The sequence below is a fragment of the Paenibacillus chungangensis genome (assembly GCF_042675905.1).
Lineage (GTDB): Bacteria > Bacillota > Bacilli > Paenibacillales > Paenibacillaceae > Pristimantibacillus > Pristimantibacillus chungangensis.
In genome coordinates this window covers 230,685-346,027 of record NZ_JBHTJZ010000011.1, presented here as the reverse complement: position 1 = coordinate 346,027, position 115,343 = coordinate 230,685, and the positions used below count along the sequence as shown (strand labels likewise).

The 115,343-nt window shown below is 52.0% G+C and carries 95 protein-coding genes (1 of these 95 only partly in view); 85 read left to right on the top strand and 10 right to left on the bottom strand.

Going from position 1 to position 115,343, the window contains the following annotated elements:
- Nucleotides 1–1,226: the beginning of a hybrid sensor histidine kinase/response regulator gene (locus ACFQ2I_RS11140; protein ID WP_377564241.1), read on the bottom strand. The gene continues 1,753 nt to the left of window position 1, outside the view; 1,226 of the gene's 2,979 nt are visible here — the first part of the coding sequence; it begins with the start codon at nucleotides 1,224–1,226; the stop codon falls past the left edge of the window.
- A 461-nt stretch (nucleotides 1,227–1,687) separates the two neighbouring features.
- Between ACFQ2I_RS11140 and ACFQ2I_RS11135 the strand changes: the two genes are divergently transcribed.
- Entirely contained in the window at nucleotides 1,688–2,551 is an 864-nt protein-coding gene (locus tag ACFQ2I_RS11135) for a MurR/RpiR family transcriptional regulator (protein ID WP_377564240.1), read from the top strand.
- Between the two features lie 75 nt (nucleotides 2,552–2,626).
- Here the strand turns inward: ACFQ2I_RS11135 and ACFQ2I_RS11130 are convergent, their stop codons facing one another.
- The gene (locus ACFQ2I_RS11130) at nucleotides 2,627–4,987 is read right to left on the bottom strand and encodes an AraC family transcriptional regulator (protein WP_377564239.1); all 2,361 of its coding nucleotides are present in this window, start codon (nucleotides 4,985–4,987) and stop codon (nucleotides 2,627–2,629) included.
- A gap of 367 nt (nucleotides 4,988–5,354) precedes the next feature.
- On the opposite strand from ACFQ2I_RS11130, the gene ACFQ2I_RS11125 reads away from it, so the two are divergent.
- From ACFQ2I_RS11125 to ACFQ2I_RS10995, 27 genes are all read left to right on the top strand, one after another.
- Nucleotides 5,355–6,305 (top strand): ABC transporter permease, encoded by a 951-nt coding sequence (locus ACFQ2I_RS11125; protein ID WP_377564238.1) that lies wholly within the window; start codon nucleotides 5,355–5,357, stop codon nucleotides 6,303–6,305.
- Nucleotides 6,306–6,332: 27 nt separating this feature from the next.
- Nucleotides 6,333–7,214, top strand: a complete 882-nt coding sequence (locus ACFQ2I_RS11120; protein ID WP_377564237.1) for a carbohydrate ABC transporter permease — start codon at nucleotides 6,333–6,335, stop codon at nucleotides 7,212–7,214.
- 51 nt (nucleotides 7,215–7,265) lie between these two features.
- Entirely contained in the window at nucleotides 7,266–8,894 is a 1,629-nt protein-coding gene (locus ACFQ2I_RS11115; RefSeq protein ID WP_377564236.1) for an ABC transporter substrate-binding protein, read from the top strand.
- A gap of 24 nt (nucleotides 8,895–8,918) precedes the next feature.
- Nucleotides 8,919–10,499 carry an alkaline phosphatase family protein gene (locus tag ACFQ2I_RS11110; protein WP_377564235.1) on the top strand — a complete coding sequence of 527 codons (1,581 nt, stop codon included), beginning with the start codon at nucleotides 8,919–8,921 and terminating at the stop codon, nucleotides 10,497–10,499.
- Nucleotides 10,500–10,504: 5 nt separating this feature from the next.
- Nucleotides 10,505–14,260 carry an alkaline phosphatase family protein gene (locus ACFQ2I_RS11105; protein WP_377564234.1) on the top strand — a complete coding sequence of 1,252 codons (3,756 nt, stop codon included), beginning with the start codon at nucleotides 10,505–10,507 and terminating at the stop codon, nucleotides 14,258–14,260.
- A gap of 34 nt (nucleotides 14,261–14,294) precedes the next feature.
- Nucleotides 14,295–15,962 carry an S-layer homology domain-containing protein gene (locus ACFQ2I_RS11100; RefSeq protein WP_377564233.1) on the top strand — a complete coding sequence of 556 codons (1,668 nt, stop codon included), beginning with the start codon at nucleotides 14,295–14,297 and terminating at the stop codon, nucleotides 15,960–15,962.
- Between the two features lie 3 nt (nucleotides 15,963–15,965).
- The gene (locus ACFQ2I_RS11095) at nucleotides 15,966–16,676 is read left to right on the top strand and encodes a histidine phosphatase family protein (protein ID WP_377564232.1); all 711 of its coding nucleotides are present in this window, start codon (nucleotides 15,966–15,968) and stop codon (nucleotides 16,674–16,676) included.
- An 893-nt stretch (nucleotides 16,677–17,569) separates the two neighbouring features.
- The gene (gene murQ / locus ACFQ2I_RS11090) at nucleotides 17,570–18,484 is read left to right on the top strand and encodes an N-acetylmuramic acid 6-phosphate etherase (RefSeq protein ID WP_377564230.1); all 915 of its coding nucleotides are present in this window, start codon (nucleotides 17,570–17,572) and stop codon (nucleotides 18,482–18,484) included.
- Nucleotides 18,485–18,535: 51 nt separating this feature from the next.
- Nucleotides 18,536–19,999, top strand: coding sequence for an ABC transporter substrate-binding protein (locus ACFQ2I_RS11085; protein WP_377564229.1), 1,464 nt, complete (start codon nucleotides 18,536–18,538; stop codon nucleotides 19,997–19,999).
- 170 nt (nucleotides 20,000–20,169) lie between these two features.
- Nucleotides 20,170–21,072, top strand: a complete 903-nt coding sequence (locus tag ACFQ2I_RS11080) for a carbohydrate ABC transporter permease (protein WP_377564228.1) — start codon at nucleotides 20,170–20,172, stop codon at nucleotides 21,070–21,072.
- A 20-nt stretch (nucleotides 21,073–21,092) separates the two neighbouring features.
- Entirely contained in the window at nucleotides 21,093–21,953 is an 861-nt protein-coding gene (locus ACFQ2I_RS11075) for a carbohydrate ABC transporter permease (RefSeq protein WP_377564227.1), read from the top strand.
- A gap of 10 nt (nucleotides 21,954–21,963) precedes the next feature.
- The gene (locus ACFQ2I_RS11070) at nucleotides 21,964–22,938 is read left to right on the top strand and encodes a GNAT family N-acetyltransferase (protein ID WP_377564226.1); all 975 of its coding nucleotides are present in this window, start codon (nucleotides 21,964–21,966) and stop codon (nucleotides 22,936–22,938) included.
- The gene (locus ACFQ2I_RS11065) at nucleotides 22,935–23,642 is read left to right on the top strand and encodes a PIG-L deacetylase family protein (protein ID WP_377564224.1); all 708 of its coding nucleotides are present in this window, start codon (nucleotides 22,935–22,937) and stop codon (nucleotides 23,640–23,642) included. Before ACFQ2I_RS11070 ends, ACFQ2I_RS11065 begins: the two co-directional genes overlap by 4 nt.
- A 26-nt stretch (nucleotides 23,643–23,668) precedes the next feature.
- Nucleotides 23,669–24,814 (top strand): exo-beta-N-acetylmuramidase NamZ family protein, encoded by a 1,146-nt coding sequence (locus tag ACFQ2I_RS11060; RefSeq protein WP_377564223.1) that lies wholly within the window; start codon nucleotides 23,669–23,671, stop codon nucleotides 24,812–24,814.
- Between the two features lie 123 nt (nucleotides 24,815–24,937).
- On the top strand, nucleotides 24,938–25,858 hold the full coding sequence (locus tag ACFQ2I_RS11055) for an N-acetylglucosamine kinase (protein WP_377564221.1): 921 nt from the start codon (nucleotides 24,938–24,940) through the stop codon (nucleotides 25,856–25,858).
- Nucleotides 25,859–26,051: 193 nt separating this feature from the next.
- Nucleotides 26,052–27,233 carry an anhydro-N-acetylmuramic acid kinase gene (locus ACFQ2I_RS11050; RefSeq protein WP_377564263.1) on the top strand — a complete coding sequence of 394 codons (1,182 nt, stop codon included), beginning with the start codon at nucleotides 26,052–26,054 and terminating at the stop codon, nucleotides 27,231–27,233.
- 139 nt (nucleotides 27,234–27,372) lie between these two features.
- Nucleotides 27,373–28,161, top strand: coding sequence for an SDR family oxidoreductase (locus ACFQ2I_RS11045; protein ID WP_377564220.1), 789 nt, complete (start codon nucleotides 27,373–27,375; stop codon nucleotides 28,159–28,161).
- 277 nt (nucleotides 28,162–28,438) lie between these two features.
- A complete protein-coding gene (locus ACFQ2I_RS11040) occupies nucleotides 28,439–28,837 on the top strand; it encodes a hypothetical protein (protein WP_377564219.1) in 399 nt (132 codons plus the stop codon).
- A gap of 176 nt (nucleotides 28,838–29,013) precedes the next feature.
- Entirely contained in the window at nucleotides 29,014–29,814 is an 801-nt protein-coding gene (locus ACFQ2I_RS11035) for a nucleotidyltransferase domain-containing protein (RefSeq protein WP_377564218.1), read from the top strand.
- Nucleotides 29,815–31,143: 1,329 nt separating this feature from the next.
- Nucleotides 31,144–32,247: an alcohol dehydrogenase catalytic domain-containing protein gene (locus ACFQ2I_RS11030; protein WP_377564217.1), complete on the top strand. Its 1,104-nt coding sequence runs from the start codon at nucleotides 31,144–31,146 to the stop codon at nucleotides 32,245–32,247.
- A 136-nt stretch (nucleotides 32,248–32,383) separates the two neighbouring features.
- Nucleotides 32,384–33,145: a DeoR/GlpR family DNA-binding transcription regulator gene (locus ACFQ2I_RS11025; RefSeq protein WP_377564216.1), complete on the top strand. Its 762-nt coding sequence runs from the start codon at nucleotides 32,384–32,386 to the stop codon at nucleotides 33,143–33,145.
- Nucleotides 33,146–33,218: 73 nt separating this feature from the next.
- Nucleotides 33,219–34,103, top strand: coding sequence for a carbohydrate ABC transporter permease (locus tag ACFQ2I_RS11020; RefSeq protein WP_377564262.1), 885 nt, complete (start codon nucleotides 33,219–33,221; stop codon nucleotides 34,101–34,103).
- A gap of 47 nt (nucleotides 34,104–34,150) precedes the next feature.
- Nucleotides 34,151–34,981, top strand: a complete 831-nt coding sequence (locus tag ACFQ2I_RS11015) for a carbohydrate ABC transporter permease (protein WP_377564214.1) — start codon at nucleotides 34,151–34,153, stop codon at nucleotides 34,979–34,981.
- Between the two features lie 63 nt (nucleotides 34,982–35,044).
- Nucleotides 35,045–36,358: an ABC transporter substrate-binding protein gene (locus ACFQ2I_RS11010; protein WP_377564213.1), complete on the top strand. Its 1,314-nt coding sequence runs from the start codon at nucleotides 35,045–35,047 to the stop codon at nucleotides 36,356–36,358.
- A gap of 26 nt (nucleotides 36,359–36,384) precedes the next feature.
- Nucleotides 36,385–37,188: a glycerophosphodiester phosphodiesterase family protein gene (locus tag ACFQ2I_RS11005; RefSeq protein ID WP_377564212.1), complete on the top strand. Its 804-nt coding sequence runs from the start codon at nucleotides 36,385–36,387 to the stop codon at nucleotides 37,186–37,188.
- Nucleotides 37,189–37,197: 9 nt separating this feature from the next.
- Nucleotides 37,198–37,704, top strand: a complete 507-nt coding sequence (locus ACFQ2I_RS11000; RefSeq protein WP_377564261.1) for an MgtC/SapB family protein — start codon at nucleotides 37,198–37,200, stop codon at nucleotides 37,702–37,704.
- Nucleotides 37,705–37,750: 46 nt separating this feature from the next.
- Complete coding sequence (locus tag ACFQ2I_RS10995) at nucleotides 37,751–38,836, top strand: phage baseplate protein (RefSeq protein ID WP_377564210.1); 1,086 nt, start codon at nucleotides 37,751–37,753, stop codon at nucleotides 38,834–38,836.
- 75 nt (nucleotides 38,837–38,911) lie between these two features.
- Here the strand turns inward: ACFQ2I_RS10995 and ACFQ2I_RS10990 are convergent, their stop codons facing one another.
- Nucleotides 38,912–39,070 (bottom strand): hypothetical protein, encoded by a 159-nt coding sequence (locus tag ACFQ2I_RS10990; RefSeq protein WP_377564209.1) that lies wholly within the window; start codon nucleotides 39,068–39,070, stop codon nucleotides 38,912–38,914.
- A 132-nt stretch (nucleotides 39,071–39,202) separates the two neighbouring features.
- On the opposite strand from ACFQ2I_RS10990, the gene ACFQ2I_RS10985 reads away from it, so the two are divergent.
- The 25 genes from ACFQ2I_RS10985 to ACFQ2I_RS10865 all read left to right on the top strand — a co-directional run bounded on the left by ACFQ2I_RS10985 (nucleotide 39,203) and on the right by ACFQ2I_RS10865 (nucleotide 65,413).
- Nucleotides 39,203–40,897, top strand: coding sequence for an ABC-ATPase domain-containing protein (locus ACFQ2I_RS10985; protein WP_377564208.1), 1,695 nt, complete (start codon nucleotides 39,203–39,205; stop codon nucleotides 40,895–40,897).
- Between the two features lie 62 nt (nucleotides 40,898–40,959).
- The gene (gene speE / locus ACFQ2I_RS10980) at nucleotides 40,960–41,850 is read left to right on the top strand and encodes a polyamine aminopropyltransferase (protein ID WP_377564207.1); all 891 of its coding nucleotides are present in this window, start codon (nucleotides 40,960–40,962) and stop codon (nucleotides 41,848–41,850) included.
- 23 nt (nucleotides 41,851–41,873) lie between these two features.
- The gene (locus ACFQ2I_RS10975; RefSeq protein ID WP_377564206.1) at nucleotides 41,874–42,446 is read left to right on the top strand and encodes a glycerol-3-phosphate responsive antiterminator; all 573 of its coding nucleotides are present in this window, start codon (nucleotides 41,874–41,876) and stop codon (nucleotides 42,444–42,446) included.
- Between the two features lie 224 nt (nucleotides 42,447–42,670).
- Entirely contained in the window at nucleotides 42,671–43,441 is a 771-nt protein-coding gene (locus ACFQ2I_RS10970) for a GntR family transcriptional regulator (RefSeq protein WP_377564204.1), read from the top strand.
- Nucleotides 43,442–43,469: 28 nt separating this feature from the next.
- Entirely contained in the window at nucleotides 43,470–45,083 is a 1,614-nt protein-coding gene (locus ACFQ2I_RS10965; RefSeq protein ID WP_377564203.1) for an arylsulfatase, read from the top strand.
- Between the two features lie 24 nt (nucleotides 45,084–45,107).
- The gene (locus ACFQ2I_RS10960) at nucleotides 45,108–46,190 is read left to right on the top strand and encodes a TRAP transporter substrate-binding protein (RefSeq protein ID WP_377564202.1); all 1,083 of its coding nucleotides are present in this window, start codon (nucleotides 45,108–45,110) and stop codon (nucleotides 46,188–46,190) included.
- A 70-nt stretch (nucleotides 46,191–46,260) separates the two neighbouring features.
- Nucleotides 46,261–46,761: a TRAP transporter small permease gene (locus ACFQ2I_RS10955; protein ID WP_377564201.1), complete on the top strand. Its 501-nt coding sequence runs from the start codon at nucleotides 46,261–46,263 to the stop codon at nucleotides 46,759–46,761.
- Complete coding sequence (locus ACFQ2I_RS10950; protein ID WP_377564200.1) at nucleotides 46,758–48,047, top strand: TRAP transporter large permease; 1,290 nt, start codon at nucleotides 46,758–46,760, stop codon at nucleotides 48,045–48,047. Before ACFQ2I_RS10955 ends, ACFQ2I_RS10950 begins: the two co-directional genes overlap by 4 nt.
- A gap of 104 nt (nucleotides 48,048–48,151) precedes the next feature.
- On the top strand, nucleotides 48,152–49,648 hold the full coding sequence (glpK, locus tag ACFQ2I_RS10945) for a glycerol kinase GlpK (protein ID WP_377564199.1): 1,497 nt from the start codon (nucleotides 48,152–48,154) through the stop codon (nucleotides 49,646–49,648).
- Between the two features lie 151 nt (nucleotides 49,649–49,799).
- The gene (locus ACFQ2I_RS10940; RefSeq protein ID WP_377564198.1) at nucleotides 49,800–51,491 is read left to right on the top strand and encodes a glycerol-3-phosphate dehydrogenase/oxidase; all 1,692 of its coding nucleotides are present in this window, start codon (nucleotides 49,800–49,802) and stop codon (nucleotides 51,489–51,491) included.
- A 142-nt stretch (nucleotides 51,492–51,633) separates the two neighbouring features.
- A complete protein-coding gene (locus tag ACFQ2I_RS10935) occupies nucleotides 51,634–53,370 on the top strand; it encodes a sensor histidine kinase (protein ID WP_377564197.1) in 1,737 nt (578 codons plus the stop codon).
- On the top strand, nucleotides 53,363–55,054 hold the full coding sequence (locus tag ACFQ2I_RS10930; protein ID WP_377564196.1) for a response regulator transcription factor: 1,692 nt from the start codon (nucleotides 53,363–53,365) through the stop codon (nucleotides 55,052–55,054). Before ACFQ2I_RS10935 ends, ACFQ2I_RS10930 begins: the two co-directional genes overlap by 8 nt.
- A 104-nt stretch (nucleotides 55,055–55,158) precedes the next feature.
- Complete coding sequence (locus tag ACFQ2I_RS10925; protein ID WP_377564194.1) at nucleotides 55,159–56,868, top strand: extracellular solute-binding protein; 1,710 nt, start codon at nucleotides 55,159–55,161, stop codon at nucleotides 56,866–56,868.
- 101 nt (nucleotides 56,869–56,969) lie between these two features.
- Nucleotides 56,970–57,860, top strand: a complete 891-nt coding sequence (locus tag ACFQ2I_RS10920) for an ABC transporter permease (protein ID WP_377564259.1) — start codon at nucleotides 56,970–56,972, stop codon at nucleotides 57,858–57,860.
- An 18-nt stretch (nucleotides 57,861–57,878) separates the two neighbouring features.
- Nucleotides 57,879–58,763 carry a carbohydrate ABC transporter permease gene (locus ACFQ2I_RS10915; RefSeq protein WP_377564193.1) on the top strand — a complete coding sequence of 295 codons (885 nt, stop codon included), beginning with the start codon at nucleotides 57,879–57,881 and terminating at the stop codon, nucleotides 58,761–58,763.
- Nucleotides 58,764–59,022: 259 nt separating this feature from the next.
- Nucleotides 59,023–59,811, top strand: coding sequence for a sulfite exporter TauE/SafE family protein (locus ACFQ2I_RS10910; RefSeq protein ID WP_377564192.1), 789 nt, complete (start codon nucleotides 59,023–59,025; stop codon nucleotides 59,809–59,811).
- Nucleotides 59,812–59,961: 150 nt separating this feature from the next.
- The gene (locus ACFQ2I_RS10905; protein WP_377564190.1) at nucleotides 59,962–60,546 is read left to right on the top strand and encodes a sulfurtransferase TusA family protein; all 585 of its coding nucleotides are present in this window, start codon (nucleotides 59,962–59,964) and stop codon (nucleotides 60,544–60,546) included.
- Between the two features lie 42 nt (nucleotides 60,547–60,588).
- Nucleotides 60,589–61,737, top strand: a complete 1,149-nt coding sequence (locus ACFQ2I_RS10900; protein WP_377564189.1) for an MBL fold metallo-hydrolase — start codon at nucleotides 60,589–60,591, stop codon at nucleotides 61,735–61,737.
- 95 nt (nucleotides 61,738–61,832) lie between these two features.
- Entirely contained in the window at nucleotides 61,833–62,060 is a 228-nt protein-coding gene (locus ACFQ2I_RS10895; protein WP_377564188.1) for a sulfurtransferase TusA family protein, read from the top strand.
- Nucleotides 62,061–62,218: 158 nt separating this feature from the next.
- Entirely contained in the window at nucleotides 62,219–62,482 is a 264-nt protein-coding gene (locus ACFQ2I_RS10890; protein WP_377564187.1) for a metal-sensitive transcriptional regulator, read from the top strand.
- A gap of 169 nt (nucleotides 62,483–62,651) precedes the next feature.
- Nucleotides 62,652–63,140, top strand: coding sequence for a DsrE/DsrF/DrsH-like family protein (locus ACFQ2I_RS10885; RefSeq protein ID WP_377564186.1), 489 nt, complete (start codon nucleotides 62,652–62,654; stop codon nucleotides 63,138–63,140).
- Nucleotides 63,141–63,225: 85 nt separating this feature from the next.
- Nucleotides 63,226–63,765: a type VII secretion EssA family protein gene (locus tag ACFQ2I_RS10880; RefSeq protein WP_377564184.1), complete on the top strand. Its 540-nt coding sequence runs from the start codon at nucleotides 63,226–63,228 to the stop codon at nucleotides 63,763–63,765.
- Nucleotides 63,762–64,451: an AIM24 family protein gene (locus ACFQ2I_RS10875; protein WP_377564183.1), complete on the top strand. Its 690-nt coding sequence runs from the start codon at nucleotides 63,762–63,764 to the stop codon at nucleotides 64,449–64,451. Before ACFQ2I_RS10880 ends, ACFQ2I_RS10875 begins: the two co-directional genes overlap by 4 nt.
- 68 nt (nucleotides 64,452–64,519) lie before the next feature.
- The gene (locus ACFQ2I_RS10870; RefSeq protein ID WP_377564182.1) at nucleotides 64,520–65,161 is read left to right on the top strand and encodes a hypothetical protein; all 642 of its coding nucleotides are present in this window, start codon (nucleotides 64,520–64,522) and stop codon (nucleotides 65,159–65,161) included.
- Between the two features lie 69 nt (nucleotides 65,162–65,230).
- Nucleotides 65,231–65,413, top strand: a complete 183-nt coding sequence (locus ACFQ2I_RS10865; protein WP_377564181.1) for an H-type small acid-soluble spore protein — start codon at nucleotides 65,231–65,233, stop codon at nucleotides 65,411–65,413.
- A 202-nt stretch (nucleotides 65,414–65,615) separates the two neighbouring features.
- Here ACFQ2I_RS10865 and ACFQ2I_RS10860 read toward each other — a convergent pair whose 3' ends face one another.
- The gene (locus tag ACFQ2I_RS10860; protein ID WP_377564258.1) at nucleotides 65,616–66,095 is read right to left on the bottom strand and encodes a CHRD domain-containing protein; all 480 of its coding nucleotides are present in this window, start codon (nucleotides 66,093–66,095) and stop codon (nucleotides 65,616–65,618) included.
- A gap of 179 nt (nucleotides 66,096–66,274) precedes the next feature.
- Nucleotides 66,275–67,600 carry an alpha-L-fucosidase gene (locus ACFQ2I_RS10855; RefSeq protein WP_377564180.1) on the bottom strand — a complete coding sequence of 442 codons (1,326 nt, stop codon included), beginning with the start codon at nucleotides 67,598–67,600 and terminating at the stop codon, nucleotides 66,275–66,277.
- A gap of 183 nt (nucleotides 67,601–67,783) precedes the next feature.
- Here ACFQ2I_RS10855 and ACFQ2I_RS10850 point away from each other — a divergent pair, with 183 nt between their 5' ends.
- From ACFQ2I_RS10850 to ACFQ2I_RS10740, 23 genes are all read left to right on the top strand, one after another.
- On the top strand, nucleotides 67,784–68,608 hold the full coding sequence (locus tag ACFQ2I_RS10850; RefSeq protein ID WP_377564257.1) for an AraC family transcriptional regulator: 825 nt from the start codon (nucleotides 67,784–67,786) through the stop codon (nucleotides 68,606–68,608).
- A 604-nt stretch (nucleotides 68,609–69,212) separates the two neighbouring features.
- The gene (locus tag ACFQ2I_RS10845; protein WP_377564178.1) at nucleotides 69,213–70,151 is read left to right on the top strand and encodes a TAXI family TRAP transporter solute-binding subunit; all 939 of its coding nucleotides are present in this window, start codon (nucleotides 69,213–69,215) and stop codon (nucleotides 70,149–70,151) included.
- Between the two features lie 5 nt (nucleotides 70,152–70,156).
- Nucleotides 70,157–70,753 (top strand): DUF1850 domain-containing protein, encoded by a 597-nt coding sequence (locus ACFQ2I_RS10840; RefSeq protein ID WP_377564177.1) that lies wholly within the window; start codon nucleotides 70,157–70,159, stop codon nucleotides 70,751–70,753.
- A 3-nt stretch (nucleotides 70,754–70,756) separates the two neighbouring features.
- Nucleotides 70,757–72,889 (top strand): TRAP transporter permease, encoded by a 2,133-nt coding sequence (locus ACFQ2I_RS10835; RefSeq protein WP_377564175.1) that lies wholly within the window; start codon nucleotides 70,757–70,759, stop codon nucleotides 72,887–72,889.
- A gap of 318 nt (nucleotides 72,890–73,207) precedes the next feature.
- Entirely contained in the window at nucleotides 73,208–73,687 is a 480-nt protein-coding gene (locus ACFQ2I_RS10830; RefSeq protein WP_377564174.1) for an SRPBCC family protein, read from the top strand.
- Between the two features lie 27 nt (nucleotides 73,688–73,714).
- Nucleotides 73,715–74,050 carry an ArsR/SmtB family transcription factor gene (locus tag ACFQ2I_RS10825; protein WP_377564173.1) on the top strand — a complete coding sequence of 112 codons (336 nt, stop codon included), beginning with the start codon at nucleotides 73,715–73,717 and terminating at the stop codon, nucleotides 74,048–74,050.
- Between the two features lie 120 nt (nucleotides 74,051–74,170).
- Nucleotides 74,171–75,091 carry an aldo/keto reductase gene (locus ACFQ2I_RS10820; protein WP_377564171.1) on the top strand — a complete coding sequence of 307 codons (921 nt, stop codon included), beginning with the start codon at nucleotides 74,171–74,173 and terminating at the stop codon, nucleotides 75,089–75,091.
- Between the two features lie 417 nt (nucleotides 75,092–75,508).
- Nucleotides 75,509–75,781: a hypothetical protein gene (locus ACFQ2I_RS10815; RefSeq protein WP_377564170.1), complete on the top strand. Its 273-nt coding sequence runs from the start codon at nucleotides 75,509–75,511 to the stop codon at nucleotides 75,779–75,781.
- A gap of 374 nt (nucleotides 75,782–76,155) precedes the next feature.
- A complete protein-coding gene (locus ACFQ2I_RS10810) occupies nucleotides 76,156–76,920 on the top strand; it encodes an ABC transporter ATP-binding protein (RefSeq protein ID WP_377564169.1) in 765 nt (254 codons plus the stop codon).
- Nucleotides 76,910–77,614: an ABC transporter ATP-binding protein gene (locus ACFQ2I_RS10805; RefSeq protein WP_377564168.1), complete on the top strand. Its 705-nt coding sequence runs from the start codon at nucleotides 76,910–76,912 to the stop codon at nucleotides 77,612–77,614. The genes ACFQ2I_RS10810 and ACFQ2I_RS10805 overlap by 11 nt, the downstream gene beginning before the upstream one ends.
- 48 nt (nucleotides 77,615–77,662) lie before the next feature.
- Entirely contained in the window at nucleotides 77,663–78,913 is a 1,251-nt protein-coding gene (locus ACFQ2I_RS10800) for an ABC transporter substrate-binding protein (RefSeq protein WP_377564167.1), read from the top strand.
- Between the two features lie 74 nt (nucleotides 78,914–78,987).
- Nucleotides 78,988–79,851, top strand: coding sequence for a branched-chain amino acid ABC transporter permease (locus ACFQ2I_RS10795; RefSeq protein WP_377564165.1), 864 nt, complete (start codon nucleotides 78,988–78,990; stop codon nucleotides 79,849–79,851).
- A gap of 3 nt (nucleotides 79,852–79,854) precedes the next feature.
- Nucleotides 79,855–80,820, top strand: a complete 966-nt coding sequence (locus ACFQ2I_RS10790; protein ID WP_377564164.1) for a branched-chain amino acid ABC transporter permease — start codon at nucleotides 79,855–79,857, stop codon at nucleotides 80,818–80,820.
- A 106-nt stretch (nucleotides 80,821–80,926) separates the two neighbouring features.
- Complete coding sequence (locus ACFQ2I_RS10785) at nucleotides 80,927–82,366, top strand: FAD-binding oxidoreductase (protein ID WP_377564163.1); 1,440 nt, start codon at nucleotides 80,927–80,929, stop codon at nucleotides 82,364–82,366.
- A 36-nt stretch (nucleotides 82,367–82,402) separates the two neighbouring features.
- Complete coding sequence (locus ACFQ2I_RS10780; protein ID WP_377564162.1) at nucleotides 82,403–83,425, top strand: zinc-dependent alcohol dehydrogenase; 1,023 nt, start codon at nucleotides 82,403–82,405, stop codon at nucleotides 83,423–83,425.
- A 5-nt stretch (nucleotides 83,426–83,430) separates the two neighbouring features.
- Nucleotides 83,431–84,861 carry an aldehyde dehydrogenase family protein gene (locus ACFQ2I_RS10775; protein ID WP_377564161.1) on the top strand — a complete coding sequence of 477 codons (1,431 nt, stop codon included), beginning with the start codon at nucleotides 83,431–83,433 and terminating at the stop codon, nucleotides 84,859–84,861.
- 22 nt (nucleotides 84,862–84,883) lie between these two features.
- The gene (locus ACFQ2I_RS10770; RefSeq protein ID WP_377564159.1) at nucleotides 84,884–85,114 is read left to right on the top strand and encodes a 2-hydroxymuconate tautomerase; all 231 of its coding nucleotides are present in this window, start codon (nucleotides 84,884–84,886) and stop codon (nucleotides 85,112–85,114) included.
- A 41-nt stretch (nucleotides 85,115–85,155) separates the two neighbouring features.
- Complete coding sequence (locus tag ACFQ2I_RS10765) at nucleotides 85,156–86,619, top strand: NAD-dependent malic enzyme (RefSeq protein WP_377564157.1); 1,464 nt, start codon at nucleotides 85,156–85,158, stop codon at nucleotides 86,617–86,619.
- A gap of 5 nt (nucleotides 86,620–86,624) precedes the next feature.
- The gene (locus ACFQ2I_RS10760) at nucleotides 86,625–88,139 is read left to right on the top strand and encodes a xylulokinase (protein WP_377564156.1); all 1,515 of its coding nucleotides are present in this window, start codon (nucleotides 86,625–86,627) and stop codon (nucleotides 88,137–88,139) included.
- A gap of 45 nt (nucleotides 88,140–88,184) precedes the next feature.
- Complete coding sequence (locus tag ACFQ2I_RS10755) at nucleotides 88,185–89,345, top strand: iron-containing alcohol dehydrogenase (protein ID WP_377564155.1); 1,161 nt, start codon at nucleotides 88,185–88,187, stop codon at nucleotides 89,343–89,345.
- Between the two features lie 52 nt (nucleotides 89,346–89,397).
- Nucleotides 89,398–90,120: a GntR family transcriptional regulator gene (locus ACFQ2I_RS10750; protein ID WP_377564153.1), complete on the top strand. Its 723-nt coding sequence runs from the start codon at nucleotides 89,398–89,400 to the stop codon at nucleotides 90,118–90,120.
- A 154-nt stretch (nucleotides 90,121–90,274) separates the two neighbouring features.
- Nucleotides 90,275–90,949 carry a response regulator transcription factor gene (locus ACFQ2I_RS10745; protein WP_377564152.1) on the top strand — a complete coding sequence of 225 codons (675 nt, stop codon included), beginning with the start codon at nucleotides 90,275–90,277 and terminating at the stop codon, nucleotides 90,947–90,949.
- The gene (locus tag ACFQ2I_RS10740; protein ID WP_377564151.1) at nucleotides 90,946–92,331 is read left to right on the top strand and encodes a HAMP domain-containing sensor histidine kinase; all 1,386 of its coding nucleotides are present in this window, start codon (nucleotides 90,946–90,948) and stop codon (nucleotides 92,329–92,331) included. Before ACFQ2I_RS10745 ends, ACFQ2I_RS10740 begins: the two co-directional genes overlap by 4 nt.
- Nucleotides 92,332–92,460: 129 nt before the next feature.
- Here the strand turns inward: ACFQ2I_RS10740 and ACFQ2I_RS10735 are convergent, their stop codons facing one another.
- The 4 genes from ACFQ2I_RS10735 to hflX all read right to left on the bottom strand — a co-directional run bounded on the left by ACFQ2I_RS10735 (nucleotide 92,461) and on the right by hflX (nucleotide 97,205).
- Nucleotides 92,461–93,210 carry an ABC transporter permease gene (locus ACFQ2I_RS10735; RefSeq protein ID WP_377564149.1) on the bottom strand — a complete coding sequence of 250 codons (750 nt, stop codon included), beginning with the start codon at nucleotides 93,208–93,210 and terminating at the stop codon, nucleotides 92,461–92,463.
- 1 nt (nucleotide 93,211) lies between these two features.
- The gene (locus tag ACFQ2I_RS10730) at nucleotides 93,212–93,922 is read right to left on the bottom strand and encodes an ABC transporter permease (RefSeq protein ID WP_377564148.1); all 711 of its coding nucleotides are present in this window, start codon (nucleotides 93,920–93,922) and stop codon (nucleotides 93,212–93,214) included.
- A complete protein-coding gene (locus tag ACFQ2I_RS10725; RefSeq protein WP_377564147.1) occupies nucleotides 93,919–94,839 on the bottom strand; it encodes an ABC transporter ATP-binding protein in 921 nt (306 codons plus the stop codon). The genes ACFQ2I_RS10730 and ACFQ2I_RS10725 overlap by 4 nt, the downstream gene beginning before the upstream one ends.
- Before the next feature lie 1,085 nt (nucleotides 94,840–95,924).
- Nucleotides 95,925–97,205 (bottom strand): GTPase HflX, encoded by a 1,281-nt coding sequence (hflX, locus tag ACFQ2I_RS10720; protein ID WP_377564256.1) that lies wholly within the window; start codon nucleotides 97,203–97,205, stop codon nucleotides 95,925–95,927.
- 772 nt (nucleotides 97,206–97,977) lie between these two features.
- On the opposite strand from hflX, the gene ACFQ2I_RS10715 reads away from it, so the two are divergent.
- Complete coding sequence (locus ACFQ2I_RS10715; protein WP_377564145.1) at nucleotides 97,978–99,048, top strand: Gfo/Idh/MocA family protein; 1,071 nt, start codon at nucleotides 97,978–97,980, stop codon at nucleotides 99,046–99,048.
- A 204-nt stretch (nucleotides 99,049–99,252) separates the two neighbouring features.
- On the opposite strand, the gene ACFQ2I_RS10710 is transcribed toward ACFQ2I_RS10715, so the two are convergent.
- A complete protein-coding gene (locus tag ACFQ2I_RS10710) occupies nucleotides 99,253–103,317 on the bottom strand; it encodes an S-layer homology domain-containing protein (RefSeq protein ID WP_377564143.1) in 4,065 nt (1,354 codons plus the stop codon).
- A gap of 355 nt (nucleotides 103,318–103,672) precedes the next feature.
- On the opposite strand from ACFQ2I_RS10710, the gene ACFQ2I_RS10705 reads away from it, so the two are divergent.
- From ACFQ2I_RS10705 to ACFQ2I_RS10670, 8 genes are all read left to right on the top strand, one after another.
- Nucleotides 103,673–104,602 (top strand): ABC transporter permease, encoded by a 930-nt coding sequence (locus ACFQ2I_RS10705; RefSeq protein WP_377564142.1) that lies wholly within the window; start codon nucleotides 103,673–103,675, stop codon nucleotides 104,600–104,602.
- A complete protein-coding gene (locus tag ACFQ2I_RS10700) occupies nucleotides 104,602–105,534 on the top strand; it encodes a carbohydrate ABC transporter permease (protein ID WP_377564140.1) in 933 nt (310 codons plus the stop codon). The genes ACFQ2I_RS10705 and ACFQ2I_RS10700 overlap by 1 nt, the downstream gene beginning before the upstream one ends.
- A gap of 105 nt (nucleotides 105,535–105,639) precedes the next feature.
- Nucleotides 105,640–107,211 carry a response regulator gene (locus ACFQ2I_RS10695; RefSeq protein ID WP_377564139.1) on the top strand — a complete coding sequence of 524 codons (1,572 nt, stop codon included), beginning with the start codon at nucleotides 105,640–105,642 and terminating at the stop codon, nucleotides 107,209–107,211.
- 5 nt (nucleotides 107,212–107,216) lie between these two features.
- A complete protein-coding gene (locus tag ACFQ2I_RS10690) occupies nucleotides 107,217–108,986 on the top strand; it encodes a sensor histidine kinase (RefSeq protein ID WP_377564138.1) in 1,770 nt (589 codons plus the stop codon).
- Nucleotides 108,987–109,082: 96 nt separating this feature from the next.
- The gene (locus ACFQ2I_RS10685) at nucleotides 109,083–110,567 is read left to right on the top strand and encodes an extracellular solute-binding protein (RefSeq protein WP_377564137.1); all 1,485 of its coding nucleotides are present in this window, start codon (nucleotides 109,083–109,085) and stop codon (nucleotides 110,565–110,567) included.
- 186 nt (nucleotides 110,568–110,753) lie between these two features.
- Entirely contained in the window at nucleotides 110,754–111,656 is a 903-nt protein-coding gene (locus ACFQ2I_RS10680) for a helix-turn-helix transcriptional regulator (RefSeq protein ID WP_377564135.1), read from the top strand.
- A gap of 17 nt (nucleotides 111,657–111,673) precedes the next feature.
- On the top strand, nucleotides 111,674–113,524 hold the full coding sequence (locus ACFQ2I_RS10675) for a hypothetical protein (protein WP_377564134.1): 1,851 nt from the start codon (nucleotides 111,674–111,676) through the stop codon (nucleotides 113,522–113,524).
- A gap of 21 nt (nucleotides 113,525–113,545) precedes the next feature.
- Nucleotides 113,546–115,099, top strand: a complete 1,554-nt coding sequence (locus ACFQ2I_RS10670) for a glycoside hydrolase family 3 protein (RefSeq protein WP_377564132.1) — start codon at nucleotides 113,546–113,548, stop codon at nucleotides 115,097–115,099.
- Nucleotides 115,100–115,343: the final 244 nt, after the last annotated feature.

Genomic DNA, 115,343 nt, shown 5'->3' with positions numbered 1-115,343 from the left:
TGCAGTGGTGTCCTGAGCTCATGGGACGTATTGGCCAGGAATTGATCCTTCAGCTTGTCTGTTTTCAGCAGTTGCTTGTTCAACTGAATATTGTCCTCCGAATTATGCATGAACTCCCTGAACCAATACGTAGAGAATCCGATAATCGCAATGATGATGTCGATGGGGTAATACATACCGACATTTTCATGCGAGGAATAGAACAATCCCCACAAGACGCTGGAGATGACGCTTGCTACGGCGAACAACAATAACATCGCATTGCGCTGCTTGGTCAGCACCAGCTTGCCCGACAGCCATACGCACCATGCCAGCGGCAGCAGATAGAGCGCGATTGTAATAGGATAGGTTCTTATCTTATCCATGACGGGAACGGATGTTAGACACACCAGCAATGTATAAGCAATCAATGCCGTCAAGTATAGATGACGCAATCGACTTCTGCCCTGTTGTCTCAGGAATGATGTAGTTAGATTCAGCAAGAAAAAAGGAAACCACAAGTATGTAAGTGCAAGAATCCGCGTAGACCACTCGTATGAGATGGGAAACCAAAGAAACAGGATGCGGTCATGATCGGCAACGATCGTAATTCCTGCGGTAATGAGCAGCAAGAACAAGCTTAAAAAGGGTAGGTGCTTGGGATTCAATGGATGGATAAAGTAGAGAATGCCGGCATATAGGGCATGAAGCATAAGAATGATGAAGGTCGCCAGCTGAAAGCCGATGGAATACCATCTCTGAGAATCTACCGTTGCCTGCTCGCCGAATCGAATAGAACCGGTAATCCCCCCGTTGTGCGGATGATCATAATTGCTTACGCCGACTAGCAGTTCAATTGTCGTCTCAGTATCCGATTCATAGCTCAACGTATACGACGAATTGTTGGGTCTGTAGCCACTCTTATCGGAAGAGGGCAGACCAATAGGTTCCATACGCTCGCCATTCACGACGATCATGGAGGAGGTCTGAATCTCCTGAATCCAGAAGGAAAGCGGCTCGAGTGGAGGTTCGTCCAGCAATATACGCAGTCGGTAAGTGCCAAAGCCAAAGGAAGGATACTGCTCTCCTTGTATGATGTGTCCCCAGTCTCCGGGCACTGCAATATATTGAGGGGCGATGAAGCTATCCGGCTTCATCGGCGTATCCGTTAACAGTTGATCAGGGTATAATTCCCACTCTCCATCCAGTGTGATCGGGAGAGCACGGTCATTGCTCCATCCTCGCAAGTCAAGTACCCCCTGGACCGCATGAGGATGGGCAGAGGGCGTATTGCTTGACAGCCACCACCAACGTATGGACAGCAGCAGCGAGATAAACAATAGAAGTGCAATTGTAAGGTGAAATACTTTTTTAGGTTGTATAGGCATCATACTATTTAATATACGACAATCATTCCTTTATTCCAATTGTTTTTGTAAGAGCATTGTCGAATGGGGGCGAATCCTTGCTAGTTCTTTCTAGCAGATTAAGTTGGTATGATGATGAAAGAATAACGAGGTCTAATCTTGACCGAAAATAAATTCTGTAATAAATTTATCATTATAATATTTTTGTTTTAAAATAAAATTTTAATATAATGAGGGGAGTCCCCTTCTATGCTAGGATTGCGTATGCGGTACTTGTCAATTATCAAATTTGCGTATACGATTTATATGCAAAAATATGTACGGTTAAGGAGCGGCTTCCAGTGGCGATAAACGATAATGTGTTGATCAAAATTCGGGATAGAAAAGATAGCCTGACGCCGGTAGAGCGCTTGGTCGCAGAATATATATTGGCGAATAAGGAGGAGATTCCTCATCTCTCAATAAAAAGTCTGGCTCAAGCTAGCAAAACAAGCGACGCATCCGTACTACGCTTCTGTAAAACGATGGGTTATAACGGCTATCGCAGCTTTATCGTGAGTATATCCGCTTCATTGGGGTCTATGGACGACGAAGCGGGAGGGCAGTATACGGACATTCAGGCGGGAGACGATCTGGGGACGATTATTTCGAATGTAAGCCGCAACAATATGCGTTCTATCGAAGATACGCTTAGTGTGATCGATCGTGGAGCTGTAGAGAAGGCCGTTCAAGCGCTGCGTGCAAGCAAGCGGATTGTTTTTTTTGGCATCGGGGCGTCTGGTCTCGTCTGTCAGGATGCGGAACAGAAGTTCACTCGCATTAATAAGATCTGTCATGCCTATACCGACGGTCATAGTCAGTTGACCGCTGCTACGCTGCTGGAGAGAGGGGATGTCGCGATCTTCATCTCTAATTCGGGTGAGACGCCGGAAGTGCTGGAGGCGCTGGAGATTGCCCGCAAGAACGGAGCTAAGGCTATTGCCATTACGAAATATAACAAGAGCGAGCTGTCGGAGCGGGCGCATATACTGCTTAGCATATCGACACCCGAGATCTCGATTCGTAGCGGGGCTATGGGCTCGCGAATTGCTATGCTGACGATTATCGACATGCTGTTCGCCGGAGTGGCAAGCGCAGATTACGGACAAGTGAAGAAGTATTTAACGAAGACACATAATATTATCGCGGGCAAGCGACGGAAGTGAGCGTGCGTCGCGATCAATCCGGATGAAATGGAATAAATCGAACCGTCAATGCGGCTGTCGGAGATGGGGAGGAGCTCAATGGGCGAGCTCCTTCTTTGGCGTTCCCTTGTCTTCAGACAAGTAATATTGCTTGTACATGCGAGGTGTAACACTATAGGTCTCTTTGAATTTTTTGATGAAATACGCAGAGCTGTTGAAGCCTGCATGTGCGGATATTTGTTCAATGGTCATGTCGGAAGTGAGAATGTACCGCTCTGCCAGTTCCAATCTTTTTCGGTTTACGTATTCGGAGAAGTTCAGTCCCGTCTCTTCTTTGAACAACCGGCTCAAATATTTGCCGCTGATACGGACATGTTCGGCAGCAGATTCAAGAGAGATCGATTGTTGCAGATTATCGGATATATATTGCTTGACGGCCGTAACGATATTGCGGTTTTTTTGGTTCGACAGTGCTTCGATGCTTTGGTAGGTATCTTCAATTGCCTGTATCAGCATGGACTTGCAGCTTAAGATGTCGACTGGAGACACACTGACCTTCAACCGCTCATCGTATGGGCTCTCGCTCCCCTTCAAGGGCAGATCCTCCAGATAGGACCGGAATGCATCTGTCAGTTCGTTCCACTTGGCCCAGCAATGATCGGCGGAGTAAGCTCCCGACTGCGACAATCGCTGGAATTCCTCTACTACCGCCTTTACCTGAGACAGCCGTCCTGAACGTAGCTCGCTGGAGAAGCGCGCCGTCAGCTCTGCCGGCATTTCTTCGTCTCGTTCCTCCCTCGGCATCCATGCCTCGGCGAAGAACAACGATTGTTCGGGATGAATGAGTGCATACTTGAGCACCGCCGCCGCTTCCCGGCATGATGGCTCCAGCTCAAGCAGCGATGATGCGGGTCTTCCTGCCGAGAAGGTCAGCTTCATCATAAAGTTGTCATGTGCGTACTCCTTCGCGTCCTTGTGGAGCCGCTCCAGTTTTTTTGTCACATCGTCGTTCGCGCTTACGATAGCGCATAATTCATATTCGGACAACTCCGCCGCAAGCAGCCTCGTGTTATCCTTGTCCCACTGTTCCAGCTTCTTGATCAAATTGAATTTGATGAACTGGCGGTTTTCCAGCGTCAACTGCGACATGGTTGCTCGGTCAAGCTGTATCAGCACTGCCGTATGCTTCAGATAAGGCAACTGCAGGCCGATTAATCGCATCGTCCCTTCCAATTCATTCCTGGATTGAATTCTGGCATGAAGCAGGCCAACGACCATATGGTGCTTTATTAATGGCGCATTGGAATCAATCGTGTTCTCGAGATCATTAATTTTTACGGATAAATTGTTGATGACGCGATCCAATAGCGAGAACTCATTCTCTTCAAGCTGGTGACCGGATTTTCCTTGATCGAATACACTTTTCGCTTTGTTGATAATAGGGCGAAGCGGGTTATAGATACGTATCGTGAATATGTTCGAGATGACGATCCCGATGGCAATAGCCGCGATACAGATGGTAAGCAATGTATGGCGAAGAGGCACTGTTTTTTTATAGAACTCGCTGACAGGCGTTGCGCTTACAAGCTTCCATTCCGTGCCTGGGACCGTAACCGATGTAATCAATGTCTCGGTATCGCCGACATCCGTAATGAAACTGCCGTCGCGGCTGCTTGGAGCGGTCACCTGCCGGTAGAATGGCAATGTCGTCAACGAGCCGCCTAGATTAGCGGGGAAATTATGCGTAAGGACCGCCCCTTCCTTGCCGATCAACAGCATATTTCCATCGGAGCTTTTCTCGGAATGGATGAGCTTTTTCAGCATGCTTTCTTTGATGTGTACGGCGATATAGCCCTTTGCCTCTCCTGGCTGAACGGCATACGGATACGGCCGAATGAACGTGATAAGCTTGGCGGTATGCGTATTGGAATGGATATTGCGCGGAACCGCTTTAGCTTCCATCCATATTGTCTCATCCTGCTTATTATGACCACGGTTCAGCCACTCCAAATCAATCGATGCTCGTTGCTCATCCAAATACGTTACTCCCGACAATGACGATATCACAATATCATTCGAACGATAATAGATGCTGATGGAATCCAGCACTTCCGAATGGGAGGCGGCAACTTTATTCAGATACTGCTGTGTGATATGTACTTTTTCATGATTTCCATCCAAGGGATGATCGAATAAGAAGGCTGCGGGACTGACATGAGAGTCTCCCATGGTGACATGAATGTAGCTTCTTTCTACAACGTCCACAACGTCATTCAGCAAGTTCTGACTGGTATGGTTTAATATTTTGGATTCCATTTTCATCAGTTCTTCATTGTAGATAGTAGAGAAGTAATGATAGGAGACCAGGCCGACAAATAGGATTGTAATGAAGATTAATGCAACATATGACATGACAAGCTTGTAAAAAACGGTATTCAACCGGCTGAACCATCTCATGGCAAGCGCTCCTTGCTGTGTTTGTTAACGTTTACTTTATCACGTCTGTATTAAGAGGATTTATGGGATTCGTTAACATATTGTAAAGTTGATTGAGCAGTGCAAGTGCGTTAATTAGGCTGAAAAAAGTTGAAAAACATTGTTGAGCTATCGTAAATATTCACGATTAATTCTATAAAAAGAAGAAAATGTATCAAAATCGGCCGAAATTCGGCTTTTTTTATATGTTGTAGAGAAATTTAAGTTGTTCAAGTTCCTTTTTTTATACCTTTTGCGTTCTTTCCTATTCCTCGTTCCAGACGGTTTGTGTACGTTTAAGCGAGGGAGCGATCCCGGAAAGAAAAAAGCGAGAGAGAGGTGAATGAAGGTGTCTGTTGCAGTGGGGAGTAAGGATTCTCCGAGGGAACGATCGAAACGCAGATGGTGGGTCTCTTATTACAAGCAGAAGTATTTGGTGCTCCTTTTTGTGCCGGCGATTATCTATTATATTGTCTTTCAATATCTTCCGATTTACGGCATTATGATCGCTTTCAAGGATTACCGCTTCAGTGAAGGGATATGGGGAAGCCAGTGGGTCGGTTTAGAGCATTTCCGCGATTTGTTTTCTCTGGGCAGCTTTTGGGAAGTGTTCCGCAATACGATCGTCATCAGCTTTTATAAGCTCATATTCGGCTTCCCGGCGCCCATCATTCTGGCGCTTCTATTGAATGAGGTCAGGCATGTCCTGTTCAAGCGAACGGTTCAAACGATCAGTTATATGCCGCATTTTTTATCTTGGGTTGTCATTGCGGGCTTATTCGTTCAATTTTTGTCGCCCTCGATAGGTCCGATCAATATTTTTCTGCAATCCATTGGGTTGAAGCCGATTTATTTTTTGGCAGACCCATCGTGGTTTCGCGGCGTGCTGGTCGCTACGGATATATGGAAGGATGTCGGCTGGGGAACCATTATTTATTTGGCGGCGCTCACTTCCATCAATCCGGAGCTGTACGAAGCGTCGACCGTTGACGGGGCCAACCGTATTCAGAACATATTTTATATTACTTTGCCGTCCATGCTGCCGGTTATTACAATTATGTTTATTTTTGCCGTCGGCAAAATCGTGAATGATGATTTTGACCAAATATTCAACATGTATAATCCGGCTGTATACAGTGTCGGGGATGTGCTGAGCACATATACGTACCGGCGGGGCATGGTGGAGATGGAGTACAGCTTCGCTACTGCTGTCGGTTTATTCAAAAATGTTATCGCGTTCGTGCTGATCGTCATGACCAATGCTCTGGCCAAGAAGTGGAATGACTATGGTCTATGGTAGACAGCTGCCGCAGAAGGAGATGTAGGAATGGGGCATGTGAAATCTACCGCCATTGAAAAGGGATTCGATGTTTTGAACTACACCCTTTTAATCGTGTTGTGCCTTTCGACGATTTATCCGTTCATGTTTTTGCTTTCATTATCGTTAAGTCCCGGCGATGTCTCACTCACGCAGATTCGTATCATTCCTTCCAAGGTCACATTCGACAACTACATGAAGGTGCTTACGAATGATTTTATCGCATCCGGGTTCGCCAATACGATGGTTCGCACGCTAATTGGAACAGCCTTAACTGTGCTGGTAACGATATTTACGGCATATCCGCTGGCGAAAAAGCAGTTTCCCCATCGGGGGTTCTGGACGGCGTTCATCGTTTTTACGATGTTTTTCTCCGGGGGCTTGATTCCAAGCTACTTCCTGGTCAAATCGCTTGGCTTGATGAACTCCGTATGGGCGCTTGTATTGCCAGGATTAATTCATACGTTCCAAATGATTATCGCGAGAAATTTCTTCATGTCGATACCGGAAAGTCTGGAGGAGTCGGCCAAGATCGATGGGGCTAACGAAATCCGCATATTGTTCCAGATTGTCATCCCGCTGTCGATGCCGATTGTGGCCACGCTCAGTCTATGGACGGCTGTCGGGCATTGGAATGCATGGTTTGACAGCATGATCTATATATCGGATGCCGACAAGCATGTTCTACAAGTTGTCCTTCGCAGAATCGTGCTTGAGGGAACGCAGGACATGATGGACTTGAATGCGATGGCGGATGAAGATTTGGTGGCCAATCCGGAGACGATTAAAGCTACGACAGTTATGGTTGCCACGATACCGATCATCATGGTCTATCCCTTCGTGCAAAAGTATTTTGTCAAAGGGATGATGATCGGTTCTCTTAAAGGTTAATCGGCGAGATCATTCAATCGCTTGATTATAAAAAAACAGTGGAGGTAGATGGTGTTGTTGAACAAATCCGGCAAGTCTTTCATTGGGGTATTGGCGCTCAGTCTGGCGGTTGTTGCCACATTATCGGGGTGCAGCGGATCAAGCAATCAGGACAACCAGTCGAATGGAAGGGGCAATGGCGCAGAGCAGGGCTCGAATAATGCTCAGGCCGATGCGGGAGGCGGCCAGAAGGAAGATAAGAAGTATACGATCTCTGTTGCCAAATCGGCTGTTGTTCCCGTCGATGAAAACGGCGAGATGTTGAAATATTGGGAAGACAAGCTAAATGTGGACTATGATGTCTGGAATATTGAAGGTGGCAAGTGGCATGAAATTATGAACTTGCGGTTTGCCTCGGGAGAAGTGCCGGACCTCATGGATGTAAATGGCTTCGAGACATTGCAAAAATATGTGAAGCAGGATCTGCTCGCGGAAATTCCAGAGGATATGCTGAAAGAAAATGCTCCGTTCCTGTATAACGAGATGATCGAGAAGCAGCTTCCGGGCGGATTGAAATACGGAAAGGTTGACGGCAAGCTGTATGGCATACCGAAGCCGAACAGCTTCCCGCTGCGCAAGCCGATCGTGTGGAGAGGAGACTGGCTGAAGGGAATCGGCATGGACAAGGCTCCAGAGACGCTGGAACAATTCGAGACGGCGATGTATAAATTTGCGCTCGAAGATCCTGACAACAACGGAAAGAAAGATACGTACGGGTTATCCCAGACAGGAATGGAGTCGGTATACGGCGCATTCGGCTATGTGCCCGGCATATGGCAAGAGCGGGACGGCAAGCTCGTGTACGCATCCGTGCAGCCGGAAGTGAAGGAAGCGTTGAAGCTGCTAAGCAAATGGTATAAGGACGGCGTGCTCGATCCGGAGTTTATTACCGGCGAGAATCAAGGCGGATACTACGCTTTCTCCCATGCATTCTTCAATAGCAGAATCGGGTTAAGCAGCATTGGCGCGTTCTACCACTGGAAGCCGATTCTCCATGAAGGAGATACGAAGTCGGAGAACTATCTGGAATTCAGCAAAATCAATTCCCAAGCGGCGGAAAGCCTTGTCTACGGCAAGCCGCCAGTCGGACCGGATGGCCTGATGGGCATTGGCGGGCCGAGTGTTGTCGGCTCGACGCTTGTCGGCTTTGGCAAGCAACTGGAGAAGGATCCGGACAAGCTGGCGAAAATTCTTCAAACCTTGGATGCCATGAACGCCTCTTACGAGGATTACTTGACCAGCATCTTCGGCAAGAAAGGCGAGCATTGGGATTATAACGCGGAAACGGGCTTCCCGGGTTTCATCAATGATATGGATGCGAAGAAATTGACGGAAATAGGCGTTATGCTGAATCCGTTCGAGCCGGCCGAATATGCGATCAAACGGGCGAAACCAAGATTTGATTGGGCGGAAGAAAATTACTTCGACATAGGCGGAATATCCAATGCGTTGCTGTCTCCGCTGCCTTCGGATAGCAAATACAAGGAAGAACTGAAGAAAATCGAAGATGAGGCTTTCATCAACATGATTACGGGAGACAAGCCGGTCGACTACTTCGATGAATTCGTGGAGAAGTGGAGAGCAAGCGGCGGCGAGAAGCTGGAGCAAGAAGCGAATGAATGGTTCGCGAACATCCAATAATGACATCATAACGGAGTGAGGCGCATGAGAGGCAATCGGGAGAGCCGTCACGTCATCTATATCAATTGGGACGGGTTCGCTTATACATGGTACAGAATGGTCAACGATCATTATAGCGGCACACCGCATTTGAATGCCTTAATAGATAACGGAGCGTTATGCACAAAATCCGAGACAGGGGTGCCCTCGATTACAGGAGCGATGCAGCAATGCATCGTCTCCGGCGCCTGGCCTGTCGATACGGGCAATCATTACAAATATTACAACAAAGAGCAGAACAGCGTCATTCAGTACGCAAGGGATAACCGTCTGGAGAACATAGTGGAAGCGGCTCAGCGCCACGATATAACGGTAGCTTCCGTGAACGCATGGTACTTCGAGAACAGGGGGACGGCGGAAGGGGACACAAGCCGGCCTTATATCAAGAAGCTGCCGAGCAACTTCAGCGTCCGGATTGATGAAATGATCAAGATCATTCATGGCGAACCGGTCGAAACCGGGGATAAGAGCATCGTGTTCGAAGAGCTGCCCCGGCTATTGTCGGTATACGCCGACGACATCGATTCTGTCGGACATAATTTCAAGACGACCTATGCCGGGCTGAGTCCGGCAAGAACACGCCAGCAGTGGTACGACAATATCGCAGAGACGATCATGCGGATGGATGCGGATCTCGGAAGGCTTGTTGCGGCATTGAGCCAACAGGGACTGCTTGAGACCACGACGATCATACTTACGACAGATCACGGCATGATCCATTACGGATTGAAGTCACGCGATCCGGATGGGGATGTCGGGCCTGGAGGACTAACAAGCTTGCATGATCTGGCGGATACGATTGCGCAATGCGGCCAGCGCTGGCTTGGAAGAAGCTACAACGTTGAAGTTCTTGCTCAGGGAGGCATGCAGGCGAAGGAGGATACCGAAATCGTAGTCGTACCCGTGGCGGTTCAGGCGCAGATCAGTTTCAGGTGTCCGATTCCTTCTGAAGCGGTGGATGATATGCTGTCGCAGCTTAAGGGGAAAACGTATTACGGAAAGCACTTGATGAACGATGAGCTTATCATGAGGGGTGTGGCAGCGGGATATGCCGATCTGCTTATTTCCGCATGCCCGCCATACCACTTCAGGCCGGGCAGCGAGACGAGAATGGTAGAAGGCAATCATGATTCTCTTCACGAGCAGGTAAGGCATATTTTCACCATGTTCTCCGGTGCGGACATCCTGCCGGGCATACTCTACGACAGTCCGGTATCTATTGTGGATATTGCCCCTACGATTGCAAGATTGCTAGGCTTCGAAGGGCCTGGAGACGCGGTAGGGACCGCCTTGGACGGGGTTTTGATAAGTTCGCTCAGAGGGCCTAAGCTTCAAGTGAAGCGGCTGGAAGAGCATTTGGACGCGGGCGATACCGTTGTATTCGCCGGCATGACCGAGGCGGAAGCGGAGTTGAAGGTCAACGGCAAGCTGGCTGGACAGGCAGACGCGAAGGGCGAATTCGTATTGACGGCGGATCTATTGCCGGGAATGAACCGATTCGTCATCCAGGCGAAGAGCCGGGAGAAATTCAGCCGGAAAACGATCTATGTCTATCGGGAGGAATGAATAAGATGTCAGCGATAAAGAAGCGTATTATTCACATAATGTTGATGCTTTCGATCGTGATGGGCAGTATCGGCGGTCCTGCTGTCATTCATGCCGAAGCGGGGAGCTACGATAAGGTCATCCATATGACTTGGGATGGATTCTACAGCGAGCTGTACAGCTTGGCCAAGCAAAATCTGATTCCCACGCCTCATCTGGATCAATTGGTGAATACGGGCATGCTCTTGTCCAATCATCATACGACGCTGCCTTCAGTGGAAAGTGCCCGGTATTCCGCGATGACGGGCGCATACCCTATGACAACGGGCAATACGTATAAATATTTCGACGGCAGCAGCGTTCTGGGATTGAACAGCACCGTGAACAATGCCCAGACATTGACGGAATCGATACAAAACGTCAGGACGGCTCTTGTGATCAATGAACAATCGGTAGCGCAGGAGCAAGCGGACTCTTATACGTATATTTCTACTCCCAATCAATTCGAGGCAACGGTTGCGGAAGCTGTCTATCAATTGTCCAACTATGGACAGCCGGATTATATCAACTTATATTCCAATGATCTGTACATGCTGAACCGAAGCAGTGTCGTATCAGACAAAGAAGTCTATATGCAAGATCTGCTTCACATTGTGGAGGGATTAGACATTCAGCTTGGCAAGCTGATGGACGCGGTCAATCAGTACGGCGCGCCGGGGCAAACGACCTATGTGCTGAGCTCGCACAGCGGTGTAGCGCTTACGGAAGCGAAAAAGCAATCCACGCTATATGCCGTATTGAATGATGCCGGATATACGGTGAAAGAAGTGAGCGGAGGCGATGCCTCAGGGGATCACGCTTTGGTCTCCATTAAAAATTATGAGGCGAAGTACATGCAGCTGCGCTTCAATCAGTTATTGCCGGAGCAAGTCGGCGGATTGGTGGCGTTAATCGAAAGCCAGCCTTACGTGAAAGACGTGCTGGAGCGGCATGAGCTGGACGCCATGGGCGTACATCCACTTTTCGCCGATCTTCTTGTCGTGCCAGAGGATGGCTATGGCTTCAATCCGGCAAGCGTCGGGGTGTCGCGTCCGGATTCACTGGAGTCATCCGCCCAAAAAATGTTTGGTGTTATTGCGGGGCCGAAGGTGACTGAATTGGACAAGGTAGGCGTAGTTGCCGGCGAGACGAGCATTGTCGATCTTGCCCCCACGATTGCCTATCTACTGAATGTGCCAGCACCTCTTCATACTCAAGGAAACAATTTGATGTTGTCCGAAGTAAGCAATAATTATGTGCTGTATGTGAATTGGGACGGCTTCTCCTACCATTGGTATGAGTTGGCCAATGCGGACGGACATCAAGGGACACCGAATTTGAATGCGTTAATGCAAGAGGGCGTATTGTTCACGCAAGCCCGGACAGGCATTCCTTCGATAACGGGGCCGATGCAGCAGGCCATCGTATCCGGCGCTTGGCCCGTTGATACGGGGAACAGCTACCGTTACTTCGACGAGGAGAAGAATGCGGTGATCCAGTACGGCAGAGACAATCAATTGGAGAATATTGCGGAGGCTGCCGTTAAGCGGGGAATTCGCCTTGCCGCAGTCAATGCCTGGTACTTCCAGGAGCGGGGAGCATTCGCCGGCAATGAGCAGCAGCCCTATATCGAAGGCGGAGGCGTTAGCGGCTTTACCGAGCGTGTGGACGAGATGATCAAGGTCATTATGGGCGAATCGTTTGTATCCGGCGGCAAGACGATGACGATGCCGGATGTGCCGCGCTACCTGGCTATTTATGGCGATGACATTGACAGTGTCGGACACAACGAGCATGATACGCGCGATGATGAAGTGGTGTCTCCATCCATCCCGGAGCATAATGATGCGATGGCAAGAACCGTAAGCCGAATGGATGCAGATCTGGGACGTCTCGTGCAAGCATTGAAGGACAGGGGCATTTACGACAAGACGACAATTTTCCTGACGACAGATCACGGGATGATCATGTATGGCGCCGATTCCGCGGATGCGACAGAGCCGGTTCCGCCTGCAACCTCCAGCTTGCCCGATCTGCTGCAGACGATTGCAGAGATTGGAACGGAGACGAGGGGAAGTCAGTTCAAGGTGGAGTCGTTGTATAAGGAAGGGGAAGGCGCTCAAGCGGACACGGAAATCGTGGTTACTTCTGTCGGCTTGCAGGCGCAGATCAAATATTTGATTCCGCTTGAGAATGAAGTGAAGCAGAGAATCATTGAAGAGGTGCAGAAGAAGGAGTATTACGGGACTCATCTGTTGCAGGAAGAGCTGATGAAGCGCGGAGCGCCGGCTCACTTTGCGGACTTGTTAATTTCTCCAAAAGCGCCATACAATTTCAAAACGGGCGATCCTTCTCAAGTGAGAACGGTTCGGGGACAGCACGATTCGCTGGATGAACGCGCACAGCGTGTATTTACAATGATTTCCGGCGAAGCGGTGAATAAGGGGATCATTTATGACCAGCCTGTATCCATTATCGATGTGGCGCCTACGATGGCGCGAGTGCTGGGCTTCGAAGGGCCATCCGGAGCGACTGGCAGAGTGCTGGATGAAGTGCTGCTTGAGAAGTATAAGGGACCGATCCTGACGGTTCATCATCCGGCGGATAACGGTATCGTCGCAGAAGGCTCAATCACGGTTCAAGGACAGACGGAGCCGAAGGCGATGATCAAGGTGAACGATCTATTGCTCGGCACGGCCGATGCTTCAGGGCATTTCGCTATCCCGTTCACGCTGGAGCATGGCTTGAATCGGGTCATTGTCGAGGCTGAGAGTGCAGGCAAGGAAACAAGAGAAGTGCTGTTCGTTATGTTCTTGGAGCCGCGACAGGAGCTGGAGACGGCAATTGCCGAGGCCAAGCAGCTTCATCTTGAAGCTGTGGAAGGAACGGAAGACGGGCAGTATACTCCGGGCTCCAAAGCGGTATTCCGAGAAGCAATTTCTCAAGCGGTGCTGGTCGCGGAGAACAATCAATCGACCAGGGCAATGCTTGATGCGGCCGGTGCGGCATTGCATGAAGCGTTGCTGGTGTTCGAGAAAGGGAGAAGTATGCCGGCTGTGCATGCGTTCGGGGAGATTGTATTGAACGGAGCCGACAAGGAATCCGTATCGGTTACGATTCGAAGCAGTGACGGCAGTGTCGAGCATACGGCTGATTATGGCGCCGGCTGGGGCTCTACGGCCCTTGGGCGGTTCGAAGTAACGGATGCAACGGATGACTACGGAAATGTGCTGCCGGACAGGCTTTCCTATTATTTCGATCTCGGGCCGGGAAGCTATACGCTATCCGTCTCGGCGCCATCCTCAGAAGGAACGTGGACGTCTTCCTTCCAGGTGGCGATTAACTCGACCATGTCCGGCCAATTGCCTTGGGGGAAATATGCGCTGCAGCAGCTGAAGGATGCAGAGCTTCTGCCGCTGTATGAGGGCGGAGCGGAGTTTCTGTTGATGGACGGCGCATTGAGCAGAGATGGCGGGATCGCGGCCTCTGTAACCGTACAGCCTCATTCCGGTGCGGCTATGCTGCAGGAAGGGACAGAGGTAGTCGTGTTCCAATTGTTGAACGGGGATGTGCCTGCCGGCATTATTGCGCTGGAGAAGGATATTCGTACAGCCGAGCGGTTGACGGCGCACTTCAATGCAGTGGGAGCAGGGTACAGAGTAAAGGTATATGTGGTGGACAGCTACGGCAACAGCCTGATGGATGTCGGCAACAACCTGGCTGATCCCATCGTCCTGCAGTAATCGTTCCAGGCAGAAGTGAAAGGGGTGTAGAGAAGTGAAGCTTCGAATCAGCGCTACGATGATAGCCCTTCTGTTGCTGATCATGACGGTGCCGACGGCAGTCTGGGCGGAATCCGGGCAAGTCGTTCTTCATGATATCGGGGACAAGCATAGAGGCGAGGCGGTCCGCATTACGGGGACGTCTTCATTCGATGAGGTGATTGTGAAAGTGATTGGACCGAATCATGCCGTTTTATTGTATGACATGGACACGGTGGAGGAACAAGGAGAGTTCCTTGTTGCATTCACATTGCCCGCTGACGCTCCGCTCGGCGACTACCATGTCGTGGCCGGCAATGGAAGTGACGTTGCTGCAACGAGCTTTTCTGTTGTGACAGAATCGGATGGAGGGGGCTGGGTTCCGCCAATCGCGGGTGGCGGTCAGGACGGAGAAGACACGGATCACTTGTTAGACGAGCGTGACTATATTGTTATGAGTAATGTGACCGCAGAGGGGCAATCCAAGGTGAAGCTGTCGCTTGACTCGGCCAAGCTTGTGAACGCCTTGGAGGCACTAGCCGAGCGGAATGAGCGGATGCCATTGCATCTGCAGATCAAGGAAGATGCATCCGTCACGGAACTGGAGCTGGACGTAGGAGCATTGCTGGCAGCCGACCGGGGATTATGGTCCGGTGCCCATCTCTCTATACAGTGGAATAATGGCGGTTATGAGCTTCCGCTTCAGCTCATTGCGGATGCGTTCCCTGATGGGCGGCCGGGCGCCGGTGCTGATGACGCGAAGGTGACATTGGTTATTTCTCAGATGGATGAGCCGTTCCTGAAGGAGCTGGCTGACAAGGTTCATGCGGAAGGCGGTCGGTTGCTCAGCGGCGCGGTTGAATTCAAGCTCTTCGCAGAGCTTGCGGGTAGAAGGACAGAGCTTCGCCATTTCGGGTTGCCGTCCAGCTCATTCGCAATGGACAGTGAAGCGGACGGGGTGTCCTGGACTGCGGTTGCCTATGATTCGGAGACCGGCCAACTCCGATTCGTTCCTTCCATCTTTGATTGGAAGGGAGAGAGTGCGATTGTGACGATGCGTCATCATGCGGACGGCGTCTATGCCATTGCAGTCTTCGACAAAACGTTTGCCGATCTGCAAGATCATTGGGCGAGGGAGGAAGTGGAGGCGCTGGCTTCGAAGTTGGTTGTGAATGGGGTGTCTGACAAACGGTTTGCCCCTGATGATCAGGTGACGAGAGCGCAGTTCACTGCCCTGCTGGTTCGTTCGTTAGGCATAGCTGATCAATCCGGCCGAATGGCATTCACGGATGTAGACTCATCCGATTGGTACATCGGCGAAGTTGGCGCCGCGGTCTCCGCCGGACTCGTCACGGGCTTTGATGACGGGACCTTCCGACCCGATGATATAGTGACACGGGAGCAAGCCGCTGCCATGTTGTCCCGCGCTTTGCAATTGATAGAGCGCACAGCTAGCCAGACGGACCCTTCTTCATCGCTTGAGCGCTTCCGTGACCGGAATGAAATCAGCGAATGGGCAGAAGCGGGTATTGCCCGCCTTGTCGAGAACGGCATATTGACCGGGGTAACGCCGGATATGTTCAACCCGGGGGATTCGGCAAGCCGCGCACAATCGGTCGTCATGCTATACAGAATGCTTATGTTCACAGAGTACATTCATGTACCGGATGGTGGAGGTAGATAACCAGTGATCTTATATATTATTCGCCACGCGGATCCAGACTACGAGAACGGCACGATCACGGAAGCTGGACACCGCGAGGCCGAAGCTCTGGCGGAATGGATGGCTGCTCAGAAGCTGGATGCCATATACAGCTCGCCGCTTGGCAGGGCTGTGCATACGATGGAGTACACAGCTGAGCGCTGCGGCAAGACATATCAGCTTCTGGACTGGGCGGAGGAAATTACGGGGATGTATCAGCATATCGAAGGAGTCGGCAAAGTAAGCCCGTTCAATGTGCCGGGAGAGATCATTATGAATCAACCGGCGCTGCCTTCTCACGATACATGGGGAGAGCATCCTTGCTTCACGGTCCATCAGCCGCAGTTGAATGAGCGAATAGAGGAAATTCGGCAAGGCTCCGACCATTTGCTGGAGCAGCATGGCTATAGACGAGAAGGTGCCGTCTATGCTTGCGAGCGCCCCAATAAAGAGAGGATTGCCGTATACTGTCACGGCGGTCTAGGCGTAACCTGGCTTGCTCATCTGCTGAACATTCCGGTATCCATCGCATGGTCGGGCTTCTGGCTTGCCCCGAGCTCTGTGACGACCGTGGTCATGGATCGGAGTTCGGAGCAATGGGCGATGCCTCGCTGTGTCGCGCTTGGCGAAACCGCGCATCTGTATAAGAGCGGTCTGCCTGTGCAATATAGAGGGATTGCTTCGGATTGCTTTTGACAACATTTTACACTTGATAGCTCGGATAAGGAGAAGCTGCGAAGGTCGGAACGGACCTTTGCAGCTTCTTGTGCGCTTGCCGCTGGAGCGCCGAATTGGTGCGAACGTGCGGAATTAGTGTAGGTTGCATACACTGGATCGCCGAAATGGTGCGTGCGAGGCAAAATAGTGTAGGTAGCATACATTGGATCGCCGAAATGGTGCGTGCGAGGCAAAATAGTGTAGGTAGCATACATTGGATCGCCGAAATGGTGCGTGCGAGGCAAAATAGTGTAGGTAGCATACACTGGATCGCCGAAATGGTGCGTGCGAGGCAAAATAGTGTAGGTAGCATACATTGGATCGCCGAAATGGTGCGTGCGAGGCGAAATAGTGTAGGTAGCATACACTGGATCGCCGAAATGGTGCGTGCGAGGCGAAATAGTGTAGGTAGCATACATTGGATCGCCGAAATGGTGCGTGCGAGGCGAAATAGTGTAGGTAGCATACACTGGAGCACTAAAATGGTGCGTGCGAGGCGAAATAGTGTAGGTAGTATACACTGGAGCGCCGAAATGGTGCGTGCGAGGCGAAATAGTGTAGGTAGCATACACTGGAGCGCCGAAATGTTGCGTACACGACCAATTAGTGTCGGCGAAATGTGCACTCCAAGGCGTTGATAGCCAGACGCGAATCGGCTTGAGCGGCTATTCAAGCCGCTATTTGGCGTGCTGTCGAATCACGCTATTTTTCGATATAAAAAACCAATAGTTTGCTCCAACATAAAAAAATATTTCAAAATGTATTGACGAATTTGATGGGAACGTTTTAAGATAGAACTGTGCTTCACAAGTAGAAACAATTGATCAGCTGGGCCGGCCGGTCCTATACATGATCAGGTTAGGGGAATAACGATGAATGACTACCTGGCAAGCCTTACGACGGAGGGAATCAACCCTAATACGAGTATGATTGACGAATGCACGACGGAGGAAATGCTGAAGCTGCTCAACGCTGAGGATGCCAAGGTGCCGATCGCCGTAGCCGCCGAGACGCCTCGTATTGCGCAAGCTGTGGAAGCGCTTCACAAGGTGCTGTCGAGCGGAGGACGCATGTACTACATCGGAGCGGGAACTTCCGGGCGGCTTGGCGTGCTTGACGCATCGGAGTGTCCGCCGACCTTCGGCACGGAGCCTTCGCTCGTCCAGGGACATATTGCCGGGGGCGATCAAGCGTTGCGAACAGCTGTGGAAGGCTGCGAGGATGACGGTGAAGCCGGCAGGAATCTGATTGATTCCATCGGCGTAACAGACAAGGATGCGGTAGTCGGTATTTCCGCCAGCGGCAGCGCCGCCTTCGTCATCGAAGGATTGAAGCGAGCGAAGGAACTGGGAGCTGTGTCGATCGGAGTGGTCAACAATAAAGGCTCGCGGCTGGAAGAAGCGTGCGATATATGCATCGCGCCGGTCGTCGGCCCGGAGGTCATAGCAGGCTCCACCAGATTGAAGGCGGGGACAGCGCAGAAGCTGGTGCTGAATATGCTGACGACTTGCACAATGGTCAAGCTGGGCAAGACCTACAATAACTTGATGGTTGATTTGAAGGCAAGCAACAAGAAGCTGTTCGACCGGTCCCTGCGCATCATCAAGACGGCAACGGGCGCCGATGAAGAGACGGCAGCGAGCTATCTGAAGCGATCCTCCATGGATTGCAAGCTGGCGATTATGATGATCAAGTCCGGTCTTAACGCTTCGGAAGCGAAGCAGGTTCTGGCACAGACAGACGGCAATCTGAAGGAGGCTATACGGGTCTGCACCAAAGTTATTTAAACTTCGGGGTAGACTGTATATAGGATTAAGTTTAAAGGGAGGATCTTGAAAATGAACAGAAAAACAAGATTTGCGGCATCCATGATGGCTCTTATGTTGTTATCGGGAGCAGTGACCGCTTGCTCCGGCGGTGGCAATAATAATCCGGAGCCAACGAACTCCACAGGCACGAATACCAGTAAGCCGGGTGACGACAAGCAGACGGACGCCCCGAAGAAAGATACCATTACAGCGTTGCTGCCTCCTGTGTCTCCGACGTACCAAGAGAACTTCAAGAAGATGGAAGAGGACTTCAACAAGCTATATCCTCATCTGACGCTAAAGATTGAACCGGCCAGCTGGGAGGATATGACGCAGAAGCTGGATACGCAAGTGAACGCGGGCAGTCCGCCGGACATTGCCTTCATCAATTCGGAGGGCATCTCCAAGTACGCGCAGATGGGCATGGTGCTGGACGTTAAGGATCTCGTTACCCCGGAGATGACGGATGACTTCGATGAGGCACCGCTGAATTATATGAGGAAAGGCGACGGTCTGTACGGCTTCCCGGCCTATATGGAAGTGCATGCGATAGGCGGCAACAAGCAGTTCCTGGAGGAAGCTGGCGTCGACTGGCAGAAGGTGCAGCAGGAAGGCTGGACTTACGAGCAGTTCCGTGAAGAGATCAAGAAAGGCGTCGTGAAGAACGGCGACGACTACTCCCGTTACGGCTTCGTATTCGCTACTGCGGGCGTAGCGTCCAAGGACTATCTGGGCATTATGGTGAAGGGCGGAGGCATGCCTTCCCCGTTCACAGACGATCTGAAGTACGCTTATACGCATCCGAATTATTTGGAAGTGTTGAAAGGGATCAGGCAAATGATCGACGACGGCTCCATGCCGAAAGAACTGAGTTCCGTAGATGCCGGCAAGCGCTGGAACATGTTCCTGACGGGACAGACGATGATAACGGGCAAGGGCTTGGCCGTATTCGAGAATTCCGCGAACAAGAACAATGCGAAGATTGATGCTAACGATGGTAGCGCTGTCAAAGACAGTATAAAAGTGGACTATATCGTACTTCCTACGCCATCCTTCGCGGGATCGCCGCCAGCATATCATGCGGTCGTTGACGGTTATGTAGCATTCCGCGGCAAGAAGGAGCCATCCGAAGAACATAAAGCCAATATTGTAAAAGCAGCTTACTTCCTGGCGAGCGGCGAAGTAGCGGCTACGACGAATAATGATCTGTTCGCGGCTCATATTACGGATAGCGGACGCAAGGCGGCGGAGAGCATGGAGACGAACCGCAACCCTGCCAACGTGGCTGCAGTGGAAGAAATGCTGAAGCATGCGGCGCCTGCCCGTCCGGACATTCCGGTCGACCTTGGAGCCAAAGCGATTAAAATTGAAAATGAAGTCGTCATTCCGAAGCTGCAAGCGCTGCTGGCGAACGAAATTACGCCGGAGGAAATGTACGATGAAGTGAAGAAAGCCGCAATCGAAGTATTCGGTGAAGACGGGGTAGTGAAGTAAGACAGCAGTGTGGATAGCCGCCCCATGCGAAGGTGGCTATCCTTTCTTCATCTTTGCAAGCAGTACAATACTGACCGCGAAGGGAAGCGTAAGTCTGACAGATGGCCAGCGTCAGAGGCAGGGCAGTCTATGCGCAAGGCGCGGCGGTTACAGGAGGGAGAGTCCCGCTTATGGCTCGAACAGCAACAAGAAGCAAAGGGCGATTAAACAGAGGAGACGGAGCATGGGCATATGCCTTTATAGCCGTCGCGCTGGTCGTATACGCGATGTTCACGGCGTATCCGGTTGTGAGCGCATTCATCATCAGCTTTCAACAATATAGTCCGCTCGGTTCGACGTATGTCGGCCTGGACAATTATTCATCTATATTCCGCAGCGAGCTGTTCGGCAAGGCGGTATGGAATACGGTCATCTATACGATATTGACTGTGCCAGTGGCACTGATGCTGTCATTCGGCGTAGCGATTATGATCATGCCGCTGAAGAAGTGGCTGCAGACGACGTTCAAAGCCATTTATTACTTGCCAGCTGTCGCCTCAGGTGTTGCACTGTCGGTCGTGTGGCTCTGGATTTACGATCCGATGCCGGCGGGTATACTGAACGAAGTTATCGGTTGGTTCGGCATCGAGAACCAGAACTGGCTCGGCTCCAGCTCCACCTCGATGTTCTCGCTCGTGCTCATGTCGTGGCTGTCCAGCCATGGCACCAGCATTATCATCTATGTCGCGGCCCTGCTGGGCATCGACGACAGCTATTACGAAGCAGCGGAGATTGACGGAGCGAACTTCCTGCAGAAGATGTGGCATATCGTCATTCCTTGCCTGAAGCCGACAACGCTATTCTTGCTTGTGACGGGAGTGATCGGCTCCTTCCAGGTATTCCAGAATGCTTATCTGATGACGGGCGGGGGTCCGAATCACTCCACGACGATGGTCGGCCTGCTTATTTTCGATACGGCGTTCAAGTACTTTGAATTCGGCACGGCAGCTGCGCAATCGCTTATTTTGGCACTGATCATCGGTGTTATCGCATTTATTCAGTTCAAATTTCTTGGCAAAGACGTGGAATATTGAGGTAGAAGGGGGAATGGGACTTGGCTTTATACAACAATCACTTAGGTAATCGGACAGCCAGATATGTGCGCAACACCATCATTATCGTCCTCCTTCTGCTGTTCGCGCTCGCGACATTGTTCCCGATCTACTTCATGATCATATCGTCGTTCGGTGATCCCGTAGAGGCAGGGGCGGTCAGTTATTCCATATGGCCAGGCAAGTTCACGCTGGAGTCTTACAAGTTCTTCTTCGAGTACAGCGAGTATTCGTACCGCTGGCTGTGGAATTCATTAATTGTAGCTACCGTTGTCATGGTGTCCAATGTCATATTCGCTACGATGGCGGGATACGCGTTCTCGAAGATCAACTTCAGAGGCCGCAACGTACTGTTCGCCGTACTGCTCTGCGCCATGATGATTCCGTATCAAGTAACGCAAGTGCCGCTGTATATTCTGATTGTTAATATATTCGAAATTCAGAATACGTATCGTGCCCTTATTATGCCGTCGCTTGTAACCGTCTATAACATCTTCCTCGCGAAGCAGTTCATGAGCACCATTCCGAAGGAAGTTCTGGAGAGCGCCAAGGTGGAAGGGTGCAACCAGCTTCAGATTCTGTTCCGCATTATTATGCCGCTGTCCAAGACGGTTATGGCGGTCATGGCAATTTTGACGTTCATGGAGACATGGAATACGTTCTTCTGGCCGTTCTTGGTCACCAATACGATGGATATGCAGACGATCCAGGTCGGACTGAAAAACTTCCGGTTCGCGAATACAACGTATTTCGCTCCAATGATGGCCGGTGCAACAATATCTGCCCTGCCGATGTTCATCCTCTTCTTCAGCTTGCAACGCTATTTCCTGGAAGGGGTAACCGTCGGTGCGGTGAAAGGTTAGGAGGCGAGCTATGCTTATTAACTGGCAAGATCATTACATGCCCGAGGTCATCGCGTTATGGAACGCTGAGATGGTGAAAGACGGCTATAAGGAGATGACGGAGGCGAGCTTCCGCGCCATTATTCGGCACAATCGTTATTTCGATGAGGAGACGGCCTTCTTGTGGCTGGAGGATGGCGTTCTGCAAGGCTTCGGCTGCGGCTGTACGGGCAGCGATCTGCCCTATGGCGATGTGGCGGGCTACATCACATGCATTGTCGTAGGTGTGGAAGCCGTCAACCGGGATGTAGTCTATGCGTCACTGCTATCGGGATTGGAGAGGCGATTCCAATCGCTGGGCAAGGTTCAGGCGGAGGTACTGTTCTTCAATCCCATGCAGTTGCCTTGGTATATACCGAATACGCCAGGACATGAGCATAATAATGCTCCGGGCGTGCCTGTCGACAGCGAGCTTCACGCCTTCTTGCTGAGCCGCGGCTACATGGAGCGCGCAATCGAGCATGCGATGTATATGGAGCTTGACGGCTATGAGGTGCCTGACAGCGCGCATGCCAAGGAGAAGCGGGCCGAGGATGCGGGTTACTCGGTAGCTCTGTATAATCCGGCATACCATAGCGGGGTGGGAGAGATGCTGGTTGCGCTTGGTAATCCGTTGTGGAGCAAGGATATTGCCGATAGCGCGGCAGGCGGGGTACCGTTCCTGATAGCCGCCCAACGTGGAGAGGCTGTCGGATTTGCCGGTCCCCTTATTCGGAGTGAGAACGGCCGGGGATACTTTGCCGGAATCGGCGTCATGCAGGAGCACGAAGGGCGCGGCTTGGGGTCGCTGTTGTTCTTCCGGCTGTGCGAAGCGTTCCGTCATATCGGAGCGGATTATATGTCCATCTATACAGGAAGTACGAATCCGGCCATCGGTATTTATGAGAAAGCGGGATTTGAGACGGTGAAGGAATTTGCGGTAATGAGAAGGGAGCTTGGATCATGAGTGAACGTGAACCGATTACGATATTGGGCATTGGCGCCCATGTAGGCGATATGGAGCTGGTTGCCGGCGGGGTCATGGCCAGTCATTATTTGAAAGGGGATCGCATCGTCACCCTGGCGCTAACCGCCGGCGAACGCGGAGTTCCGGAGGGGCAGGACGTGGCGGATTACAGGGAGCAGAAGGTGCGCGAAGCGCATACTTTCGCGTCGATGCTAGGCGGCGAGGCCCGCGTATTCGAGGTTCCGGACGGACAAGTTCCCGACGATGAGGCGATACGCCTTCGCGTATGCGATGTGATACGCGAGGTGAAGCCGAGCATTATTATTACCCACCATCGCAACAGTATGCACAAGGATCATGCCACGACGCATCGAATTGTGAATGATGCCAGATTTTTCGCCGGCTTGCGCGCGATGGAGAGAGAGCTTCCCGCTCACTTCGCTCCCAGGCTATACTACGGGGAGAACTGGGAGGATGCCGTTGACTATATACCTTATGTGTATGTGGATTTCGACCAGGAAGCGTTCGACCTATGGATCGAGGCGTTATCGACGCACTGGTTCGTGACAGGCAGCAAGTCGTTCAATTATATGGATTATTACAAATCTCTTGCGCGAGTTCGCGGCCTTGAAGCGCGGAAGGAATATGCCGAGACATTCATGATTCCGGAGGAAACCATGCGGCTTCGCCAATCGGAGCTGTAGATGGCAAGATGGGTGGGGATGAGCGTATGATTCGAAACGGCATAGACAACATAAAGGAATATTCGCGATTGCTGCGCGGCAAGCGGCTCGGGCTCATTACGTCCCCGACAGGCCTTGCAGCCGACTTTCGTTCTACGATCGATATTATGCATGAGCAATTTCATCTGGCGGCGCTGTTCTCCCCAGAGCATGGCGTAAGGGGCGATCAGGAAGCGGGCGCGCTTGTAGATGCATATCGTGACCCCGCCACAGGTGCGACCGTACACAGCTTATATCGGAAAGATTCCAAGCGGCTGACGAAGGAAATGCTGGATGAAGTGGATATGGTCGTCTACGATATCGCGGATGTCGGCACAAGGTACTATACTTTTATTTATACGATGCTGTACGCGCTTGAGGATTGCGCGGCAAGCGGCAAGCCGTTCGTCGTGCTGGACCGCTGTAATCCGCTAGATGGCGTGACGGTGGAAGGCAATGTGCTGAAGGATGGATTCCGCTCCTTCGTCGGCAATTATTCACTCGCGGTGCGTTACGGCATGACGGCAGGGGAGATCGCGGTCATGGCCAATGAAGAGATGGGCTGGGGAGCGGAGCTGCATGTCATCCGCTGCAGCGGGTGGGAGCGATCCATGCTGCACCCGGACACGGGTCGTGTCTGGATTCCCCCTTCCATGGGCATTCCGCGCTTCCATTCCGCCTTGCTCTACCCTGGCACTTGCTTGTTCGAAGGGACGAATATGTCCGAGGGCAGAGGGACGACGGCACCGTTCGAGATCATCGGCGCTCCATTCGTCGAAGCGGAGATGTTGGCTAAGGAGATGAACGCCTTGGGGTTGTCCGGCGTGCATTTCCGCCCCGTCTACTTCAAGCCGACGGCATCCAAGCATGCCGGCGAGCTGTGCGGCGGCGTCTATGTGCATGTGATGGATGAGCGGGCGATCCGGCCGGTGGAGACGGGAGTGCAGCTGCTGTATACGGTTCGAAGACTGTTCCAGAAGGACTTCCAGTACTTGCCTCCGTTCCGGGAGAACGGCAGGCCGTTCATTGACTTGCTCTGCGGGGACGCTCTGTATCGGGAGGAAGGCACAGATGCCGGGGCAATGCTGGAGCGCTTCCGGGAAGAGAGCGCCGGATTCGCACTGCGCAAGTCAGATTACCATCTATATAACTAGGTGAGCCAGGTGTCGCCCCATGCTGAAGTTATAGGGGCGGCGCTTGTTCGCATGCAGAAGCGTATAGCGTATAAGGCTGCTGCAAGCATTAGACAATAGATACGTAACAGAGGTGATGCGGGGATGCGTTATGTGGCAGGGCTTGACGGCGGAGGCACGAAGACGGCCGTCACGATAGCGGATGAGCGAGGCGCAGTCGTGCGTACGTTCACGGCGGGACCGCTTAACGGCAATGGATTGAGGGATGAAAGCGTGCGTGCGGCAGTACTGGCGATATGCGGAGAGATCGCCGATGCGTGCAGTACGTTAGATGCCTGCGCTCATATCTGTGTCGGAGCTGCAGGTATCAGCAATCCGGCCGCGAGCGTCAGATTGAGGGAGTATCTTCGCGAGGGCGGTTATGCAGGCGAGGTGCTGCTGGTCGGCGATCATGAGACGGCGCTGTGCGGCGCCCATGGCGGGCTGAACGGCATGATCCTGATCTCCGGAACGGGGTCCATCTGCTATGGCAGGACAGCGTCGGGTCGCAGCCATCGCGCCGGCGGCTTCGGCCATCTTATCGACGATGAGGGAAGCGGCTATAGCATTGGGCGCGAGCTGTTGTCCGCGGTTGTCATGGCCGAGGACGGACGCATCCCCGCCACGGTGATCAAGCGGCTCGTATTCGACAGGCTTCAAGTAACAAGTGTACAGGAGCTGATCGGCTACGTATATGCCAAGGAGAGAAGCAAAGGCGAGATCGCTGCCATTGCTCCGCTGCTCTCAGAGGCTTGCGATGCCGGCGACGAAGCGGCACACGGTATCGTAGAGCGCAGCGCAGATGCGCTGACGGAGCTGGCTTCGGCCGTCATCGGACGGCTGGAGCTGTCTCAAGGCGAGCTGGCGCTGGCAGGCAGCGTACTCGTTCATAACCGCTATGTGAGAGAATCGTTCGTCGAGCGGCTGGCAAGCCGGCACCCGGAGGTGCGCTGCATATCCGCTCGGCACGATGCGGCGTATGGCGCTGTTCTGCTGGCTCTGAATGGCTTGAAGCAGGGCAAGTAGGATGGACTGAGCAGGAAGGTAACCAAATTTGGGGGTGGCAGGGTAAGTGGCATCGGTTGGAGCGGCAAAAGTGTGCGCGTGCGGTGCTGCAGTCGATGAATCCTTGCTTGGAGAGTGGAAAGCAGCTGATTTGGGAGCTGCAGAGTATGGTGCATCGGTTGGAGCGGGGAAGTTTGTAAAAAGGAGTGATAACTTGTTCCAATGGAAAAATGACAAAACTGTCGTGACGGCTGTAGGGCTGATGTCGGGCACTTCGCTTGACGGAGTGGACGCTGCGATCGTGCAAATTGAAGGGAGCGGCCTGGAGTCTCAGGTACGGCTCCTTCATTTTTATTCGAAGGCTTATGACGATGCATTGCGCAGTACATTGAAGGAGCTGTGCGATCCGCAGCGTTCGAACGTGCAGCAGGTATGCGGCTTGAACGCTTACTTGGGTGAGCTGTTCGCTGACGCGGCACTGAAAGCTGTGGAGCAAGCAGGCATGCGGATGGAGGAGATTGACTTCATCAGCTCGCATGGGCAGACTGTATGGCATATGCCAGAGGCAGTTACTGGTCGTCCTTATCTACCAAGCTCCACCTTGCAGCTCGGCGATCTGTCCGTCATCGCCAAGCGCACGGGCGCAATGGTCGTGGGCGACTTCCGTCCCGCCGATATGGCGGTGGGCGGGCAAGGCGCTCCGCTTGTGCCCTATGGCGATCTCGTGCTATTTCGCCATCCTGAGAAGGGGCGAGTGCTTCAGAATATTGGCGGTATAGGCAATTGCACTGTATTGCCGCCGAATGCTGAGATGCATCAGTTGATAGCCTTCGATACGGGTCCAGGCAATATGGTTATAGACAGTCTTGTTCATGCGTTATCCGACGGGCAGCTGCATTATGATGAGAGTGGCAAGTGGGCGGCCGAAGGGAAGGTGGATGAAACGCTGCTGCAAGAGTTGCTGACGCATCCCTACTTCAAGCTGTCTCCGCCGAAGTCTACGGGACGCGAATTGTTCGGCGCGGAGTACGCTGTCGCTTTGCTGGAGCGTGCCTCTCACCAGGCTCCCGCGAACATCATCGCGACCGCAACGGCCTTCACGGCGCATACGATTGCAGACGCATGCCGCAAGCTTGTCATGCCCCGTTGTCAGGTCGATGAGGTCATCGTCAGTGGTGGAGGTGCGCACAATAAGACATTGCTCTCGCTGCTCCAATCGCTGCTGCCGGAGGTGGGTGTGACGACGGCAAGCGCTCTTGGTGTGAGCGATGACGCCAAGGAAGCGCTCATCTTCGCTTTGTTAGGGCACGCTTGCCTGCTTGGCCGCAGCAATAATGTTCCTGCGGCGACAGGCGCCAGCTGTCCTACGGTTATGGGCAAGCTAGCGCTGCCTTGACGTGCTGGCAGCTACAGCTGATAATGGCTACAAAGGCGAGGCGGTTACCGCTTCAAGCGCATCAGGAACGATGATGAATCCCCAGCTTGAGACAGGTCCGTTCGCATAACGATGATCAGCGAAGGATGTGTGTAAAGATATGGATTTGGGATTGCAGGACAAGTCTGTTTTTGTGGCGGCGGCGAGCAAAGGTCTCGGCAAGGCGAGCGCACTTGCATTTGCCAGTGAGGGAGCGAAAGTAACGATAGCAAGCCGCAGTCTGGAGCAGCTGGAAGCTGCTCGCGACGATATTCTTGCGGCGACGGGCAGCAAGGTGGAAATCGTGCAAATGGATGTGTTTCGTGAAGAGGATATCCGCCAAGCTTTGTCAGCGGTAGCCTCGGCCCGCGGGGGAATCGATGTGCTGGTGACGAATACGGGCGGCCCTTCGCCAGGCACGTTCGCCACTTTGACCAATGAGGATTGGGAGCGGGGCTTCCAGCTCTGCCTGATGAGCGCCATCAAGCTTATTCGCGAGGCGCTGCCGCACATGCGCAGTGCTGGCGAAGGCAGGATCGTCAATCTGGCCTCTTCCTCGATCAAGCAGCCGATTGACGGCCTCTTGCTGTCTAACGTATTCCGTGCCGGCATCGCCGCTTTGACGAAGAGCCTCGCTTCTGAACTGGCAAGCGACCGCATTCTTATTAATACGGTGGCGCCGGGGAGAATCGCGACAGACCGTCTGCTGCAGCTGGACGAAGCGAAGGCGAAGGAGATCGGCAGCTCCATGGAAGAGGTGCAAGCTCAGGCGATCGCGCAGATTCCGCTGGGACGATTAGGTGATCCTGCTGAATTCGCCCGAATGGTGGCATTCTACGGTTCATTCGCCAATACGTATGTCACGGGCCAATCTCTTCTTGTGGACGGCGGCATGGTGAAGGCGTTGTAGGCATACCAAGTAGTGATGATCACGTTACGACGCTCCTGGGAGTAGCCACTGCCCATAATAGGCATGATCCAGTTAACGCTGATCTATGAGACAAGGCGACATAAAGCATAATAAGAAATGCACAGGCTCGGTAGCTACTTGCTGTCGAGCTCTTTGTGTGCTCCTGGTGGCAGAGGTCTATTTACACTTCTTTCTCTTTGTGTTACAATTTCTTCATTCCTTCCTTTTGTTTCTTCCTTAAGGATGGAAGAAAAATGAACATACGGAGGTTGTTGCAATGTCAAAGACTTCGGAAATCCGCAACTTGGCTCGGAAATATCTGTCCAAACACGGGATGCTGAAAAGGAAAGAGTTTATCGCTCAACTCAAAGCGGATGGAGTTGATTTTACAGAGGGGCATATAGCTGCAGCTCTATCCTCACTGCCTGACGAAACAATTTCTCGTATTGATACCGGAGTATACCAACTTAACGATACGTCTATGGTGCAAAATCCTGCTGCTCCTGATGGAACTGTTGAAGCACTCCGTCAGAAGATCGACTCCATTTTAGATGGAGCTGTTGTATCCATGAAAGACCTGGCCAATGTCAACTACTTTGAAGTGGATAAAGAGTACATCGCAGAGCTCGAAAATGTAAAGAAGTTGATCTCCTCAATCGAAAAGCTCAAGCAATAATGGTTGCCCAGCACCATAGATACTTGGGGAAGTCTCCCCGATGGGTCTTGGGGATCCATTGGGGAGGTGTCTTGCGTGTTTTGAAAACTTCGTTCTTCGCTATACTTTCGCCATGTACGTGAACGTCTTCTCTGTGCAAAATAAGGTAATACATAGGATGGGGGAGGCGGGAAGGCATGGTGGATGTGAAAATGAAGGAAGAGATTGGGCGTGAACTGCAGCGGCTGGAGCGAGAAGAAGGAATTCGCATACTGTATGCGTGCGAATCTGGCAGCCGGGCGTGGGGCTTCCCTTCCAAGGACAGCGATTACGATGTACGGTTCATCTATGCGCGTCCTGTGGAATGGTATCTGTCGATCTTCGACAGGAGAGATGTGATCGAACGACCAATAAGCGACCAACTGGATATAAGCGGGTGGGATGTTAGGAAGGCGCTGCAGCTGTTCCGTAAGTCCAATCCTCCGTTGCTGGAATGGCTGCAGTCTCCGATCATCTACCGGGAGAACGTCAACTTTGCGGCGAGATTTCGCCAGCTTGCGAGCCGAGCTTTCTCGCCAAGATCGTGCATGCACCATTATGTGCATATGGCCAAGGGGAATTACCGGGACTATTTGCAAGGTGAGCGTGTGCGGGTGAAAAAGTATTTCTACGTGCTGCGTCCGATATTGGCATGCGAGTGGATTCGGCGATTTGACGCAATGCCGCCTATGGCTTTCATGGAGCTGGTGGAACAGCTGCTTCCTGCTGACGGAGAGCTGAGGGGGACGGTGGAGCGGCTGTTGGCGAGGAAGATGGCGGGGGAAGAGCTCGATATGGAGCCGAAGCTTCATGTCATTAACAACTATGTAGAGAAAATATTAGAAGAGTTAACAATAGAAGCAGGCAAGTGTGACAAGGGCGGCGCTGATCTGGATGAAGAGCTGGATATGCTTTTCCGGACGTCTATACATGCCGACGGCATTGTAGTCCGGCCCTGATCCGCAAAAGTCCGGCCGTGATCCGCAAAACCCTGATGGAAGATGGGTTGTCTACGATATGTTCACTTGGAATCCTCCAATTTCGGAAAACACTGGGGATATTTAGGATCAAATTGCTGCGAGAAACAGAGTGGTCATCTTGGACTGCTCTTTTTTTTATGATGTAGAGTTTATAAAGTTCAAGTGAATAACAGAAGCCAGAGGATCGATTCGTACGAGTCGAAATAGTGTATGAATCCTACATTGGAGCGCCAAAAAGGCGCGTACGAGTCGAAATAGTGTATGAATCCTACATTGGAGCGCCAAAAAGGCGTGTGCGAGTCGAAATAGTGTATGAATCCTACATTGGAGCGCCAAAAAGGCGCGTACGAGTCGAAATAGTGTATGAATCCTACATTGGAGCGCCAAAAAGGCGCGTGCGAGTCGAAATAGTGTATGAATCCTACATTGGAGCGCCAAAAAGGCGTGTGCGAGCCGGAATAGTGTATGAATCCTACATTGGAGCGCCAAAAAGGCGTGTGCGAGTCGAAATAGTGTATGAATCCTACATTGGAGCGTCAAAAAGGCGCGTACGAGTCGAAATAGTGTATGAATCCTACATTGGAGCGCCAAAAAGGCGCGTGCGAGTCGAAATAGTGTATGAATCCTACATTGGAGCGCCAAAAAGGCGTGTGCGAGCCGGAATAGTGTATGAATCCTACATTGGAGCGCCAAAAAGGCGTGTGCGAGCCGGAATAGTGTATGAATCCTACATTGTTGCGCCAAAAAGGTGTGTGCGAGTCGAAATAGTGTATGAATCCTACATTGGAGCGCCAAAAAGGCGTGTGCGAGTCGAAATAGTGTATGAATCCTACATTGGAGCGCCAAAAAGGCGCGTGCGAGCCGGTATAGTGTATGAATCCTACATTGGAGCGCCAAAAAGGTGTGTGCGAGTCGAAATAGTGTATGAATCCTACATTGGAGCGCCAAAAAGGTGTATGCCAGGCTAAAACGGATTCAGCTGGTTAGAAGAGTTTCAACGCCGCTCGTACGATAGGCTAGTGAGTCACACGGTCGTTGTATTCGCTTGATATCCTTTTGCTCGCATGATAGTAGAGACAACGCATACGCTCTTCAAATGAGTATAAACAAGCATTTATAGATAATAAATTACACTAAAATGAACAATAAAAAGCAGATTAAACAACTATAACGCGCGACTATAAACATTTATGAGCAAAAAGTGAACAAAAAAGGTTGACGCAGGGGGAATGTGGTTGTATGATTCATATAAGCAATTATAAACATATATAAACATTAATGAGCAAATATGAGTGGAGGTTATGAGTATTGATTCATTTCGGCGTTAATGATACCCGCGTTCGATCAAAGGCGTATCGGCTGGTTAAGCCGCATCAAGTGGTTGAGACGGAAATCGAACATGAAGTTCGTGATTGGCAAGTGGTCATTGAACCGTTAATGGGAAGCATATGCCATGCGGACTTGCGTTATTATGCAGGCCATAGAAGACCTGAGGCGCTGGCACGAAAGCTGCCAATGGCCCTTATTCACGAAGGCATCGGCCGCATCGCGGAAAGCCGGCTTCCCGAGCTTCCTGTCGGAACGCGCGTCATCGTCGTTCCCAATATTCCGGGCTACTTGAGCGATGGCATTCCGCCCGAAAGCTGCTGCCCAGCCTGCCGTAACGGCCATGGGGAAAACTACTGCCACAGAGGCAGCTTCCTTGGCAGCGGCACAGACGGCATCGCGCAGAACAGGCTCGTCGTCCCGGCGGCTTGCGCGATTCCGATTCCCGACGAGGTACCTGATGAAATCGCGGTGCTGGGGGAATTGTGCTCAGTTGCCTATCAAGCGCTCGTCCATGTTAAAGATCGGCTTGGCAGCGCCAGAATTGCTTTGTTCGGAGATGGTCCGGTCGGTTATCTCGCGGCTGCCGTGCTGCGACATGTGTACGGTGTTGAAGCGGATCGTCTGCATGTGTTCGGAGCGGTTCCCGAGAAGCTGGCCCAATTCGAATTCGCAAGACGGAGCCTGGTACAGGAATATGACTTCTCATCGAGTGATGAGTACGATGTCGTGCTGGAATGCACAGGCGGAAGCTTCTCCGAGAGCGCCATCAATCAAGCCATTGATCTATTGGGCCCGGGGGGACAGCTCATTCTGATGGGGGTATCGGAAGACCGGGTGCCGATCAATACGAGGGATGTGCTGGAGAAAGGCATTACGATGCGGGGAAGCAGCAGAAGCTCCATCTCCGACTACCCTCCCGTTCTGACTGCGATGAGACATCCGGAATGCCAGCGGACGCTTGCCAAGCTGCTGCCGGAGGAAATGACGCCGATCACTTCGGCTTCGGATTTCGATTCAGCGATGGGCGATGCGGAGAGCAACCGGGGGTGGAAGAAGGTGCTGCTGCAATTCCAATGGTCCTAACGTTCAGAAGTTGATGTGACATTTTCGCTTGTGCTCGCAACTGCGTATTTCCTATTTAGATGACAGTAAATTTGCAAATATGCGCAGAAAATATACAATAATAGAAGTAAATTCGAGCATAAGTGGAGGAATGAATATGTTAGCGGCAGAACGCAAAATAAGGATTGTCGAATACGTAAGGCAGCATCGAATCGCGACGGTGTCCGTCCTGGCCCAGGAATTCGGCGTGCACGAGGCAACGATCAGGCGCGACTTGATGGAGATCGAGCAGGAAGGTCTGTTGAAAAGAACGCATGGCGGAGTGATCGCGGAGCAGTGGACGCATGACGAGCCGTCATTCAACGAAAGATCCAGCGCGCGGCTGGAGCAGAAAATGCGCATCGGGCAAATGGCGGCGAGCTTGGTAGAAGACGGGGAGCATATTATTATCGATTCCGGCACGACCACACTGCATATCGCGAAAAATCTGGTCCATCGTTCCAATATTATCGTCGTGACGAATGATATGAATGTCGCTGCCGAACTGAAGGATTCACCGGGCGTGAAGGTGATTCTGACCGGGGGAGAGCTGTATCCGTCGAGCTATATGCTGAACGGCATGTTCACAGACCATGTTCTGGGCTCGCTGCATGTGGAAAAGGCGTTCATCGGCATCCCTGCAATCCATCCCGTTCATGGGCTTATGCATCCGGAGGCGCAGCTCGTTCCCGCCAAGCAAGGGATGATCAAGGCGGCGCGTGAGATCATTGTCGTGGCGGATGACAGCAAGATCGACAAGCTCTCACTGCATAATGTTGCGCCGAATTCGTCGATCCACACGCTAATTACGGGCAAAGAAACACCTGAGGACAAGCTGAAGCCTTTCCGGGAACACGGCATGACGATCTATTCGGTGTAAGCGGAGGAAGTGCGAAGAGGACGAAATACAAACAGTTGGATCGAGGAGGGATCAATGCTTGGCTTCCATCGATATGGCAACACGCAAAAGAAAGGTATGGCAGTCTGTCAGACCTTATATTATGATCGGCCCTGCCATGATCGGCATTTTCACGTTTGTCATTTACCCGATGATTTATCTCGTGTATTTAAGTTTCTACAAGTATAACCTGATGAACAAGGACAAGAGCAAGTTTATCGGCTTTGATAATTTCATTCAAATATTCTCTCGCGGGGATTTCTACAAATCGTTGGGCAATACGGTGGCATATACCGTTGGAGTCGTAGTCATTACAATGGCGTTGTCGTTGCTAATCGCCGTATGGATTAGCAAGAAAACACGGATCAACGCCATCGTTCAGGCCGGCATATTTACTCCGCATATCATTTCAATTGTGTCGGTATCGCTTGTATGGCTGTGGCTAATGGAACCGAATCTCGGTTTTCTCAACTACATGCTGAAGTCGATAGGCTTGCCGCCATCGCCATGGCTGCAAAGCTCGAAGACTGCTATGTTCTCTGTGATCATCGTGTCGGTATGGCAGAGCATCGGCTACTACACACTAATTCTTGTGGCAGCTATTCAAGGCATATCCACGGACATTCTTGAAGCCGCTTCAATCGATAATGCGAAGAAGCGCCATGTTCTATTTCAGATCATTCTGCCGCTTATATCGCCGCAATTGTTCTTCATTCTGATCATTATGACGATCGGGTCCTTTAAGGTTTTCGATACGATTAAAATTATGACCGGCGGCGGTCCCAATGACGCGACCAATACGCTCGTGTATTACATTTACAGCTTCCGTACGACGAATATCGGCTACGCTTCTGCCACTGGCGTCGTGCTGATGCTCATCATCAGTATGCTGACTCTATTGTACTTCAGGTTGCTAGCCAAGAAAGTTCATTATCAATAGGCGACAATGACGGGCGAATATCGGCCCGAGCAAAGGAGGTTACTGTCATGAGCCAGGAAGGGAAGCGGGTCAAAGCAGCATTAGGCATTTTTGTGAAAGCGCTTGTATTAGCGGTATTTATTTTTCCTTTCCTATGGATGATGTCGACGTCGCTTCAGACGTTCCGGGAAACGATGGCTTTTCCGCCAACTTGGATTCCGGCTTCTCCCCAGTGGGTTAATTTCGTAGACGCGATGAAGTCCGGCCCATTTCTAATCTTTGCCCGCAATTCCGTGGTGATTACGTTGAGCATTATCGTCATGCAGCTGGTTATTATGATTCCAGCGGCGTACGCTTTTGCCAAATACCGCTTTAAGGGGAAAACGATTCTGTTCGGCATGGTGCTGCTGGCGTTCATGATTCCGAGTCAGGTTACCTTTATCCCGGTGTATCTGATGCTGGCGGAATGGGGAGTGATTAAAACGCTGTTGCCTCAGATTATTCCCTTTATGTCCAATGCCTTCGGCATATTCCTGCTGCGCCAATATTTCATGCAGCTGCCGGAGGAAGTCATCGAGGCCGCCCGGATGGATCATGCCAGCGAGTTCGCCATCATGTGGAGAATTATGGTGCCGATGTCCATGCCGGCGCTGGCGACAATCGCGCTGTTCAGCTTCGTCAGCCATTGGAACGATTACTTCTGGCCATTGGTGATGACCGATTCTGTCTCGGTTCGGCCGCTGACGATAGGTATCGCGATGCTGAGAGAAACGGAAGGGATCAGCAACTGGAACATTATAATGGCCGGCAATGTGGTGCTGGTCGTGCCGATCCTGCTCGTATATTTATTTTGCTCCAAACAAATCGTCAAAGCTTTTGTGTACTCCGGCATCAAATAACGCATCGGTTAATGGATGCGGTTGCTGCGCGGTTCACATAAAAAAATGTGGAGGGGATGCAAGATGAGGAAAAAGAAGATCAGTTGGCTGGTTGTAGCAGCCATGTTAATGGGGTTGCTGAGTGCATGCAGCGGCAATAACGAATCCGGCGGACAGCCGGCGGCGACATCCGGTTCAGGCGATTCCGGCGGCGGGCAGGAGAAGGTAACGATTGAATTCTGGCATTCGCTCGGCGGCAAGAACGGGGAATACATGGATGCCTTGATCAAGCGTTTCAACGATAGCCATGAGAACATAAATGTCGTTGGCACCTTCCAGGGCGGTTATGATGAGACGGTCACGAAGCTGCAGCAGGCGATCTCGGCCAAGACTGCGCCGGATATCAGCATGGTGGAGCGCGCGTATGTGCAGTTGTTCGCTGATTCCGAGGTATTGGAGGATTTGACGCCATATATGGACGGATCGGGCATGAGCGCGGACGATTTCACCCAAGGCTTGTTGGGACACTCCTTCTTCAACGATCAGTTGGTGTCCTTGCCGCTTAACCGTTCCACACCGATTCTGCATGTGAATAAGACGATGCTGACCGAGGCTGGACTCGAGGTTCCGACGACTTGGGAGGAGATGAAGACGGCAGCCAATGCGCTGGTTGTCAAGGAGGGCGATGAATTCAAGCGTTACGGCCTGTCGATGCCGTATGACACTTGGTATCCAATCGCGCTGATCAGCCAGGCGCAAGGGACGTTCTTCAACGATGACAATACGTCGATCGGTTTCATGGACAATGGCGTCGGCGAGAAGGTATTCGGCTATTTGAAGGATTTGCAGTCGACGGGAGCGCTATATTATCCGCCGGCGCAAGATTCCGGCAATATCGTCAATCAAATGTTCCTTGAGGGCAAAATTGGCATGATGTTCCAGTCGACAGGCACAATCGGGCGTTTGCTGGAATCGGTAGAATTCGAATATGTCACCGCATTTCTGCCGAAAGAAGCTGTGTTCGCGAATCCGACAGGCGGCGCCAACGTGGCGATGCTGTCCGGCTCTGGGCATAAGGAAGAAGCATGGGAATTTATTCGTTATATGATGGAGGAACCGGACGGCGCGCAGCAGTTTATTCTAGATTCTGGCTATCTGCCGTTCACGACCAAGATGGTGGAATCGGAGCCGATGAAGGAGCTGTGGGCCAAAGAACCGAACCGAAAGGTTGCTTATGATCAATTGGAGTATGCGATAGATACGAATAAAGATGTCTCGTGGCCGGAAGTTATGCATGAGTTCTTCTCCGCAATTGAAGCGATCATGTATGACAGCAGCGATATCAAGGCGACTCTGGATACGTTCCGGAAGGAAGCGGAACGGATATTGGCGGAATAGACTGCGGAGACGGGAGTGAGGAATGAATGATAGAGCGACTGCTACAAGATCCTTCTATTGTCGTATCGGGGCACCGGGGGTACAAGTCAGCGTATCCCGAGAATACGCTGCTTGCATTCGAGAAGGCGCTGGAGCTTGGGGTGCATATGCTGGAATTCGATCTGCGCTTGTCTCAAGACAAGGTTCTGATGATCATTCATGACGAGACGGTAGACCGAACGACGGACGGTTCGGGTCCGGTAAGCAGCTTTACGAGCGAGGAACTAAGGGGGCTGGATGCGGGGAGCTGGTTCGGCGGCGAATTCGCGGGTCTTCGGATTCCAGAGTTCTCGGAGCTCTGCGAGCTGATCGCTCCCTGGCCGGAGCTGCTGCTGAACGTGGAGATCAAGCCGGCTCCGGATGCCGAAGCGGCGGCTGATGCGGCTGTTGCGATGCTGAAGAATTACGGGTATTTGGACCGATGCGTATTCACGAGCTTTGATGCGAACATCATTGCCCATCTCCATGATCAATACGGCGTGAAGACGCAAGGCTTTCCCGGCGAGGCTATGTTCAACTTCGTGCCGGGAGAGCATGGGACTTATTCGAAGATGTGGGCCGCAGGTATCAGCATGAAGCAGCTTACGCCGTCACTGGCGGATGAGCTGCGCCATCTCGGTCTCCTAGCGTGGTGTTATTGTCCGGATGATGATCGGCAAGTATATTACGCATTAAGCTGTGGAGTAACGATGATGACCTGCAATCATCCTGTTCCGGCTCTGGAGATTGGGCGGCTGCTTGATTCGCGCCTGCAATTGAGTGGCCTGGGTCGAACGGGAGGAACGGAATGATTGAATGATGTGATCGAGTTTATCGGAGAGTATGTGTTGGAGCATGGCGAGATTTATATCCGTGTGACTCTGAGTGCTATTCTAGGCTTTCTCATCGGCTGGGACCGCGAGGCCAAGAGCAAGCCGGCCGGACTGAAGACGTATATGTACGTCTGCGTAGCGAGCACGCTCATTACGCTGGTGTCTATCTACAGCGTCGAGAAGTTCAGCGCTGCCAATGTCAATACGATGATGGATCCGATGCGGTTGACGGCCCAGATTGTATCCGGCCTTGGCTTTCTGGGCGCTGGCGTCATATTGAAGGACGGCCTTCAAGTGAAGGGGCTGACATCGGCGGCCATGATCTTATATGCTGGCGGCATCGGCATAGGAATCGGCGCTGGATTTTACGCCATGGTCCTATTTACGGTCATTGTCGCTTCCTTGATGGCCAGATTGGGCAATTGGATGGAGAGGCGCAAGTACAAGAGCTCCCTGGCCTCAGCGGCCAGGAAGAAGGAAGATATTTCAGTATAAAATGAATGATGAATAATGCGGTCTATCACAATGGAGGTGTTTCGGTATGATTGATTCTGCAGCGAGGGGGCAACAAGGGCATAAGAGCAAGTATAAGGCGTCTTGGATGACGGTGTTATTGCTTCTGCTGATGTGGTGTCTGCTCTCATCAAGCGCATCTCAGGCAACGGCGGAGCGGGATGTGCTGCACTCCAAAGTATTCAATCTCGCCGGCGGCACTTCGGAGCTTATGAGGGGCAAAGCGCTTCATAACAATACTGTCATGCAGTCCCTTGCCTTCGATAATGTGAACGGACATGTCTATATCGTTCAATTGATGGCGGGAGGTCAGCAGCTGCCTGACGAGCCGGCACCTGTCAGCGGCTCCGTTCGGGCGAGGAACGGCGATCTGACGCTGACACAGCTGGATCTGGCGGGCAATGAGCTCGGTCATATGTTCCTGAGAGGGTTTGGTCATGGTGTACAGATCGGCGTCGAATCGACCGAGGATGGTCGTACGTACTTGTGGACGGAGAGTGATTCCGTCACAGAGGGAAAGGATGGATGGGGGACGCAGCTGGCCCGCTTTGCATTCGACAACGGCGCCATATATGATCCCGGCTCGCCGCAGCTTGAGAAGTTCAGACTGAAGCAAGGCGTGGACCGCACCACCGTCACGATCGATCAGGCGCATGGCCTTCTCACGATGCGCTATCGGGAGAACGGCACGTTCCGGTTCGGCGTATATCGTCTGGAGGATATCGCCAATGACAGCTTTACACCAATAGCCGACGTGCCTCAGCCTTCGATGGGTACATTCCAAGGCTTCGCTTCATACGGCGGATACTTGTATGTGCTGGAAGGCAATGCCTACGGTTCGAACGGCTCGACTGTGCCTCTGGGCAATACGTATATCACCTCGGTGGATCTGAATACGGGAGAGGTTGTGCAGCGGGAACGGATTACCGGAAGCAGCGATATTCTCTTCCGTGAACCGGAGGGAATGGCGATCAGTATTCCGGATATGCGCCATCCGCATAAAGCGCAGCTGAGCTTCGGCTTCGCCTCCACGGTATCGGAGACGAACAAATCCAAGCTGGCCAATGTGCTGTATCTGGATGAGCTTACGCCGGTTCAGGCTTTGAAAGATTAAGGCAATTGGTCAAAACGCAAATAGGGACCCGAGCGCATGCGATGCGCCCGGGTCCCTCAGTCTTAGTTCTGCCACTTATTGTCCAGCTCTGGACGCTCGAAGGCCGTACTTCGATCCTCCGTAGACAAGAACTATGCCCCGCTCGGCCATTACTTTCCCCAATTGTTCCGCTGTCTCGCCATATCGAGGCGATACACCGCTGTTCGATCCCGCATAGATGCATATTCGTTTCAACTCAGATGTCCTCCCATTCCCGGGCCAAGCAGTTCTCTCTCTGTAGAAGGAGGGTTCGCTCTCCCTTGTTCGCTATATATCGTTGTGCTAATAATATGATTATACGATATATAGAGAGTGGGTCAGATGGAGATGGATAAGTTAACACAAATGCTACATCGCATCAACGGACGCGGCTACAAAGCCTACAAGGATATTGCCGGTACATACAAGGGGCCTGACTATACGCTTCATATCGATTATGTGCAAGGCGATCCATTCGCTTCCCCATCTCGAATCAGGGTTGCCTTCAAGGGGGAAGCGGAAGCGGGCTGGCTCACCACACCATGGCGGCGGATTGCGGCAGAGGACTTCTTCGCGCGCAGTGTGGCTGAAGGAATACGCAGGGCAAGTGTGCGGGTGAGAGGGAACGGGAAGAGCGGTCTGATCGCTGTCGATGCCCCGGGCCAAGAGGTGCTGCAGCGGACGGCAGTTGTCGTCACGAAGGAGGGCATCGAAGTGCGGCTTAGCGTCGGCCTGCCCGCTGCGGGAAGGTCGGTGCTGGGTCATGAAGCGGCGAAGCTGCTGTGCGAGCATGCGCCCGGCATCGTGCTGAAGGCGCTGCGGTCGTATGACCGTGGGCGAATGCAAGCGCATCTGGAGCTTGCCGACCAGCAGCAGGCGATTCGGAGCTTCCTGCGTGAGCAAGGCTACGTCGCCTTCGTCGCTAACGGAGCGGTGCTGCCGCGCGAGAGCGGCGTGAGCAATCGGCCGCTTCAGGGGAGGGATGTTATCCCGTTCACTTCACCGCCGTCGCTGGAGGTGCAGATTCCGCTGCCGCATCGAGAGCCAATTCGCGGCATGGCGGTTCGACAAGGCGTGACGCTTATCGTCGGCGGGGGCTATCACGGCAAGAGCACGCTGCTCAAGGCGATAGAACGCGGCGTGTACAATCATGTGCCGGGCGACGGACGGGAGTATGTCATTGCGGATGTCAACGCCTGCAAGATCAGAGCGGAAGATGGAAGAAGCATTCGGAAGGTCGACATCTCGCCGTTCATCCGTAATCTGCCCCACGGCAAGGACACCGTCCGCTTCACGAGCGAGGATGCCAGCGGCAGTACTTCTCAAGCAGCGAACATTATGGAGGCGCTGGAGGCCGGGGCTAAGGCGCTGTTGATCGACGAGGATACGAGCGCCACCAACTTCATGATCCGCGATGCGCGTATGCAGCGGTTGGTGGCGAAGCGGAAGGAGCCGATCACGCCGTTCGTCGACAAGGTCAGGCAGCTCTATGAAGAGCATGGCGTCTCTACCGTGCTCGTGCTGGGCGGATCGGGCGATTACTTCCATATTGCCGATACGGTCATTATGATGGATGAGTATAAGCCGTCGAATGTGACGGAGGAAGCGCGCGCCATCGCGGCGGAGGTCGATACGCAGAGAGAAGCGGAGGGCGGTGCCAGCTTCGGCAGCGTGACCTCGCGCGTCATTCTGCCGGGCAGCTTCGATGCGACCCGCGGCAGGAGAGAGAAGGTAGACGCGAAGGGGGTGGATCGCATTCTGTACGGAACGAGCGAGATTGATCTGACTGCCGTGGAGCAGCTGGTGGACAGCAGCCAGACGAGGGCGATCGCCTGCATGCTGAACTATGCGGCAGGACGATATGCGGGTGGCAATATCAGCATCCCATCCATGATGGACAAGTTGTACACACTGATCGAGGAGAAGGGGCTGGATGCGGTATCCCCTCATTATGGGCAGCATCCCGGTGATCTAGCGCTGCCGAGAGGCCAGGAGCTGGCTAGTGCGCTGAACCGGCTGCGAACTTTGCTGGTGAAGGGGTAACGGTTCCGGCGTGATTTTGGTACAATGGTATGGATTATGCGTAGACTTGGGGGAGGTTGACAATGGAACGGTTGCCGAAGTACTTGCATCGTTCACAGGGTGGACTGTGGCTGACCGAGGACGAACGAGACAATCTGAAGATTAGTTATCGCATTAAGGATGTATTATTCGAGGAAGACAGCCCGTATCAGCATGTCATGATATTGGACTCACACGAGTTCGGCCCTATGCTGGTGCTGGACGGCGTCGTGCAGACGACTTCGATGGATGGGCATATTTACAATGAAATGATCTCACATGTCCCAATGACCGTGCATTCGCGTCCCGAATCTGTCCTCATTATTGGCGGCGGAGATTGCGGCGTGGCGAAGGAGGTCGTGAAATATGAGGAGGCGCAGCGGATCGATATGGTGGAGATTGATGAAGCCGTCGTTCGCGCGTCCAAGCAATATATGCCGGAGGTATCCGGCAACCTGTCGGACAACCGCATTCGTTATCATTATACGGACGGCGTGAAGTTCGTGCAGGATAAGTGTGAGGAATACGATGTCATTATTGTGGATTCCTCCGATCCTGTAGGACCGGCACAGATGCTGTTCGAATTGGATTTCTATGACAATCTGCAGAGCGCGCTGAAGGATGACGGGTTGATGGTCTGCCAGAGCCAGTCGCCGATTCTGCATCAGGAAGTGATGAAGCAGTCTTATGAACGAATTGGCAGCCTGTTCCCGTATCTGGGGCTTTACACGGCTGTTGTGCCTACGTATCCCGGCGGCTTGTGGAGCTTCACAATCGGTTCCAAGCAGGAGCTGCCGAATCCGGATGAGCTGACGTTCGACAAGGATGCAATCTATGCGAATGAAGATCTGCTGCGCCGCTGCTTCTCACTGCCGGCGTTCCTGCAGAAGCTGCTGGATGAGGAGACGGCAAGTCTGGCAGCGGTGGACAGTTAGCGCTATAGTAGGAGGAGATGGCTATGCCGGTTCTGCCGGATGAGCAGCGCATATTGCCTGCTGCGCGCAAGGGGAAGGATGTGGAGGCGATACTCGCCTCCCCTTATACCTACATGGTGCTGCTGGGCGGACATGTGGGGCAACTGCAGGCGATGGTGGATCTAGCGCGGGGAAGCGGGAAGCAGGTTCTGCTGCATGCGGATCTGATCGACGGGTTGAAAAATGACGAGTACGCAGCGGAATATCTATGCCAGTCGATTCGTCCCGCGGGATTGATCTCGACGCGGGCGAGCGTCATCGCCAGGACGAAGCAGAACGGGCTGATCGCGATCCAGCGGCTGTTCCTGATCGATTCCGATGCGTTGGAGCGGAGCTATAAGCTGCTGGAGAAAACGCAGCCGGATTATATCGAGGTGCTGCCCGGCATTATGCCGGATATAATTGCTGAGGTGAAGGAACGCAGCGGTGTGCCGGTCATTGCCGGTGGATTAATCCGTACGGAACAACATGTGCGGAATGCGCTTTCTGCGGGTGCGAATGCAATTACAACGTCCCGAAGAAGTCTGTGGCAAGCGCCATACATGGCGGATCGATAGTGCATCAATAGTACATCAATAGTACATCCATGGAAGACAGTTAGAAGGCTAGGCGTTCTGAGGCGCTTGGCCTTTTTTGTCATTCCCGTAGTCGGTTGAATCATGATTGTAATCGCTTTAAATGTTTTTGTTGACAAGGGACAGACATAATACTAATATTAATACAAATATTTAATGTAGTAACAATATAACTTTAGTTTTAAAGTTACTACAAATAAAAGAGGGTGATAGTTCTGTCTAATCAATCGGAAGCAGTCAATAAAGTGGATTTTGAAAGCGGTGTGCCCTTGCACCTGCAAGTGAGGGAAATTATTCGCAAAGAGGTTGAAAATCAAGAACTGGTTGATGAGAACGGAAAAATGCCGACAGAAGCTGAACTAGTGGAGCGATTCGGGGTTAGTCGGGTCACGATTCGAAATGCTATGCAGTCCTTGGTTGAAGAAGGCATGTTCATCCGGGAAAGGGGGCGCGGCACCTATCTGAATACCAATCGACCGGAGAACTGGGTAGGGAGATTGATGGGATTTACGGAATCGATTCGCGAAGCAGGATTTGAGCCTGGAGCCGATATATTGCGAAAAGGAATGACGAATCAGCATCCTGAGGAAGTCAGAGATCAAATGAAGCAGAGAGCGGTATGGGAGCTGAAGAGAGTCAGACATGCCGATGGCATTCCAATAGCGATTGAACAAGCTTACTACCCTCCGGAGATCGGTATCGATCTGGAACAACAGGACTTGAATAAGATTGCCATATACAAGTATTTCGAAGATGAACTGGGTATTTTTCTGAAGGAAGCGGATCAAAAAATCAGTGCAGTAAAAGCGGGGAAAGAAGAAGCGGACATACTGGGTGTCGAGTTGGGCGATCCGCTGTTACACCTTGAACGTATCTCTTATTCCCAACAAAACGAATCAGTAGAATATTTGAAAGCGTTGTACCATCCAGATTACTACCAATATGAAATCAAATTGATGAGACGCTTTAAGCAGTAACCGTACTTGAGAGGAGAACATCATACGTATGAATCAAAAACCGAACATCTTGTTAATCATGAATGATGATATGGGCTATTCTGACCTTGGTTGTTACGGAGGGGAAATACAAACTCCCAATTTGGACAAGCTGGCCCAGAATGGAAACCGCTTCACTCAATTTTATAATACGCCGCGGTGCAGTCCGTCCCGTGCTTCATTGTTGACAGGACTTCATCCTCATCAGACGGGTATTGGCATATTGACGTATGATAATGGCCCTGAAGGGTATGCCGGCGACTTGAATGATCGTTGCGTTACGATTGCTGAAGTGTTGAAAGAGCAAAATTACCGAACTTATTTGAGCGGCAAGTGGCATGTATCCAAAAGCTTGACAGAGCCGAGTGATTCCTGGCCGCTTCAACGCGGATTCGATGAGTTCTACGGCACGATTATCGGGGCAGGGAGCTTCTACCATCCCAATACGCTCACGCGGGGCAATGAAAACATCGAGCATGAAGCAATCGAAGACGACAACTTCTTCTATACGGACGCAATCAGTGATCAAGCCGCCCGCTTCATTGAACAGCATAGTGAGCAACATCCGGACAAGCCGTTCTTCCAATATGTCGCTTATACGGCGCCGCACTGGCCATTGCATGCGCATGAAGAAGATATAGCCAAGTATAAGGGGCGCTTCGATAAAGGCTGGGACAAGCTGCGTGAAGAGCGCCTTGAACGAATGGTCAAGATGAATTTAATAGACCCAACCTGGTTATTGACTGAGCGAGATGTGAATGTGACTGATTGGGAAGATGTAGAAAATAAAGAGTGGCTAGCGCGTTGCATGGAAGTATATGCCGCTCAAATCGACCGCATGGATCAAGGCATAGGCCGTATTATCCATACGCTGGAAAAGACGAAGCAACTGGACAATACGATTATTATGTTTTTGTCAGATAACGGCGCTTGTGCAGAAGACATTCCGCCGCATGTATCTCCCGAAGATCTGGTGCATCAACTGATGATCGCACAGATGACTACTCGAAAAGGAGAACCGGTAAGATTCGGCAACCAGCCCCATATTATGCCAGGGGGAGAAGACACCTATCAAAGTTATGGCACTGGATGGGCGAATCTCTCGAACACACCATTTCGCCTGTACAAGCATTGGACGCACGAAGGCGGAGTATCCACGCCATTCATCGTACATTGGCCTGATGGCATAAGAGACAAGGGAGCCATCCAGCACACGGAAGCGCATCTTCCTGATGTGATGGCTACGATCGTGGAAGTGACCGGTGCACAATACCCTAGCCACTATAAGGGAAGAGACATATTGCCGATGGAAGGGGTCAGTTTCTATCCTGCTCTGAATGGAGAGCAGAAGGAGAGGCCGATGTTTTGCACCGAGCATGAAGGGAACGCGTCGGTCCGCGCCGGCCGTTGGAAACTTGTGAAGCAGTATCCGGGGAACTGGGAGCTCTATGATATGAGGAAGGATCGATCGGAGACGAATGATCTGGCGGATCAATATCCTGATCTGGTACAAGCAATGAGCGAGGAGTACGAATCCTGGGCGATAAGGTGCGGTGTCATTCCGCGGGAAAAAATTCTCGAGCTCATGGCCCAATCGGGCAAAGCTTTCTGGGAAGAAGATTAATTCTATTAAAAAGGGGATGGTTGTATGAAAAAGTGGTTTGTTGGCTTAGTTGCGACGGCGATGGTGACAGTGCTGGGGGCTTGCGGGGGAAGCGACGCTCCATCTGGCAAGACTAGCGATGGCGGAGAGAAAGAGACATACGAGTTTAAAGTCGCCAACGTGCTATCTGCCAGTGATGTCACAGCATATGGTCTGGATAAGTTTGCAGAGATTGCGGCGGAAAAGTCGGATGGTCGAATCAAGGTGGAAGTTCTCCACGGCGGTCAGCTTGGCTCCGGAGTCGAGACATTTGAAGCCGTGAAAAACGGGAATATTGACATGGCTTCCGATTCGTTTGCGAATTTGGCGTCGATCACGCCGGCATTTGAAATATTCCACTTACCGTTTTTGTTCGACTCCCGCGAGCAAGCGCTTGCGGCATTCCGCAGCGAGAAAATTAAAGACAGAGTGAACAGTGAGTTGGCGGAGTCTAATTTGTCCTGGTTTGCTTCTTTTGAGATCGGCGGTCCAAGGGAAGTCGGCACCTCAAAAAAGAAAATTTCCAAATTGGAGGACTTTGAAGGGTTGAAATTACGTGCCTCCCGCTCTCCTTTGGAAATTGCCGCTCAGGAAGCTTGGGGAGCCAAAGGGGTTACCGTGGACTGGCCTGAGACTCCGGAAGCTGTCCGGTTAGGTATGGTTGACGGGTTGACGGTTCCGTACGCAAGCTTTTATTCCGGTCAATTTCATGAAGGCGGTCTCATTAAATATTTGCTTGATTTAAACTTTCAATGGTATTCGCTAGTAACGGTTGTCAATAAAGATAAATGGGCTGAATTACCGGAAGATATTCGTCAAATTCTAAGCGAATCGATTCAAGAGGCACAGGAATGGCATGTCGATTTTCTAAGCGATTACATTACGGAGAATATTCAAAAAATGACCGAAGCTGGTGTCGAAGTATACGCATTGCCAGATGAAGAACAAAGCAGGATGAAAGATGTGACGAAAGAAAAGGTTTGGTCCGAATTTGTCGGGCAAAAGGGTATTCCGCAAGACAAGCTGGATTTGATTCTAAGTGAAATCGAAAATGTTGATGGATCAGGCTGGGGTTATTCTATTAACTAGCTAGCGATGATGCACTAATGGGGGGCATGCATCTGTCATGCCCTTTCCATTCAAGCTGGGAGGGATTTCAATGAACAAAGCGCATATCGCACGGGTAGTGATGAAAGCCGATCATGTTCTGTTCAAGACGGTTCAAGTCATCACAGTACTGCTGTTAGCAGGAATCGTGCTGACGATATCGGCTTCCGTATTTACTCGTTGGATCATTTTTTATCCGCTAAACTTTGCGGATGCGTTAGCGAAATACATGCTGATGTGGATGGCATTTCTAGGGATGGGGCTTGCGCTTCGTTCAGGCGAGCATATTGCTGTAGATATGCTTGTCACTAAGCTTAAAGGGGCGGCGCGTAAATTCGTTCAAGGATGCATCCATGTGTTGTTATCCGTATTTCTACTGATCATTGCTTATTACGGGTTTCAATATGCGATGGATGGAAGAGATAGCTACGATCCGTTCGTATTCGGAATCAGCATGATGATCCCTTATCTCTCCGTGTCGGTTGGCGCGATATATGCATGTATTCAGATTAATTTACGAATGATCGGCCAGATGTTGGGAGGAGACTTATGAGCGCGCTTCTCATTTATATTGTTCTGTTTCTTGCTCTCATTGCATATAGCTTACCCATTGCGTTTGCGCTGGGACTATCCACGTTAAGTGTTTTCATCATCACCGATCAGCCTTTGGATTTATTTGCCCAGCGCATGTGGACGGGGTTGGATAAATTTACACTAGTCGCTATTCCGTTATTCATATTGGCCGGTGAATTAATGGGCGGGTCAGGCATATTGATTCGATTAATGGATTTTGCGAGATTGTTGGTTGGTCGGGTTCGTGGAGGACTTCTTTATATCAACATACTGGTTAGTATGTTCTTCGGCGGTATTAACGGCTCCGCCGTGGCGGATACAAGCGCGATTGGCTCGATGATGATTAAGCCGACGGCGAAAGAATACAATGATCCCGATACGGCTGCTGCTATTACGGCGAGCAGTTCAATCGTCGGTCCTGTCATTCCGCCGAGCTTGCCGATGCTGATTTATGTTTTTGCGGCCGGCAATGTGTCGGTAGCCGGCATGTTCATGGCAGGGATCGTGCCGGGAATTTTACTGGGTCTTTCCATGATGATTGTCACTTTTTTTCTGACCAGGAAGAAGAAGTATCCTGCCGACAGCAAGAGGTATACGCTCAAAGAAGTGTTTGCCATCATCAGACGGTTTTCAATTGCGGCCGTACTTCCCATTATTATGGTGGCGGGTATAGTGGGAGGCGTTGCTTCACCGACGGAAGCGGGATGTATCGGCGTTTTATATGCTCTTTTAATCGGTTTTTTCGTCACCAAGGAATTAACGGTTAAGGCCGTATATGATGCCATGGTTAGGACGATAGGGATTAGTGCAATCGTCATGATCATGATAGCGATAGGCAATGTCGCGATCTGGTGGTTGACGATGGAAGGGATACCTGCTCAGATCAGCAACTGGTTCCAAAGCATCACAAGCAGCGGCGCGGTATTTTTATTATTGATGATATTGCTCTATCTGCTTATTGGCCTATTCATCGAACAAGCGGCAGCCATTGTCATGCTTGTACCGGTATTCGCTCCACTGGCCAATGTCTATGGCATCGACCCTCTGCATTTTGGCATATTTACATGCTTGGCGCTGGCTATCGGACTCATTACTCCACCAGTTGGCTTATGTACATTTGTATCCAGTTCTATTGCGCAAATTCCTGTTCAACGCGTATTCAGAGCATCTGTTCCATATTTAGCCGCCATATTCATTATTCTGGTACTCGTCACATTCGTTCCGCAAAGCTTCTTGTGGCTACCTCAAATGTTGGGCTTAGGCTGATCGCAATTGTTCGCTCCCAATGTTGCAAGTCGCTATCATTTTGATTTATGTTGTATATGGAGCTTTGATGTGACAGATGTCGTTTTCACAGGAGGAAGAGCGAAATGAAGCGTTATATGATGGCGCTGGATCAGGGAACGACCAGCACAAGAGCATTGCTCGTCGATGAAAGCGGAACCATCGCAGCAATCTGGCAGGAAGAGCTGCCGCTGCAGTATCCGGAGCCGGGAGCGGTGGAAGCGGATGCAGAATTCATCTGGGCATCGGCGCAGCGCGTCATGCGCGGAGTGCTGGAGCAGGCCGGCGTATCGGCGGAAGCGATCGCGGGCATCGGCATTACGAATCAGCGGGAGACGACGGTCGTCTGGGACAAGGCGACGGGCCGTCCTATCCATCAAGCGATCGTATGGCAGTCCCGTCAGACGGCGGACATATGCGAGCGGCTGAAGGCGGAAGGCCACGCAGCGGAATTCCATGCGCGAACGGGGCTGCTGATCGATGCCTACTTCTCCGGCACGAAGGTAAGCTGGATTCTGGATCATGTGGAGGGAGCCAGAGAGCGGGCAATGGCGGGGGAGCTGTTGTTCGGTACGATCGAGACTTGGCTCATCTGGAATATGACTGGCGGCAAAGTGCATATGTCGGATGTGTCCAACGCTTCCCGCACGCTGATGTTCAACATTCATAACCGGGCATGGGACGATGAGCTGCTGCGCATCCTGCAGGTGCCGCGGGTGATGCTGCCGGAAGTACGGGCCTCTTCCGAGATCTACGGGGAGCTTGAATCATCGCTGCTTGGCCGGGCTATTCCCATAGCCGGTGCAGCCGGCGACCAGCAAGCCGCCTTGTTCGGTCAGACGGCATTCGCGGAAGGCGCCACGAAGAATACGTACGGCACGGGCTGCTTCATGTTGATGAACACGGGAGAGAAGGCGATCTTGTCGGAGCGTGGCTTGCTTACGACGATCGCCTGGGAAGTGAATGGGAAGCTGGAATATGCGCTGGAGGGCAGCATCTTCGTTGCCGGTGCAGCGATTCAGTGGCTGCGGGACGGGCTGGAGATGATACAGTCGGCGTCCGAGACGGAAGCGCTTGCGAAGCAGGTGGAGTCCACCGAGGGCGTCTATGTCGTGCCGGCGTTCGTGGGATTGGGAACACCGTATTGGAACAGCGATGTTCGCGGCTCGGTATTCGGTCTGACCCGCGGTACGTCGAAGTCTCACTTCGTCCGCGCTGTGCTGGAATCGCTTGCCTATCAGAGCAGAGATGTGCTGGCGGTCATGGAGCAGGAATCTGGCTTGAAGCTGTCGTCGCTCGCCGTGGACGGGGGCGCGGTAGCCAACAATCTGCTCATGCAATTCCAGAGCGATCTGCTCGGCGTTCCGGTGGAGCGGCCTGGCTCTAATGAATCGACGGCGCTTGGCGCCGCATTCCTGGCGGGGCTCGCGGTCGGCTTCTGGCAAGACTGCGAGGAGCTGTCGAAGCTTCGCGGCATCGATCGGATATTCCGCCCGACGATGGAGGAGGCGCACCGGGAGGAGTTGTATCGCGGCTGGCAGCGTGCGGTGAAAGCAGCCATGGCTTTTGCAGAGCAGGTATGATATACTGATCCTAAGTTAATACAGGTTGGAGATTGGGAGAAACCACGAAAGCCGCTTCTATCCTCGATGTCGAGGGGGAGAAGCGGCTGGAGTGGTTTCTCCTTTTTTGTTGCTCTCATAATCTATCGGCAGAGAAGGGAAGCATATTGTTATGACAAAACAAAGCGAAATGATCAAATTCGGGGCGCATCATCGGACGGCAATGCTGGAGGCGATGGAGCAGGCGGAGCTGGATGTGTTAATTATAGGCGGCGGTATTACAGGAGCGGGAATTGCGCTGGATGCAGCTTCGCGCGGGATGAAAGCCGGACTGGTGGAGATGCAGGACTTCGCCGCGGGCACGTCCAGTCGCTCTACGAAGCTGGTCCATGGGGGCTTGCGCTACTTAAAGCAACTGGAGATCGGCGTCGTCGCGGAGGTAGGCAAGGAGCGGGAGATTGTCTACGAGAACGGCCCTCATGTGACGACGCCAGAATGGATGCTGCTTCCTCTATATACAGGCGGCACGTTCGGCAAGTTCTCCACTTCCATAGGACTGCGCGTCTATGACTTTCTTGCCGGCGTGAAGCGCAGCGAGCGGCGCAAGATGCTGAGTGCGGAGGAGACGCTGCGCAAGGAGCCATTGCTGAAGAAGGACGGCATGAAGGGCGGCGGTTACTATGTCGAATACCGTACGGATGATGCGCGGCTGACGATTGAGGTGATGAAGCGCGCGGCAGAGATGGGTGCGCTTGCCGTGAACTACAGCAAGGTGGAAGAGCTGTTGTACAATAGCTCGGGCAAGGTCGTCGGAGCGGTCGTGCGCAATCTGATGACGGGCAAGCTGCACCAGATCAAGGCGGCCAAGGTGATCAATGCGACGGGACCATGGGTGGATAACATACGGGAAATGGACGGCTCGAAGCGCGGCAAGACGCTGCGGCTGACGAAGGGCGTTCACCTCGTCTTCGACGGCGGGCGGTTCCCGCTGCGCCAGGCGGTCTACTTCGATACGCCGGACGGCCGCATGGTATTCGCCATCCCTCGCGAAGGCAAGACCTACTTCGGCACGACGGATACGAATTACACGGCAGATACAGCAAGGCCGGTCATGACGCAGGGAGACCGCGATTACTTGCTCAAGGCGGCGAACTTCATGTTCCCGTCGCTCGGTCTGACAGGGGCCGACGTGGAATCCAGCTGGGCGGGACTCAGGCCGCTTATTCAGCAAGAAGGCAAGTCGCCGTCGGAGATCTCGCGCCGTGATGAGATATTCGTATCGGATTCCGGTCTGATCAGCATTGCGGGCGGCAAGCTGACGGGATACCGGAAGATGGCGGAGTCCGTCATCGACAAGGTGCTGGAGCTGCTGAAGGCGGACGGAGCGCCATCCTTGATCGGGGCAAGCCGTACGAAGAATATGCCGATATCCGGCGGCGATGTGGGCGGATCGAAGGAACTGAAAGGATTCATACAGCGCAAGACGCAGGAAGGCGTTAAGCACGGCTTCTCAGCTGATGCGGCTCATCTGCTTGCCGGTCGATACGGCGCGAATGTAGATAACCTGTATGGGCTGGCTGAACAGGCGCATACGATGGGACAGACTTACGGCCTGCCGCCAGAGGTCGCCGTGCAACTGCGTTATGCGATCGATGAGGAGATGACTACGAAGCCGGTTGACTTCTTCATCCGCCGCACGGGCGATCTGTTCTTCCGTATCGAAGAGGTGCGCAAGTGGAAGGAGCCTGTCATTGCAATCATGGCTCAGGAATTCCAGTGGAACGATGAACAGAAGCGGAATTATACGGAGGAGCTTGAACTTGCGCTGCAGGATGCGGTGCAGCCGGTACAGCATGACTCCTAATCGCAGATCAACTATGAGAATAAGCCGAATGGCGCTCAGGAAATTTTCCTGAACACCGTTCGGCTTTTTGCTATAATAGTAAGGATTTTCGACTGACATGGGCAAGGGAAGTCATTTTATGGAATGGGTGGGATGGCGTGAGATGAAGCTCAATCAAAGAAGTGTATTCGTATATCATAAAATTATTATTGTTTTTTTTGCCCTTATTATTCCGGTGTATGGGATAAACATGGGGATGAACTACTTGAGCTTCTCTTATGCAAAAGAGCAAATCATCGATTCAACGATTTCCAATGCCACCTTTTACTCCAAACAACTGGAAAATCAATTCGAATTCGTCCGTATTCGACAATTGGAACTATTAAATGATTCGGACCTGCAGAAGCTTGGATTTCAATCTGATTCACTTGCTACGGCTGAAGAAATACGGCTTGTGAAAAATATTAATGAACAGCTTCTCACGATACAAAACGCGAGCCCGTTGATCGCCAACGTTGGTGTATATATCCGCTCTTATGGTAAAACGATTTCAACCGGCAGCTATGTTGCCGCTTTGCCGAATAGGGAATGGGACGAAATTCTGGATATGGCGGGCAGTACGTTGAATAAAGCGATCTATTATTCCGAAGAGAAAATGATCTTGCTTCGTTCCTCCAATAACGAAAATATAATCTCATATATTGAATTATCTACCCTCCGTTTGAAACAGATGCTGGAGCAGCTTGTCAATCAAAATGCCCATACGGGAGCGGCTATTTTTGCTAATGAAACGTCATTGCCAATTATATATGACAAGGAAAAGATGTCGTTAATGGAAGCGCTCTCCGATGGCATCCATGCTTCTCACTCCAATAGTATTCCGGAATACCTGTCTGTCCATGATAATGGCCAGACCTATATAGCAACGGCAACCAAGCTTCAAGTATTTGGCTGGACACTGTGCACATACATATCCGAAGAGGAAGTGACAGGGCCGCTAAAAAAGTACAGCTTTTGGTTTTTGATGTTATCGATCGTATCGGTCGTTGTCATCGTTATATTTGCCTTTTCAGTCAATCGTATGATTCATATTCCGCTGAATAAACTAGTGCAATCGTTTAGAAGGACGGAAATTGATTATCTCCATGCATCAAGCTCGCCAAGAAACAATAACGAATTTGATTATCTGTATGAAAGCTATGGCAAGATGCTTGAAAAACTTAAAACATCTATACAGCAAAATTATGAGCAGAAAATTGCACTTCAGGCGTTTGAGCTCAAGCATCTGCAATCGCAAATCAATCCGCACTTCTTGTACAACGGTTTCTATAATATATATCGGCTAAGTAAGTCAGGGCATCATGACAATGCGGCGACCTTGGCTCAGAAATTGGCCAGTTATTATCGGTTTATTACCAGAAGCGGCTCCGACCAGGTGCAATTGCATATGGAATACCAGAATGCTCTTGATTATTGCGCCATTCAACGGATTCGCTTCTCCAACCGGATCGAGATAGATTGCGATGAACTACCGGAGCATCTGCGCCATATCGCGGTTCCGCGCCTGATGATTCAACCAGTCATTGAAAATGCGTTCGAACATGCCTTCGAGCATAGCTCGAAGGGCGGTACATTGCACATTCGAATTCATTATGATGAGCATCTTCATATTTCGGTAGAAGATAGTGGAGCGGAACTGAAGGATGAAGCAATTGCTCATTTACAAAAGCAATTATCAGATCCTGGGGCATGGAAGGAAAAAACAGGTTTGCTGAATGTGAATCAAAGAATTCGCTTAAAATACGGTCGCAGAAGCGGCATTTTTGTATCGAGAAGTGTGCTCGGCGGATTGCGAGTAGAGATGGTCATGGATATTCATGGGGGGGATATGGATGTATAGATTGCTTATTGTCGACGATGAACCGGCAATCGTAGAGGGTTTAGCTCAGTTATTCGAAGAATACGATAAACTGGAGCTTGATGTGTGGCAAGCTTCTTCTGCGCAAGAAGCCATTGAAGTTGCCAAAAAAATGAAGCTGGATATCGTTCTTAGCGATATTCGAATGCCTGAAAAAAACGGCTTTCAATTAATTGATGAGCTGGTCGTGTATTGGCCGACTTGCAAAATTATCTTTTTGACAGGATACAGTGATTTTGATTATGCGTATAGCGCATTTCAGAAAAACGTGGAGAACTATCTATTAAAGGATGAAGACGATCAGGTCTTGTTAGAAGCCGTGGAAGCTGTCATTCGCAAGCTGGATGAGGAGAAGCGCAATCTGCACATGCTGGAAAAAGCGATGGATACATTGGAGACATACCAGCCGTATGTTCGCAAGCAATGCTTCGAAGGCATATTGGCCGGTGAACCTTCGGAAGGACTGGCATCGACTGCTCTACTGGACCAGGAAACGATGGACATTAACATGAATGCGCCCGTATTATTGCTGCTTGGCCATATCCGGAACTGGCCTCGCGGGATGGCCTACGCAAAAAAGCTGGATATACATATTTCGATTCAAAACATGTTTCGATCACAGCTATCCGGCTTATTATCCGTAGAGGAAATCATCTATGAGCGATCCCATCTGGTATGGTTCATTCAGCCCAGCGCAGCTTCGAGCGGACGAATGATGAACGAAGCGAGCGGGACGGATTGGAGAGCGATAGCGGAATATTTGAAAGGCATGCTTGAATTCGTACAAAATACTTGCCAAGAAAAGTGGGATGTCGAGGTCACTTTTTATTTATCCAGGGGGGCAATTGACTGGCAGGAGGCCCATGACGAGTATGAATTTATTAAATCCTTCATGGAGATGAGGAATTGGATTGCTCCGGATATGACAATCATCGATTTAAGTGTGGCCGCTAATCCCAGCTTGTTCAATCCTACGATGAAGCGGTTGACGGACAGCGAGCATTATGAACGGCTGCTCCATCGACTGGAGTTGGCCTTTCGTGATAGCGAGGAAGACGATGTACAGCGATTATGCAGCAGGTTGTTTCAATTTATCCGTCAGGATATGACGTCCAGTTATGCAGACGGCATGCGTAAATATTTACATGTGCGGCTTCTTTATATGTCACGGGCAATAGAGCTGGAATTATCGTTGAAAGAGAGCGACGATATCGGTTTATCCCATTTATTTCGTACAGATATGCCGGAGGATTGGAGAGAAGAGGAACGTTATTATATTGCGTTAGGGCGGTTGATTTGTACGCAAGCCCAGCATCAGCAAGGAAATCATACACATGAATCGATTGAAAAGGTTCATCGGTTTATTGACGACAATCTTGGTAATGATCTCTCTTTGATCAGGCTTGCGGATGTCGTTTACATGAACCCGTCGTATTTCTCGCGGTTCTATAAGCAAAAGACAGGACGGAATGTCATGAATTATATACATGAGGCTAAGTTAAAGGCGGCTCAGTCTATGCTCAAGGACGCTTCCATGAGAGTTCAAGCGATTTCAAGTCTGCTTGGGTTTACTTCGCCTTCGTACTTTTCGATCTTTTTCAAGAAAATGACGGGCATGACGCCTCAGGAATTCAGGGAGCGAATGGATGAAACGGCGATGAAGTAAACCAAATAAAAGAATGTAAAAATAAAGAGATTGTAAGCGCTTTTACTTGATTTTAGAATGAAATGTGTAGGGACCTACACACTTGTTAATAGGGGGAAAAATAAATGAACCGTAAGTATGGAGCCATCCTTGTGGCAGCACTCCTGGCCTTATTGACGTTATTCGCATCGGCCTGTTCGGAGCAGAACAAACCGGAAAGCAACAACGCATCGGGCAAAGAAAATAAGCCGACTACCGATCAAAATACGAACGACACACCTGCTGTATCGAACGAGCCGGTTGATCCGCTCGGTAAATATCCCGAGACGATTACGGTAACGCAAGTAATGGGATTCTCTCCGCCACAAGACGGAAAAACACCAAAATCCATTACACCGGAAACGAACGGTTATGTCACGAAATTAAAAGAAATGCTTAATATCGATATTAAATATTTATGGACTGTCCCTTCGGACCAATTCGAGCAGAAGTTTTCGTTGTCCGTCGCGTCTGGTGATTTGCCTGATGTGATGGCGATCGGCATCACTGACTTCGAAAAGTTCAAGGAAGACGGTATACTTGCGGACTTGACGGATGCTTACAATAATTACGCATCTCCTCGATTGAGACAATATGTCGAGCAAGATGGGGGCGCTACGCTTAACTTGTTCAAAGATGAAAATGGGAAAATATTGGGTCTGCCGAACTTTGAAGATCCGTATTTATCAACGCAAATATTGTGGATTCGCCAAGACTGGCTGACGCAATTGAATTTGGAAGTGCCGCAAACATTGGAAGAGCTGGAGATGGTGGCAGAAGCCTTCGTGAAGCAAGACCCGGACAACAACGGCAAGGATGATACAGTGGGTATTGCCATAAATAAAGATTTGATCACTTGGGGCTTCGACGCTAGAGGGTTGTTCCATACAATGGGCGCATACCCGAAAGCATGGATTAAGGGCCCCGATGGCAAGCTAATTGCTGGCGAAATCCAGCCGGAGACGAGAAAAGCGCTAGAAAAGCTACAGTCCTGGTACCAGAAAGGCATTCTGGATAAAGAGTTCGCTTATAAAGATATCAATAAAGTAGTGGAAGACGTAGTAGCAGGCAAAGTTGGCATCGCTTTCGGCGAATGGTGGTACCCGGAATGGCCGCTTAATTTGAATCGGGACAAAGATCCGAAGGCGGATTGGCAAGCTTATGTGCTCCCTTCATACGATGGCAAGCCGGGTGTTCCCATGATTCCAAAAATGAGGCTCAGCTCGGTGGCAGTGGCTAATAAAGATATGAAAAACCCTGAGGCCATGGTAAAGATGGCGAACTTCTATCTGGAAATGCAAAATCCGGAATATAAAGATATTAACAAGCCGGAGAATGGATTCGTATATACCTGGTATCAGCCGCGCTTCTATAATCCGACAGATATTGCCGACGGCTATACGACGGTCAACGAAGCATTAAAAACGGGGAAGACAGATACGCTTGATCCTCAGCACTTAAGTCTATATGAGAAAGCCAAAAAATATCTGGAAGGCGATCAAAGCCACTGGGGCATGTATACGAGTCGTGTAGATGAAAACGGAGGCTGGGGACTGACTCAAAAAATAAAGGAAATGCCCGTCATATTCAATGAATTTGCCGGCTCGCCGACGCCGACACAGATTGAAAAGGGCGCTTCTCTCGATAAATTGACGGATGAAACGTTCACAGAAATTATCGTTGGATCACCTATATCCGATTTTGATAAGTATGCTGAAAGCTGGAAGAAACTTGGAGGAAACGATATTTCGGAAGAAATCAATGCATGGTATGAGAAAACTTTGCAAAATCAGTAAACAAGGTATGACGGGGGGGAGTATTAGAGTATTCCCTCCCGTTTCATGAGCGTTCTTGTCTTTAACGGAGGTGTGTGGTCATGAATAAGGACTTCTTGAAAATGAAACGGACAGCAACAGAACTTCCGTTGCACTTGATGCTTATTCCGGGTGTGATTGTCACGCTGATCTATGCTTATGGGCCAATGGCCGGTATCGTGATGGCGTTTCAAAAGTTTAGGCCGACGCTCGGTTTTTTGAAATCAGAATGGATAGGTTTTGAAAATTTCTACTATGTATTTCATTTGCCTGACACTATTCAAGTGATTTGGAATACTTTCTTTATCGCCTTATTAAAAGTGATATTCGGTCTTATTGTTCCCTTGGCTTTGGCGTTGCTTGTTAACGAGGTTCGAAAAACATGGTTTCAACGGACGATGCAAACGAGTGTGTTCCTTCCTTTCTTCTTGTCTTGGACCGTATTGGGGGGCGTATTATTTGAGATATTCTCGCTGAAGGGTCCGGTGAACGGATTAATTGAAGCATTCGGAGCGGAGCCAATCATGTTCATGGGAAGTAATGGGTGGTTCCGGACGATATTGGTCAGCTCCGACGTTTGGAAAGGCATGGGCTACAACATGATTATTTTTCTTGCGGCTATTACGTCTATTAACCCTAATTTGTATGAAGCTGCGGAAGTTGACGGTGCTGGGAAATGGAAGCAGATGCTTCATATTACGCTGCCAGGTATGGCACCAATCATTATTTTATTAACAACGTTAAGCTTGGGTGGTTTATTGAATGCGGGGTTTGAGCAAATATTGATTTTATATCATCCGTTGGTCTATCAAAGCTCGGATGTCATCGATACATTCGTCTACCGTATGGGCATATTTGATCAGCAATACGGGCCGGCTGCGGCAATCGGATTGTTCAAATCCGTCGTCTCGACAGTACTGGTCGGAGTTTCGTATTGGATGGCTTTCCGCTTCAGTGATTATCGCATTTTTTAATGGGGGGAGTGACCATACATGTTTTACAAAGAATCGTTGGCTAGAAGGGCTTTTGTCTCCTCCAACTATGTGTTGTTGACGATCGTTACAATATTGGGAGTTATTCCGTTTGTTCATCTGCTTGCCGTCTCGCTAAGCTCTAACACAGCAGTGACCGCCGGCGAAGTCACCTTATGGCCCAAGGGATTCACATTGGAAGCTTATCGCTTCCTGGGGCAAAAAGTGGAGTTTATCCGATCTTTAGTCATTTCTTTAGAACGGGTTGTACTGGGCACGATTATCAATATGACACTTGCTATTTTAACGGCGTATCCGCTGTCAAAAGAGGTCAGGCATTTCCGTTATCGAACGATCTATGTTTGGTTTTTCGTGTTTACGATTTTTTTTGGAGGCGGACTGATTCCGACGTATATTGTTGTGAAGGAAACAGGGTTAATGAATTCAATCTGGGCGCTTATTATACCGGGAGCTCTCAATGTATGGAATATGATTATGCTGCTTAACTTTTTCAGAGGCATACCGAAGGACTTGCAGGAAGCGGCTGTTATTGATGGCGCCAGTCATTGGAGAACGCTATGGAGCATTTACTTGCCGATAGCCAAGCCGGCCATTGCGACTATTTTGCTGTTTACGATTGTCGGGCATTGGAATGCGTGGTTTGACGGGATTCTCTATATGAATTCGCCGGACAAATATCCATTGCAAACGTATTTGTCTACGCTGGTCACCTCCATTAATAGAACAAAGATTGGCGTAGATGATTTGAATGTATTGCAGAACCTGAGCGAACAAACTTTGCGTACGGCTCAAATTTTTTTGGGCGCGCTGCCGATCATGATGGTGTATCCGTTTTTACAAAAGCATTTCACGAAAGGAATTACAATTGGAAGTGTGAAGGAATAGTAGGACATGCTGTTCTGTTAGCTTGGAACAACGGGAAACCAGCCCATTACGCTGGAATCCCGTTGTTTTTTTGCTATGAGCTGCAGGCGATGTGGCCTCGGTTGCAATTGGGAAATAGGGATGAAGGACGCCGTTAGACGTTATTCATAATTGGATGCTTGACAAAAGGAATCATTCAACGTATTATAATACCCATAGGGGTATTGGTATAACCCACAGAACAAAATCGGCAGATGATTACGCCGGAAAGGAGGGAGTTATGGATATTGAAATCGGCTTGGTTCTTACCTTATTCGCCATAGGCTTCATCGGCTCATTCATCTCCGGCATGGTGGGGATCGGCGGTTCCATCATCAAGTATCCCATGCTCTTGTATATACCGCCCGCACTCGGCTTCCTGGCTTATACCGCGCAAGAGGTATCCGCGATTAGCGCCGTACAGGTGTTCTTCGCATCATTGGCCGGTATAGTGGCTTACCGTAGCGGCGGCTTGATCAATATGAAGCTCGTTCTCTATATGGGCATTCCCGTCATAGCCGGCAGCTTCATCGGCGGATATGGCTCCAAGTGGTTGCCGGACTCGGCTATCAATCTGACCTATGCCGTGCTGGCGCTGACCGCGGCGATCATGATGTTCCTTCCCAAGAAGGGAGATGAAGCGCGCAACGGATCAGAGCTTACTTTCAACCGCGGGCTTGCGGCAACTGCAGCGGGTATTGTGGGCATATTGTCCGGCATAGTGGGAGCGGCTGGCGCGTTCATCATCGTCCCGATCATGCTGGTCATGCTGAAGATCCCGACAAGAATCGCGATTGCTTCATCGCTGGCGATCACGTTCCTGTCATCCATCGGCTCCACGACTGGCAAGTTGCTTGGCGGGCATATGCTGCTCATTCCGTCCATCATTATGGTGGTGGCCAGCATTATTGGTTCCCCCATTGGCGCGAAGCTGGGGCAGCGCGTGAACGTGAAGGTGCTGCAATGGCTGCTGTCAGGTCTGATCACCGCAACGGTAGTGAAGATTTGGCTTGATATTTTAACGAAGTAACGATAGAAGTGCCATGAGTAAATAAATGGATTGCGATGCAAGGTGCCCGGTGGGCAAAAAAATTTGTCGTATTTATACCCCAATGGGTATTTCGGGTTAACTTGTGATGTGAAGCTAGGTAATTTTAATTCCATTAAGGAGGCAGTATGAATGACAACGAACCATATTGAGGCCAATGAAACATTAGATTGCACGGGGCTGGCATGCCCGATGCCGATCGTTCGCACGAAGAAGGCGATCCAGAATATGAACTCGGGAGAAGTGCTGGAGGTGCAGGCGACAGATAAAGGGTCGCTTGCGGATCTGCAGGCTTGGGCCAAAAGCGCCGGCCATCAGTATCTGGGAACGGTGACGGAAGGGGAACTGCTGAAGCACTTTGTCAGAAAAGCGAGTCCTCATGACGTGAAGCAAGAAGCGACGTACCCGCATACGGCGACTAACGAAGAACTGGAAGCGAGGCTCAGCGGCGGAGCGGACGACATGCTGCTGCTCGACGTTCGGGAAGCTGCGGAATACGCATTCGGTCATATTGCAGGCGCTGTATCGATTCCGCTGGGCCAGCTGGAGCAGAGACTGGAAGAGCTGCCAACTGATCGCGAGCTATTCGTCATCTGCCGCACAGGCTCTAGAAGCGATATGGCATGCAATCTGCTGGCGGAGAAAGGCTATGAGAAGGCGCGCAATGTCATTCCAGGCATGTCAGGCTGGTCAGGACCTGTAGAGAAGCTGAATTAAATTGACATATCTAATATCAATCATGAGGGGAGTATTAAATCAATGAATAACAAGGTAGAAGTAAAAGGCTTGACTGCAGGTGAACTGGCGCAATCGGTTATGAACGGAGAGAAACTGTTCCTTCTGGATGTTCGCAATGAAGCGGATTATAAGGATTGGAGGATTGAAGGAAGCGGCGTCACATCCCTCAACATTCCTTACTTCGAGCTGCTGGAAGGTGTCGAAGAGGCCATGGAGCAGATTCCGACAGAGGGGAAAGTGATTGTCGTCTGCGCCAAGGAAGGCTCTTCGATCTTCGTAGCGGAAAGCTTGGCCGAGGCTGGAGTGAAAGAAGTGCAATATCTGGAGGGCGGCATGAAGGCGTGGAGCGAGCATCTGGAGCCCGTCAAGGTAGGAGAGCTGGCTGGCGGCGGCGCATTGTATCAGTTCGTCAGACTGGGTAAAGGCTGTCTCTCGTATATGGTCGTCTCCGGTGGAGAAGCTGCCGTCATCGATGCAATGAGAATGACGGACGTGTACGAAGCGTTCGCGGAGCGTCAAGGCGCCGTCATCAAGCATACGATGGATACGCACCTTCATGCCGACCACATCTCCGGCGGGCGCAAGCTTGCGGAGGCTGTCGGAGCAGCTTACTGGCTGCCGCCGAAGGATGCAGGCGAAGTGGTCTTCGACTATGAGAAGCTGGAGGACGGCGAAGTGATTGCGGTAGGCGATACGCGTATTGCCATCGGCGCGCTGTATTCTCCGGGCCACACGATCGGCAGCACGTCATTCGTCATCGAAGACCGCTATCTGCTGACGGGGGACATCCTGTTCGTCGCATCCATTGGTCGTCCCGATCTGGCCGGCCAGGCGGAGGACTGGGCGGGAGATCTGCGGGATACGCTGTACCGCCGTTACAAGGCGCTGTCTTCGGATCTGATCGTGCTTCCAGCGCACTTCGGCAGCATAGCCGAGCTGGGTGAAGGCGGCGTAGTTGCCGCAAGGCTGGGCGACTTGTTCCAGCATAATCCGGGCTTGAATATGGAAGATGAGGCAACGTTCAGACGCGCCGTAACGGAGGAGCTGCCTCAGCATCCTAATGCTTATCAGGATATTCGCAGGACGAATATGGGCAGAATTACGCCGACTGACGATGAGATGCGCGATATGGAGATTGGTCCTAACCGCTGCGCCATTCATGACAAATAAGGCAATACCATTACGACAACACAATGATGCAATAACTTGAAACGATGCGATATCATATAAGAAACCAGAAACAAAAAAACGAGGAGGAATTATAAATGAATATTAAGATAACGGTAGATACGAAGGGGATGGCATGTCCAATGCCGATCGTGAAAGCGAAGAAGGCGCTGGATGGTATCCAATCGGGAGAAGTGATGGAGGTCATCTCCACAGACAAAGGTTCGCTTCAGGATTTCCAAGCATGGGTGAAAGGAACGAATCACGAGCTGCTCAAGCATGAAGAATCGGGCGGAGTATTCACATTCTATGTGAAGAAGTCATAATCCGCTAACGAATGTACGGGGCTGTCGGTGACCAGTTGCAGGCGGCTCCCTTATCTCCCCAATTCGATGCAACAGAAGGGAGTATATTGAGTTTTGATCGGGAACGGTATATAGTACCTCTAAGGGTATTAGATCGGTTCTTGAACGGAGGGGTTAGCATGAAACAATATGATGACAGCATTATACGCAGGCTGAAGCGGATGGAAGGTCAGGTGCGCGGCGTCATTCGGATGATTGAAGAGGGCAAGGAATGCAAGGATGTCATCGCCCAGCTCTCCGCCGTGCGCAGTGCAGCTGATAAAGCGATGGCGACCATTGTCGCCATGAATCTGGAGCAATGTATAGTGGAGGAGCAGGAACGCGGCGGGGACACAGGCAAGCTGGTCAAGGAAGCTGTAGAGTTGCTGGTGAAGAGCAGATAAGATATGACGTTATTGGCATCCGATGGACAAATAGCGCTTCGCAGCTTACCATTATGAGATGCTTTGAACGAAATAGCACTGGAACGCCGCAAGGCGTTTTTCTTTCTACCCTTCTCATACCTATAGTGGTATGTGTATAATGAATGAATAAAAGAGGAGAGATGAATCAATGGAAGTAACGACAACGAAGGAGAGAACGACAATTGTCCTGTTCAGTGGCGACCTGGACAAGGCGATTGCGGCATTCATTATTGCCAATGGGGCTGCCGCGTATGATCATGAAGTCACAATCTTCTTCACCTTCTGGGGATTGAATACGATGCGTAAAGACGAGGTCGTGAAAACCGACAAGGGCATGCTGGAGAAGATGTTCGGCTGGATGATGCCGCGCGGGGCGAAGAAGCTGGGGCTGTCCAAAATGAACATGGCTGGCATGGGTCCCCAAATGATCAAGCATGTCATGAAAAAGCACAATGCGATGTCGCTGCCGCAGCTGATTGAATTGGCGCAGGAGCAAGGCGTGAAGCTTGTCGCCTGCACAATGACGATGGATCTGCTCGGCTTGAAGCAGGAAGAGCTTATTGACGGCATGGAGTATGCGGGCGTGGCCGCCTATCTTGGCGATGCGACGGAAGCAAAAGTGAACTTGTTCATATAAGCTTCGATTCGACAATGGAACTCGACAATAGGCGACAATAATATGGTAGAATACTAGATAGAAGAGCTGGAAGCGGGTGATCATTATGAAGCAGCTGCGACTTGCTGCCGCGGCACTTTTACTAGTTATTCTATCAGGAATTGTCGCCTTGCCGGCACATGCCAATATGTTCGAACGAATTAAGGATATTTACGATACGCCGGAGCGCTTGCAGGAGCTTCAGAACCAGTACAATGATACGAAGGAGCAGCTGGAGGGACAACTGAAGACGCAGCTTGAACAGCTGGAGGCACAGCGTAAGCAGCTCGAGGAATCTCGGCGGCAGACGGAAGAACTGCTCCAGAGCCAGGCGGAGATGCAGCGAAGGAATGCTGATTACCGCCAGCAGAACGAAGCGTTGGTGGCGGAGAATCAGGAGCTCATGAACCGTATGCAGCAGGCGGAGGAGAATCGGAAGTCGCTCATCCGCAAGGTGACTTGGACAGCCGGTATTCTGATCGGCTTGATTGCGCTCTATGCGCTCGCTGTCCGCGTATGGCGGTTCATGGTATGGCGCAAGCAAGGTCGAGTCGGTACAACGGGCAGATCGAGCCGCCGCACAGGCAAGGGGGCATTGCTGCCATGAATATTCAGTGTCCTGCTGCCATCGGTCATGTGAAGGTGGAGCTGGAGGCGAATGAAGCGCTGCATGTGCTTCATCCGCAATCTATTGCGGCGTTCCAGGGCAATCCAAGGAATCGGGAGGACCGGTTCATGGACTTGGGAGGAGCATACCGGAAGAAGCGGTGGACCCGTTCCAGACTTCAGGGGCCGGTCCAATTCCTATTGGGCTTGCCTCCAGGCTTCACGCTGGAGATGGTCGATATACCGGAGGAGGGCAGCCTGCTATTCGATTACAGGCATGTAATGCTATTCTCGGACGGTATGACCTTCAAGAGCAAAATATTGAAATGGCGCACAGCGTGGATTACAAGAGAACTGGTTAGAATCAAGTTCAACGGCCCAGGTGTGCTGGGTGTGCTATCCGTAGGCGATATCGCCACCATTCAGCTTCAGCCGGACCATCCGCTGTTCGTGGACAAGAGCGCCCTTGTTGCCTATCCCGAGGATGCGGACATCAAGTTGTCCGTCTATGGCAACTCGCTGGCGAGCCAGCATATGAATGTGCAGTGGGAGCTTCGAGGCCGCGGCCCGGTGCTCATCCAGACGGGGGCCCGCGATACCGGGTTGCAGGACAAGCTGACGGATGACGGATGGGTCAAGCGGGTGCTGCGCGAGGCGCTGCCGTTCGGAAGCGTGTATATCAAGTAAAGGGCAGAGGAGACTAGCCGTATGTGATAAGCGGCTGGTTTTTTGCCGTATGGAGGTTTTGAAGGCAGATGAATTTATATCGGTTGAGAGTAGACGGCGAAGACGGAGAAGATCGTATGAAAGCGTATTTGGAGGATCACTTTATTAGTATCGGATGGTCTAGGTTGGGGGATCTGGCGTATGCGGAGGATCATGAAGCGATAGAGCGGCTGCGGCATCATTACGCACTGGAAGGAAATTCCTTGCGCACGGCTGTCGATGCGATACGGCACTTTACGACGGGTATGCAGGACGGAGACTACGTGTTGGTCGTACATGATAACGGTATCGTGCTTGGCGATCTTGGTGATTATTATTATATTGATGATCCACTGTCGGATGAGAGCAAGCTATGTCACAGGCGAGGCGTTACCTGGCTGAAGCGAATGGGGAAGGATGAATTGCCGCCGTCCCTCCAGGCCTTCGTTCGGGAGGACGGGGAGGTCGGCAAGTTCTGCAGACCGATATCGGCGGCGGAGGCGGAACAATGGAGAGCTGTTGAATCCGCGAGTGCAAGCGAAGGAACGGGAAAGATGCCGCGCGTTGATGAGGAATTGGTGCTGGAAGCGCTCGCGATACTGAAGGAGGCGATGCGAAGTGCCGAGCCGGAACGGAGGGAGAGAGCGGCCATCGCTATCTTGCAATATGCGCAGGGCTGCTTAAAGGAATAATGCGTGCCAAAATGTACACAATAGGCTTATCCAATCGTGATGCAGGACAGCTGCGGGAAGGGGCTAACCATGTTGAATAAGAATAGAGCACAGGAGATTGCGGAATCTCCTGTCATGGCGAACGTGACATATCAGGGGATGCCGGTCTATATCCAGCATGTGGATCAGGAGCGCGATACGGCAAGAATATATCTGCTTCATCAGTCTGAGCTAGAGCATGAAGTATCTCTCGACCAATTGCAGGAACAATGATTCTGGTTGTTGGCGATCGAATAGGATGAGGAGAGTATGATGTGGATATCGTATTCGCTGAAGTGCAGGAGGCGTATATGGAGCCGAGTGGCAAGTTGAGTGTGAGTGAGCTGAAGGCGGGCATGAATGGGCAAGGCGAGCGTTGATGCAGAGTGCATCAAGGCTCGCCTTGGATTCATTTATTCACTGGCGGCTCTGCTCGTTAGCGGATCTGACCGCGAATCTCGCCATCAGGATAACGTAGAGTATGCACATTGACGTACGCGTTGCCGCGTTCGATCTCGCGGATCAACTGACGGATTGTGCCGCCACGCAGCGGTCCTACGAGGTCGCTGTCCCGCAACATGCCGTTAATGATGCCGCGCCGGAACGATACGCCGCCGTTCACCGGCCCGAATAAATAGGCGACTATCGGCCCGTTCTCACCAGGGCGGCCCAGGTGAATATGCGCTTGCGTGACACGTCGAATATTACGCAAGACGAGTCGGTATTGCAGACTATGGCGTCTGCGTCTCCACCACCTGCGCGAGTTCACTCCATTGAAGCTGTCATCGCCGACGTTATTGTCGTCGTCATAAGGGCCGACTCCTCCCCCCCGGATTGATCTGAACAGTGCGCGTCCTGAAGCGAATGTCACGACAGGCGGCACCTCGTTCAATCCTCTCAATCGTGCGCGATAAATAGCCATTTGCTCTCACTCCTTTTCTCTTGATACAGCAATGTATGTGGAGACAAGCAGGAGAGCTTGTTCGATTGCCCCGAGGCAGAGGTGGAATTATGATTGACAGGTATGCACAGAAGAAGCCTCTGGCAGGCCGCATGGAGCGGCTGCCAGAGGCTTCTTCTTACGAATAAAATAGGTTAGTTCTCTTCCAGCTCCAGCTCAATAACCGTGTTGCGGTTATCCGGCAGCGGGAACGTAAAGTGTTCCGGTCGAGCGAAGTTGACGAAGGCGTCCGCGACGAATTCCTCCGCGCTCCAAGGGCGCGTCAGGAACAGCTCCGAGCCGTCTGCAAGCAGTCTGGCGCGCTTCACCTTGCCAGCCAACCCTACCAGGTTGATCGGTCCGATGCTCTCCTCCATCACATGCGCGTACAGCTTATTGCCGGATTGCGTATAGCGGCCCCAGTCCGGCTTCGGGAACTCGGACGCCTGACAGCCGTATATGCTGGCCCCGTTCCTGCTCATCCATTCGCCTACTTCCTGAAGGATATCGAGCGATTCCTTCGGAATGGCGCCCTTGGCATCCGGGCCGACGTTCAGCAGCATATTGCCGTTCTTGCTGACGCATTCCACGAGCTTGCGAATGACCGTCTGCGCGTTCTTGTAAGTGTGGTCCGCCGCAGCGTAACCCCAGTTGTTGTTAAGCGTAATACAGGCTTCCCATGGAATGGGGTTGCCGTGCTGGTCCTTCACGCCGCCGGGAGGGATAATCTGCTCCGGGGATGCGAAGTCTCCCGCGTAAGTGGTCGGGTTGTCGGTGTAGATGCTGCCGCCTTGATGACCGCTGCCCTCCAGACGGTTGTCGATAATGATGTGAGGCTGCAGGGAACGGATCATCTCCATCAACTCCTCAGACTTCCACTTGTCCTTGCGCATATCGTCATAGGAGAAGTCGAACCACATGACATCCAGCTTGCCGTAGTCTGTCAGCAGCTCGCGAATCTGTCCGTGCATATATGCCAAGTATCGGTCGAACGTAGCGGGATCGCGCTTGAACGCTTCATTGTTCCGCATAGGATGAATGCGGTCTCCGTAAGCGGGATAATCCTCGTGATACCAGTCGATTAGAGAGTAGTACAGTCCCACCTTCAGCCCTTCCGCGCGGAACGCTTCCAGGAATTCGCTGACCAGATCACGTCCGGCCTTCGTATTCGTCGCCTTGTATTCCGTGAGCTTGCTGTCGAACAGACAGAAGCCGTCGTGATGCTTGGCCGTCAATACCGCATACTTCATGCCGGCTTGCTTCGCCGCCTTCGCCCATGCCTTCGGGTCGTAATCGACGGGATCGAATTCGTCGAAGTATGGCTGGTAGTCTTCGATCGATAGCTGCTCGGTGCTGCGCACCCACTCGCCTCTGGCGGGAATGGCATACAGCCCCCAGTGGATGAACATGCCGAAGCGGTCCTTGAGGAACCATTCGGTACGCTCCGTTCTCTCGCGAATCAACTGTTGTCCTGTGCTCATATGATCTACCTCCATATTGGGAATGACCTGCCGGGATAGCATACATACTATCTGCTATTTTCAATCAATCATCGTTTGTCTTGCCCCTTTAGTCTAGCAGGGATGTGATACAATACATAGATAGAAGACTAACCTGTATGGGTAACATCGTAACTTTTTTTGGACGAGGGGTTGGACGTGAGCATGAACCGTAGCGAAGCGGATGGAGCAGTACAGGATATGCTGTTGAATATGCAAGTGCAGATCATAGAAGCGAATCTGACGCAGTGCTGGCCCGACTGGAGCGATATAGACTATACGCCGGCTTATAATAAGCTGTATTTCATTCTGGATGGGGAAGGATGGCTGAAGGTGGAGGATATGGAGCTGTACCCGGAGCCCGGCCAGCTCATTCTGATGCCCATTCATACGAAGCAGTCATATATCACCATAAGCGACAAGCCATTCTATAAATATTGGTGCCACTTCACGGCGACAGCGGGGGGAACCGACGTCTTCCAATGGCTGGACATGCCCTTATGCTACGGTCATCTGGACCGGGATCTCCTGGAAGGATTGTTCCGCGAACTGGTGGACGCCAGGCGCAGTCATGCGCTGGTATCACGGCTGAAGGAGAAGTCTGTGCTGCTGCATATTCTGACCTTGATTATGGAGAATCAGCCGCTACGCATCGGCGAAAGCCACAGCAAGGAGATTGAGCGTCTGACGCGCATACAGCGGTATGTCGATTCCCATCTGCAGCGGGAGCTGACGGTGGAGGAACTGGCTTCCGTCCTTCATCTTCATCCCAACTACTTCAGCAAGTACTTCAAGCGCCACTTCGGCGTATCGCCGTTGAAATATGTAAGCCGCAAGCGGATGGAGCATGCCAAGCTGCTGCTGAAGACGTCATCGCAGAGCATTAAGGAGATTGCTCAGGCGACGGGGTTCGAGGATGCCAACTACTTCTCCAAGACATTCCGCCGGGAGGTCGGCTACAGCCCGACGGAATATCGGGTTAATGTGTAGAGATTAGCTGCTGCCTAATCGCTCCCGCAAGTGCTGCAGGAGGAGCTTCCGCCTGAGTCGGCGCTGCAGGAGGAGTCCGATCCGTCGTCGGAGTGATCGTCATCGTCATAGTAGTCCGAATCCAATCATGGCTTACCGGAAGACGCCGTTTCACTAACTGGATTTCATGTCATAATTTTCTGTGATATGCGCCTACTCCTCTCTAAGAACTGGATTTCATGCTACTCTTTCGGCTCAATTTGTGATATTTGGATGAAAAGAATTAATTCAACTGTACATATTCCATTTGCAGCGTATAACGAATACGATATGTCCTCATTAATGACATGAAATCCAGTTAACATTGTTCGTGCACATCTGCATGATGGATTGGCTTGCGCTTAAAGCACTTTACTGTTTGCAGCACACTCTGTAGCTGTTCATTTGGATCCCTTACATAGAAGCATACCTTCGGTCATGTTTACTTTGTCATGTCTTGCGATTGACCTGCCGACTTGCTCGTGGTGCGTTTACTCTCCGAATTGGACTCATAATAGCCTGCCGCTTCACATACCCATGTTATAAGGCCTTGAGGCCTGTATACATAGAAGGGGAGGGTATGAGAATGATGAAGAGGGGCTTGCTTGCGGTGCTGAGCTTGATGCTGGTGATGGTTGCTGCCGCGTGCAGCAAGGGCGATAAGGATCTGGTCATCCTGACGGGCGGAGAGCAGGGTACTTATTATCCGCTTGGCGGCGCGCTGGCGCAGATTATTAACGACCATGCCAAAGGAATGACGGCAACGGCCGTTACAAGCGGAGCATCTGTAGTCAATGTGAATGATGTGAACGATGGCAAGGGAGACCTTGCGCTTATTCAGAATGACGTCGCTTATTACGCCGTGCAAGGATCGCAGATGTTCCAGACGAAGGTCAACGGCTTCAAGGGCGTCGCGATGCTGTATCCGGAGGTCGTGCAGATCGTAGCGGCGGCGGACAGCGGAATCGCAAGCGTGGACGATCTGAAAGGAAAGCGGATTGCGGTAGGCGACCAGGGCTCTGGAGCCGAGGTGAACGCGAAGCAAATTCTGGATATTCATGGTATTACCTATGATGATATTAAGGTGGAATATATGGCGTTCTCCGACGCGGCAGGCGGCATTCAGGACGGCAATATCGATGCGGCGTTCATTACGGCCGGCACGCCAACCGGCGCCATCGAAGCGCTGAAGGCGAACCGGGCTGTGACCATCGTCACGATAAGCGATGAGAAGATTGCGGAGTTGGCGGACCAATATCCCTACTATACTTCCTTCAATCTGCCCAAGGATGTATACGGCACGGAGAACGATGCCAAAACTGTTGCCGTAGGGGCAATGCTCGTCGCCAGCGACGACATGTCAGAGGATGATGTGTATAAGCTGACGAAAGCGATGTTCGAGCATCTGGACGTATTCGCAGCGACGCATCAGAGAGGGAAGGACATTACGCTGGACAGCGCGCTGGACGGCATGTCGGTGAATATCCATGCGGGTGCGCAAAAGTATTACGATGAAGTGAAGTGACGGTCATGAGACCACTATGGCTAGGAAAGAAGGAGGGGGCATTGCTGCGCGGCAATGCCCTCTCCGACTATTCGCAGCATATGGTCGCTGCTGCTGCACGTCGTACGAAGCTGTTATGGGCGGGCGTCATCGGCATTGCGCTCGTCGCGATCCTCTGGTGGCTGCTTCTGCCGGTATCCGCTTATCATCTCCAGATCGTGAGGGCCGACAGCGGGAAGGTGCTATGGTCGGACAATGTGCAGCCGGGTGAAGTATTTCTTGTGCGGTATGTTCACTCTGTCGAGCTGTCACCCGTGCTGGAGTTTTTCATGGTCGGAGATGATGGCGAGATTGTGGCGACCGAGAGCCGCACCCGATCATTCGGCGCGGGGCTGCCGCATGAGAAGAAGGGGATAACGGAGCTGGCGGGAGGTTATTATGTGATGCGGGGGCTGCATGAGCCGGTGGGCGAGCTCCATGTCCAGCCTTCATACCTCCACTCGCATACGCTTCAATTCAAGGGTGTAACGGTTCATCTGAATGAATCGCCCTATGCTCGGGAGCATCTGATCGTGCGGGCACAGCAGCCGCCACGCTGGCAAGCTTTATTAGGAGGGGGTTGAAGCATGATTGTTTCGGTCAGATCGAGTATTGTGCTGCTGCTGTGCGTCTTGTTGTCGCTGTACCACTTCTGTACGTCAGGCTTCGGTTACCTGCCTGGCGTCGGCTCGCGAACGCATCTTGTCATTCACCTTGTATTCGGACTTAGCCTCGTCTACTTGCTGTATCCTCTCATGAAGGACGGCAAGCGGCGCTATTCAGTGTGGCTCGACTATGCGCTTGCTGCCTGCTGCATCGGTATTGGGGTCTATATGATGATCAATCTGAAGTCGCCTTCCATCTTGAGCGCCCGCATGACGTTCGTCGATCTGCTCGTGGCAATTGCATTAGTCGTGCTCGTGCTGGAGGCGACCAGGCGGGTCGTCGGCAAGGCGCTCGTCATTATCGCGGGCGTCTTCATCGCCTATTACTTCCTTGGCGCCTATCTCCTCTATCCCTTCCGGCATAGCCGCGCCGACTTCGAGCGATTTTTCTACGAGATGTCCTTCACGACGAGCGGCATCTTCGGCACTCCGCTTACCGTCTCAGCCAATTATGTATTCATCTTCATCCTGTTCGGAGCGATTCTGGAGGCGACCGGCGCTGGCAAAATGTTCATCGACCTCGCGCTTCGCGCCTTCGGCCGATACCGGGGCGGACCGGCCAAGGCCGCTGTCGTATCCAGCGGCATGCTTGGTTCCATCTCCGGCAGCTCCATTGCCAATGCGGTGACGACGGGCACCTTCACGATCCCGCTCATGAAGAAGGTTGGCTTCAAGCCTCATGTGGCGGGAGGCATAGAGGTGGCCGCCTCTTCCAGCGGGCAATTGCTGCCTCCGATTATGGGAGCAGCCGCATTCCTGATGATCGAATATACCGGCTATGCGTATGTGGAGATTATTCGCAGCGCACTTATTCCAGCCTTGCTCAGCTACTTGGCCATCTTGCTGATGGTGCATTTTGAGGCGGTCAAAAACCGGATCAGCGGCTTGAAGCGGGAGGAGCTCGTCTCCGGCAAGTCACTTCTGCTGCGGCAAGGGTATCTTATTTTCCCGATAGCGGTGCTTATCTTCTTCCTGGCTTCCGGCAAGACGGTGGGCAACTCCGCCTTCTTCTCCATCGTCATCCTTATGGTGATCGCTTACTTCGCCAGTCTACTTCAACGAAGACTGCCGATCGGGCTGCTTATTGCGATAGTGCTGTCGGCAGTGGTCTATGGAATGAGCGCCTTCTTCGGATGGCCGGTGGAGATTGCGGTCGTGTGCGTGCTAGGCGTCGCGATTGCGCTATTGTTCGTGCTGCTGCAGAGAGCGGCGAAGCAGGAGTCTCAGCCGCTGCGCTTCGGCTTGCGGGAGCTTGCCGCCGGGCTGGAGCTTGCTGCGAAGAATGCGCTGTCCGTCATTGTCGCTTGCGCAACGGCGGGGATGATGATCGGCATCGTTAATCTGACCGGACTCTCCAGCAAGCTGCCGCATATCATCGTCGGCTTCGCCCGGGACGTCGCTTCCTGGCTGCCGTCCTTCGCAGCGGCATACAGCGATTCCATTCAACTGTATGCCGCTCTCGTCTTGACAGTGGTGGCCTGTCTTATCCTGGGGCTGGGACTCCCAACGACCGCGACTTATGTCATTCTTGCCGCTATGGTAGCCCCCGCGCTAGTTACGCTGGGATTGCCGGTTATGACGGCTCATCTCTTCGTGCTGTATTACGGTGTGCTGGCGGACGATACGCCGCCGATCAATCTGCCCGCATATGCGACGGCGGGCATTGCCGGCGCCAATCCCATCTCCACGGGGGTGCAGGGGTTCAAGTTCGATTCCGGCGCATTGCTGTTGCCGTTCGCCTTCGTCGCGAACCCCAACTTGCTGCTGTTGAACCCCGACGTATCTCCTTGGGTGCTGGGGCTCAATATTGGCACGGCGCTGCTCGGCATTGTGGCGCTCGCCTCCTTCATACAGAAGTGGCTGTTCTCGGCTTATAGGAGTTATGAGCGATGGCTTGCCTTCCTGGCGGCGCTTGTCCTTATCCATGGCAGCTGGATCACGGATGCGGTAGGTATTGCGGTGCTTGCTCTGCTGGGCGTGCTGACGTATCGCAGGCGCGAGTCGGCAAGTCGTTCGGGGGAAGTGGAGGAGAGGGCAGCGGGCATGGGAGGGTAATGCAGTTAATATGATTGGTGACGGTAACGTTTAGCGACGCTAATTGCTTGCAGCCTTAAATATCGCCTGCCTCCAGCCGTTGTACGGATAGGGACAGGCGTTTTTTGCCGGTTACTTTGGGCTGCAAGGCATGTGGCATGAGCTGGAGCGCGGGAAGTGGGTGATCGGAGTGATTGGATAACAGTAGGCGATGAATCCTCGGTTGAAGTGTGGAATGTAGTAAGTTAGGAGATATCATTTGAATTAATTACTTTTCAGTTATATAACTATATGGTAATATAAAATGGCAAAGTCAATTACAATTACTGGAGGGATTGGATGGACGGCAAGGTATTCGTGCGGGATGGTCGTCGTATTGTATGTTTCGAGCGTTATTTGAAGCACCCGGTGGAGAAAGTGTGGGAGGCGATTACAAGGCCGGATCAGCTTGCCCAATGGTTAACCGTAAAGTCGGAGCTGGATCTGAATGTGGATGGACAACTCGTGTTAAGATGGGATAATGGAGACGAGGTAACGGGCAAATTCACGAAAGTCGAAGCGCCTTACGAGTTGGAGTACACGTGGCTGGAGTCGTCTTCAGGGAATTCTGTGGTACGATGGATGTTGAAGGAAGAAGGAGACGGCTGCATGCTGCAATTGATGCACACCTTCCCTGAGTCTGTTGCCGTCATTGATTTCTTGTCGGGCTGGTATGTGCATTTGGATGTGCTGGATACCGTGCTGCATGAGCGGTTTACCGGCTTTCCGGACGGCCGCGTGAAGGAGATGCGGAAGCGATATGCGTCAATGATGAGTTAAGAAGGGGCGGACATGGGGCGATGAACGATGACAACTAGAACGGTTTTTGAAGTGTTGGCGGAGCCGCACAGAAGAAAGATTCTCGATCTGCTATGCGTTCGCGAGCGTTCTGTAGGAGAACTTGTAGCTATCTGCGAATTAAGCCAGCCGGGCGTATCCAAGCATCTTCGCATATTGCGAGAAGCCGGGCTCGTAGCCGTTCGATCGGTCGCGCAGAAGAGCATCTATACCATACAGCCGGAGCCGCTGCAGGAGATCGATCAATGGCTGGAATCTTACCGCCGCTTCTGGTCCGGCAAGCTGGATGAGCTGGAGCAGTATCTGGCTCAGGGGAATAACAGCGAGAAGCCGCATGCGGAATAACGGTGCAGATTGCTGCGAATCGTTGCTCTATCTCGAATTATTTTCCTCATCAGATATTTAGGCGTATACTAGAAGATAGACTGAGAAGTAACTCTTATGATGGGAAGGAGTGCAAGCAACGTGAAATACAGAAGATTGGGAAGTACGGACATGAAAGTATCTGTTGTTGGCATCGGTACCTGGCAGTTCGGCGGGGAATGGGGGAGAGCCTATACGCAAGCGGAAGCGGATGCGATACTGGACAAGGGGCAAGAGCTGGGCATTAACCTGATTGATACGGCGGAGTGCTATGGCGATCATCTGTCCGAGAAGTTCATCGGCGACTACATAAGCCGTCGCAACCGTGAAGACTGGGTTATCGCCACGAAGTTCGGCCATCAATTCCACGACTTGTTCTCCCGTACCGACAAGTTCGACGCTGGCAGCATGCTGGAGCAGCTGGACGCTTCGCTGAAGGCGCTGAAGACGGACTATATCGATCTGTATCAATTCCATTCCGGTCCGGACGAAGCGTTCGACAAGGACGAGCTGTGGACGATGCTGGATAAGCAGGTGGCGGCGGGCAAGATCAAGTTCCTGGGCACCTCCATCTCCAAAAACGACCGTACGCATCAGACAGACGCCTCGCAGAAGGTGGGCTCGCGCACGATACAAGTGGTGTACAATCGGCTTGACCGCAAGCCGGAGGAAGGTGTCTTCCCGTCCTGCCAGAAGCAGGATCTGGGCGTACTGGCGCGCGTTCCGCTGGCGAGCGGCTACTTAAGCGGCAAGTACAAGCCTGGGGCGGAGTTCGCGGGCAATGATGCGCGTCACCGCCACGATGCGGAAGAGCGGCACCGGAAGCTGGAGGAAGTGCAGCGGATTGCGCGCGAGGAAGTGCCGGAAGGTGTGGACATGGCCAGTTGGGCGCTCGCCTGGTGCCTGAAGCATCCAGCGGTGACGACTGTCATTCCGGGCTGCAAGGACCCGGCGCAGGTCGAGATGAATGCGAAGGCGGCGGAACTGGTCACAGAGCCGCATCCGCAGGATGTGCAGAGGTAAGCAGCAGTCAAGTGAAAAAGTCTTTATCACCATTAAGGCAATGGTGCTGAAGACTTTTTTTGTGCGTGGGTTGTCAACCATATCATATTTGTTAGTGACGAGTGTGCTATATTATGTGGAAGGAGCTTATCTATATAGGTTGAACCATTGAATGACCATGCTAACGGCGCAGAGAGCAGAGGTGATGGACATTAGCTGGCCAAGCTAACTTTTTACAGTTAGTCGTTCCGCTGACGTCAAGATGACAAATTCAATTGTTCATCCAATATAGCTAATTTATTTAGCGAAGCATATTCTAGCGATTATAAAGCTAATGGACATGAAGTAGCTATTAAAAAGATATGGCAAATGAGATTCTATTAGCTTTTTTTCGAATTATTAGTTTGGGCGGGGTCAAATTAGAGGTGGGAATTAACTATGAACAAGAAGTATTCTTTTACGTTGACAAGTGAAAGTGAACAATATTGTGATATGATTGTTGAGGAAATGGAAAGGTTATTTCGTATTTCAAAGAAAGAAGCTATAGGTAGAGTGAACCAAAAATGGTCTGCGTGTAATTTCAATGATGAAAGCTTGCTATTTCACATGCTTCCTGAAGAGTGGGCTAATGAAATTTATTACGGCTCAAATTCGATGTGGTGGAAAAAGGATAAGCAATTATTACGGCCTATGCCATTTCGTGAAAAATAAATTGATATAATATTTAAGAGCGAAGTTTGCCACATGCGAGCCTAACAACTCCATGTGGCTTTTCTTTTGCGAATTAATCTTGCGAATTTCTTCGTTTTCAAATGCCTCGGTAATACGCTTATTGTTTTTCCGTTTATAATTCATTCACAAAGCGCTACATACCTAATGTCTGTCAAACGGGAAAGCTCAAGAAGGCTATTACCATGTTCCTAACAAGGGCAGTTACATGTAAACACAATTATTGGGATAAAATAATGTGCGTAAAATGATTGACAGTGACAAAAGTTCCGCTTATTATACACATATAGACGTATATACGACTATTCATCATTCGAAGCATGACCGGAAGTTGAATTCGGTTAAAGGAGGTACAAATGCTTGTCGTAAAAAACGCAACAAAGAAATTCGGCGGATTGATTGCGGTAAACGATGTGTCCTTTGAATTACACAAGGGGGAAATACTTGGTCTTATCGGTCCCAATGGTTCAGGCAAGACAACAATGTTCAATCTGATTACAGGGTTTTTGACTTTAACATCAGGGAGCGTGACATTCAAAGGAGATGATATCTCCAATCAAAGGCCAGACCGGATCGTGCACAAGGGGATATCCAGAACGTTTCAGATTACGAGTATTTTGCGCGACTTGACTGTGGAGCAGAATATTCGGGCTGGTATGTTCGGTGCGATAGAGACAACTCTCCTGGACGACCTGTTCCGAACAAGAGCGTATAAGCAGAAGGAAGCTGCGTCTATGCAGCGGATTAACGAGGTTCTTGAATTAATTGGCATGGAGAAGCAGCGCGATAAGCTGGCCAAAAATATTACATCGGTGGAGCAGCGCAAGTTGATGATCGGAATAGCGTTGGCCAAAAATCCGGAGCTGCTTATGCTGGACGAGCCTGCTGCAGGAACAACAAAAGAAGAGCAGAAGGAATTAATCGATTTATTTCGCCACATTAATGAAAGCGGTGTCACGGTACTGATCATTGAACATCACATGCATGTCATTATGAATGCGTGCCAGCGTATTGTCGCTTTCAACTTCGGCAAGAAAATCGCAGAGGGCAGTCCGGAAGAAATTCAGAATCACCCGGATGTCATCGAAGCTTATCTGGGGAGTGGTGATCATGCCTCTTAAAGTAACAAATTTGAAAATTGCTTATAAAGGCATTCAAGCCGTTCATGGCGTCGATTTTCAAGCTGAAGATGGAAAGATTACAGTCATTATTGGTTCCAATGGCGTAGGGAAAACATCGATTCTAAAAGGCATTATGGGGATCGTCAAGCCAACCGCCGGAGAAATCGAATATAATGGCGTCGATTTGCTGAAGCTTTCTTCAAGCAAAAGAACCTCGATCGGCTTATCGCTTTGTCCTGAAGGTCGCCAATTGTTCCCGAATATGACCGTTCAAGAGAATCTTGAGCTGGGCGCATATGCCAGAAGCGATAAGGGAGTAAAAAGCGATCTGCATGATATTTTCCATAAGTTCCCGAGATTGTCAGAGCGGCGATCGCAGAAAGCGGGTACGCTGAGCGGCGGTGAACAGGAGCTTGTCGCTATTGCAAGGGCGCTGATGGCCAAGCCTAAACTACTTATTCTAGATGAACCATCATGGGGGCTGGCGCCAATTATGATTGATGAGGTCGTATCGATCATTAAAGATATTAATGCCCAAGGCACCACCATCCTGCTGATCGAACAGAACGCCAATATTGCGCTGCGCATGGCCGATTATGCCTATGTCATGGATGTAAGCGGTATCGTCGCAGAAGGCACGGGCCAGCAATTGTTGAATGACGAGAAAGTTAGAGAAGTATACATGGGGGCATAGTCCGCCTGATGCAATGACATTCTATTAATACAAAGTGAGGCGACCATCATGAAAAAAAAGAGATTGCATATATCAGCTCTGGTTGTTGTATTGGCTATGCTGCTGTCCGCATGCGGCAGCGGAGGAGGATCAACGGCTGGCGTGAAGGGGAATGAAATATTAGTGGGAGAGGTTGATCCGCTTACTGGACCGGCAGCTGTATATGGAGCGGCTCAAAGCAAGGCGCTGAAGATGGCCGTGGATGAAATCAATGAAGCTGGCGGCGTAACGGTAGGCGGCAAGAACTATACGTTCAAGCTTATCTCCTATGATGACAAAGGCGATGCGAACGAGGCGATCTCGGCCTCGAGAAAATTGATTGACCGCGATGGCGTGAAATACATTCTTGGCTGGGCCGTAAGCGGTTCCACTTCTGGCGCTTCTAAAGTGCTGGGGCAAGAGGACGTGCTTATGCTGATCGGCAACGCAGGCGAGACGGGCATTGTGACGCAAGGCTATAAGAACATATTCCGTACTAGACCTCCAGGCGGTTATACAGGCGGACCCGCCGGCGGCTTCGTAGCAGAGCAAGGCGTGAAGAAACTGGCTGTCCTTGGTCAGTTGAAGGACTCTATTTATAAGGAATATACCGAGAACTTCAAAGAGAAATTTATGGAGGGCGGCGGTGAGGTTGTAGCTGAAGAGTCGTTCAGCCTGAGCGATCGCGACATGTATACGCAATTGACCAAAATTATCGGCCAAAAGCCGGATGCGATCTTCGTTCCTGGCTCTGTAGAGCCTGCGGCGTTCGTCTTCAAGCAGCTGCGCGAGCTGAATTTCCAAGGCGAGATTTACAGCTTCACCGGCGGAACGCCTGAACAATTCAGCACGGTGCTGGATATTAAGCAAATGGAAGGCATCTACGATTTGAGACCTCTGGAGACAACTTATGAGGCGATGAGTGAAGTTGGCAGGAAGTACGTGGAAAACTTCAGAGCGAAATACAATGAGACACCGGTGCCTAGCGCGGTTAACGCCTATGACCAAATGTACGTCCTGAAGAAGGCAATTGAGACGGCAGACAGCCTGGAAGTGCCCAAGTTGATTGAAGTCATAAAAGAGATGTCTCCTCCAGAGGAAGCGGCTCTGTCCTATATTACGGTAAATGACAAAATGTTCGATGAAAACGGACAAGCGTTCACGACTAACGTAGCAATGCAATGGAAAGATGGCGAATGGCAGCTAGTGAAGGAGCTGGAGGCGGCGGCTGAGGAGTACTCGGCATACTTGTCCGAGCTTCGCCAATCGCAAGGGAAATAAGAGCTAACCGGATAGAAGGGGACGGATGAGCTTATGCGCCGCCCCTTCTCCCTTTTAGAAAGGAGTTGGATGGAATGTCAGAGTTCTCGCAATTACTGCTTAACGGCATTGTCATTGGCAGTTTTTATGTTCTGATCGCACTTGGGCTTTCGATTATTTTTGGCATATTGGATATTTCGCACTTTGCACATGGTTCTGTCGCCATGTTCTCTGGCTATGTGGGCTACATGCTGGCGACGAAGCTCAACGCTGGATTTATCGTTTCTTTGCTTCTCAGTATGGTGTTCGCCGCTGTGATGGGAGTTGTACTGGAGAAGGTGGCGTATAGTCCCGTGAAGAATGCGCCACCCATCAACGGCTTTATTATTGCGCTGGCACTCATGATGATTATCGATAATATTGCAGTACTGATTTTCGGTGCCAATCAGGTCGTTATTCCGACAGGCATTGACGGCGTTGTGCGGTTCGGGGATGTCGCGATCAGCAGTCTGCGGCTTTACTTGCTGGGTACAAGCTTCTTGCTTATTCTACTGCTGTATCTGTTCATGAAGTATACCAAAACCGGCAAAGCGATCCGCGCAGTTGCCCAGAATCGCGAAGCAGCCAGAATTGTCGGCATCAATACCAATCGGATTTCCAGCATTGTATTCGCTCTAGGTTCGGCGATGGCGGGAGCTGCGGGCGTGTTCATCGGCTCGATCTTTGCGTTGTACCCAGCGATGGGAGGACATACGGTAATGAAGGGCTTTGCCGTATTGATTCTCGGAGGATTGGGCAGCTTCCCGGGCGCAATTGTCGGAGGCATGCTGATCGGTGTTACCGAAAATTTCGGAACGGCATTCGTATCTTCCTCTTATAAGGACTTGTTCGCTTTTGTGATTCTGATTGCGGTGCTTATATTTAAGCCTAAAGGGCTGTTTGGAAACAGGGGGTTGTAAGCGATGTTTACGATAAAACGAATTTCGATCGCGGCAGCCGTCGTTGTGGCTCTTGTTATTCCTTTTCTGGGCATGCAGCAATACTATTTTCATTTAATTTCGTACTCGCTTATTTGGGTGATCATGACGCAAGGACTTAATATTATTCAGGGTTATACGGGGTACGTATCGATTGCCCAAGCGGCTTTCTTCGGAATCGGGGCATATGCCAGCTCGTTATTGTCGATTGATTTGGGCATTTCGGTATGGCTGTCCATTCCGCTCGCAGTCGTCATCTCCGGATTTGCGGGATTGATTGTCGGATTTCCTGCGCTTCGCACGCAAGGACATTATTTCGCCATTGTGACGATGTCCTTTTGTATGATTATTTGGGTGTTGATGGTGTCATGGGATTCCTTTACGCGGGGAGAAGCGGGCATTACGAACGTGGAAGGACCGAGTCCGTTATTCGGCATTGATTTCGCAGACAAGCACAATTACTACTATTTAATTCTGTTAGGGGTATTCGCATCGATTCTGATCAGTTACAGATTGGTCTATTCCAGAACGGGAAGAGCGCTTATTACCATTCGCGAGAATGAACCGCTCGCTCAGGCCGTCGGCATTCCGATTCTGCGCTATAAAATGATCGCTTTCACGGTCAGCGCCATGATGGGCGGATTGAGCGGAGCGCTGTACGCGCATTACACGCATTTCATCAATCCGACGCCGTTCACGGTCGACTATTCCTTGAATGCGATTCTGGCAGTTATTCTGGGAGGCAGCGGCACGATCGTCGGTCCGATTATCGGCTCGTTTATTATGAACTTTCTTCCGGAATATTTGCGAATGGCGGATGAATACCGTCTTATTATTTACGGTGTCCTGCTTATACTCATTATGGTGTACATGCCGAAGGGCATTATTCACTTGCTTCAGATCGGCTACGCATACGTGCGCATGAAGCTGAATCGGAGTGAACGAGGCTAACCGTCTTCCGAAAATCATTGAATAGGGTTGACGAAGACGAAGGGTATGCTATAATTCAACTAGACGTATATACAACTATACAAACATGGGCAAGGGGATGAGGATTGTGGAACTCGTAGGTTATACACTAGCTATGTTTCGCTCAGAGCTTGAAAATGCAGTAGGCAAAGAAAATGTGGTTGATGTGGAAGAGAAGCGCAAGGAGCTGTCTATTGATCAGTCCTGGATTACACATATGTGGAATGAAAGAAAGCAGCCGATGGCTACTCCTTACTTCATCGTAAGACCTTCGACGACAGAGGAAGTATCCAAGGTGATGATTATATGTAACACCTACAAAGTGCCGGTAGTGCCTCGCGGCGGAGGTTCCGGCACCGCGGGAGGAGCGGCCACGCTATACGGCGGCATCGTGCTGGACGTTACACGAATGGACAAAATTATTGAGATTGATCATAAGTCGCTCGTGCTGACGGCGCAGCCTGGAATCAATGGCCGTGTATTGGAGGATCTGCTTAATGAACAGGGCTTGATGCTCGCTCATTATCCTTCGTCTGTCGATATTAGCACGCTTGGAGGTTACTTGGCGGCGCGAGGCTCGGGTGTTATGTCCACAAAATACGGCAAAGCTGAGGACATGGTGCTCAATATCGAGGTTGTGCTGCCTGATGGACGCGTCATCGAGACGCTGCCAACGCCGAACCATGCTTGCGGCCCGGGAATGCTGCAGCTGTTCGTCGGTTCGGAAGGAACGCTAGGCGTCATTACGAAGGTCAGCATGCGGCTCGATCCGCTCCCTGAGGTTCGATTGCATCGCATGATCCAATTCCCGACCGTTAGCGCGGGGTTGGCTGCGGGGCAAGAGATTATGACCAACAGGCTGAATCCAGCGGTCATCCGTCTCTACGATCCAGGCTCAACGGAGAAGTCATTGAATACGACAGGCGTAGATCTCGATGGCGTCTATATGGTCATCATGTTCGACGGTTTCAAGGAATTGGCGGAAGCTCAGCAGAAGAAAGTGCTTGATATCTGTATCGCTAATGGCGGAACGGACTTGGGAGAAGAGCTTGGCAAGCATTGGTGGGATACGAGATATGTCGCTTACAAGCCGCCGGTTCATCCCGCTTTCCCGCAAATGTACGGTACGCCGGAGACAGTTACGACTTATGCCAATATTGAGAAGCTCTATTACGCCAAGAAGAAATTCGTCGAAGAAACGTATAAGGAGTGGGGAGCCAAATATACAGCCCACTTCTCACATTGGTACGCTTGGGGTACGATGATCTATGATCGCTTCTATATTGACCATCCGCCAGAGGATGCGGAGGAGGCGTTCCGTCTGCACAATGAAATATGGGCAGAGTGCACACGCATCAATTTGGAGAACGGAGCGGTGCTCAACGAACATCACGGCATTGGCTTCAAGCTCGGCTGGTTCATGCGGGAGCAATACGGGGAAGCCTTCAATGTGCTGCTGGACATTAAGAAGTCGATCGATCCGAAGGGTATTATGAATCCGGGCAAGCTAGGGTTCGGTGTCTGGTAATAATACGCCATCAACAGGCAGTAGGAGGAATGCTTCGTGCGAGGCTTGGTATATGAAGGGAACAAAATATTGACGGCCAGGGAGCTTCCTGTGCCTGAGATTGGAGCAGGCGAAGTATTGATCAGAGTCGCGTATACCGGCATATGCGGCTCGGATCTGCTCATCTGGAATGGAGGGTATCCAAGAGTGAAGCCTCCTGTGACGATCGGTCATGAGTTTTCGGGCGTGATTGAGGCGGTGGCGGATCGGAACGGATCGCTTAAGCCAGGGGATCGGGTTGTTGTAGAGCCGCTTCTGACGTGCGGCGAATGCTTCGCTTGCCGAAGCGGGGAATACAATCTATGCCGTTCGCTCGGGCTTATCGGCATTGATGTCAATGGAGGGATGGCTCATTATGTCAAAGCGGCCGCGGACAAAGTTATTCGCATTCCAGATACCGTGTCGCTTAAGGATGCGTCATTCGTAGAACCGTTGGCAGTGGGCGTTCACATGGTGAATCAAGCTGCCGTTCGCGCAGGGCAGACGGTGCTTGTCGCCGGAGGCGGTCCGATCGGATTGATCGCGGCGAGCATTGCCCGATTGCGGGGGGCGGACGTCTATATATCAGAAATTAATCCGTTCCGCATCGAGAAAGCGAAGGCATTCGGCTTTCACGTTATTAACCCTCAAGAGTCTAATGTCGTGGAGACGATTCGTGCGGTAACGGATGGAGATGGAGCTCATGTTGCATTGGAAGTCACTGGAACGCCATTCGGCTTGACCGATTGCATCGAAGCGGCAGGCACGAAGGGAACCGTTCTTATTGCTGGCATGGCCAAGAAGCAGCCGATGGTAGATACGTACAAAATATTGGCGAAAGAGCTCCATGTCGTTGGCTCCAGAGTGTATAAAAAAGAGGATTTCCATGAGGCGCTCAGGTTGATTGAATCGGGGCAATTTGTTCCGGGGCCTTTCGTCAGCAGAGTGGTCACGCTGGACAATGCGGTCGAGGATGGCTTCGTTGCGACGGAAGCGGGAGCGCCGGTCGTGAAAATTCTTGTCGAGCTGGAAAGGGAGTGAGCGGTATGGGGATAAGAAAACATCTGTTCATAGGCGGCGAATGGAAGGAAGCGAAGCGGTATGAGCCGCTTCGCTCTCCTTATTCAGGAGAGACGATTGCGGAAATTCCGTTAGCGGATATCGCGGAGACCGATGCCGCCATAGAAGCGGCTTATGCGGCGAGGGGCGCCATGGCGCGCATGCCGGCGCATCAGCGGGCAGCGATATTGGAGCGGCTTGCCGCTTTATTGGACAGCCGCAAGGACGAAGCGGCCAGGCTGCTGGCTCTGGAAGCCGCCAAGCCGATGAAATATGCGGTGGCGGAGGTCGCGCGCACGGTGCAAACCTATAAGTTCGCAGCGGAAGAAGCCAAGCGCATTCACGGAGAGACGATACCGCTGGATGCCGCGCCTGGAGGGGAAGGCCGAATCGCCTATACCGTTCGGGAGCCCATTGGTGTAATCGGCGCAATTACTCCGTTCAACTTTCCGCTTAATCTGGTCGCGCATAAAGTAGGACCTGCGATTGCAGCGGGCAATACGATTGTGCTGAAGCCTGCGGCGCAAACTCCGCTCTCTGCGTATTTCATCGGAGAGCTGCTTGTGGAGGCGGGCTTGCCGGCGGGCGCGCTCAATATAGTGCCTGGCTCAGGCAGCGTCGTCGGCAATCACATTGTTGAGGACGACAGAGTCGCCATGATCACGTTCACAGGCAGTCCTGAGGTGGGCATTGGCATTCGTTCCAAGGCGGGTCTCAAAAAAGTGACGCTGGAGCTAGGCTCCAATGCCGCGCTTATTGTGGACCGCGACGTAGATATCGAACGAATCATTCCGCGCTGCGTCATGGGCGCATTCTCCAATCAAGGGCAGGTATGCATATCGCTGCAGCGCATCTATGTCCATGAGGATGTATATGATTGCTTCGTGCAGCAATTCGCAAGCGCGACATCCCGTCTGAAGCTTGGCGATCCGCTTGATGACGCAACAGATATCTCTGCGATGATCTCAGGCAAAGAATCCGGTCGAGCGTTATCCTGGATCGAGGAGGCCGTGGCCGGCGGAGCGAAGGTTGCGACAGGCGGGGCGATTCAGGACGGCATGCTGCAGCCGACCGTTATGACGGATGCGGCTTCTGAGCTTAAGGTGTCATGCCAGGAAGTGTTCGCTCCCATCGTATCGATCAACAAGATCGCCGATATCCATGAGGCGATCCAACAGGTGAACGATTCGAGGTATGGTCTGCAAGCGGGCATATATACGTCTAACATTCATACAGCGCTGCTTGCGGCGGAAGCGTTGCATGTGGGCGGCGTGATCATTAACGATATCCCTACCTTCCGCGTCGATCACATGCCTTACGGCGGAGTGAAGGATAGTGGCACTGGACGCGAAGGCGTTCGTTATGCTGTGGAAGAGATGACGGAAATGAAGCTCATTGTGATGAACCGGATGGTGTAATCAATCAATAGGGGGTAAAGCAATGCCATTTATTCATGTGGAAGTTTTGGAAGGGCTGTCAACAGAGAAGAAGCAGGAGCTTGTAAAGGAAATGACCGATATGTTTGTTCGGATCGCAGGCGCCCCTCAAGAGCGTGTATTTATTTTCTTCGAGGATTTGAAGCGGGATAATTATGCTAGAGGAGGCAGTCTTGTCAGCTTGCTGCCTCCGCCGTCAACGGCGCCCGCCGCAACCGGCAATGAAGGGAAATGATAGGTTTTGTGAAGCAGTTATAACGAGCGGGGGAAAGCATCATGTCAACCTATACTAGCGTAATTATTAGAATTGAAATGGATAGCAGGCGGGCGGCATTCGCCGATGTGTCGGCGGCCATCTCCCGTTCCGGCGGGGATATGATTGCTATTGATCTTATTCGTTCGCATCAGACGATGACGGTGAGAGACGTTACGGTCAATATGATGGATTCCAAGTGCGATGAAGTGTTGGATTCGATCCGCTCTATTGAGGGCATAACGATAGTCAATGTGTCAGATTGCACCTTCCTTGCTCATCTGGGCGGGAAAATTGAAATTCAGGCGAAGCGGCCGATCCGCAATCGAGAGGATCTCTCCAGAGTGTATACGCCGGGCGTGGCCAAAATTAGCCGGACGATCCACGAGCAGCAGCATAAGGCCTATTCCTTGACGTTGAAGCGGAATTCGGTCGCGGTTGTCAGTGATGGAACGGCAGTGCTGGGACTCGGCGATATCGGTCCTTGGGCTGCGCTGCCTGTTATGGAAGGCAAGGCGATGCTGTTCAAGCAGTTGGCAAACATCGATGCCTATCCGCTCTGCCTGGATACGAAGGATCCCGACGAAATCGTGCGTATCGTGAAGGCGGTGTCTCCTGGATTCGGCGGCATTAATCTGGAAGACATCTCTTCGCCTCGCTGCTTCGAGATTGAGCGGCGTCTGACGGAAGAGCTGGATATTCCCGTCTTTCATGATGATCAGCATGGGACAGCCGTTGTCGCTATTGCGGGATTGATTAATGCGCTGAAGGTTGTCGGGAAGCGGATGGACGACGTCAGAATTGTAGTGGCGGGTATTGGTGCGGCGGGGGTCTCCATCTGCAAAATGCTGATAGCTGCTGGAGCGGGAGAGGTCATTGCTGTCGACCGTGAAGGGGCGCTGAGCAGTCAGCATGAGTATGACAATCCCATGTGGTCATGGCTGGCGAGCCGAACGAACCCGTCCCAGCTTCAAGGCAGTGTGAGCGATGTCATGAATGGCGTGGACGTATTCATCGGCGTATCAGGACCGGGCGCGCTGTCGGTAGAAGATGTGCGCAAAATGGCGGACAATGCTATCGTATTCGCTATGGCGAATCCGGAGCCCGAGATTGATCCCGAGGTAGCGGAACCTTATGTGAAAGTACTGGCTACAGGCCGCAGCGATTATCCGAATCAGATCAACAACGTGCTATGTTTCCCGGGCATGTTCAGGGGAGCGCTTGATTGCCGGGCGAAGCTGATTAATGAAGAGATGAAGCTGGCCGCGGCAAGCGCTATCGCAGGCGTTATTCCCGAAGAAGAAGTGAATGAGCATTATATTATACCGAGCATTTTCAACGAGGTGGTCGTAGAGCGTGTGCGGCAAGCGGTAGTGGAGGCGGCGATTCAGACTGGTGTTCACAACCGCATTCCGCGAGATTTGCAGGACGGCATGAGAACGGCTGAACTTGCGGTCTCCGGCGCCTTTGAAGGAAAGGGAGTTTGACGGCAATGGCGATATCATATGTGCTTGGAGTAGATCATGGCTCGGGAGGCTGTAAGATCACATGTCTCGGTTCCGACGGAACAGTTGCATCTGAGGCCTATGTGTCCTATCCGTCTCTTTATCCCAAGCCAAGATGGGTGGAGCAGGACCCGAATCAATGGATTGACGCAGCTGTGGAAGGAATTCGGAAAGCGATTTCATCGTTTTCCACGGAACAGAGAAGCCGAATGGAAGCGATCGCCTTCTCCGCTCCGCATCATGTAGCGGTACTGCTGGATAAGGGGGGAAGTGCCCTTCGCAATGTCATCATGTGGAATGACCAGCGCAGTGGAGATGAGTCCAAGGAATTGTACAGACTGAAAGGGGAACGGATATACGATCTGACCAACAATGCGCCGAATCCCACCTGGACATTAAGCCACTTCCTGTGGCTGAGGAAGCATGAGCCGGAAGCTCTTGAGCGCGTGCAACGGATTGTATTCATGAAGGACTATGTCCGCTATCGCTTCTCAGGGGACATCGCCACCGATCATATCGAGGCCGAGGGCTCCTTGTTCTATGATATTCATGAGCAACGCTGGTCCGATGAACTGCTGGAGCTGATTGCACTGGACAAGTCGCTGCTTCCACCAGTAGGCTCTCCGCTGGATCGCGCCGGTTCGCTTACCCAAGAGATGGCGGATCGGCTGGGCTTGCCAGCCGGGATTGCGATTGTAATGGGAACAGCTGACACGGCTGCGGAGGTCTATGGCTGCGGAACGGTGGAAGCGGGCGACGGTGTCGTGAAGCTTGCGACGGCAGGGAATTTCGCTCTTGTCACCGATAAGCTGCCGCGTAATGACAAGCTGACAGCTTATCATCATGTTATTGACGGCTTGTATTATCAGAACAGCGCAACCAACTTCGCTGCAGCATCCTTCCGCTGGTTCAAGGAATCCTTCTACAGGGAGGCGGAGGGGCGAATTGGCGCCGAGGATATCTATGACTATATTGTCGGAATGGTGGATTGTCTTCCGGCAGGCTCGGAAGGTCTGTTGTTCCAGCCCTATCTGAATGGCGAACGCTCTCCGCATTGGGACCCTTACCTGCGGGGCTCATTCTTCGGGACGACGACCCGCCATACCAGAGAGCACTTCGCAAGAGCGGTGCTGGAGGGTGTTGCCTACTCACTGCGAGATTGCGCCAATCAACTGTCTGACCGTCCACTGAAGGCGGTTAAGCTGATTGGGGGCGGAAGCAAGGGCCGGCCATGGATTCAAATTATGGCTAGCGTGCTGAATCTGGAGATGGAGATTCCGGAAGTGAGCGACTCGTCCTTCGGAGCTTGTCTGATCGCTGCAACCTCAATAGGTTGGTACAGTGATTTGCGTGAAGCGGTAAGCCACGCTCAGCGAGTCGTTGAGTCTGTAGCTCCCGTGCCGGAAGATGTGAAGGTGTATGATGAGATGTTCTCTATCTATCGGGAATTGCATAGCCGCACCCATGATCTGGCCCACCGGCTGACGAGCATGCAGGAGTAATCTGTGAATAGAGATGAGACACACAAATCGGGAGGTTGTAGCGCCATGGTTGACCATCAAATCATATTTCCGCCGAAAAGCCATATCGGGAGAGGCGCTATCCGCAAGCTGGAGCAGGAAATAGCTGATCTAGCACCCGCGCATGTGCTGCTGATTACGGATCCTGTACTAGTCAAGCTTGGCGTGGCGGAGCAGATCGCTCAGCCGTTGCGAGAAGCGGGCGTCAACATAACGTTGTTCAGTGATGTCACGCCGGAGCCTGAGCTTGCGCTGGCGGAGCGATTGGTGGAAGTGACGAAGCGAACACGCTGTGATATGGTTGTCGGGTTGGGGGGAGGCAGCGCGCTGGACTTGGCGAAGGTTGCGGCAGTGCTAGCGGTTCATGAAGGAGCGGTTGCGGACTATTTGAACTTGTCAGGCGAACGCGTGATTACGGATAAGGGCTTGCCGAAAGCGCTCATTCCGACAACGGCAGGCACGGGTTCAGAGGTAACCGATATTGCGGTGCTGTCGCTTGGCCATACGAAGGATGTTATCGCTCACCGCTGCTTGCTTGCGGATATTGCAATCGTCGATCCTGAGCTTACTCTCACCGTTCCTCCAAGAGTAACAGCGGCAACAGGGATGGACGCGCTTACTCACGCCATTGAATCCTACTTGTCCGTGAATGCGAGTCCGGTTACGGACGGATTGGCGCTTCATGCGGTCAAGCTTGCAGGTCGCTCGCTTGTTCAAGCGGTAGCTGACGGTTCAATTATAAGCGCAAGAGAGGATATGAGCGCCGCCAGTTATATGGCGGGACTGGCGTTTTTCAATGCCGGCGTAGCCGGGGTGCATGCGCTGGCCTATCCGTTGGGAGGACAGTTCCATCTTCCGCACGGAGAAGCCAATGCGGTATTGCTGCCTCATGTCATGGAGCGAATTCGCGGCGGTTGCGCTGATCGGATGAAGGATTTACTTGAAGCTCTGGGTTATGATGTAAGAGGGATTGAGGCCGAAGAGGCTTCGGTGCGGTTGGTGGAACAATTGCGGCACTTCATTGCGCTCACAGGTTTGCCGGCGAGCCTACAGGAATATGGCATTCCGGAGTCGGCAATTCCCGTATTGGCGGAAGATGCCGCTACGCAAACCCGATTGCTCTCAAGAAGTCCGGTCAAGCTGGACTATGCAGCGATTGAAGCGATTTATCGCAGCGCATGGAAATAAGTAGGTAATCGTAGTATAATGATCCCAAAGACAGTTGATAAGGTGCGATTAAATGGTTAATAAATCAAATCCTGTTCCTATGTACTTGCAGATTGCCCGATCGATTCGCAATCGTGTAGTTGCCGGTGAATTCCCTGTCAATTCTCAAATTCCGACAGAAGATGAGATTTTGAAGGAGCATGGCGTATCGCGTATGACCGCGAGACATGCTGTGACACAATTGGTTAATGAAGGATTGGTTTATCGCGTGCACGGCAAAGGCGCGTTCGTATCGGCGACGAAGCTGGAGCGCAATCTGAATAAACTGAGCGGATTTTTCGAGGATATGCAGGAGCTTGGTCTGAATCCTTCCTCTAAAATTCTCGTGGCGGAGAACCGTAAGCCGACCCAGAAGGAGCAGCATACGCTTCAAATACGCTCCAATGAACTGGTTTATCAGCTCACTCGCATACGTTACTTGAATATGGCTCCTGTCGGCATTCAAACCGCAGTGATTCCAGCATCTCTGCTTGCCAACCCGGAACGGCTCGATCTAGTAGGGACTTCATTGTATGCTCATCTTTCAAAGAACGGACATACGCCAACGGTTGCGGAACAGCGAATGGAAGCTGTGTTGGCGCCCGAGATTGCGGAGCAGATCGGTGTCTCTGCGACAATGCCTTTCTTCTTTTTTGAACGGGTTTCATGTGACCAGAATAAATTGCCCGTAGAGATTTTGCATTCGCACTTTCGTGGAGATATGTATACATTCAGTATATCTTTATATCGCGACTAACTAAGCTTCCAACAAGCGGAGCTGTCCTGAAAGGCGACAAGCGGCCTTTGACAGCCCGCATGCGCAAATAGATAAGAGCAGCTGCTTCGGCGCAGCAGCTCTTTTTTTTCGTATATAATGATTATAGACGAATGGCAAGAAAGGGTGCGGGGCTATGAGTGCCATATTATTATACATAGAGGACGATCGCGAGATTGGCAGCTTTGTCCTCGAGCATCTGCGAGAGCGGAATTACGAGGTCAAGTGGCTGAGAAGCGGGGAACGCGCGTTGGAAGAGGTGACAGGCTGTCAACTGGTTATTCTGGACGTCATGCTGCCGGGACTGGACGGCTTCACGGTGGGGCAGCGGCTGAAGCGGGCGGAGCCTGGCATTCCGATTCTGATGCTGTCGGCTCGAACTGCGATCGACGACAAGCTGCAGGGGCTGCAGTTCGCCGACGATTATGTGACGAAGCCGTTCCATCCCGATGAGCTAGTCGCCCGAATCGAAGTGCTGCTTAGGCGCACGGGGGAGCCGTCCCGGGAGCCGGTGAAGGTGAAGCATCTGCTCGTCTATGAAGCGGAGAATCGGATCGTTCAAGCGGATAGCGGCGAGGAAATTCCACTTAGCGGCAAGCAGTTCCATATCTTCATGTATTTACTGCGTCATCTTGGACAGATCATGACGAAGGAACAAATCTATGAATCGGTATGGGGCGAGCCCTACTTGGAAGGCGACAAGACGCTGATGGTGCATATCCGCTATCTTCGCGAGAAGATCGAGAGGGACCCTGCGTCGCCGGAAATCGTGGAGACGATCCGCGGACTCGGCTATAGGGTGAGACGATGAAGGGCCGGTCGTGGAGAACGCGCTGGTTCTCCGCCCATTCATTGAAGAATCAATATTTGCTCATTGTGCTGGGCGCATTCTTGTTCATTCCCATCGTCCTGCCTGTCGCAAGCGTATTCTATATGATCTACGACAGCATATTACAAGGCGACGAGGCCAGCGGCCGTGAGTACGGCAATAGCTCCCAATTGAAGGAGATGTGGTACGATGCAGCGGCGGGCATGGAAGGGCTGGGGACTGATGAGATCAACGGACACATGCAGCAGCTGTACGAGCAATACCCGGAGGCGTCCCTGTTCTGGGTAAACGGCGAAGGAACGACGATGCTTCAGTTGCCCTTTCAGTCCGATATTCCACAGAAGTGGAGTGTGGACGATACTGTCGCTTTCATGAAGCGCAGCGTGGGCGGCGATCCTTACACAGTTGTAGCGTTTCTGGGGAAGGAGCATGCCGGACCGGGTTTTATGACGATGCGAATGCCGCGAGAGGTGATTCGCGCGGAAGTGTCGGATACGGGCACGCCTTTCTATTTGGCTTTCACTCTTATTGTGTTCCTGCTCTTCATCACAGTGTCGGTGCTCTTCTTCCGCCAGATTAGGCGGCGGATGCTACGTCTCCAGCACGCGATGGCGCTGCGGGACGAGCACGGTGTTCCTATGCAGGTTAAGCTGGGACGGCAAGATGAGATTGGCGCGCTGGAATCGGCCTTCAACGGCATGATTGTGCAGTTGCAGGATAGCCGCCGGCGGCAAGCAGAGGAAGAGGGACTGCGCAAGTCGCTCATTGCCAATCTGTCGCATGATCTGCGGACGCCGCTGACGGTGATGAACGGACATCTGTACACCTTGTCGCAAGAGCATCTGTCTGAGCGTGGACGGCAATCGCTGATGACGATGCAGGAGAAGGCGTCTGGGCTTGGCGAGTTGATCGATAACTTGCTGGCTTACACGTTAATGACCAGCGGCCGCTACAAGCTGGAGCCGCAGTCGGCTGATGTGAAGCGGCTAATGCGGGAGAGCGCTGCCGCCTGGTATCCCGTATGGGAGCATCTGGGCATCGAAGTCGATATCCGGCTGGAGGGCGAATCGCTATTGTGGGAGGTGGATAAGTCTGCGTTCCAGCGCATACTGGATAACTTATTCCAGAACGTCGTTCGTCATGCGCCGCAAGGCCGTTATATCGGATTGTATACAGAGATGAGGGAAGGCAAGCTGGCGCTTGTCATTGCCGACCGCGGCAATGGAATGAACGGCGACAGTGACAATAAGGGAGCAGGCATTGGCATGGCTATTGTGGACTACTTGATGGGACAGATGCAGCTGGCATGGGAACGGGAGAGTTCCAGCGACGGCACCCGTATCTATCTGTTCCGATTAAGCTAAGCACAGAGAGGCGTCCCGGCAGTCGTTATGATGACTGCCGGGACGCCCTGGCTTATATGTGCTGTCTTCCCGCCGAACAGCTAGTGTCTTCTGGGAATAGCGGATCTTCTGACCGGTTGCGATGAAGACTTATACGTCCCTCCGCTTCATATGCAGCAGCCCGCCGATGAAGAAGACGAGGAAGCTTAAGCCCACTGTAACGAGCAGATTCTCGAGCGGCAAGGTGAACGCGCCGAACTCCATCTCCTCGCTATGCACGAGCATCGCCAGAGCGGGCTGTGCCCAAGGGTAATAAGGACCGTACTGTGCAGAATTGACGATGAGCATATTGGGCAAGGTAAGCGCCACGTTGATCGCGAGGGGAGCGGCGAAGCTGCTCCACCCGATGGAAGCCCATAACTGTAAGGCAGCTAGCGGCAGACAGGCCAGCCAGCCGCTGCTGACAGCGAGCAGCGTAGGACTCCAATTCATGGTGCCTGCAATGCCGTGGAAGCTGGCGGATAGCGCAAGGACGGCCAGCATCAACAGTTGAGTGATTGCCAGCATGACGGCTACGCTGAGCAGCTTGGCCAAGTACAAGCCCGTCCGCGATACAGGCAGGCTGAGCATCGCCTTCCAGCCGCCTCCGCTATGCTCGTAGCGGCAGACGAAGGCTGAGAAGATGCCTGTCATGATCGGGAGCAACAGCATCGCGTGAAGCGAGAAGACGATAGACTGCAACTGCAAGGCTTGGACGGAAGCCGGCACATTGTCCAGCGAAGTCAGCAGTCCGATTACCAGTGCGACCAAGGGACTGGCGGGAATGAGCAGCCAGATTGGCGAACGGCTGAACTTGAGCCTTTCTGAAGCCAGCAGTCCCAGGAAGCATTTTAATAGCATGCTAGCTCACATCCGTTCGATTGAAATGAATAGAGCCGAGCAATTGAACAATGAAGCCGCACAGCAAGCCTGCCCCCAGGTATACTTCTTCATGCGATCCTTTCAAAACGGCCAACGGCCAGCCAAGCGGTAAATATTCCGAGATTGGAAAGATGGACAGCACCGCCATCACCACTCCGATTGTAATAGGAAGCGATTGATTCCGGTACGTCACGCACATCCACAGCACGAACGCTAATATGGGCCAAGCCGCGATATAAGGGAAGAAGGCCAGCTTCGCTATAGCCGAATAAGGAATATTGGTTCCCCCGAATTTCAAAGCCAATCCCAATGGCACGGTTCCGATAGCAAGCAGCAGGCAAGAGACGGCCAGCAACATCGCTATAATGAAAAACTTCCCACCGAATACGACATAACGGGAGACGGGCAAGGCGAGTAGTTGCTTCCATGCGCTGGTGTGATGCTCAATATTGGCCAGCATGGAGGCGAGTATTGTGATGCCCATGAGCAGCGCGATGGGAACGAACATGGCGATATTATCCAACAAGTACCTCCAGGGATCGTCTCCGTATGTGTCCATCATATAGTCGTAGCGTAAGCCGTAATTGAGCGCTTGCATGGCAATCAGTCCGACCGGGGCAAGGAAGACGAGATACCACAGCCCTTTTCCCCGAATTTTCAGCAGATCGGCTCTTATCGCTCTGTCAATCATAAGCCGTGACCCTCCCCTACGATTTCCAGGAACAACGTCTCCAGCGACTTCCGGTTCTCCTCTACCCGGAAGACGGAATGGCCGGAGCCTACCAGCTTCTCTACTGCTCTCGCCACTGTCCGATCATCCGCAGAGCTAATCGCCAGAGTCGACGGCTCCTTCCCGAACGCGGCATGAATGCCCTGCGCGTGCAGCGCCCTGAGCGCATGCTGCACATCGGAGATACGCATCGTTACCTCGCTCTTCGATTGCAGTTGCAGATTGCCGATCGTGTCCTGGAACACTAGCTCGCCTTGCCGGATAATGCCTACAACGGTGGCCATCTGCTCCACTTCGCTAAGCAGGTGACTGGAGATAAGTACGGTAATGCCGTACTGGTGCGGCATATTCTTGATTAGCTCGCGAATCTCCAGAATCCCGGCAGGATCCAGCCCATTCGTCGGCTCATCCAGAATGAGCAGCTCCGGATTGCCCAGCAGCGCGCTGGCGATGCCGAGCCGTTGCTTCATTCCTAGAGAATAGCCTTTCACAGGGCGCTTCGCCTCCTTGGTCAGACCGACGATCTCCAGAACTTCGCTGATGCGCTCGCGCGGAGCGTCGATGATGAGGCGGATGGCTTCCAGGTTGTCGATTGCATTCAAGTGCCCGTAGTTCGAGGGGTATTCGACCAGAGATCCTACCTTGCGAAGTATCGACATTCGTTCCTTAGCCAACGGCATGCCGAATAAGTGGATGCTCCCGCTAGACGGTCCAATAAGGCCGAGCAACATTCGGATCGTCGTCGTTTTTCCTGCGCCATTCGGGCCGAGGAAGCCGTATATTTCTCCTTTTGCGATTTGCAGATTGAGGCCGGATACCGCATACCTTCCTTTGTATCGTTTGCTGAGCCCTCTTGTTTCAATGATCCATTCTTTCACTATTATCACCTCTGGAACCAGCATATCGTCTCAAGGTTAAATGCACAGACGGCCAAGATTAAATTTTGTTTAAAATACCAATGAAATGAAATCGGTTGCATCAACGGGCTGTGGCGGTAATGGCGGTAATGGCTTGCCCGCTTTCAGTACGGAGTAGCCGATAAAAGCAGCCGCAACCGCGACCATCAAAAAGACTCCCGCCAGAACATGTGAGAGAAGCCTCTTATCGGCGCGTCGATGTTTATCAACGGCGACAAGAGGCTTTTTTTGTCAGGAGGGCTAGTGAAGTCCAGGAGCATGTACGTAGCAGGCAAGGTGCTGGTAAGTAGCATGTAGGTAGCAGGGCAGGGAGCAGGGCAGAGAGCATGCAGGTAACAGGCAAGGTGCTGGCAAGTAGCATGTAGGTAGCATGTAGGTAGCAGGGCAGAGAGCATGCAGGTAACAGGCAAAGTGCTGGTAAGTAGCATGTAGGTAGCAGGGCAGAGAGCATGCAGGTAACAGGCAAGGTGCTGGCAAGTAGCAATTTGCAATTGCCTCGAAGGGATTGTGCTCGAGTGCGCTTATGTGGCTTGTTCTGCTACGCTCGTTTTGCTATCTACCTCGGCGGTTCAAGGCACCTGTTGCCTAAGGATGCCAATCGTCTGCTCGTGGATTCCAGTTGGTGGAATATGCTGATCGTCTGCTCGTGGATTCCAGTTGGTGGAATATGCTGATCGTCTGCTCGTGGATTCCAGTTGGTGGTTTAAGGCTAACTGGATTTTATGTGCTTATTTTTGGGGAAATGCACATACTTCTAACAACTAATTGGATTTTGTGTAGTTAATTGAGACGTATGCTACGATATTTCGCCAATAGAAACATATTTAATGGAGTTTTTCCAGTTATATGATCCCCCAAGTCATTTTTCGTAGGAAATAACTGTACAATATCCATTAAACACTTACCCAGCCCACCAGCCCAGCCCACCAGCTCAGCACACCGCTCAGCACGCCAGTCCCATCACTGGGCACCCTCCTATCGGAGTACCAGTACCTGTCTACCTGTTCGCAGCTTCCCTACTTACCAGCGCATTCCCCATTCCATGCTTATCCGCCGTTGCCAAGCTCGACGAAGTCGTTGCGGTACCGCTCGTAGTCTGCCAGGCTGCATTCCAGCTTCATGCGCGTTCCTTCCGCTTCGTAGCTAGTTTCAAACACTTGGGCGCGTTCATTGAAGTAGGAGATCAGACGTCCTTGACTAAATGGGATGAGAATTTCGCGCTGCACATAGTTTTTGAAGACGTGGTTCCGGATAAGCTCGACGAGCTCCTGAAGACCTTTCCCCTCATGAACGGAAAGGAACACATCCTGCCCCACTACGCGCGGGTACGGATATTCCATCAGATCGCACTTGTTGTAAGCATAGATTGTCGGAATGTCCCTGGCTCCCAGATCGCCCAGCGTCTCGTTCGTGACTTGGATCATCTGCTCGTAATCGGGGTTGGAATAGTCGACGACATGAACAAGCAGATCCGCCTCTGTTACTTCTTCCAGCGTGGAGCGGAACGCCTTCACCAGATGATGGGGAAGCTGGCTGACGAAGCCGACGGTATCCGTGAGCAGGAACGACTTGTGATCCGGCAGCTCAATGCTCCGCACGGACGTCTCCAACGTGGCGAACAGCATGTTCTGGGCGAACACTTCCTTCTCCGTATCAGGGTCGAATTGCCGCAGCAGCGCATTCATCAAGCTGGACTTGCCCGTATTGGTATAGCCGACGAGACAGACGGAGGGCACTTCGTTCTTCTTTCGCTTCTTCCGCTGCAGCTGGCGGGTGGCGACCAGCTTCTCCAACTCCGCCTGCAGCGCGGTGATCCGCTCCTCGATCCGCCTGCGGTCCAGCTCCAGCTTCGTCTCGCCCGCACCTCTGTTCCGCAGTCCCGCGCCGCCGCCTTGACGACTTAAGGAAGCCCGCAATCCGACGAGGCGGGGCAGGGAATACTGCAGCCGGGCAACCTCCACCTGCAGCTGCGCTTCACGCGTCTTCGCCCGCTCCGCGAAGATGTCCAAAATCAACACGGTCCGGTCGATAACCGTTCGCTCCAGCTCCGACTCCAGATTGCGTATCTGGGACGGAGACAGCTCATCGTTGAAGATAATCATGTCGGCGTCCAGCCCGTCGGCAAGCGCGCGAAGCTCCTGCAGCTTGCCAGTGCCAATGTAATGGGAGGAATTAACCCGGCTCGCCTTCTGTCCCATCTCTCCTACGACTTCCAGATTGCGCGCTTCCGCGAGACTGGCGAGCTCCCCCATCGCGTACTGGAAGTCAGTATCGCTATTTAATTGCACGCCCACGATAATGGCGGTATCCTTCTGTTCTTGTTCCATCATATAAGATTCATCCTCTCACTAACGTAATTTCCCATTAAAAAAACACAGACAAATCCGCCTGTGTTCATAGCTCACGCATGAGGATATAGGGAATGGTCTTCTAAAGCATTGGAAATGGAATAGTAGTCAACGCACCCCGGTTAGCGGCTTACGCTTGCGCCGGAAGCCGGATGGACATGCCAGCCGGGCGTCACGTGTGCAGGCACAATTAGGCCAATGTACATTGTACGGGCATCGCATCACGGGCGTTGACGAATCATCGAAATCCAGCTATAGACGGTTACATGGAGAAGTGAACAGACCAATCCTGAGTCCTCTGCGCACAGGCAGAGCTATCGCGTATTGCAGGCAGCAACGGCATGATCAGCGCCACATACTTCATCAGTGTCGCCCTAATCATACGTCAGCCATTCATCGCGGAACAAGCTTGTGCCGTATCTCATTAACGGCAGTAGCTGCAGCGCTTGTTAGCCGCGCACTGTTCTGACTCGGATATAATCGATCACCTGTAACCCTCCATTCTTTGGAATGAAAACAGTGTAGCATACCGGCAAGGAAGTGGCAACAGCCAAGTTTTCAGCTAAGTGTTCCTGGCAACGGGGCCGCTCAACTCCGAATGGCATCGATAGGGGGGCTTATCCTTTATTTCGATTTTGGCATATTCTTGTCCAATATTGGCTATTGTCATAAATAATGGTGGATGCGAACAATGGGGTGCTGTATGATACGGTTGTAAGCGATTTAGTTGCCAATATGAGGGGGATGGAATATGGGGAACAAGCTGAAATTCGGTATCGTTGGAACAGGTAACATCTTCAAGGCGGCGCACTTGAAACCGCTGCTGGAGCATCCCGAAGTGGACATTGTCGCATTATGCGATATTAACGGCGAACGGGCTCAGGGATTGGCTGACGCCCATGGCATTCAGCATGTCTATACGGATTACAGGGAGATGCTGGACGCTTGCGAGCTGGATGCCGTCGATATTTGCACCCCGAATCTGTACCATTCCGAAGTGGCGATCGCGGCACTGTCGAAGGGGCTGCACGTATTCTGCGAGAAGCCGGATGCGGTCAATCCCGACGAAGCGAGGAAGATGGCCGATGCTGCGGAAGCAGGCGGCAAGACATTAATGGTTATGAGGAACAACCGGTTCACGCCGGCTTCGCAATTTCTGAAGCGATACATTGAAGAAGGGCAGATGGGTGAAGTCTACACGGGGCGCTGCGGCTGGGTACGGCGCCGAGGCATTCCCGGCAAGGGCGGCTGGTTCACGACGAAGGAGCTGTCGGGCGGGGGCCCGCTCATCGATCTGGGCGTACATATGATTGACCTGACAATCTGGCTGATGGGCAATCCGAAGCCGGTAGCGGTGACCGGAGCGACGTATACGAAGTTTGCCAATGACGAGATTTCAGATTCCGTTCATAGTTCTTTCGGAGAGAAGCAAGAGAATGGCACCTTCGACGTAGAGGACCTGGCGATCGGCTTTATCCGATTCGATAACGGAGCGTCGCTGCAGATTGAATTCAGCTGGGCGTCCAACATTGGCGCAGAGAAGAATTTTGTGGAGCTGAGGGGGACGAAGTCCGGTTCGGCAATGGCTAACGGCCAGCTTGAGATTTACTCTGAGACGGCTGGACAATTAACGAATGTTACGCCTGTATTGAAGGGCGGCAATCCGGATGCCCACGGCGAGAATCTTCGTCATTTCATTGATGTGCTGCAGAAGCGGGCGGAGCCGATCTTCGTGCCGGAGCAAGGCGTGGATATGATCAAGATCCTGGATGCCATCTATACGTCCGCGGCAACGGGACGAGAGGTCAGATTGGCCGACTAACTGCGCTTGAGGCTCTCGGCTTTGAGGTAGCGCGGCTGGATACGGATGAGACTGCAGTGCAGCGGGCGCTTTCACTGTCATGATCATGGAGATCGAGCGGGAAAGCATCAGAGAAGTGACGATTGCGTATTCCGAGAAGCAGTAAGCACCCATAACAACGACAAGAGAGGCTGTCCCGCGGGACAGCCTCTATGCTTCATACCGTTACATATAATCCAGCAGCTGTAGCAAGCGCTCCATAAGCATGACCGCTTCAGCTCGTGTAATGGCTTCCCGGGGGGCTAATGCAGTCGGTGTCCGGCCGTTGAACAGGCCTTCCTTGACCGCCAGCGCCATGCTGGTCATAGCGTAGTCTGCGTCTGCCGCATCGGCATATGCTTGCAGCGCATCCTCTTCTTCTTCGCTTGTAAGAGCTGTGTCGTATCCTGCAAGCTGCAACGCCCGGTTCAGAATAACGGCTGCTTCCGCTCGCGTGATGGAACGTTCCGGACGGAAGGAGCCGTCTTCGTATCCGCCAATGAGACCGGCGCTGACGGCGGCATTCACCTCATCCACGAACCAGGAGTCAGAAGCAACATCGGAGAAGGACGATTCGCTCTCTCCAGCGTGCTGCAAGCCCAAGACGCGATTCATTAATGCCATGAATTCCGCACGGTTGACAGGTTGTTCCGGGGCGAAGGCGTGAGCTGTACGACCTTCCACGATAAGTCTGCCCGCCATGCGCAAGATCGCTTCCTCGGCCCAGTGGCCGCTGGTGTCGGCGAAGGAGATGTCGCTGTTGCTGTAATATAGGGCATATTGATCATTGCCATTGCTGAAGAACATCGCTTCCCCTTCCCGCAAGCGGCTTGGGATGAAGCGGGGTTCGCCAGTCGCTGGATGCGGAGCAACGACAATGGCGCCTTCCGGCAGCGTCTCTCCGGTGCGCAAGGTCAGCTTCCCTCCATGCGGCAGGGCAATAGGCTCCGCCAGTATGGATTGCCCTTCTTGATCCGTTACACTTAGCGAGAATGTCACCCATGGCGACAGAAGTCCGCTTGCAGCCTTCTCGTCAGTCTCGCCATTAGATGGCTGCTTCCCGGTGATCGCGATGCGAATGAAGGAGTTCTCTATAGGTTGGTCACCCTCTAACAGCGCCTCCCAGTCCTTCAGCGGCAATTGGCTAATATCCAGTGTCCATGAGCCCTGCTCCGTCCGGATAATCAGAGTGCTTTCACCCGCCTTGTTCAGCGAGGAGACGGGGATCAGCGCTGCGCTGTCCGTATGAATATCTACTTGATCGTATTTCCCGAACAGCTCATCCAGCAATTGACTGTCTATAGCCTGCTCCGCAATATCTTCGGGCAGTATAATTGTGCTGCCATCGACAGTCGGCATGACTGGCGATGGGCCTACTGGCGGATAAGTCGGCGGGTCGATTGGCTTCGGCTTCGCCGGACTTACTGCGATGTCGATTGCCGAAGTAGTCAGCAGCCGCCCATCCAGCACAACTTGTGCCGTAATGGATGTGGTTCCAACGGATTGCCCAATCAATTGATCGCCGCTTACCGATACGATATCCGGGGCGCTTGACGTATAGATGATCTCGGCGCCGCCCAATTGAGCAAGCTTGCCGTTCTTCTGCATGACCGATATGGACGCTGTAGCAGCCTCTCCCACCTCAATTGTGCTCTTATCGGCATGCAAGCTCGCGCTATCCAATTGCACGGGCACTTTGTGCAGCTTGCTTCCTTGCGCATAGTACAGGCTTCCGTCCTCGCCCATCGTCATCAGATTGACAGTGCCAGGAATGACCTGCTTAGAGCGCAGATCGGCGGGATCAATCGCCATCAGCTTCCTGCCGATCGTAGAGTAGATTAATCCGTCCTCTCCCCAACGAATATAATAAGGCCTGAATTTACTCGTATTGTAAGGCGAATTTGTAATGACCTTGCTCTTCACGATTTCCAGCGTCTCCGGATGCATGGCGAACAAGGCGGCATCATAGCCTGAGCTCTGGTCGATGAAACCGTCCAGAATGCCCCAGATTAGCCCGTCAGGTCCAACCGACAGCTCGCCAATCAACTTCACATCGCCGTTGACGCCGGGAATTCTCGGGGTGAACGGCTCTTGAACCATTGTGCGGGTGACCGTATCGTAGACGAACATTTTCGCCTCCGCTTCTGGAGGGACGCTGCCGAGACCTCCCCAGACGGAGGTGCCTCCATAGATTTTGCCATCCAGATAGGCCAGACCGAACAAGCTCTGATCGGGGACGATATGGCGCACCGTCTCGGTGTTCACCGCGATACTTCCGTCCGCTTGCTCTGATTCCTCCAGTATGGTTAGAGCCCCGCCAAGTTGGCCGTATGTCGGGAATGTGCCGATGAACAACTTGCCGTCGCCAGAGGTCATCGTGAACGGACGATCCTGATCTGCTTCTATATCTGCTGCCAGACCGGGATTGCCCTCGCCGAGCTCGTTGTATTGGAACGGCTTGTCCCGGTCAAGGCGGTACATGACCGCTCCGGAATAGGTGCCGAAGTAGACGGCGTCGTTCAGGAAGCTGATCCCCTCGGGCTGATGGAATTCCTTATTGCGGTAGAGAAATTCCCCGCTGTCCAGATCGTAGACGCTCATGCCTCTCTGATAACCGCCCATGTACAGGGAGGTGCCATCGCTCTCCATGGCGTTGATGCTCGTAGCGGAGGCAGGCACCTGAACAGCATGCTCCGTATAACGCTTCGTAGCTGGATCCAGCAGGAAGGACTCGCCGAAGGCAGCCATGCCCGCCAACACTTGGACACCTTGCAGCGGCCCGCTGTCCGGCGTTATCCACGCATGATTCTTGATCGCTGTATCGGCTGGCAATTCGGGAATATTGTCGACAAGTGCAGAGCTGTTGTTCGTTATGTCGTAAGCATAGAGCTCTCCTGCCAGCTTGTAGTACACCAGATTGGGCTGATCCGGCGAAGGCGGCGCAAGCTTGGATTGGAACTCCAGTGTGTTGATTAACTCGCCGGATTGCTCATCGATCACGAACAGGTCCTTCCCGCCGTAGACGAACAGCTTGCCGCCATAGACGTCGATTTCCGACAGAGTACGACTGGTGCCGGAGACGCCGGGAATAAGCACTTCCGATTTGTCGCCTGTCTCCCGGTCATAACGGATAAGATGCGCAGTCGTTCCTATGCCTACGTAGACGTAGTCCTCCGTTACGCCCAGCCCCCGTGCATATTGCTGCCCATCCTTCGCGACACCCCAGTCGCTGAATTCACCGGAAAGGATGTCGTATTCGAAGACGCGTCCCATGTTGGTGCTGGAGAAGGTGCTGCCGTATATTTTGCCGTCCGAGCTTGCCTTCAGATCGAATACCTGCTTGTTGGAAGGATTCAGCCCCAGCGCCTCGATGGCGCGTTCCGCTGTCACATAGCGATAGAGCATGCCATTCGAGCTGAAATACATGTTATCGTCGGAGCCCTTGACTATCGACCAGATCGTATCGCCTGATCCGGCGATCTGCTGCGTGAACTTCAACTCTCCCGTAGAGGCATCGACAACATGGAAGGATACCGGGGATCCCACGGTCGCGACATATTGCTCCCACTTGCCGTCCGGTCCAATACCGTATGCAGCGGCTTGGGAGAGGGCATAGGATACAGCATCCCCAATCATGACTGGCTCGTCGAAGTGCAGTTGCAGAGGATTAGCCGCCACGACGCGTTCCAGCTTCACATGATCGATATAAGCCTTCGTTCCAACCCCTGAAGCACCGTAATAAAAGGAGACCTGAGCATAGTCCGCATCCGCGGGAGCGATGCCCTCCAGCGCAATCTCCTTCCACTGGCCGACTGTATTGGCGAGCACATTGATCTGGCCGCCTGTCAGGTCTGTGTTAGAGCCCTCCTTCTTGAAGTGTAGATAGACACGGACGCTCTTCGCCTGCACGTAAATGCTGGAGGAGAGCTTATATTTCTCGCCAGGGGTTATAGGCACAAGCCCACTTAATACCTGAAGAGACTTCTTCGAGTTATCATCCGTCATATACAGACTGTTGGTGCTTGAACCGTATACACTGTTGGCAACGCTTACATGAAGCCCCTCTTGAGGCAGCTCAGGTACGGTCGTCCAGCCGGGATAATCCCCCAAGGCTTCTTCGAAGCCGTTATTCGGGACAGATACCTCCTCGTACATCTCGTCCGCGGCATGGGCTGCTTTCGGCGCGGTCATCATGGCCGGAATAGCTAACGCGATGCACAGAAGTGCAGCGGTAAATCTGGTCCAATTCATTGTTCATACCCTCCTGAATAGTGGTTTGACCTCTCTATCAAACTTCCGTTATGGAAGATTGTGAGGATTTGAAGACAAGACTAATGCCAGTGTCATCCAATTGTCAATGTCATTTTTAACCATTAATTATGTGAATTATCGTGAATTTCATGAAAAAACCTTGTGAATTTAGGGTTTTGTTTGATGTGATATTTTTTTGTGAAGGGTAGACGCTCTGCTGAACACCAGGAAAAGATGCTTAAGATTTTCTTGTTTTTATTAAGATTGCATAATTCCTTATTCGCGGTATATCCTCCATAATGATACGAAGAAAACGGATACAGCAAAAACTTCTTAGCAAAAGGGGAACGCGACTATGAATGTGACGAGGATGCCGCGGCGAGCGGATACGTGGAGAACCATCGTCAAAGACTGGGATCTTTACTTGATGCTCATACCGGGATTATTGTTTTTACTTTTATTGAAATATACCCCAATGTATGGTCTTATTATAGCTTTTCAGGATTTTAGTATTTTCAAGGGGATAAGCGGGAGCGACTGGGTCGGTTTGAAGCATTTCGAGCGCCTGATTGTCAACGACCAGTTCCTCAATGTGCTGACCAATACGCTCATCATCAGCGTGTACAAGCTCTTGTTCCTATTTCCCGCACCTATTCTCATAGCGGTGCTCATGAATGAGATCAGGAAAATGATGTTCAAGCGGGTCGTACAGTCTGTCATCTATCTTCCCCATTTCATCTCATGGGTCATCATCAGCGGTCTATTCATCAATCTGCTGTCGCTGAACGACGGCATTGTGAACACGATTATCGCCAAGCTCGGAGGAGAACGGATAGCCTTTTTCATGGACCAGAGCGTATTCCGCGGATTGCTCGTCTTTACCGAAGGTTGGAAAGAAGTCGGCTGGGGCACCATCATCTATTTGGCTGCGATCGCGGGGATCGATCCCCAGTTGTACGAAGCGGCCAAAATGGACGGAGCCAGCAAGCTGCAGCAAATGATTCACGTCACGCTGCCGGGCATCTTCTCTACCATTGTACTGATGCTCATCCTGCGGCTGGGCAATATGCTGGAGGCCGGGACGGAGCAGATTCTCGTCATGTATAACCCAGTCGTCTACGATGTCGCGGATGTTATCGGCACTTATGTGTATCGAGTCGGGATCGGGGCGTCGGATTACAGCTTCTCTACCGCTGTGGGCATGTTCGAATCCGTCATCGCCTTCACGCTCGTCGTCTCGGGCAATGCGATATGCAAGAAGTTTCTGGGAAGGAGCATTTGGTAATGGGAGCGACAAGCGAACGGGCCATCCGGCCAAACAAGAAAAGCGGCAATGCGATCAAGCTTTCCGCGGGAGAGAAACTATTTACCGTATGCAACTACGCTTTTTTTATCCTATTGGGCATTATGACCTTGTTTCCATTTCTTAACGTCATCGCCAAGTCATTCAGCAGCGAGGCGGCGGTCGTATCCGGCATTGTGACGATCTACCCGATTGATTTCCAGATCGGCACATACAAGCTGGTATTGGCCAACAGCCAATTCATTAACTCTTTCAAAATTACCATCTTCGTGACGGTGGTCGGAACGCTGGCGTCCTTGCTTATGACCGTGCTGGCGGCGTATCCGCTGTCCAAGCCGGGGTTGAAGTTCCGCAAGCCACTGCTGCTGATCTATGTGTTCACAATGCTGTTCAACGGCGGCATTATTCCCTCCTATCTGGTCATGCGGGAGCTGGAGCTTGTCAATACGGTATGGGCGCTGTTCGTGCCGGGTCTTGTGAACGTATTCTATATGTTGATCGTGAAAAATTTCTTCGAGGCTTTGCCGGACGGACTGGAGGAGTCGGCGAAGCTTGACGGGGCATCGAATATGCGCATCCTGTTCAATATTATCTTGCCTCTATCGAAGCCAGTGCTGGCGACAGTGGGATTGTTCTATGCGGTTCTGCTGTGGAACAGCTACTTCAACGCTATGATCTACATTACATCAGCCGAACTGAAGACATTGCAGCTGTACCTGAAGGAACTGATCGCTTCTACGCAGGAAGTGCTCACGACAGCCGGGCAGATCGACGTCAACCGCGACTTGAACCAGGCGCCGGAGGCAGTGCGCGCCGCATCCATCGTGACGGCTACCGTTCCTATTCTGCTCGTCTATCCTTTCTTGCAGAAGCATTTTGTTAAAGGGGTGCTGGTCGGCTCCGTAAAAGGATAAATGCCATATCATTCCTTCCGTCGCTTCTCGCTCTCGAGGTAGCGATGGGAGGTTTTTCTGCTATCATGAATAATGACAGCATAGAGACGAGAAGGTGGGGGTTGAATGAAAGTAATTATAGTAGACGACGAGCCGATGACGAGGAACGGCTTGAGGCGGTTTATCAAGTGGGATGAACTTGGCATTGAAGTGGCGGGCGAGGCGGAGGACGGCATTGCGGCTTATGAGCTTTATCTGGAGAAGAGACCGGATATTGTGTTGTGCGATGTGCGAATGCCCCGCATGGACGGCATCGCATTCGCCGGACGAATCCGCCAGATCGATCCGGATTGCAGGATTATTTTTTTAAGCGGTTACAATGATGTCGATTACTTGAAGTCTGCGATCAAGCTGCAAGCGGTCGACTATATGCTGAAGCCGATACAGATGGCGGAGCTGACGGAACTGCTTCGTCAGACGATAGAGACGGTGCTCTCGATGCGCAAGGAGCAATGGGAGCTGCAAGCGATGCGAAGTCAATTCGATCGCAGCAAGTCGGAGCTGACAGAACATCTGCTGAAAGCGTTGGTAGCAGATGATTCAGGTTCCAGCGAGCGCGCTCGCGAGAAGCAGAGCGATATAGCGCGCTTGCACCCATCCTTTCCGTTAACAGGCTATTATCTGGGCATCTCGTTCCGGTTCCGCGACGAAGCCGACAAGCAAGTATGGCAGGATGCCGCAATTGCAGAGGCTGAAAAAGCGGACTTGCCTGTGCTTGCATCTCTCATCGACGGCATGGGATTCGCTCTTGCCGCAATCCATGGTCCGAAGGGGGATGAAAGGATTGCCTTATGGGTGGACAGGCTCATTCGCCGCAGAGAAAGAGGAGAGCCTGTCGGCATAACAGCGGGAATCGGCGAGCCTTGCCATAGCCTGAATGGATGTAGTAGTACGTATAGACAGTCGTTAATAGCGCTATCCTATCAATTCTATCGCGGATGGGGCACGGTGATCGCTTATACCAGCTTGCCGCAGGAGCAGCGGGAACCTCGGCTACTGGATAAGCAAGCCATTATCAAGTTCGAGGAATTGCTGCAGAATAAGCAATTGCAAGCTGCTGAACAATGGCTGGACACGATCATCAACGAGCTGCTGCTGCATACGCCGGCTGATATTGAAGGCATTCGCAAGAAGCTGTTCCGCTGGTATGCATCCATGACCCGCATCTATCCGGAGGCGATGTGGGAATTTGAGCATGACCGGACGTGGGCGGCTATGTTCGTGAGCGGCGAACTGTACACGATTCGCAAGTTTCTGGTCCAACGCTTATCCGGGATCGGAGAAGCGCTAGACCAGATGAATATGGGTGACAAAGCGGTCATCAGAGATATCCTATCCTTCATTCAGGATAATTACGATAAGGACGTATCTGTCAATACGATAGCGGGGCATGTACACTTGGCGCCTACCTATATGTGCATGCTGTTCAAGAAAGAGAAGGGGCTCTCGATTCATGACTATATTACCCAATACCGGATCAAGCAAGCGAAGCGGCTGCTGGAAGACCGCAAGCTGAAGTTGTACGAGGTGGCGGCAAGGGTCGGTTATCAGGATGCCAATTATTTCGCCAAAGTATTCCGCAAGGTGACGGGTGTCGTTCCCTCGCAATATAGGGATGCACGGCAAGACGGAGGGTGATGGCTATGTTGATGCAAGCACTTCGCAACAAGCTGCAGCATATACGCATCCGAACGAAGCTGATGCTTGTCTTTATGACGCTCATCGTCCTGCTGCTCAGCGCCATTTCCTTCGTGGTCTATCAGAATACTGTGGAAATACTGGAAAACCGGGTGAAGCAAGCGACGGAACGGGCGATGGATCAAGCCAGCTCGTTCCTTTCCTATAAGCTGAGCAATGTGAAGGACGTCTCCAGCATTTTATATATGAACAAAGAACTGACGACAACATTATTGCAAGGCCAATCCGGCCTGCCGTTAGGAAAGCAAATCGATGATTACCATAAAATTCTTAATATCTTGCGTTCGGCTCAGAATAGCCGGGAAATATACAGCATCAGGCTATATGTGAATTCGGACAGCATCTACACTCGTGAGAACGTCACGATCTTTCCGATTGCCGATATTGTGAATGAGAACTGGTACAAGGAGATGCTGATCAATTCGGAAGGTATTTATTGCCGCTCTACCTATGAGCATGATTATCTGGGAGAGAGAGGGGTTCAGCGAATCATATCTTGCATCAGACCTCTGCACGCGGACGGCAACAGTAGAGTTATCGTTGGCGTGCTCTCCCTGGATGTGCTGGAGAGTACACTGCAGCAGATTATCATGCATACGCAAATTACGAAGCAAGGAAAGGTGTACTTGATCGATCGTGGCAACCATGTGCTGTCCAGCGGAGACGATATCGATATCGGCCGTCCGCTGCCCGAGGTTGACGCCAAGACGCATATGGTCGTGAACAAGACAATCGACGGCATGAGCTGGGAGCTGGCAGCCCATATTCCGAAGGATGAGATCTATGGGGAGATCAGGAAGTGGTCTTATGATCTCTATGTTATATTGATCGTCGTCCTCATCGTGGGGGCGGTGCTGGTGGCGGCAGTGTCGCAAGGACTCACGCGTCGCATCGGTCCGCTGCTGCAGCAGATTAAACGGATTGAATCGGAGAACTGGGATCATCGCACGCCCATTACGTCGTATGATGAGATCGGAGTGCTGCAAGCGCATATGAACGGTATGGGAGACAATATTCAGCGGCTTATACAGGAGAAGTATCAGTCGGAGACGTTGAAGAAAGCTGCCGAGCTGCAAGCGCTGCAAGCGCAGATCAATCCCCACTTCCTGTACAATACGCTGGATATGATTCATTGGATGGCCATGGAAAGGGATGCGGAAGAAATTAGCGAGGTTGCAGCACAGCTGTCGAGCTTCTTCCGAATCAGCCTCAGCAAAGGGCGGGATATCATTCCCATAGCGGACGAGCTCGAGCATGTGCGAACGTATCTGGACATTCAGAACCGGAGATTCGGCGGTCAAATTGGGTATACGATTGAGGCTGAGCCGGAAGTAAGAGCGCTTATGACGGTTAAGCTGGTGCTGCAGCCATTAGTTGAAAATGCGCTGCTGCACGGCATTCGCGAACGTCATAACAAGTCGGGCTGCATTGCGATCTCTTGTCGCGCTCAGGATGGCTACATTGCCTTCATCATTCGAGATAACGGGATCGGCATAGCTCCGGACAGAGTAGCCGAATTGAATGGGCCAGAGGGCAGTGAAGGGTATGGTATCCGCAATGTGAAGGAGAAGCTGAGGCTCTACTTCGGCGATGAGGCGTCCGTCACGTTCCAGTCGCAGGAACATGAAGGGACGGGGGTGACGGTACGCTTTCCGGTTATGATAGAAGAAGTACGGCTGACCGATAAGCTTGCAGGAAGCGGAAGCGACTTATGACAACCAAGGAAGCGTTCTAGGACAAATACAGTCTCTCACACACATGCTAGACTAAATGGCAAGTCAAAGAAAACACTTACATTTGGGGGAGATCACATGTTCAAGAAGTTATCAGCGGGCATTGCGCTCGTGCTGGTGATGGCGTTGCTCGCGGCATGCGGCAGCGGCAATAATAGCGGCGGAAGTTCAAGCAATGGCGATGGAAAGCCGGAGGGAGAATCGAAGCCGGAGCTCAGGCAGCTGGGCTTCCAGCGGAACTTTGATCCTAATCAGGATCCGGTGGCGAAGTTCCTGGAAGAGAAAACAGGGTATAAAGTGAAATATGAGACACTGCCTCTTGAAAATCCGGACGACAAGCTGAATCTGCTGATGGCCAACAACGAGCCGTATGATATTGTCAAGCTGTCCGGCACGCAGTATAACCGCTTGGCGGTGCAAGGGGCGCTGGAGCCGCTGGACGAGCTGCTGGCGGAGCACGGACAGAATTTGCTAGAGGCAACGCCTGCCGAATTTTATGAGAACACCAAAGTAGACGGCAAAATTTACGGCATCCCGGAGAAGCACCCGCGCGGTTTTGTCGGCAGCGCGCTTGCGATTCGTCAAGGTCTGCTGGATGAGCTGGGGATGGAAGTCCCAACCACAATTGATGAATTCTACAATCTGCTGAAAGCGATTAAGGAGCAGAAGGGCATTATTCCGCTGACCGGATTCGAGAGCATGGTTCCCGAGATCTCCGGGGCATTCGGCGTAGTCACAAGCTTCGATGTACAGGACGGAAAGTTGATTCACCGTCTGGAAGGACCGGGGATGAAGGATTATCTTGCCTTCATGAACAAGCTGTATAGCGAAGGGCTGATGGACCCGGAATGGCCTGTGAACAAGTCGGAGACGGTACAGCAGAAGTTCACGACCGGCAAAGCGGGCATCATGACGTACGGATGGGGCGTGGCGCCTGCCGTGACGGATGCGCTGAACAAAAATATGCCTGATTCTAAAATCACGCTGATTACCTCGCTGCAAGGCGAAGACGGTCAGATCGGCAATTGGGTGCAAGGCGGCGGCGTGAGCTGGTATATTGCAATTCCGAAGTCATCCAAGCATAAAGAGGATGCTATGAAGTATTTGAACATGAAAGTGGAAGCGGCGACGTTCAAGGAGCTTGCAATCGGTCAGGAAGGCGTTCACTTCAAGGTCGAGGACGATGGCATGCACCCGATATTGCCGGCCTTCAACGACGACCGCGGCAACTCCGACTGGTTCATGACCAGCACGGATGCGGACGCATTCGAGGAGCAGTGGCTGCTACGCGTTCGGAAGAATCCGATCATGTTCGACACGTTCCAGGAGATTCAGAAGCAGCTTCCTGTCTCTGTAAGCGACCCTACGCTATTGGCTCCGCCGATGCCGGTCGTAGCGAATAACTTGCAGAAGCTGAACAAGCTCGAGAATGACTATGCGATTAAAGTGATGGCCGGAGCGGAATCATTGGATGGCTATGATCAATTCGTGGAGGGCTGGATGTCGCAAGGCGGCAAGGATATGGTGGATGAATTGAGAGCTTGGCACGAACAATCGAAATAAATCATGCCGATGAGGGTCATGCGGGATCTACCGCATGACCCTCTGCTTATTGCAGAGCCAAAGAGCTGAAGATATTCCTTATTATCTTAAGATTCGTTGGCTGACGGACGGCGATGCTCTGCGGCAAAATAAGAGAAAGCGATTCATAGTCGCCGCACAAGACGCAGAAGCGAAGGAGGTCTATTCATGTCTGCAAAAGCTGTAACATCCCTTAGAACCGGCTCCACGCCCGTCTTCCACAAGCGCTATCTGGAACGGTCCTGCACGCTGACGCATGTCAGGCTGCTGCAGCTTCATGATCAGTGCATGCATGCGGCGCAAGGACGCACACGGCAGAATAGTTATAGTCTTCTCTATATGCTGTCGGGCAGCGGCGTTCTTCAGACGGAGGAAGCGGAGCTGCAGCTGTCGCAGCGGCATGCCGCATGGCTAAAGCCGGACTATGCGTATCGGGTCAGCTCCGACACCCGCGAGCCGCTCCGTCTGGTGGCCGTCGACTGGCAGCCGATCGGCGGATTATTGCGTCATCATGCCGCCTTGCAAGACTTCAATAACTGCAGAGTGATAGCGGACCATACGGGAATGGACGGCCTGTTAATTGATATGATGCGCGAGCTGACACATAAGGACGAATATGCCTTACCGATGGTAGACGTGCTTGTGAGCCGTTTGATTATGGTAGCTCTACGCGGGCTTCGGGGCTCAACTCTGAAGGAATCCCCTGTCGATAAGTCTCCTAACAGGACTGAGCTTGTCTATCGGGCCGTTCAATATATCGATCAAGAAGTGGACAGCATGACAGAGCTGGGAGAAGTAGCGAAGCGGCTCGGTTACAGCCATTCGCATCTATCGCACGCTTTCCGGGAGGAGATGGGCGTGTCCATGCAGGCTTACTGGGCTCAGCGGCGGATGATGCGGGCGATGAGCCGGCTGCAGTCGGGCCATTCCAGCATTACGCAAATATCGGAATATTTACATTACCGTTCCATTCATGCGTTCAGCAAGGCGTTCAAGAAGGCGACGGGCTTTACGCCTTCGGAATATCAGGCCTTATATGGAAGCGATGATCGGGAAGGCTACCCTATTTAAAGGTTGGAGGTCGTATCATGAAAGTGGTCATATTTTCGGAGAAGCCGTTTAGTGGGCATATGAATATAGAAGGGGCATTGAGGAAGGAGTGGGCGGACTTGGAATCCGCCGTTCTGGAAGAATACGATGCCGTGTGTTTAATCGGAAGCCAATCATTGGACTACCCCTTGTCCTTATCGATGGAGGTCTGCTCCAAGCTGTGGGCCTATGCGGAGAAGGGCGGACTGGTTTACGCGGAGATGATCGAAGCTTTTGACTTCCCTACCTCCAGGCTGCTGGGCTGGAAGCAGGATTTCCCCGCCACAAGAAGGACGATGGAGAAGCTTCGTGCGTCAAGAGATCTGGGAAGGCTGAAGGAAGGCGCACTGCTGGAATGGGGCGGCGCTATGCAGCAAGGATTTTCGTTCGAATCGGAGGTGCTGCTCTCCTTCGGACCATATGGAGATACGCATCACAGTGTACATGAAGCGGAGTCAGCCCGTCCGGCGATTAATGTTCGCAAGCTTGGAGAGGGGACGGTGGTCTACGCGGCGTTCTCGTTATTCTCCAGTCCGTCTCCAGAGCAGCTGAGACCCTATAGCAGCTGGGCTATGCTTCTGGAAGCGCTATCGGACCGGACTGGTCTACCCTGCGTCATAGGGGAACCGTCGATCAAGCTGGCGGGCGACGGCGGATCGGAGCAGGCGCTGGCCTGCAATATGCGCTGGTTCGAGCGTTCCGGCATTCTACCTGTTAGAGACGGATCGGAGGGCGTGTTCGAGAATATTCACTCCGTTACCGCCAAGTTGTCGAAGGACCGGAGACCGGACTGCCATGCGCATACCGCTCTTATGTTCCATCTATACGGAAGATGGAGCGGGGATGCCACCTATGAGGAGCGTTCCTATCGTCTAATGGATTATCTCTTCCGCGAAGGCTATCAGGATATGGACCCGGATTCGGAATCCTATGGCTTCTTCAAGTGGTATCAATTCCCTGGGGCGCATCCTCACCAGATCTTCACGGATGACAACGCATGGGCATGCTTCGTGCTTCTCTATCTTGCCCGGAGCACGGGGCGGGAGGAATACCGACGCCGCGGCATCCTGCTGGCGCAAGCGCTGCTGGATACCCAGCGTCGCGACGGCCTCCGTCCGAACGTGCTGATCCGCTCGGAGATGAAGACGCTCGGCCGGGAAGGCGTATTGGAGCTGGAGCCAAGCTTGAATCCGCATTTCGAGAGCATTACGCATGCTGCCTATATTCAGGCCTACCTCGTCACAGAAGATGAGATGTATCTGGATGCCGCATTGACGGGGACACGCACCTTACTGGCCAAGGAAGCGGCGTACAAGTTCATGTATAGCCGCACATCGGGGCTGACGCGCTTGCTGCTTCCGCTCGGTTATCTGATCGGGCATGACGGTACAGGAGAGATTGAGGCCGCACTGAACCGGACGATGGCGTATCTTATGGAGCACCGGCATGCATCCGGCGGCATTGAAGAGGCCGATAATCCGGATCCGCAACGGTTCGGCAAGGAAGATGCGGGCGTGTATATCGCCAATGGCGAGGGCATAGCAGATCAGCTGTACACGAACAACTTCCTGCTGATGAATAGCTGGGAAGCGTGGAAGGCGACGGGGAATCCGGCTTACAAGGAGCTGTATGATGACGTGTCCGCCTTCATGAGATCGATTCAGATCAGCAGCGAGGACAAGCGGTACGATGGCGGCTGGATGCGCGCCTTCGACCTGAACAAGCGGGAGTACTTCGGCAATAACGGCGATACGGGCTGGGGGCCTTACTGCATGGAGAGCGGATGGACGAATGCGATCGCTTCGGCAGGGCTGCTGCTTGGTCTGCTGGATGAGAGCTTATTTGCCTAATAGGGACGGAGGGATATAGCGATGCAACATAGAGTAGAGACGATGTCGCTGGAGGAGAAGGTAGGACAGCTGTTCACCTTCTATTATTGTAATCAGAACTATGCAGAGGCTGCGGAGATGTGCATTAAGCAGTTGAAGGCGGGCGGCATGTTCCTGGACGTTCAGAGCCTGGACAATCCGGAGCAGGTGCATGAGCTGACCGGAAGGATGCAGGAGACGGCGTTGCAGGAGGGGAGCGGCATCCCCTTGTTCATAGCCGCCGACTTCGTCGCCGGCGCGGGCTGCAAGCTTCCTGGCGGCGGCGCGGTGCACTTTCCCAAGAACATGGCGATCGGCGCTGCCGCAGATGAACAGCTAGCCTATGAGAGCGGACGAATTACAGCCGTAGAGTCATTGGCGATGGGCGTTAACTTCAATTACAGTCCGGTTGTCGATATTAACAACAATCCGGATAATCCCGTCATCGGTACGCATTCATTCGGGGAGACAAGTGAACTTGTCGCGACGATGGGGACGGCCGTCATCAGAGGTTATCAGGAGCATGGCATGATTGCGACCGCCAAGCACTTCCCGGGACATGGCGATACGAATGTGGATTCGCATCTGGCGCTTCCCGTCTTGCCATTCGGCGAGGAGCGCCTCCGGCAGTTCGAGCTGTCGACGTTCAGGGAGGCGATCCGCTGTGGTGTGGATGCGATTATGGTGGGGCATATTGCCGCGCCCGCCCTGGACCCCTCCATGCTTCCGGCCTCCTTGTCGAAGCCGATGATCACAGGGTTGCTGCGGCGAGAGATGGGCTTCCGTGGACTCATCGTGACTGACGGCATGTCCATGAAGGGCGTCACAGCGCTGTATTCCCAAGCCCGTGCCTGCGTCCTGGCTCTGGCAGCGGGAGCGGATATTGTGCTGGCTCATCCCAGAGAAGATCGGGAAGCGGTAGAGATGGTCGACGCCGTTCTGGAGGCGGTGCGGAGCGGCGAGCTGGAAGAAGCGCGAATCGATGAATCGGTGCGGCGCATATTGGCGGTGAAGGAGAAGTATGGGCTGACGCCGGAGAGAGCCGCAACTGCTGCTGGGGCGATGAAGACGACTCTTCTCAATCAGCCTGCGTCTCGAGAGATCAGCTCTCGGCTGGCCGCTCAAGTGATGAGGCGGACTGGCGAACCCGCTCGATGGGAGCAGGTGAAGAGAGTGAGAGCGGAGGGGGCGAAGTGGAATCTAATTGCACATTCTTCCTTGACGTTATTTGCCGATAGGCTGGAGGAGAGCGGCGCGATCGCCGACAAGCGGCTAGTGGATGCCAATGAGAAGCTGCCGGAAGCGGCTGGCGAGTGGGTAGGCGTGGGGCCACTGCTTGTGGCGATCGCCCATAACAAGCGGTTGCCGGATGAAGTGTATGAGCAATTGCGCGAGCTTGCTGCGACTTCGGAGTATGATGTCGTGGCGGTGCATTTCGGTTCGCCATACGATGTGGGGGACTGGCCGGAGCTGCCGGTTTTGCTCATGTACGACCATGCTCCCGCTTTGCAGGAGACGGCGGCGCAATTTCTGAATGCCGCCGAATGTCGGCGATAGCCGTTTACGCATGCCGCTAGCAAGTACCAGCCTTATCTTGTAAAGGTGACGAATGACATCCTCAAGAAGGTGCTGTTGGTGTGTTGGGGCTTGCAAATGGATTTTATGTCGTTATTTCTGCTAGTATTGTGATTTTTATATACTGGAAATGGATTGCGTACAGTTAAATTCGATTGCACAGCCCAACTTCTCATTCATCGGTCAAAATAATAGCATGAAATCCAGCTCATTGCGATAATAAGGA

Coding starts and splice junctions, on each gene's coding strand:
- ACFQ2I_RS11110 (WP_377564235.1), top strand. CDS start 8,919: ATGAGAGGCAATCGGGAGAGCCGTCACGTCATCTATATCAATTGGGAC.
- ACFQ2I_RS10680 (WP_377564135.1), top strand. CDS start 110,754: ATGTCTGCAAAAGCTGTAACATCCCTTAGAACCGGCTCCACGCCCGTC.
- ACFQ2I_RS10895 (WP_377564188.1), top strand. CDS start 61,833: ATGAATATTAAGATAACGGTAGATACGAAGGGGATGGCATGTCCAATG.
- ACFQ2I_RS10815 (WP_377564170.1), top strand. CDS start 75,509: ATGAACAAGAAGTATTCTTTTACGTTGACAAGTGAAAGTGAACAATAT.
- ACFQ2I_RS10985 (WP_377564208.1), top strand. CDS start 39,203: ATGGATAAGTTAACACAAATGCTACATCGCATCAACGGACGCGGCTAC.
- ACFQ2I_RS10695 (WP_377564139.1), top strand. CDS start 105,640: ATGAAAGTAATTATAGTAGACGACGAGCCGATGACGAGGAACGGCTTG.
- ACFQ2I_RS11025 (WP_377564216.1), top strand. CDS start 32,384: ATGTTAGCGGCAGAACGCAAAATAAGGATTGTCGAATACGTAAGGCAG.
- ACFQ2I_RS10965 (WP_377564203.1), top strand. CDS start 43,470: ATGAATCAAAAACCGAACATCTTGTTAATCATGAATGATGATATGGGC.
- ACFQ2I_RS10960 (WP_377564202.1), top strand. CDS start 45,108: ATGAAAAAGTGGTTTGTTGGCTTAGTTGCGACGGCGATGGTGACAGTG.
- ACFQ2I_RS11010 (WP_377564213.1), top strand. CDS start 35,045: ATGAGGAAAAAGAAGATCAGTTGGCTGGTTGTAGCAGCCATGTTAATG.
- ACFQ2I_RS10855 (WP_377564180.1), bottom strand. CDS start 67,600: ATGAGCACAGGACAACAGTTGATTCGCGAGAGAACGGAGCGTACCGAA.
- ACFQ2I_RS11065 (WP_377564224.1), top strand. CDS start 22,935: ATGAGTGAACGTGAACCGATTACGATATTGGGCATTGGCGCCCATGTA.
- ACFQ2I_RS10705 (WP_377564142.1), top strand. CDS start 103,673: ATGAATGTGACGAGGATGCCGCGGCGAGCGGATACGTGGAGAACCATC.
- ACFQ2I_RS10700 (WP_377564140.1), top strand. CDS start 104,602: ATGGGAGCGACAAGCGAACGGGCCATCCGGCCAAACAAGAAAAGCGGC.
- ACFQ2I_RS10755 (WP_377564155.1), top strand. CDS start 88,185: ATGGTTGACCATCAAATCATATTTCCGCCGAAAAGCCATATCGGGAGA.
- ACFQ2I_RS10890 (WP_377564187.1), top strand. CDS start 62,219: ATGAAACAATATGATGACAGCATTATACGCAGGCTGAAGCGGATGGAA.
- ACFQ2I_RS11035 (WP_377564218.1), top strand. CDS start 29,014: ATGGTGGATGTGAAAATGAAGGAAGAGATTGGGCGTGAACTGCAGCGG.
- ACFQ2I_RS10675 (WP_377564134.1), top strand. CDS start 111,674: ATGAAAGTGGTCATATTTTCGGAGAAGCCGTTTAGTGGGCATATGAAT.
- ACFQ2I_RS10925 (WP_377564194.1), top strand. CDS start 55,159: ATGAACCGTAAGTATGGAGCCATCCTTGTGGCAGCACTCCTGGCCTTA.
- hflX (WP_377564256.1), bottom strand. CDS start 97,205: ATGGAACAAGAACAGAAGGATACCGCCATTATCGTGGGCGTGCAATTA.
- ACFQ2I_RS10975 (WP_377564206.1), top strand. CDS start 41,874: ATGCCGGTTCTGCCGGATGAGCAGCGCATATTGCCTGCTGCGCGCAAG.
- glpK (WP_377564199.1), top strand. CDS start 48,152: ATGAAGCGTTATATGATGGCGCTGGATCAGGGAACGACCAGCACAAGA.
- ACFQ2I_RS10930 (WP_377564196.1), top strand. CDS start 53,363: ATGTATAGATTGCTTATTGTCGACGATGAACCGGCAATCGTAGAGGGT.
- ACFQ2I_RS10845 (WP_377564178.1), top strand. CDS start 69,213: ATGATGAAGAGGGGCTTGCTTGCGGTGCTGAGCTTGATGCTGGTGATG.
- ACFQ2I_RS11015 (WP_377564214.1), top strand. CDS start 34,151: ATGAGCCAGGAAGGGAAGCGGGTCAAAGCAGCATTAGGCATTTTTGTG.
- ACFQ2I_RS10850 (WP_377564257.1), top strand. CDS start 67,784: ATGAACCGTAGCGAAGCGGATGGAGCAGTACAGGATATGCTGTTGAAT.
- ACFQ2I_RS10900 (WP_377564189.1), top strand. CDS start 60,589: ATGAATAACAAGGTAGAAGTAAAAGGCTTGACTGCAGGTGAACTGGCG.
- ACFQ2I_RS11055 (WP_377564221.1), top strand. CDS start 24,938: ATGCGTTATGTGGCAGGGCTTGACGGCGGAGGCACGAAGACGGCCGTC.
- ACFQ2I_RS10920 (WP_377564259.1), top strand. CDS start 56,970: ATGAAACGGACAGCAACAGAACTTCCGTTGCACTTGATGCTTATTCCG.
- speE (WP_377564207.1), top strand. CDS start 40,960: ATGGAACGGTTGCCGAAGTACTTGCATCGTTCACAGGGTGGACTGTGG.
- ACFQ2I_RS11080 (WP_377564228.1), top strand. CDS start 20,170: ATGGCTCGAACAGCAACAAGAAGCAAAGGGCGATTAAACAGAGGAGAC.
- ACFQ2I_RS11120 (WP_377564237.1), top strand. CDS start 6,333: ATGGGGCATGTGAAATCTACCGCCATTGAAAAGGGATTCGATGTTTTG.
- ACFQ2I_RS10865 (WP_377564181.1), top strand. CDS start 65,231: ATGTTGAATAAGAATAGAGCACAGGAGATTGCGGAATCTCCTGTCATG.
- ACFQ2I_RS10685 (WP_377564137.1), top strand. CDS start 109,083: ATGTTCAAGAAGTTATCAGCGGGCATTGCGCTCGTGCTGGTGATGGCG.
- murQ (WP_377564230.1), top strand. CDS start 17,570: ATGAATGACTACCTGGCAAGCCTTACGACGGAGGGAATCAACCCTAAT.
- ACFQ2I_RS10905 (WP_377564190.1), top strand. CDS start 59,962: ATGACAACGAACCATATTGAGGCCAATGAAACATTAGATTGCACGGGG.
- ACFQ2I_RS10775 (WP_377564161.1), top strand. CDS start 83,431: ATGGGGATAAGAAAACATCTGTTCATAGGCGGCGAATGGAAGGAAGCG.
- ACFQ2I_RS11060 (WP_377564223.1), top strand. CDS start 23,669: ATGATTCGAAACGGCATAGACAACATAAAGGAATATTCGCGATTGCTG.
- ACFQ2I_RS10745 (WP_377564152.1), top strand. CDS start 90,275: ATGAGTGCCATATTATTATACATAGAGGACGATCGCGAGATTGGCAGC.
- ACFQ2I_RS10790 (WP_377564164.1), top strand. CDS start 79,855: ATGTTTACGATAAAACGAATTTCGATCGCGGCAGCCGTCGTTGTGGCT.
- ACFQ2I_RS10740 (WP_377564151.1), top strand. CDS start 90,946: ATGAAGGGCCGGTCGTGGAGAACGCGCTGGTTCTCCGCCCATTCATTG.
- ACFQ2I_RS10735 (WP_377564149.1), bottom strand. CDS start 93,210: ATGCTATTAAAATGCTTCCTGGGACTGCTGGCTTCAGAAAGGCTCAAG.
- ACFQ2I_RS10995 (WP_377564210.1), top strand. CDS start 37,751: ATGATTGATTCTGCAGCGAGGGGGCAACAAGGGCATAAGAGCAAGTAT.
- ACFQ2I_RS11045 (WP_377564220.1), top strand. CDS start 27,373: ATGGATTTGGGATTGCAGGACAAGTCTGTTTTTGTGGCGGCGGCGAGC.
- ACFQ2I_RS10805 (WP_377564168.1), top strand. CDS start 76,910: ATGCCTCTTAAAGTAACAAATTTGAAAATTGCTTATAAAGGCATTCAA.
- ACFQ2I_RS11085 (WP_377564229.1), top strand. CDS start 18,536: ATGAACAGAAAAACAAGATTTGCGGCATCCATGATGGCTCTTATGTTG.
- ACFQ2I_RS10730 (WP_377564148.1), bottom strand. CDS start 93,922: ATGATTGACAGAGCGATAAGAGCCGATCTGCTGAAAATTCGGGGAAAA.
- ACFQ2I_RS10690 (WP_377564138.1), top strand. CDS start 107,217: ATGTTGATGCAAGCACTTCGCAACAAGCTGCAGCATATACGCATCCGA.
- ACFQ2I_RS10935 (WP_377564197.1), top strand. CDS start 51,634: ATGAAGCTCAATCAAAGAAGTGTATTCGTATATCATAAAATTATTATT.
- ACFQ2I_RS10770 (WP_377564159.1), top strand. CDS start 84,884: ATGCCATTTATTCATGTGGAAGTTTTGGAAGGGCTGTCAACAGAGAAG.
- ACFQ2I_RS10835 (WP_377564175.1), top strand. CDS start 70,757: ATGATTGTTTCGGTCAGATCGAGTATTGTGCTGCTGCTGTGCGTCTTG.
- ACFQ2I_RS10950 (WP_377564200.1), top strand. CDS start 46,758: ATGAGCGCGCTTCTCATTTATATTGTTCTGTTTCTTGCTCTCATTGCA.
- ACFQ2I_RS10870 (WP_377564182.1), top strand. CDS start 64,520: ATGAATTTATATCGGTTGAGAGTAGACGGCGAAGACGGAGAAGATCGT.
- ACFQ2I_RS11020 (WP_377564262.1), top strand. CDS start 33,219: ATGGCAACACGCAAAAGAAAGGTATGGCAGTCTGTCAGACCTTATATT.
- ACFQ2I_RS10765 (WP_377564157.1), top strand. CDS start 85,156: ATGTCAACCTATACTAGCGTAATTATTAGAATTGAAATGGATAGCAGG.
- ACFQ2I_RS11005 (WP_377564212.1), top strand. CDS start 36,385: ATGATAGAGCGACTGCTACAAGATCCTTCTATTGTCGTATCGGGGCAC.
- ACFQ2I_RS10910 (WP_377564192.1), top strand. CDS start 59,023: ATGGATATTGAAATCGGCTTGGTTCTTACCTTATTCGCCATAGGCTTC.
- ACFQ2I_RS10830 (WP_377564174.1), top strand. CDS start 73,208: ATGGACGGCAAGGTATTCGTGCGGGATGGTCGTCGTATTGTATGTTTC.
- ACFQ2I_RS10810 (WP_377564169.1), top strand. CDS start 76,156: ATGCTTGTCGTAAAAAACGCAACAAAGAAATTCGGCGGATTGATTGCG.
- ACFQ2I_RS10940 (WP_377564198.1), top strand. CDS start 49,800: ATGACAAAACAAAGCGAAATGATCAAATTCGGGGCGCATCATCGGACG.
- ACFQ2I_RS10955 (WP_377564201.1), top strand. CDS start 46,261: ATGAACAAAGCGCATATCGCACGGGTAGTGATGAAAGCCGATCATGTT.
- ACFQ2I_RS10750 (WP_377564153.1), top strand. CDS start 89,398: ATGGTTAATAAATCAAATCCTGTTCCTATGTACTTGCAGATTGCCCGA.
- ACFQ2I_RS10915 (WP_377564193.1), top strand. CDS start 57,879: ATGTTTTACAAAGAATCGTTGGCTAGAAGGGCTTTTGTCTCCTCCAAC.
- ACFQ2I_RS10710 (WP_377564143.1), bottom strand. CDS start 103,317: ATGAATTGGACCAGATTTACCGCTGCACTTCTGTGCATCGCGTTAGCT.
- ACFQ2I_RS11105 (WP_377564234.1), top strand. CDS start 10,505: ATGTCAGCGATAAAGAAGCGTATTATTCACATAATGTTGATGCTTTCG.
- ACFQ2I_RS11130 (WP_377564239.1), bottom strand. CDS start 4,987: ATGAGATGGTTCAGCCGGTTGAATACCGTTTTTTACAAGCTTGTCATG.
- ACFQ2I_RS11040 (WP_377564219.1), top strand. CDS start 28,439: ATGTCAAAGACTTCGGAAATCCGCAACTTGGCTCGGAAATATCTGTCC.
- ACFQ2I_RS10670 (WP_377564132.1), top strand. CDS start 113,546: ATGCAACATAGAGTAGAGACGATGTCGCTGGAGGAGAAGGTAGGACAG.
- ACFQ2I_RS10840 (WP_377564177.1), top strand. CDS start 70,157: ATGAGACCACTATGGCTAGGAAAGAAGGAGGGGGCATTGCTGCGCGGC.
- ACFQ2I_RS10760 (WP_377564156.1), top strand. CDS start 86,625: ATGGCGATATCATATGTGCTTGGAGTAGATCATGGCTCGGGAGGCTGT.
- ACFQ2I_RS10795 (WP_377564165.1), top strand. CDS start 78,988: ATGTCAGAGTTCTCGCAATTACTGCTTAACGGCATTGTCATTGGCAGT.
- ACFQ2I_RS10715 (WP_377564145.1), top strand. CDS start 97,978: ATGGGGAACAAGCTGAAATTCGGTATCGTTGGAACAGGTAACATCTTC.
- ACFQ2I_RS10800 (WP_377564167.1), top strand. CDS start 77,663: ATGAAAAAAAAGAGATTGCATATATCAGCTCTGGTTGTTGTATTGGCT.
- ACFQ2I_RS10885 (WP_377564186.1), top strand. CDS start 62,652: ATGGAAGTAACGACAACGAAGGAGAGAACGACAATTGTCCTGTTCAGT.
- ACFQ2I_RS10880 (WP_377564184.1), top strand. CDS start 63,226: ATGAAGCAGCTGCGACTTGCTGCCGCGGCACTTTTACTAGTTATTCTA.
- ACFQ2I_RS10825 (WP_377564173.1), top strand. CDS start 73,715: ATGACAACTAGAACGGTTTTTGAAGTGTTGGCGGAGCCGCACAGAAGA.
- ACFQ2I_RS11070 (WP_377564226.1), top strand. CDS start 21,964: ATGCTTATTAACTGGCAAGATCATTACATGCCCGAGGTCATCGCGTTA.
- ACFQ2I_RS10875 (WP_377564183.1), top strand. CDS start 63,762: ATGAATATTCAGTGTCCTGCTGCCATCGGTCATGTGAAGGTGGAGCTG.